This window comes from Acidovorax carolinensis, assembly GCF_002157145.1.
In the GTDB taxonomy this organism is placed as follows: domain Bacteria; phylum Pseudomonadota; class Gammaproteobacteria; order Burkholderiales; family Burkholderiaceae_C; genus Acidovorax; species Acidovorax carolinensis.
Map to the genome: position 1 here is coordinate 3,562,501 of NZ_CP021361.1, position 114,085 is coordinate 3,676,585.

The window sequence follows — 114,085 nt, forward strand, 5'->3', positions numbered from 1 at the left end:
GGACAACAAATTCACCGAAGCTCTTTTGCCATCTCGACCTAGCTGCGATCAGCTGAGCCTTAAATTATATCAGAGTTTTTACAACCCCGTCAACCCGAAGGTCTTTGCACTTACCTGCAAGCCGCTATCACCAGCAGCCCGCTCTTTTCAGCGCAGCCTTGAATTATATACCGGGTTTTTACCCCGTCACACCCAAAACCGAAGCTTTTTGCAAATCTTCTTGCCTCACCAGCCAGGGCATCCACAAGGGACGCCTCCGAGTAGCGAAGACTAAGACTATAGCATGGAAACTTGGAGAAAGTAGTCGGGAGCTGACGACGCGACATTCAACCATCTACATCTGAACCGTCAAAGCCGGTACCTCAGATCTTCGTTGTGACGAGGGAAATGCGGGCAATGCACTTCGGTTCCTACCGACCCCATCCACCAATGAACCTTTGGCGCCCCCTGATAATCAGCGCCACCATGGCACTTATCACCTTACTGGACGCCCAACTCGCATTTGGGCATGTCGCATTGCTGGATCACGCCGGCTTTTCCCTTGAAACCGCCGAGCGCATCGGGCTGATTGGACGCAACGGCGCTGGCAAGTCGTCGCTGCTCAAAATTCTGGGGGGACTGGCCAAGCCAGATGACGGCACCCTGCAAGTACAGCAAGGGGTGCGCATCGCTTATGTTGCCCAAGAGCCATCCCTTGATCCGCATGCCACCATTTTCAAGGCAGCGTCCGAAGGCTTGCAGCGTGTGATTGCTGTCAGAGACCAGTACCTGTCTGGAGCAGAGGGGCTCGATCTGGACGCGCTGCAATCCGTAATTGAAGCCTATGACGCCTGGAACTGGGAGCAGCGGGTCGAAGAGACGCTGCAGCGCCTGCACCTGGATCCGGATGCCGTCGTCGGCACACTCTCAGGAGGCACCAAGAAACGCGTCGCCCTGGCCCAGGCTTTGGTGGCACGGCCGGATGTACTGCTGCTCGACGAACCCACCAACCACCTGGACCTGGACTCGATCGAATGGCTCGAAGACCTGCTGCTCGACTTTCCGGGCAGCGTTATCACAATCACCCATGACCGGGCCTTTCTCGACCGGGTGGCCACCCGGATTGTGGAGCTGGACCGGGGCCAGTTGCGTTCCTATCCGGGCAACTTCGCCCAGTACCTTATCCAGAAGGAAGAGCAACTCGCACAAGAGGCCGTCATTTCCGCCAAGGCAGACAAATTGCTGGCGCAGGAAGAGGTATGGATTCGCCGGGGCGTGGAAGCAAGGCGCACGCGCAGTCAAAGCCGGATCACGCGGCTTGAGCATCTGCGCGCGCGCCGTGAAGCACGGCGTGATGTGGTGGGAAGCGTCAAGATGGACGTTGCCACGGGTTCGCAAAATGGCTACCAGGGCAAGATCGTGGCCGAACTGACCGGGGTCAGCAAGGCGTTCGGCGACAAGACCATTGTTCGCAACTTCAGCGCGACCATCCTGCGGGGCGACAAGGTCGGACTGATTGGCCCCAATGGCGCCGGCAAGACCACCCTGCTCAAGCTCATCCTGGGGGAACTGCAGCCCGATGCAGGACAGATACGCCAAGGAGCGAACCTGCAAGTGGCATATTTCGACCAGATGCGGCATGCCATCAATCTGGATGCCACTCTGGAAGACTTCATCAGCCCCGGAAGCGAATGGATCGAAATTGGCGGACAGCGCAAGCACGTCAAAAGCTACCTGAGCGACTTCCTGTTTTCCCCCGCGCGCGCGCATTCACCCGTGAGGTCTCTGTCTGGTGGAGAGCGCAACCGGCTTTTGCTGGCGCGCCTTTTTGCGCGTCCAGCCAATGTCCTGGTGCTCGACGAACCCACCAATGACCTGGACATCGACACACTGGACTTGCTGGAAGATCTGCTGGAATCCTACGACGGCACCGTATTTCTGGTGAGCCACGATCGCACCTTCCTGGACAACGTGGTGACCAGCACCATCGCTTTTGAAGGCGATGGCAACTGGCGGGAATACGAGGGCGGCGTGCAGGACTGGCTGATTCAGTCCAAGCGAAGCCGGGCTTTGGCTGCATCTGCGCCACCTCCGAAGGAGAGTGCGGCAGATAGTTCAAATAAAAACAGCCCTGAGCGCTTATCAGACAAGCCTGAACAGCTATCAAAAAAGAAGCTTAGCTACAAAGAGCAGCGTGAACTGGACCAGTTGCCACAACAGATTTCGGATCTGGAGGCCGAGCAGAAATCCCTGCAGAACGCGCTGGCCGACGGCACGCTGTACAGCCAGGACGCCGCCCGAGCCGCCGCACTCCATGCACGCGAGAGCGAAATCGAGGAACAGCTGATGGCTGCACTGGAACGCTGGTCAGCGCTTTCTGCCTGAACTCCTGGCAGCTTCTCACCACGCGCGCGCACCGCCGCGCGGTTTGATTTGTTCAGATGCGATGGTGCAGGCGATCGGTGGCCCCGCGCAGACGGGCAATCAAGGCGGGGGCAATCTGGTTCAAGGGCAGCACCTCGTCTGCCGCACCATGCGCAATCGCTTCGCGCGGCATGCCGAACACGATGCAACTCGCCTCGTCCTGCACGTAGTTGTAGCTGCCTGCATCCTTCATCTCCCGCATCGCCACCGCCCCATCGTTGCCCATGCCGGTGAGCATGATGCCGAACGCATTGCGCCCCACCACGGCCGCCGCAGACTTGAAAAGCACCTCCACCGAGGGCTTGTGTCGATTGACCGGAGCGCCATCGTCCACCACCGCCACATAGTTGGCACCACTGCGCGCCACATGAAACTGCGTGCCACCCGGGGCGATATACGCATGCCCCGGCAAGATGCGCTCGCCATTGACGGCCTCCTTGACCGTGATCTGGCACAACCCATTGAGGCGCGCCGCAAAACTGGTTGTAAAGCCAGGCGGCATATGCTGGGTGATCACAATGGCGGGCGAATCTGCCGGCATCTGCACCAGCACTTCGCGAATCGCTTCCGTGCCCCCGGTCGAGGCGCCGATGCAAATCAGTTTTTCTGTCGACAGCCGCCCCAGCAACGCCCCTGCAGGTGCGTGGTGTGCCACCCCGGAGGTTGCTGCTGCAGCCGCGTCGCGTGGCGCGGCACGGCGCACCTGTGCCACCGCTGCCACGCGAATCTTGTCGACGATCAGGGAGGCGAGTTCATTGATGCCGTTCGCCAAACCCACACGCGGCTTGGCCACAAAATCCACAGCACCCAGCTCAAGCGCCTTCATGGTGACCTCGGCGCCGCGCTCTGTCAGGGTGGAAATCATCACCACCGGCATGGGACGCAAACGCATCAGTCGCCCCAGAAAGTCAATGCCGTCCATGCGCGGCATTTCCACGTCCAGCGTGATCACATCGGGGTTCAGTTCACGGATCATTTCACGCGCAACCAATGGATCATTGGCCGTGCCAACGCACTCCATGTCTCGCTGGCGATTGATGATTTCCGCCAGCAAGCTACGCACCAGCGCCGAATCATCCACCACCACCACTCGAATTTTCCTGCTCATTCCCTCACGCCTTCCTCAAAACAGATCCACGGACCCGCCAGATGTAGTCTTCGCCACGATGACCGCATTTCCGCGAACTTCCTGGGCCACGAGCGTTCCGGGGTGGGTATGTGCCAGCCGCTTCACCATGACTTTACCGGTCACCGGGAAAAACACCACTTTGCGTGGATAAATATCCAGCACATCCTCGGACATGATGGGAATGCGCTCGGTCTGGAGATAGTTCAAGACGAAATTCGTGTTGCGCTCTCCGACGTTCATCGTGGTGAAGTTGTGCATCACCTGGGCGCCGCCAAAAATCTTGGCCTGCAGCGTCTCACGCCTGGCACCCAGCTTGAGCATTTCGTTGATCAGCAACTCCATCGCGTAGGAACCATAGCGACCCGAGACATCCGCCAGATCCCCGTCTGGAAGCATGAAATGGTTCATTCCTCCAATCCGGGCCCTGCTGTCCCACAGGCACGCAGAAATGCACGACCCCAGCACCGTCATGATGACCATGCTCTCGTCCGAAACGAAATATTCACCCGGCAACACTTTCACGGCGTTGTGCTGGAAGTGGTGGTCGAGATAAAAGAACGATGCCTCACCGGGCTTGCGTGCCCGGGCCTTCAACTCCTCCAGGGAAGACTCTTTGGCGACCGACGCGCCAGTGGCGTAGATGTCTGCGCTCAAGGGGGCAATGCGCGGCGCACGCCGCCGCTCGGTGGTGTCAAACGCCATGGAAAGAGATCCCGGAAAGACCGCTGGCGAAATGGCGCCGGATCGTTACCTGGTCACGGAAATTGCAAGACATAGCAGATACGGTCAACGCCGTTCGTAAACCGTTTTGCCGCGCAGGGTGAAGAGGTCTCGGGACTCGCTGAAGTTCTCCGCATGACCAACGAATAGCATTCCACCCGGTTTGAGCACCCGGTGAATTCGCTCCAGCACCTTGCGCTGGGTCGGGGCGTCAAAATAAATCATGACGTTGCGACAGAAGACCACATCGAAGGGTTCCCGGAACGGCCAGTCATCGCGAATCAGGTTCACGCTCATGAACTCGATCGCCTTGCGCATCTCGGGTTTGGCGCGGACCAAGCCCTCATTGCCCGCCTTGCCGCGCAGGAAAAAATGATGAAGACGCTCGGGACTGAGTCCTTTGACATTGTCCAGACGATAGACACCTTGCGCCGCCGTTGCCAGAACACGAGAGTCAATGTCACTGGCCGTCAGTTTGAAGGGCGCACTCGAGCCGAGCGCTTCCAGGGCTGTCATGACGATGGAATAGGGCTCCTCCCCCGTGGAGGCGGCATTGCACCAGACACGCCACGGCGTGCCGGAAGGCTTGCTTTTCAGATGTGCGGCCAGGATCTCGAAATGGTGCTGCTCACGAAAAAAAGCCGTCAGGTTGGTGGTCAGTGCATTCACGAACTCTTGCCACTCGGGTCCGTCGTGTGTTTCGAGCCAGCTCAGGTACTCGTTGAAACTCGAATGCCCCGTCTCCCGGAGGCGGCGCGATAGCCGGCTGTAAACCATGGCGTGCTTGCCGTCATGCAGACTGATGCCGGCACGCTGGTAAATAAGCCCCTGGACGCGCGCGAAATCGGCTGTCGTCCAGACAAATTCGCGCCCTTGCGACAGGGGGCCGGATGCCGCCGGTGCCCCGCTGGCAGTATCGGCCCTGCTGGAAAGTGTGCGCGTTCGCGCGGATGATGCAGTGCTGGTGGTCTGGGACATGTGTTGTTCCAACGGGAGGTCCTGTTCGCTCCATGGGCCCCGTGAAGCGTTTCACGGGCCTGTACTTGCCTGCGCCACCGATTGAGCGATGCGCCCGTGCTAATCGTCGGCAGCTACCAGCCCCATGTCCACACTGGACATCAGTTTCTCGATATCCAGCAGGATGAGCATGCGCTCGCCCACCGAGCCCAGGCCGAGGATGCAGCTGTTGTCAATCGCGCTTTCGATATCGGGAGCAGCCCGGACACTGCCGGACGCGAGTTCCATGACATCGCTGACCGAGTCCACCACAATTCCGACCACCCGCTGACGCAGATTCAGAATGATGACCACCGTGAAGGTGTTGTAGTCCGCCTGAGCGCAGTTGAACTTGATGCGCATGTCCACAATGGGGACGATCGTTCCCCGCAAATTGACCACGCCCTTGATGAATTCGGGCGCATTGGCAATGCGGGTGGGGGGCTCGTAGCCGCGAATCTCCTGCACTTTCAGGATGTCGATTCCGTATTCTTCCTGGTCCAGCCTGAACGTCAGATACTCCCGGGCACCGGACGCAGTGGTTTCTTCTGATTTTTCCATCACACTCATGGTGATCTTTCCTTTCATGACAGAGCCTGCGACGATCTGCGCAGGCGCTCGAACCTAGTGGCGTGCGCGCCGCACCAGCCCGCCGGTATCCAGAATCAGGGCCACGGTGCCGTCGCCCAAAATCGTGGCACCCGACACATTGGGGACTTTGCGATAGTTGGACTCGAGGTTCTTGACCACCACCTGGTGCTGGCCCAGCAGCTCGTCCACCAGAAGGGCCACGCGACTGCCATCGGCTTCCACCACCACCATGATGTTGCTGGACTTGCTGGCGTCGAAGCGGGGCACCTGGAATATCTTTTCCAGCGCAATCACAGGCATGTATTCGTCCCGCACCTTGACCAGCTGCGAACCCTGCGCCACCGTGCTGACGTCGTCGGCATTGACCTGGAACGATTCCACCACGGACGACAGCGGAAGGATGTAGACCTCATCACCGACACCCACCGACATGCCATCCATGATGGCCAGCGTCAGGGGCAGGCGCACGGACACCCTCATTCCGTATCCTTCTGCCGAATCAATTTCGACCGAGCCGTTGAGCGCCGCAATGTTTCGCTTGACCACATCCATGCCCACGCCCCGGCCGGAAACATCAGTCACTTCCTCGGCAGTGGAAAAACCCGGGGCAAAAATCAGCTGCCATACATCGGCGTCACTCATGTGCTCGGACACATCGAGGCCACGCTCCAGCGCCTTGCTCAGGATCTTTTCGCGCGACAGTCCTTTGCCATCGTCGCGCACCTCGATCACGATCGAGCCGCCCTGGTGCGAGGCTGAAAGCGTGATGGTGCCATGCTCCGGCTTGCCTTTTGCCAGCCGCTCAGCAGGCATTTCGATACCGTGGTCACAGCTGTTGCGCACCAGATGGGTCAACGGGTCCGTGATCTTTTCCACCAGCCCCTTGTCGAGTTCGGTGGCCTCACCCAGGGTCACGAAATCCACCTTCTTGCCAAGCTTGTTCGCCAGGTCGCGCAGCATGCGCGGAAAGCGGCTGAAGACGATGGACATGGGGATCATGCGAATCGACATGACCGATTCCTGCAGATCACGGGTATTGCGGTCGAGATCCGCCAGTCCCGCCAGCAATTGCTGGTAGGCACCTGCGTCAAGACCTCGGCTGTTTTGCGCCAGCATGGCCTGGGTGATCACCAGCTCGCCCACCAGATTGATCAGCTGGTCGACCTTGTTCACCGCCACACGGATGGTTGTCGATTCCATCTGGGCCTGGCTCTGTACCTTGGGCTCGGAGGCCGCTTTGGGTGCGGCCACCTTGGCAACGGTATTTACAGACGCCGCAGCAACAGGGGCTGTGACGCCCTGGGCGGGTGCACCGGGTGCATCGGCAAAGAACCCGTAGGGCACTTCTGCGGTATCCCCACCTTGCAAGGCCGGCTCGACTGCCGCAACACCTGCCGCCACCCCGTCGCTGATCACCACCTGCTCCTTGGCGACGTGGAACGCAAAAAGGTCCAGTAGATCGTCATTGGTCGACGTAGTCTCTACGGCAAACCGGCGCGTGGCAGGCTCCACCCCAGGCAAATCGCTGATCGACCCGAGACCGGGGATGTCGCGGAACAACTCCTTGATGGCATCCGCCTGCTCGGGACGCTCCAGCGGACCGATCTGGATTTGCAGCGTGCGCGGCTGGCCTGGCACCACTGCGGGCGCAGGCACGAACGCAGGTGCTGGCGCGACTGCCACCACCGCAGGAGCGGGCGCTGGAGCCACAGGTGCGGGCACAGCCCCCCCGGAACCCGGCCCGCAGCCAGTTCACTGATGCGGAGCACCAAATCCGTGGTGGAAACCGCCTCGCCCTGCTCCCCCGCCTGGTGGCGCGCCAGCAGACTGCGCGATGCGTCTGCAGATTCGAGCAATACGTCGACCATTTGCGGGATCGGCTGAAGCTCGTGGCGCCGAAGTCGGTCCAGCAGCGACTCCATCTGGTGCGTCAATTCCGCCACGTCAGCAAACCCGAACGTGGCGGAGCCGCCCTTGATCGAGTGCGCGCACCGAAAAATGCCGTTGAGTTCTTCGTCATTGGCATTGACCAGATCCAGATTGAGCAGCATGTGCTCCATCTGATCGAGGTTCTCGCCTGCTTCTTCGAAAAAGATTTGATAGAACTGGCTCAGATCAAAATCTGCACCAGAACCCGATCCTTCTTGATAGGTTTCCGCCATGGAGGCTCCTGTTGTCTTGCTTTCCCCTGTCCAGACGGATCAGCGGATGACTTTCTGAATCACTTCGATCAATCGGCTCGGATCAAAGGGCTTCACCAGCCATCCCGTAGCGCCTGCAGCACGGCCGGCCTGTTTCATCTGGTCACTGGATTCAGTGGTCAGAATCAATATGGGAATGGTCTTGAATTTTGGGTGCTCGCGCAGCTTGCGAGTCAGGCCGATGCCATCGAGTCTGGGCATGTTCTGGTCCGCGAGCACCAGATGGATGTCGTGGGTTTCCGCCTTTTCCAGGGCATCCTGCCCATCCACGGCTTCCACCACATGGTAGCCAGCACCCGTGAGGGTAAAAGACACCATTTTTCGCATGGAAGGTGAATCATCTACGGCAAGGATCGATTGCATGTAAGGCTCCAACAGACTTGAATGTATAGGTTAACCAACGCGATAAACGTCAAAACAGATCCACAGAACCCGCATCCATCTCGCTTTGGGTCACAGGATTGGGGCGGTCAGGGGCCATTTCGGCAAATGGCGCCGCCTCTTCACCCTCCTCATGGCCCATGGCTTCCGAGGCAAGCCGAAAGGCGCAACCCTGGAGCACCTTGGTGGTATGCCAGATCAACTGCGACGCCATGTCCTGAAACTGCAACTCGGTCACGGCCCTGCGCAATGCTGTTCGTGCAGCCATCAGCTCCGGCGCATCGGCGACCACCACATCGGACAAGGCCGCATTGGCCTCTCCAAAGCGCTCCAGCAAGTTGTCCGTGGCGTGGTTCAGCAACCCCTCAAGCCGATGCAAGTCGTGCATGACCACCAGCAGAGAGTCCTGCAGCTCCGCCGCGACCATGACGGGAACCTGCACTCCGGGTCCTCCGGAGGGTGTGAGCGTAGATTGCATCGTTTTTCCATCCCGGCAGATATTGCAAAGCACGCACAAAAGCAGATCCCGCGGAATCCGCCACCAATCACCAAACGCTCACCCTACACGGTGTTACTCGTCTGGCGCTTCGCGCCGCTTACCTTCCGCGAGATAACACTATTTGTTCCAATATGTATCCTATGATAGCGCCCCTATGGTCAAAGCAATACCCGACCATCCCCTAAAGATCCTTCATCTTGAAGATTCTCTTGCCGATCACGGACTGGCGAAGGCGGCCTTGCGCCGCTCGGGTATGGCATTCACGCTCCAGCATGTGGATACGCTGGAGACCTTCAAGACCCTGACGGCGAACGAACCTTTCGACATCATCCTGGCCGACTACCGCTTGGCTGGTTTTACAGCACTGGATGCATGGCGGCATGTTGCGCAATTGCCGCAACATCCGCCCTTTGTCCTGCTCTCCGGGGCCATCGGGGAAACAGCGGCCGTCGACGCCATGCGGCTCGGAATAGCGGACTACCTGTCCAAAGACGACATGGTGCGCCTGCCCCACGTCATGGCCCGCGCCATCGAGGTCCACGAGGCGAGGAAGATGCGTGAACACGCCATGGCCGAACTGGCCGCATCCCAGCGCCGCCTGGCCGATCTGACCGAGCATCTGCAAACATCCATCGAAAAGGAGCGCGCGGCAATCGCCCGGGAAATCCACGACGATATCGGTGGCGCCCTCACTGCCGTACGCTTTGACATCGCCTGGATCGGGCGCCATACCCACGATCCGGCGATGCAGGAACATGCCTCAGCCGCGGCCGACATGCTCCAGCATGCCATTGGCGCCAGCCAGCGCATCATGATGAACTTGCGCCCGCCCATTCTCGACCAGGGTCTGGTCGCCGCTGTCCAGTGGCTGGCCAGCAGTTTCGAGCGCCGCACGGGTGTCCCGACAGTGCTCCGTGCGAGCAGCGCAGTCGTCAACATACCGGCCGAAGTGCAGTTGGTCGCCTATCGCACCGCCCAGGAAGCGCTGACCAACGTCGCCAAATATGCGGCACCACAAAGAGTCCGCATTGACCTGGCAGACAGCGAAGGTGTGCTGACGCTGGAGGTCGCCGACGACGGCTGCGGAATCGAACCCGCCATGCGCGACAAACCCAAGGCGTTTGGCCTGAAGGGCTTGCTGGAGCGGGCTCGCACCGTGAACGGCTGGCTGGACATCAGCAGCCAGCCCGGCAAAGGCACCAGCGTGATTCTCTCTGTCCCTATCGCATCGCGCGACAATGCATCCGCCGAAGGAGAGCCCCAGTGATTCATGTTGTGTTGTGTGATGACCACGCTGTCTTGCGCCGCGGCATACGCGATACGCTGGCCGAAGCTCCCGACATCCTTGTCACCGGCGAGGCGGGGGGGTATTCGGAGCTGCGCGAGGTGCTGCGGGCCACCCCCTGCGATGTGCTGCTGCTGGACCTGAACATGCCCGGACGCAGCGGACTGGAAGTGCTGGCCAGCGTGCGCGAAACCCACGCCAGCATCAAGGTGCTGGTGGTCTCGATGTATCCAGAAGACCAATATGCGCTGCGCTGCCTGCGCGCCGGTGCGCAGGGATATGCCAACAAGGCCAGCGATCCGGTCGAGCTCATTGCCGCCGTGCGCACCGTGATGCAGGGGCGCAAATACCTCACCCCTGAAGTGGCCCAGATGCTGGCGGAAAGCCTGGCACAACCTGCACCCGAGGCGCCCCATGCCGCGCTCTCCGAGCGTGAGCTGCAGACCCTCGTCAAGATTGCCTCGGGACGCAAGCTGTCGGACATTGCCGAAGAACTGATGCTCAGCCCCAAAACCGTCAGCGTCTACCGCTCGCGCGTTCTCGAAAAGCTCAAGCTCTCCAACAACGCCGAACTGACGGTCTACGCCATCCGCAACGAGCTGGTTTGACTACCGCTGAACCTCAAAAAGATCCATGACCTGCTGCATCAATGCCAGCACCGGCTGCTCCAGCATGGGCAATGTCGCGGCGATGCCGAGCAAGCCGACCGTCAGGGTCACCGGAAAGCCCACCGCATAGATATTCATCTGCGGGGCCACACGGGAAATGATGCCCAGGGTCAGGTTGACAAACGTCAGCAGCGCGATCATTGGCAGCGCAATCCACAAAGCACTGGAAAACAGCGAGGACCCCAGTTCGTGCAGGTGCATCTGCCCCAGTGCCTGCAGGAAATTTCCGTCGGCGGGAAAACTGTCAAAACTCTTGACCACGGCCATCAACACCATCAGGTGCCCATTGATGACCACAAAGAGCAGGGTTGCCATGTTTCCGAAAAACCGCGCGACCGCACTCACCTGCGCATTGCTCGTCGGGTCAAAGAACGAAGCGAAATTCAGCCCCATCTGCAAACCGATGATTTCACCCGCCAGTTCCACGGCAGTGAACACCAGGCGCACTGCAAACCCAATGGCCAGGCCCACCACCACCTGCTGGGCCACTGCCCCCAGGGCCTCGCGCCCGTTCACACTGATCACCGGCTGGTTGGTCAAAACCGCCTGCGCACACAGTGCGACCAGAAAAGCCAGCCCGATCTTGACCCGCATGGGAATGGCACGCATCGAGAACACGGGCGCCACCGTAAAAACGGCCAACACACGCAAAAAGGGCCAAAGAATGGGCGAAATCCAGGCAACGAGTTGCGCCTCGGTGAAGGTGATCACGAGAAATCCACCATCCAATCCGGGCTCAGGGCGCGACCCGAAAGAAACCAGCCACCCGCGTTGCAATGCACCCGCTGCCCGCACAGTGCGAGTGGATCGCCACATAGCCGACCCATTGGCGCGGCATTCTCACCATCCCCAAGCGGTCTGCCACATCAGGCAATCACCGACGGTATCGATTCAATGGTCCGGCGGATGTAATCCACCAGGGTACTGATCATCCATGGGCCGGCCACCGCAAAGACCACCATGGCCGCGATGAGCTTGGGAACAAAGGCCAGGGTCGCCTCATGGATCTGGGTCACGGCCTGAAAGATGCTGACCACCAAACCCACCGCCATCACCACACCCAGCACGGGCATGGCGATCATCAAAAGCAGGGTGAGCGCTTCGCGCCCCATGGTCAAAACCAGCTGAGAGGTCATAAGACGGCGTCCTCAGGTCACAAAACTGGCCGCCAGCGAGCCAATCAGCAGATTCCAGCCATCGGCCAGCACAAACAGCATGAGCTTGAACGGCAATGCCACCAGCACGGGCGACAACATCATCATGCCCAAGGACATGAGGATGCTGGAAACCACCATGTCGATGACCAGAAACGGGATGAAAATCATGAATCCGATCTGGAATGCGGACTTGAGCTCACTCGTCACAAAGGCAGGCACCAGTACGCGCAACGGTGCGGTTTCGGCGGTGACTGTCGCTTCCAGCCGCGCCAGGCGGGAGAACAGCGCAAAGTCGGACTGCCGGGTCTGCTTGAGCATGAACTCCCGCATCGGTGCCTCGGCTTTTTCCAGCGCCGCCTCGAAGCTGATGGCGTTGGTGGTGTAGGGCACATAGGCATCCTTATACACGCGGTCCAGCGTGGGCCCCATGACAAAGAACGTGAGAAAGAGCGACAAGCCAATGATGACCTGATTGGGCGGGGCCGACTGCGTCCCCAGGGCCTGGCGCAACAGCGACAGCACAATGACGATGCGGGTGAAACCCGTCATCATCAGCAGCACCGCCGGCAGGAACGACAGTGCCGTGAAAAACAGCAATGTCTGGATAGGCACCGAGAAACTGGTGCCCGCGCTGCCCGATCCCACAAGCAAAGGCAAGGAGCCACCGCTTTGTGCAATGGCCGGCACATGCACCATGGCCAACGCAGCAAATCCCACCAGCCATGCCAGCGGGCGCGATGTCCCCTCCACCCTGTGACCGCATCCGCCAGCCGCATCAGACATGGGAAGCCTTTTCGGGGGGTTGTGCGGCCAGCGCCATGGCACCGGCAAAGGAAGCCACAGGAGTGCCCTGAGCAACAGCAGTAGGGGAACCCATGACATGCAGACAGGTGATACTCTGGGCCGTCACGCCCAGCACCAGACAGGCGCGTGCCCCTTCCGGCCCCACCTCCACGGTCACCACACGCTGCTGGGGGCCCACCGCCAAAGCGGACAGCACGCGAGACGCAGCGCCTCCAGTGGCCCCGCCCGCCGCATGGCGCAACTGCACTCGCCGCACCAGCCACGGCAGGGCCGCCATGGCCACCACGAACAGCACCACAATGACAAGCGTCTGGGTCATGCCGGCACTATCCACGGCTGACCCGCCGCAGGCGCTCCGATGGCGTTACCACGTCGGTAAGTCGAATGCCGAACTTGTCATTGACCACCACCACCTCGCCCTGTGCAATCAGGTAGCCGTTGACCAGCACATCCATGGGCTCGCCCGCCAGCGCGTCGAGCTCCACCACGGACCCCTGTGCCAGCTGAAGGATGTACTTGATGGGCACCTTGGTACGCCCCAGCTCCACCGACAGCTGCACGGGAATGTCGAGCACCATGTTGATGTCGTTGACCGTTCCGTCACTGCCACCGGAGAACGGACGAACCGGCTCGCCAGACAATGGCCCCCCCTGCTCCGCGTCACCAGGCTTGTCATCGGTGCGCTTTTGTTCTTCCAGCGCTTCGGCCCAGCCTGCAAACGGATCGTCCGCGCTGTCTTTGCCTTCGTTATTGTCGTCAGTGGACATCTTTTTCTCCCATCCAGCTCATGTCCGCATTGCGCAGGCATTCTTCAATGCGGATCGCATATTTGGAATTGTGGGTGCCATACTGGCACTCAAAAATAGGCACTCCACCAATGGAGGCCCGAATACGGGGTTCCCGGTCCAGCTCAATGAAATCGCCGGGCTTCATGGCCAGCAACTGCTCCACGGTGGCATCGGCCCGCGCCAATTCCGCCACCAGGGTCACTTCGGCCGCCTGGATTTCGCGCGTCAGGACACGCACCCACCGGCGATCCACCTCGATCGAATCACCCTGCGTGGACGAATACAGCACGTCACGAATCGGCTCCAGGGTGGCGTAGGGCATGCAGATATGGATGGCGCCCGAGAGGTCGCCGATCTCCAGTTGAAAGGCCGTCGAAACCACGATTTCACTGGGCGTTGCGATGTTCGCAAACTGGGGCTGCATTTCCGAACGCTGGTATTCCAGCTCCAGCGGATAGATACCGTGCCAAGCCTTCTTGTACTCGGCGCAGATGACATCCACCAGCCGATTGATGACGCGCTGCTCGGTAGGGGAAAAATCCCGCCCCTCGATCCGGGTCTGAAACTTGCCCACGCCGCCATACAGCGTGTCGATGATGCCGAACACCAGCGAGGGCTCGCACACGATCAGACCACTGCCACGCAACGGCCGGATGGCCACAATGTTGAAGTTGGTCGGAACCGCCAGTTCGCGCAGGAAGGCGCTGTAGCGCTGCACCGAGACGGTGCCCACCGAGATTTCGGGACTGCGCCGGATGAAGTTGAACAGCCCGATGCGGAAATTGCGCGCAAACCGTTCGTTGACGATTTCCATCGTCGGCATGCGGCCACGAACAATACGTTCCTGGCTGGAAATGTCGTAGTTGCGGACAGCCCCCGCCTCGGCGACTTCCTCGACCGATTTCTGACTCTCTCCGGTGACCCCTTCCAGAAGGGCGTCAACCTCTTCCTGGGATAGAAATGAATCACTCATGGGAAAATCCTTGCCAGCTCACTGGATGATGAAACTGGAAAACAACACCCGCTGCACAGGGTTCTTCTCGACCTTGCGGCGCGCGGCAGGCTCTTCCGCGTCGTCGTCCCGCACCTCGCGGCGAGGCTTGGCCGACGACACCGGGTAACCCAGCGGACGGGACACTTCGCGCAAGATGTCGGAGGCCAGCTTTTCCTTGCCCTCGCGCTGCAGCAGCTCTTCCGAGGTGCGCTGCGAGGTCAGCAGCAAAATTCCACTGCGAATGCTGGGCAGGTATTGCTTGATCTGCTCGGCGGTCTTGGCGTCCGACACTTCCAGCGTGATGCCGATTTGCGCAAAACGGTCGCCGCCAGGGTCGGCGAGATTGACCACCATGTTCTCCATGGGCAGGAACGTGGGCACCACCTTGGCCGCCTCCTTGCGCTCGGGCGCCGAACCATCGTCTTCCTCGGCATGGGACCGGCTGGCAAGGAACCATGCGGCGCCAGCGCCCACAAGGACCAGCAAGACAAGCACGGCGCCGATCACGATCAGCTTCTTGCTTTTCGCCGGGACCGGTGCGGCAGCGGGAGTGGTGGCAGACACGTTGAAAATTCCTTGCGGTAGAAAGCATGCAGCGTCCGCGTCCGAAGGAACGCACGATCAACTGGAAGCCCATTATTGGGCGAGGTGCCAGCCAATAATAGCCAGAATAAAAGCCCAAAACCCCGGCATTCCGCCACCTCACGCCTAGAGTTCAGTGGGACCATTCCGTAAAAATAAGCATTCCCCCTGCCTGCGCGCCCCAGTGTCGGGGGGCCAAGGCATCACACAAAGATGTCCACGGCCCGCTCAGGCGCATCGCCAGGGCGCCGCACCGTTGCCACGGCAGCCGGCACCGACGCCACCACCTGTGTGCGCCGCTCGCCTTCCCGGCCCTGGCGCTGTCCGGAGTCGTTGGGCGAAGCGCCATCGCGCGCCGTGGTTCCCACCGTGGTGCCCGACAACAGCAGACCCTCGTCGCGCAGCAGATCCCGCAACTGGGACATGCTCGAATCCAGCAACTCGCGGGTCTGCGCCTGATCACTGCGAAACGTCACATGGGCCTCGCTGCCCGAGAGCGAAACGGTCACCTGCACCGGCTGCCCGTCGCGGTCCAGTGTCATTTCGGCGTTCTGGGTTTTCTGGTTCACCCAGTAGGCCACCTGGTCCGCGACCTGCTCTTCGGCCCCCACCTGCGCTGGATCCGCAAACGCGGCCGCAGCGTCGACGCCCGCCGCCTCCGGCCCGGGGTGGGCTACTCCCCAGTCGCCCCATGCGGCTTCTGCGGAAGGGCGGCCACCTGCGTCACCACTGGAAGCACTGCCTGCGCGTTGGGGCACCCGGCTTTCAGCAAAGGCGTCCAGTGAGAACGCAGGTGCAGCGCCGCCCTGCCCGCCCGCCAACTCGCGCCCGTCGCGCAAGCCTGCGTCGGGCAACGGACCACCCAGGGCACGCGAATCCACGACGGCCTGAGCACCCTGTGCGGCGGCAACAGCAGCCATCGTCAATGCCTGCTTTTTTTCTGACCCAATGACGCCAGCCACCGAACCCGGCAGCTCACCCCCTTGCGACAGTGCATTCTGAATGCGCGAAAACATGCGGCTGTAGCCCGCCACGGCGCCGCCGGGCGGCTTCACGCCCGACACGTCCGCAGCGCCATCGAGCATCGCCGTCTGCGCCACCAGGCCATCGGCGGCGGGCAACCAATCGGAACCGGGCACCCCCCCAGCGCCAAGCGTTGCCGTAGACCCGGGCGCCGCGGTCGCGGGCACAGCCCCAGGCGCCAGCAGCCCCTGCCAGGCGGCCAGTGAAGCCGGGTCGGCATTCAGAAGTGCGGGGTCTCCCGCACCGTCTGGGGCAACCCCATCACCCGGTACCGCGCTGTCCAGAGACGCCAGCAACGCCATAAACCCGCCCTGGGCCGAGGGGTCCACAGGGCCACCGGCTTGCTGCACGTTTCCTTTTGCGCGCGTGGACTGGGTACCCTGGGCGCCCTGGCTGCCTTGCGGGGCAGAGATGCGTGTTGGTTCCATTTTCAGTACTCCTGGCCATGCGGGCCATTGATCGCATTGCGCACCTGCATCGAGGCGCGCTCATCGGTTTGCTTCTGCTCGCGGCGCATCTGCTGGCGTTCGTGGTCCTGCTGGCGCTTTTCAACCACCTTGCGCAAGCTGGCCAGGCGCAACTCTGCGTCGAGCAAGTTGCGGGTGGCGTCCTGCACCCGGCTGGCGTGCTCACCCACCACCGTGGTCTGCAGGCCCGCAGCATGGCCCAGGCGATCCATGAACTGGTAGTGGTGGAACATCACCTCGGGCTGCACGGCGGCGTCCGCGCGCATACCCCAGCGCCCTTCGGTTTCCCGGGCATAGCCCTGCAACTGGTCCAGCTGGTCCTGCGCGGCTTGCTGCGCACCCTGCGCATCCTGCAACAGCCGCCGGGCCTCATCGCGCTTGCGCGAGGCCACTTCCACGGCCACTGTCAGGGCGTTCAGGGTTGACATGATGATTCGCTTCCCGTCCGTCAGCGATCAAGCACCGCAGCCATGCCGCCGAGGCATTGCTCCATGGAGGCCGCATCGAACATGTCCTGCTGCAGGAAGGCGGCCATCTGGGGTTGCAGGCGGATCGCTTCGTCCAGCGCCGGATCGGAGCCGCTCATGTAAGCACCCACCTGCACCAGATCCCGGCTCTTCTGGTAGCGCGAATACACCGCCCGAAACCGCCGCGCCAGGTCGAAGTGCCCGCGCGACACCACGTTGTGCATCACCCGCGAGGCCGACTGCTCGATATCGATGGCCGGAAAATGCCCCGTTTCGGCCAGCGCCCGCGACAGCACAATGTGCCCGTCCAGAATGGCCCGCGCCGCATCGGCAATGGGGTCCTGCTGGTCATCCCCCTCCGACAGCACGGTATAGAAAGCGGTGATGGATCCCACGCCATGCAGCCCGTTGCCGCTGCGTTCCACCAGCGCAGGCAGCTTGGCAAAACACGATGGTGGATAGCCCTTGGTGGCCGGTGGCTCGCCAATGGCCAGCGCGATCTCCCGCTGGGCCATGGCATAGCGGGTCAGCGAATCCATGAGCAGCAGCACATGTTTTCCCTTGTCCCGAAAATGCTCAGCCACGGCCGTGGCATAGGCGGCCCCCTGCATGCGCAGCAGCGGCGGCGCATCAGCCGGCGCCGCCACCACCACCGACCGCGCGCGGCCATCCTCGCCCAGAATGTCTTCAACAAACTCCTTGACTTCGCGCCCCCGCTCGCCAATCAGCCCCACCACAATCACATCGGCCTGGGTGTAGCGGGCCATCATGCCCAGCAGCACGCTCTTGCCCACGCCCGAGCCCGCAAACAAGCCCAGCCGCTGCCCCCGCCCCACGGTCAGCAGGGCGTTGATGGCGCGCACACCGGTATCCAGCGGTTCGCGCACCGGGTCCCGGTCCATGGCATTGATCGGGCGGCGGTCCATGGGCTCGGAGACCACATCCTGCACCGGGCCGCCATGGTCCAGAGGCTGCCCCTGCGAATCCACCACGCGCCCAAGCAATCCGTCGCCCATGGGCAACCGCAGCACACCGGCGCGATGCACCGGGCGCGGTGGTTCGCCCAGGCGCGGCATGGGAATGTAGGGCGCCGCAGGCACCACGCTGGCGCCGCTGGACAGCCCATGGATGTCCCCGGCGGGCATCAAAAAGGCCCGGTCGGCAGAAAACCCCACCACCTCGGCCAGAATGGGTGTGTGGCCCGGCATCTGCACCATGCACTGCGAACCCACCGGCACCCGAATGCCAGCAGCCTCCAGCACCAGGCCCGTCAGGCGCGTGAGCGTGCCCCGCGTTTCCAGCGGCGCACCGGCCCGCACGCGCTCACGGGCGTCGTCCATGAAACGCGCCCAGGCAGAACCCGTCTCAGTGGTCGTTGCCATCGCCATCACCGCCGTCCTGCCACGCAGAATCGAGCCCCAGCGCCGCCACGGCACGCTGCCAACGCTTGTCCAGGCTGCCGTCCACCACCGTGCCGGCCGACTCCACCAGGCAGCCACCAGCCGGCACCGCGGCGTCCGCCATCCACTGCACGGCAGCGCCATCAAACTCTTCGCGCAAAGACCCTGCCAGGCTTTCCATGTCCACAGGGTTCAGGCGCACCAGCGCCGGGCGCCCCTCGGACACCAGCATGCCCACGGCCTCGCGCACCACGGGCTGCAAAGCGTTGGGGTTGACCGACAGCTCATGCCGCAGCACCTGGCGGGCAATGTCACAGGCCAGGTGCAGCATGTCCTGCGCCATGTGCTGCTGCATGTCGGCCAGCGACGCCTGCAGCGACTGGACCACGGCATTCAGCCGCTGGGCCGCTTCCTGGCCTTGGTTCGCCACGTAGTCGTCCATGCGGCGCTGCCATTGCAGCGAGGCCTGCGCCTCGCCCTGGGCCACGCCCTTTGCGTAGGCCGCATCGCAGGCCTCCTGAATCAGGGCCTGCTGCTGCGCTTCGTCGAGCGCGGGCGGCAGCCCTGCTGCGGCCTCGGATTCAGGTACGGGCTCCTCCAGGTCAGCGCCATCCATCGCACCGAACTTCCAGTGGGTGACATCCCCCACCTCTTCGCTGGGGATGAAGCGGGAATACACCCGCTGGTTAGACGAAGGCATCGTCACCGCCACCGCCAATCACAATCTGGCCCTCGTCGGAGAGACGGCGCACCGTCTTGAGGATTTCCTTTTGCTGGGCTTCCACCTCCGACAGGCGCATGGGGCCACGCGATTCCAGGTCTTCGCGCAAGGCCTCTGCCGCACGGGTGGACATGTTGGACAGGAATTTCTCGCGTAATTCGGGCACCGCGCCCTTAAGGGCCACGATCAGCGTCTCCGACGCCACTTCGCGCAGCACCGTCTGGATGGCCTTGTCATCGAGCTTGAGCACATCCTCGAAGATGAACATCTTGTCCATGATCTTCTGGGCCAGGTCGGGGTCGTATCCGCGAATGGATTCGAGCACCACGCTGTCCATGTTGCCGCCCAGCATGTTGATGATCTCGGCCGCCGCCTTGACGCCGCCCAGCGAGCTCTTGCGAATCTTGTCGCCACCGGCCAGCACCTTGAACAGCACCTCGTTCAGGTCTTTCAGCGCAGTCGGCTGAATGCCTTCAAGGGTGGCCACGCGCAGCAGCACTTCGCTGCGTTGGCGGTCGGTGAAGTTCATCAGCACGGCAGCGGCCTGGTCGGAATCGAGGTGCACCAGAATGGCCGCCACGATCTGGGGATGCTCGTTGCGCAGCAGTTCTGCCACCGACAGCGGGTCCATCCACTTCAGGCTTTCAATGCCCGACACATCGCCACCCTGCAAAATGCGGTCGATCAGCAACCCGGCCTTGTCATCGCCCAGCGCCCGCTTGAGCACCGCGCGCACGTAGTTGCCGGTGTCGGACACCAGCAGGCTCTGCGCCGCTGCGGCGTTCGAAAACCGGTTGATCACCATGTCCACCTTGTCGCGCGACACCGAACGCATGCGCGCAATGGTCTCGCCCAGCTTTTGCACCTCTTTGGGCGAGAAGTGCTTGAACACTTCGGCCGCCTCTTCCTCGCCGAGGGACATCAGCATGATGGCGGCGTCGTTGAGGCCCTGCTCATCCATAGATAGGTTGTCCGTTCAGATCCGGGTTCAGACGGGGTCGCCGTTCACCCAGGTTTTCAGAATATTGGCCACGGCCATGGGGTTCTCCTTGGCCAACCGGCGTGCATCTTCCAGCTGCATCTGTTCGGGCGTCACCGGCAGCAGCTCATCCTTCCTGGTCGGCGCCGGCAAGGCGGGCCGCTCAGGCTGCTCAGCCTCCAGGGCATCCACCGTGCCACCGGCCACCGGAATGGCGCGGGGCCGCGCCGCGCCCTTGAGTGCCGGACGCACCAGCCCCAGCAGGACCAGGGCGGCAAACAGCACCGCACCCACCGGCCAGGCGAAGGTCTTGGCCAGGTCCACCATTTCGGGCTGCTTCCACAGCGGCACATCGTTGACCGGCACCACATCCACCTGGAATGGCGTGTTCATCAGGTTGACCGAATCGCCACGGTCCTTGTTGAAGCCGATGGTTTCGCGCACCAGGGCCGTCATCTGCTCCAGCTGCGCGGGCGTCAGCGCCTTGGCCACGGTCTTGCCCTTGTCTTCGGCCGACTGGTAGTTCACCACCACCGCCGCACTCAGGCGTTTGACGGCGCCGCTGCCACCCCGCGTCACGCGAACGGTCTTGTCCACTTCGTAATTGATGACCGACTCGCGCCGCCCACCCGCGCCCAGCGTGCCCTGCTGCTGGTTGTTGGCCGCCGCCAGCGGCGGATTGGCGCCGTTGATGGGCGCGGCAGACGGTGCGGGCGGCTGGTTCGAGGCAGCGCCGGGCACGCCGGTGGGCAGCGGATTGCCCTGGGGACCATTGCTCTCCACCACCTGCTGGCTGCGGATGGCGCTGGCATCGGCGGCCAGATTGGGACGGTGCTGCTCGGAGGTGGATTCGGTCTGGCTGAAGTCCACCTCGGCAGACACCTGCGCCTTGACGTTGTTGCGCCCCACCACGGGCTCCAGAATGTCCATGATGCGGCGCGCATATTGCTGCTCGATCTGCTGCACATACAGCAGCTGCTGCGCATCCACACCATTGCCCGAGGCCGTGTCGGGCGACTGCGACAGCAGCTTGCCCGTGTCATCGAGCACGCTCACGGCCGAGGGCGCCAGCTCGGGCACGCTCGACGCCACCAGATGCACGATGCCCGCCAGCTGCGCCCGGTCGAGCACGCGGCCGGGGTGCAGGCTTACCAGCACCGAGGCCGAGGGCTTTTGCTGCTCGCGGAAAAACCCGTTCTGGTTGGGCAGCGCCAGGTGCACGCGCGCGCCCTGCACCGACGACAGCGCCTGGATGGAACGGGTGAGCTCACCCTCCAGCCCGCGCTGAAAATTCAGCCGCTCCTGGAACTGCGTCATGCCGAACTTGCTCGACTCCATCAGTTCAAACCCGGCCACCGACCCCTTGGGCAGCCCCTGGGTGGCCAGGCGCAGGCGCACGTCGTGCACGCGGTCGGCCGGAATCAAGATGGCGCCGCCGCCATCGGCGTGCTTGTAAGGCACGTTCATCTGGGACAACTGGGCCACGATAGCGCCCCCGTCCTTGTCATTCAGATTGGCGAACAGCACCCGGTAGTCGGGCTGGCGGCCCAGCACAATGGCCGCAATGGCCACCGCCACCAGCAGCGCCGCCCCACGCCCAGGCGCATGCGCTGCGCCCGGTCGAGCGCCGACAGACGCTGCAGCCAGCCAGAGCTTGCGGGGGAGTAACGGGGATTTCAGCAACTGCAGACATTTCGCTTTCCAGTATCGCAGGCCGGTTAGACGGTCCTGGCGTTGGGTCGATTATTCGGGCGCATCACCCGGACGTTCGCTGGATAAGCCGCGCATTTGACCATCAATTCCCCCGGATGGCCGGCGCCCCAAGGCCTAGTATTGCGCCATCCCCCTTCCCGCACCACACCGCCATGGACCTCCGCATTTCAAGCTCTACCGCCCCCCTGACGGGTGCCGGCCTGGCGCGCCGTGCTGCAGCGCCCCAAGCCCAAGGCAACGAGGTGGGGTTTTCGGGAGCACTCAAAGGCGCGCTGCAATCGGTCAGCGCCGCCCAAAACCACGCCACCGGCCTGCAGCAGGAAGTGCAGATGGAGAACCCCTCCGTCAGCCTGGAGCAGACCATGGTGGCCATCCAGAAAGCGCAAATCGGCTTTCAGGCCACGCTGCATGTGCGCAACCGCATGGTGCAGGCCTATACCGACATCATGAACATGCAGGTGTAAGAACGTTCCTGGCACCGCACGCCAGTGCAATTGCGGCGCAGGGCCAGCGCTCAATCACTATGAGTTTAGTAGCTGCCAGCGCTTGACAAAAAAGCGCTTGAGGCCAATTTCAGTAAAAACCGCCGCACAGCGAACTCCCCAATCCCACCGAATCCGCGCAACCAAGAATCAAGCCAATTCGTCGGGCTGCTGCATCCATGCCGGGATATCGCGCTGACCGTGCAGCACGCGCCAGACGTCAATGTGGTCGGCGCGTTCAACATAGAACACCACATGGGGACACCCGTGCCAGCGGCCAGGAACGCAGCCCTGGAAAACTCAACGCGTGTGCATAGCGGGGCGAACCCGTCGCAGGGTGGAGGCTGATGTGGGCGTAGGCCTGCTCCAGGGCATCGATGAATCCGAATGCGGCTTGCTCGGCATCTTCGCCCAGGTCATACGCGATGGCGGCGTCAATATCGCGGCGGGCCTGCTCCCGCGCAATGACGGGCTTGGCCGTCACCCCCGAACGCCACCCGCTTCGCCCGGCTTGCGAACCCGATCGCGCAGACCGTCAAAGTAAGCCACATCAGCCGGGGCCGTGGGTGCAGAAGCTGCACCCGCCAGCAATAAACCACGCAGCTGAAGCCGGTCCTGGTCCTTTCGGATCAACTCCCGCATGTATTCACTGCTGGTGCCATAGCCGCGCTGACTGACCTGTTCGTCCACAAAGGTCTTGAGGGCGTCGGGCAGGGAGATGTTCATCGTGCTCATGCCCACAGCATAAAAACTTTGGCAAAAATTGACAAGGCTACATGACAAGCCGCACGTAGCTGCATTTTCTGCCGCAGGCAAGCGGTTGTTACGCTACCGAAAAACTATCGAATCGATAGCTGCAAGCGCTTACCCCATAAGCGCCAGAGCCAAAAACACCCTCAAAACCACAGCAAACCCCATTGCAGGGCCTGCCCTTCCCAAACTCAGTGTCAATGCACCATCTGCGGCTGGCCTTCGAACATGTGTTCCACCTGCGCCAGCCACGGCTCGGCCAGGCAGCGGATCTGGGCATCGTTGCGCAAGATGCGCTGCATGATGCGGGTCTTTTCGCGCTTGTGCTCAGGCAGCAGCTCGTGCTCTTGCGCCTTGAAGCGCAGCTGCTCGATCAGCACCGCGCAGGCGCCTTCGTAGCGCACCACACCGTCCCAGTCCTTGCTTCGGGCCGCTTCCAGCATCTTGGCGCTGCTGTCTTCGATGGCTTTGTAATAGTCGATCAGCAGGGTGGTCATTTTCATGCTCCCGCGCCTTGGGCGGTTGCGCCGTTGTTGGGGCCGATTTCGCTCCAGCTTTGCGCCACGGGGGTGATCAGGTGCACCACTTCCTCCACCAGCGCCAGGTCGTTGCGCATATTGGCCAGGGTGAGGCGGCTGACGCAATAGTCGTACAGCGCGGCCAGGTTGCGGGCAATGTCACCGCCCTGCGCGGGGTTGAGGCCGCCCTTGAGGCCTTCTTCCAGAATGCGCACGGCCTTGCCGATCTGGCGGCCTTTTTCGGCAATGTCGCCGCGCTGCAGCGCACCGCGTGCGGCGTTGAGCGACTGGATGAGGCCATCAAACAGCATTTTGATCAGCATGTGCGGCGAGGCGCCATCCACGCCGGACTGGACGCCCACTTGCCGATAGGCCGAGGCTGCGCGAGAACTGACGGGGGTGTACATCAACGGCTCCTTCATGTGCTACTTGTTGTTATTCATATCGGCAATTGCGGGGAAAACTCAAGCAAATTTCATAGCACTTCAGGACCACGAAAGGCGGTTTATTCCGCCCTTCGAAAACTTAATTTGATAGCTACTAGCGCTTATTCCACAAGGGCCAGAGCCTTAAATCACGCCAATTAACCCTTGGTATTGTTCCACTGGGTGACTTGCTGGTTCACGTAGCTGCTCAACGCGGTCAGCTTGCCCATGCTGGCGTCGAGCCGGCTGTATTGCGCCTCCAGCCGCGCCTGGGTTCTGCTGATGCGGTCAGACACACGCTCTTGCTCCTTGGTGTTGCGGTCGGACTCCGACTTCAGCGCACCAGCCCGGGTGCTCAGCGTGCCACTCGTGTTCAGCAAGCCGGCCGCAAAATCCTTCAGCCGCAAGGCCAGGCCATCAGCCCCATTGCTGCCGCCATCGGCCATGAAAAAGGTTTTCACATCGTCGGGCTTGGCCAGCGCGGCATCGAGCTTGGTGGCATCCACCTTGAGCGAGCCGTCTTTCTGAAACTCAACCCCCAGGTCAGACAAGCGCCCCACCGCCGTGCCCGCCGGCCCGTTGCCCCCCACCAGGCGCCGCAACGCAGCCTGCAAGCCGACGGCGGTGGAGTCGCCCTGCAGCGTTCCGCCCTTCTTTGTAGCGGCGTCGTACTTTGTCATCTCGGCCAGCGCATTGCTCATGGCGTTGTACGAGGCTACAAAATTATTGATGCTGGTTTTGGCCGCCGCAGTGTCGCGCTTGATGGTCACCTCCACCGGCCCGGTATCGGTCGTCACCTTGGACACCGTCAGCTTCACGCCCCCAATGGCTTCAAGCACATTGCTTTGTGAAGACACCGCCACGCCGTTGATGGTGGCCTTGGTGTTCAAAGCCGACTGGGTAAGCCCCAGCCCCCCCGTTGCATTGGCCGGGTCGTAAGCCAGCCGCCCCAGGCCTGTGCCATCGGTGATGGCCACACCCTCGGTGGCGGGCGCCACCGGCTCGGCCAGCGCCTGCACCCGAAACGCCGAAGCCTCGCCTGTGACGCTGGAGCGCATCAGCAAGCGCTCGCCCGCGTCATCCTTCAGCACCGTGGCAGTCACCCCGGCGCCAGCGGCGTTAATTTTGTCGGCTATCTGGCTGAGGGTGTCGGTAGCGCTCACCGCCACATTCACGGCGGCGCCACTGCCCTTGGTAAACGTGGCCGGCCCGCTGGTACTCCACGCGCCCAGTTCAATGCGCAGCGTGCCCGCCCCAACAGAGCTGCCCGCAGGCGCCAGTGGCGCCGACCCCGCCATTTGCGCCTGGGCCATTTGACTCACACCCACGCTGAACGCCGTGGCCGCAGCCGCCGTGGTGGCGGTGCCGGTAATGGCGGCGTTGCTGGAACTGACCGACATCGCATCCCAGTTGCTGGCCGTGGCCAGCTTGCTGGCCATGTCCTGCAAATTGGCCATTTGCGACTGCAACTGCCCATAGGCAGACAGTTTGGCGCTGATGGAAGAAGCCTTGACCTGCAGCTGCGACAGCGGCTTTTGCTCCAGCGCCACCAGCTGCGAAACAATGCTTTTGACATCCAGGCCACTGCCAATACCTGCAGAAGAAATTGCCATGTAACACTCCAGTTTTTCTGGCCTGGATTCTGAACTCACTCATACCAAACCACAACCGCGGCGCGAGGCACAACATCACCCCAGACCGAAACGGTGAACCTACCTACATATAACTGTATCGGCCGGTAGGCGCACAACTTGAGGCCCAACGAACACACCGCAAGGCGCGCGGTTTGCGCCAAATGGATTACTGCAGCAGCTTGAGCACGTTTTGCGGCAATTGGTTGGCCTGGGCCACCATGGCCGTGCCTGCCTGCTGCAGGATCTGCGAACGGCTCAGGTTGGCGGTTTCCTGGGCAAAATCGGCATCCATGATGCGGCTGCGCGAGGCCGAGAGGTTTTCGCTATTGACGCCAAGATTGGTCACAACCGCCTCGAAGCGGTTCTGGATGGCACCCAAATCGGCGCGAGATGAGTTCACGGCTTTGAGCGCTGCATCCATAGCCAAAATAGCATCGTCCGCACCCGCTTCAGTAGAGATATCCAGATCTGTGAAGCCGGTCTTATTGGTTGATGCAACGGCTGTTGCCGTGCCCGCCGTCGTGCCTGCAGTCACGCCACCAACTCCGGCAAGACTGCCGATTGTGAGATTTTTATCCGTGGACGTGATTTTTCCAGCCGCGACATCAAAAGTCACGTTATTTAGGGCTGCATTGGCAGTTTTTGCCGTATTAAAGGATGCTTCCAACTCGGCAAGGGTGCCGTTTGCGCTGGAAATTGTGATGCCGTTGATGCTCAAAGATGCCGGAGTAGCGGCCGTCACAGTGATCGCGTTGGTGGTTTGTGTATAGGTGTTTTTTGCCGCTGTAGCCCACTCACCCAGCGAAGCTATCTTTGTGTTTTGAATCGAATCAATGGAAATTAATTGCCCCTGATCCGGCCCCACCTGGAATGCCTTTTCAGTGAAAGAGCCATCCAACAACTTGGTACCGTTGAAAGAAGTGTCGCCGGCCACGCGGTCAATTTCGCTCTTCAATTGCGCCACTTCTTTTTGCAGTGCGGCACGGTCATCGGTCGAGTTGGTGGCGTTGCGTGACTGGACGGCCAGCTCGCGGATGCGCTGCAGGTTGTTGCCAATGGTGCCCAGTGCGCCTTCGGCAGTTTGCGCCAGCGACACACCGTCGTTGGCGTTGCGGGCAGCTTGGTTCAACCCACGGATTTGGGTGGTCATACGCTCAGAGATTGCCAAGCCAGCGGCATCGTCCTTGGCGCTGTTGATGCGCAGGCCCGACGACAGGCGTTGCATGGACGTGGAGAGCGAGCTTTGCGACGCGCTCAGGTTGCGCTGCGCGTTGAGCGACTGAATGTTGGTATTGATGATGGCTGCCATGGCGATAGCTCCTCGGGTTTAGCCAGAAAACCGGCACTGCAGTGGCCGTTTGCAATGCCAACAGCAACGCTGACATCGGGGACCGGGATGATGGGGGACCCCCACGTTTTCCGGGTGCCCAATTGTTAAAGCGCACACTGGGCGGCATTGCCTCGATAAAGGGCAGGAATCCGGAGCTTTTTGACGCCACACACCTATGGCGCAACACAAGAAGGCGAAAAAAAACCGGGTGCAAACCCGGTTTCTTGAAGAAGGCCCCGAAACCCGGGCCTGCGCTGCGCTTGACTCAACGCAGCAGCGCCAGCACGCCTTGTGGCAACTGGTTGGCTTGGGCCACCATGGCCGTGCCCGCTTGCTGCAAGATCTGCGAGCGGCTCAGGTTGGCCGTTTCCGAAGCGAAGTCGGCGTCCACAATGCGGCTACGTGAAGCTGACAGGTTTTCACTGTTCACTCCCAAATTCGATACCACAGATTCAAAACGGTTCTGGATAGCTCCCAGGTCGGCTCGGGCTGAGTTCACGGCTTTGAGCGCTGCATCCATAGCCAAAATAGCATCGTCCGCACCCGCTTCAGTAGAGATATCCAGATCTGTGAAGCCGGTCTTATTGGTTGATGCAACGGCTGTTGCCGTGCCCGCCGTCGTGCCTGCAGTCACGCCACCAACTCCGGCAAGACTGCCGATTGTGAGATTTTTATCCGTGGACGTGATTTTTCCAGCCGCGACATCAAAAGTCACGTTATTTAGGGCTGCATTGGCAGTTTTTGCCGTATTAAAGGATGCTTCCAACTCGGCAAGGGTGCCGTTTGCGCTGGAAATTGTGATGCCGTTGATGCTCAAAGATGCCGGAGTAGCGGCCGTCACAGTGATCGCGTTGGTGGTTTGTGTATAGGTGTTTTTTGCCGCTGTAGCCCACTCACCCAGCGAAGCTATCTTTGTGTTTTGAATCGAATCAATGGAAATTCTTTGCCCCTGATCCGCACCCACCTGGAATTCCTTTTCAGTGAAAGAGCCATCCAACAACTTGGTACCGTTGAAAGAAGTGTCGCCGGCCACGCGGTCAATTTCGCTCTTCAATTGCGCCACTTCTTTTTGCAGTGCGGCACGGTCATCGGTCGAGTTGGTGGCGTTGCGTGACTGGACGGCCAGCTCGCGGATGCGCTGCAGGTTGTTGCCAATGGTGCCCAGTGCGCCTTCGGCCGTTTGCGCCAACGACACACCGTCGTTGGCGTTGCGGGCAGCTTGGTTCAACCCACGGATTTGGGTGCTCATACGCTCAGAGATTGCCAAGCCAGCGGCATCGTCCTTGGCGCTGTTGATGCGCAGGCCCGACGACAGGCGTTGCATGGACGTGGACAGCTGGCTTTGCGATGCGCTCAGGTTGCGCTGTGCGGTGAGCGACTGAACGTTGGTGTTGATGACTGCCATGGTGATAGCTCCTTGTGTAACTTAAAGCCCGAACGAGCGGTATTGCTTTCGGTGTCTCAAATGCCAGCACACGCTGGCTGCCCAACCCGTTGGCGCTCCACTTGTGTGTTGTGGTTTGCCTTCGGGGACAGGGCTTTTGTTCCCTGTTGCTTTGGTTATCGGACCCATGTGCAACAAACTTTAGGGCTGGCGTAACTTTTTGTGTTTCACGTAAGTTGCGATCCAATCATTTGCGCCACCAGTTTGGAGAGTGGCATACTTTTTTGATAGCGGGTGACGCATGACTGGCAAGCGCTGGAGGCGAAAAATGCCTGAATATCAATTTCCTCGAAAGCATTCGACCGTTCGGCCTGGTGAAGGCTTGGCTGCAGGCCTTCGACAGGCGCAGGGTGAAAGGGGTGGGGTTGCCGGCACCTGAAGCCACGGCCCTCTGCAAACGCCGCGTCCCATATTGCGGCCTGGGGGCCAGAGCACGAGTTTCGCTGCGCGAAATCGTGATCTGACCCGCAAGCGTGCGCAGCGCCGGTCTCCGCCCCCTATGCCTGTGCCGTGGCATGCACCAGCGGTGCAATCTGGCAGCCCAAGCCGGCCCTGTTCGCGCTTATGGACGCCAACGACTCTGCCAGAATCCACCCCTATGCTCGTCATCATTGGTTACATCATCTGCCTCGGCTGCATCTTCGGCATGTATGTGCTGCACGGCGGAAACATCTCGGTGATCCTGAAGGCGTTGCCCTTTGAGCTGGTCACCATCTTGGGCGGCGCCATGGGGGCGTTTGTGGTCAACAACCAGCCCAAGGTGCTCAAAGCCACCGCGGCCGCCATACCCATGGCGCTCAAGGGCTCCAAATACACCAAGGCACGCTACATGGAGCTGATGGCGATGCTCTATGACATCCTGCAAAAGGCCCGCAAAGAGGGGTTGATGGCCATTGAAAAGGATGTTGAGGCGCCCCACGAATCCGAGATTTTCAAGAAATACCCCACGGTGGGCAGCGATCACCATGTGATTGAGTTCATGACCGATTACCTGCGCATGATGGTGTCGGGCAACCTCAATTCGCACGAGATCGAGGCGCTGATGGATAGCGAAATCGACACCCACCACCAAGAGGCACATGCCCCGGTGGCCGCACTGGCTCGGCTGGCGGGCGCGCTGCCGGCCTTTGGCATCATTGCCGCCGTGCTGGGGGTGGTGAACACCATGGGATCGGTGGGTCAGCCGCCTTCGGTGCTGGGCGGCATGATCGGCTCGGCCCTGGTGGGCACATTTTTGGGCATTTTGCTGGCCTACGGGGTGGTGGAGCCCCTGGGCGGCCTGGTAGAGCAAAAGACCGAAGACGCAGCCAAAGAGTTGCTGTGCATCAAATCCACCCTGCTGGCGAGCATGCAGGGCTACAACCCGGCCACGGCTATTGAATTTGGCCGCAAGGTGCTGTTTTCAGGCGACCGCCCCAGCTTCTCCGAGCTGGAAGGGCATGTAAAGGGCAAGAAGTAAGCACCAAGCGCGCACCGCGCCACAGCACCACGCCATGGCAGAAAAAAAACTCCAGCCCATCATCATCAAGCGCATCAAGAAAAGCGGCCATGCCGTGCATGGCGGGGCGTGGAAGATCGCCTACGCCGACTTTGTAACGGCCATGATGGCCTTCTTCTTGCTGATGTGGCTGCTGGGCTCCACCGCCAAGGGCGAGTTGCAAGGCATTGCCGCTTATTTCTCATCGCCGCTCAAGGTGGCCATGGCAGGTGGCGATGGCTCGGGCAACAGTTCCAGCGTGATTCCGGGCGGGGGCAACGATTTGTCCAAGGTGCATGGGCAGGTGCGGCGTTCTGACAACGAGCAGGACAAGGAGCGCCGCATGAGCATTGACACGGCCCGTGCGGAGCGGGCCAAGCAGGACGCTGCACGCATCAAGGCCTTGCAGTCCAAGATCGACGCCATGATCACGGAAAACCCGCGGCTCAATGAATACAAGTCGCAAATCCGCATCGATGTCACTCCGGACGGCCTGCAGATCCAGATTGTGGACAACCAGAACCGCCCCATGTTTGACAGCGGCAGCGCCCTGGTCAAGCCCTACATGCGCGACATTCTTCGCGAAATTGGTGCGGCGTTGGGGGGTGTGGAAAACCGCATCAGCCTGGCTGGCCACACCGACTCCGCGCCCTACGGCAACAGCGACCGCGGCTACAGCAACTGGGAATTGTCGGCAGACCGTGCCAACGCCTCGCGACGCGAGCTGGTTTCTGCAGGCATGCCAGACGCTAAACTTGGCCGGGTTGTAGGCTTGGCCGCCAGCGACTTGCTGGAACCCGACAACCCGCGTGCCCCTGCCAATCGGCGCATCACCATCACGGTGTTGACGCGTGAGGCCGAAGAACGACTCATGGGCAAAGGCATTCCGACGGTGACTTCCACGCAGTTGATGGAAGAAAAGCAGGAAAATGCCCAGCCCGGCAGGTAAACATTACGACATGCGTTACGAAGTGCGTTACGACTTGTCACACAACCTGCACTCCATGACAATACCCCCAGCCAATTTCGACCGAAAGGGTCCCAAGTGACCACAGCCCTTCGCTTTTTGATCGTTGACGATTTTTCCACCATGCGACGCATTGTTCGCAATCTGCTCAAAGAAAGCGGATTTGCCGACGCCGATGAGGCCGAGGACGGCGTGGCCGCGCTCAACAAGTTGCGCAACAGCAAGTTCGACTTTGTCGTGACCGACATCAACATGCCGAACATGAACGGCTTTCAGTTGCTGGCGGAAATCAAGAAGGACGAAAAGCTCAAGCACCTGCCTGTGCTGATGGTGACGGCAGAAGCGCGCAAGGAAGACATCGTGGCCGCCGCCCAGGGTGGCGCCGCGGGCTACATCGTCAAGCCGTTTACCAAGGCAACCCTCGAGGAGAAGGTCACCCTGATTCTCAAGAAGATGGGGTTATGACGCCATGGTGCCAACCGAGAATTCATCGGCAGATGCGGCCGATGTGCACCACAAGATCGGGCAACTGACACGCCAGCTCCACGACTCGCTGAACGAGCTGGGTTATGCCGAGAAGCTGCGCGGCTCCATGGGCGAATTGCCCGATGCGCAGAGCCGCCTGTCCTATATCGCCCGGCTTACCGGGGAAGCGGCCGAGAAGGTGCTCAATCGCGTCGAGCAGGCCAAGGCGCAGCACGATTTCATCGCGCAAGAAACCCGCAGGGTGGTCACGTCGCTGGTGAAAGACCCCGTGGCGGCGGTGGCCAAGGGCGAGATCATGAACTTTCTCACCGATGTGGAGCGCGTGACCACCGAGGCCGACGTGCACCTGACCGAGATCATGATGGCGCAGGACTTCCACGATTTGACCGGGCAGGTGATTGCCCGCGTGGTGAATCTGGCGGCAACGATTGAAGAGCAACTGGTGCAACTGCTCATCCAGACCGCACCGCCCAATAATGTGCAGGCCGCACCGATCGAGGCCCGCGCACGCATCTGGCAGGACCGGTGGTAGACCCCGAGCACACGCCCGACGTGGTGACCAGCCAGTCGCAGGTGGACGACCTGCTGGCAAGCCTGGGTTTCTGACCTGCGCCACCCGATAAGCAGGCCCGGCGGGCCTCTTATCGGGCTTTAGATTTCCAGGTCGCTCACGACAATGGCATGACACCCGCCGTCATGCCACCATGGAATCCAGCCAAGACAAAAGCCTCCCTGCGACCGAGCGAAAGCTCCAGAAGACGCGCGAAGACGGCCAGGGCGCCCGCTCGCGCGATCTCTCGCACCTGGCCATCCTGGGCGCAGGCGCCGGCTGCCTGATGGTGCTGACACCCGAATTGATGGACCACATGCAGCGGGCCATGGGGCAGCAGCTGAGTTTTGATGCTGCCACCGTAATGGCCACGGGCAGCATGCTCACCCGCCTCAAAGACATGGTGTTGGTGGGCCTCGTGGCCAGCACGGTGTTTGCTGTGTTGACCGGCGGCGCCGCGCTGCTCAGCGCCATTGGCGCGGGCGGCTGGATTTTCAGCGCCAAGCCCATCACGCCGCAATTCAGCCGGCTCAATCCGATCTCCGGCGCCGCCAACCTGTTCTCCAAGCAGCAGATGGCCAACGTGGCCAAGATGGTGCTGATGACCGCGATCCTTTCGTTCGTGGCGTGGAATTTCATGGGCAACAGCATCCACAGCGTGGCCATGCTGGTGCTGCAACCCTCGCCGCTGGCACTTCGCCATGTTGCACAGTGGATGATTTCCGGCACCAGCCTGCTGCTGCTGGTGGTGTTTTTGGCGGCCGTGATCGATGTGCCGCTGCAGGCGTATTTCTTCAAGTCGCGACTGAAGATGTCGCACGAGGAAGTCAAGCAGGAGCACAAGGAGTCGGACGGCAACCCTCACACCAAGGGCCGCATCCGCCAGCGCCAGCGCGAGATGGCCGACCGCGCCAGCGTGGGCGCCGTGCCCAAGGCCGATTTTGTGGTGATGAACCCCACGCACTATGCCGTCGCCCTCAAATACGACGAACAGACCATGAGTGCCCCGCAGGTGATTGCCCGCGGCACCGACCTGATCGCCTTGAAGATCCGCGATCTGGCCGGCACCCACGGCGTGCCGGTGCTGCAGTCGCCCATGCTGGCGCGCGCGCTGTATGCCCACGCCGAGCTCGACCAGGCCATTCCCGCCACGCTGTACACGGCGGTGGCCCAGGTGCTGGCCTATGTGTACCGCCTCAAGGCCGCCATGCGTGGCGAGGGCAAGATGCCCGACGCGCTGGTGCAACCCCATGTCCCCCCTGAGCTCGACCCGCTGAACCGGGTTGCACCGCAAGGCCCCGCCGTATGAACACCTCCGTAAAGTCTCTTCAGCAATGGGCGGGCACCAACGCAGGCGCGCTGCAGGGCCTGTCGGCCCCCTTGCTGGTGGTTGCCATCCTGGCGCTCATGGTGCTGCCCATCCCGCCATGGATGCTGGATGCGTTCTTCACGCTCAACATCGCGGTGGCGCTGATGGTGATGATGGTGGCGGCGTACATGCTGCGCCCGCTGGATTTCGCGGCCTTCCCATCGGTGCTGCTGCTGACCACCCTGATGCGCCTGTCGCTGAACGTGGCCTCTACCCGCGTGGTGCTGCTGGAGGGCCACACCGGCCCCGGCGCGGCGGGAGCCGTGATCGAGGCGTTTGGTCACTTTCTGATCGGCGGCAACTTTGCCGTGGGCCTGATCGTTTTCGCGATTTTGGTGGTGATCAACTTTGTGGTGGTGACCAAGGGCGCGGAGCGCATTGCCGAGGTGTCGGCCCGCTTCACGCTGGATGCCATGCCCGGCAAGCAGATGGCGGTGGATGCCGACCTGAATGCCGGCCTGATTGACGAGAAAGAAGCCAAACGCCGCCGCGCCGAAGTGGCCGAGGAAGCCAACTTTTTTGGCTCGATGGACGGCGCATCGAAGTTTGTACGTGGCGATGCCGTGGCTGGCATCCTGATCTTGCTGATCAACATCGTGGGCGGCTTTGCCATCGGTGTGTTGCAGCACGATCTGTCGGCCAAGCAGGCCGCCGACAGCTACATCCTGCTGGCCATTGGTGATGCACTGGTGGCCCAGATTCCAGGCCTGCTGATTTCGGTGGCGGCCGCCATGGTGATCTCGCGCGTGGGCAAAGACCATGACATGGGCCGCCAGATCGTGGAGCAATTGTTCATGTCGCCGCGCGTGCTGGGGGTGACTGCGGGCATCCTGCTGCTGCTGGGGCTGATTCCCGGCATGCCGCACGTCGTGTTCCTGACCATGGGCGGGCTGCTGGGCTATGGCGCCTGGATCCTGCATGAGCGCCAGAAGGTGCCGCCAGCCGTCGAGGCACCGCCGGCACCCGTGAGCGATGGCGAAGCCACCTGGGACGACCTGCAGCCCGTGGACTTGCTGGGGCTGGAGCTGGGCTACCGGCTGATCACGCTGGTGGACAAGAGCCGCCAGGGCGACCTGCTCACCCGCATCAAGGGCGTGCGCCGCAAATTTGCCCAGGAAGTGGGCTTTCTGCCGCCCGCCGTGCATGTGCGCGACAACCTGGAACTCAAGCCCAGTGGCTACCGCATCACGCTGCGCGGCGTGGTGGTGGGCGAAGGCGAGGCGTTCCCCGGCATGTTCCTGGCCATCAACCCGGGCGGCATCACCACGCCGCTGATCGGCACACCCACCACCGACCCCGCTTTCGGCCTGCCAGCGCACTGGATCGACGAACGCCAGAAGGAAGCGGCACAAATGGCGGGTTTTACGGTGGTTGATTCCGAAACCGTGATGGCCACCCATTTGTCACACTTGATGCAAGTGCAAGCCGCCAAGCTCCTCAGCCGCACGGAAACCCAGCAGCTGGTGGAACATGTGGCCAAGCTGGCCCCCAAGCTCATCGAAGAAGTGGTCCCGAAAATGGTTTCTATCGCAACGTTCCAGAAAGTTCTCCAGCTGCTGCTGGAGGAGTCTGTGCACATTCGCGATATCCGCACCATCATCGAGACGCTGGCCGAGCATGCCGTGGGCATATCGGATCCGGCAGAGCTGGCGCGACGGGTGCGCATTGCGCTGTCGCCCGCCATCGTGCAGCAGATCTACGGCCCCACCCGCGAACTCAACGTGATTGCCATCGAACCCGGTCTGGAGCGCCTGCTGGTGCAGGCCCTGGGCAATGCGGCCGGCCCGGCCCTCGATCCGGGCGTGGCAGACATCCTCACGCAAAAAGCGGCCGAAGTGGCGCTGAAGCAGGAAGAGCTGGGCTTGCCCGCCTGCCTGCTGGTGCCCGACCAGATTCGCACCGCCATTTCCCGGCTGGTGCGTCGCGTAGCGCCGCGCCTGCAGGTGCTTGCGCACAGTGAAATTCCCGAGACCCACACCATCCGTATTGGGCCCATCCTCAAAGGTGCATCCGCATGAACATCAAACGCTTTCACGCTCCCACGTCACGGGAGGCCCTGGCCAAAGCGCGCATGGCGTTTGGCGAAGGCACGCTCATCCTGTCCAACCGCCCCACGGCCAATGGTGTGGAGGTGGTGGCCACCGCAGAAGACACGCTGTCCGCACTGGACAGTGGCGCCGCCGCCTCGGGCACGCAGGCCCTGCTGACACCGGCCCGCAGCGCGCGGCCCGCAACGCGCCAAGCCCCCCCATTTCTGCCAGTCGCAACCCGGTGGAAGAAGACACGGAACAGCTGGCGATGAGCACGCTCTCCTTTCAGGACTATGTGCGGGAACGCATGCTGCGACGCCGCCATGAGGCCCTGAACGGCCCGGCCGAAACGCCCACGCTCACGGATCGCAGCCGCGACCCCACGTCCGATCGCGAGCGTATGCCCACTGCGCCGGTGCAAGTGCAGGTGGCCCGCCACAACCCGCTGCGCACGGCTCCGGTGGAACGCCCCGCAGAGCCCGCGCCCCGCCGCCGCCCTGAGCCCCAGGTGGCCGTGCCCGCATCCTCGGCAGGCCAGCAAAGCCTGATGAACGAGCTGCATGCCATGAAGGAACTGATCGAAGACCGGTTCAACATGCTCTCGTGGCTGGGCCAGGCCAAGCAAAATCCGATCCAGTCCAATCTGATGCTCAAGCTGATCCGCGCTGGCTATTCGCCCGCACTGTCGCGTGCCATCCTGGAGCGCATGCCCGAAGAGCTTTCTGCGGCCGAATCCGTGCGCTGGCTCATGGAAGTGCTGGAGCGCAACCTCAAGACCGACATGCATGCGCCACCGCTGTATGAAGAAGGCGGCATCTTTGCGCTGGTGGGTTCGACCGGTGTCGGCAAGACAACCACCACGGCCAAGCTCGCTGCCCATTGCGCACGCATCCACGGGCCTGCGAGCGTTGGCCTGATCACGCTGGACACCTATCGTGTGGGCGCCCATGAGCAACTGCGCACCTACGGGCGCATGCTGGGCATCGTGGCCCACTTGGCCCACGACCGCGCCGCGTTGCAAGACCTGCTCGGGCTGCTCAGCGGCAAGAAGATGGTGCTGATCGACACGACGGGCGTGGCGCCGCGTGATCCGCGCAAGCGCGACATGCTGGACGTGCTGGACCTGCCCAATGTCAACCGGCTGCTGGTTCTGAATGCAGGTTGCCACGGCGACACGCTCGACGATGTGCTCTCCGCCTTCAAGACCAGCGGATCGCAGCAGGCCATCCTTTCCAAGGTCGACGAAGCTGTCAAGCTCGGCCCCGCCCTGGATGCACTGATTCGCCACCAGATGGTGCTGCGCGGCATCACCAATGGCCAGCGCGTTCCCGAAGACTGGGAAACCGCCGATGCGCACAAGCTGATCAGCGCATCGATGCGCGCGCCGACCAAATCGGCCTTCGACCCCCGGGCTGCCGATCTGAACTTCTTTTTTTCGCATTCGCCCGACACCATGACCGAACGGGGACTTGTGGATGCTTGACGCCAGCTTTCACCAGGGCGCCGGCCTGCACAGCTTCACCCCGCAGTCCGAATTGCGCGTGCTGGCCGTGGCCAGCCACGGCCAGGCTGAAAGCGGCATGGAGGCGCTCTGGCAACTGTGCGCCAGCCTGCAACGCCTGGGTTACCCGGTGGTGGTGCTGGATGGCACGGCCGATGAGACCGAGGCATCCCCCGGGCTTCACCACCTGCTCAGCCAGGCGCCGTGGCAGGAGGGCGCGAGCCTGGATCTGGGCGCCATTGCCTCGTCCCTGGCCGTCATCCCTGCGGCCCAGGGCCTGCCCGAACTGGCGCGCATCGCCCAGGCAACCGACACCGCTCCGCTGCAAGCGCTGCTGCCCTATTTCCGCGCCTACGGGCTGCTGGTTCTTCACGCGCCAGCCAGTGTGCTCGGCCCGCTGCTCACGCACACGGCCACCACGCCGCTGGTCATGATGCCGCCGGGGGCAGCAGGTGTGCTGACGAGCTACCAGACCCTCAAGCAGATCGCGCTGCATGCCGGCCTGCCATGTACCGTGGCTGCGGTATTGCAGGGAAATAGCGCACCGGAACGCACAAAAGCAGCAGGTGCACTGCGTACCTTGCAGCAATGCGCAGACCGCCACCTGGGCGGGCACATGCGCACCACCACCCTGTCTGCCCACAATGGCCAGGATATGCAGCGCCTGGCCTTGCAACTGCTGGAAAACGCGGGCACCATCGGTGGAACGATGTCTGCAATGCCTACCCACAACCTGACCGGCCTGCCTTCGCATGGTGTTCGGAGCCACTGATCTGATGTATACCGCCAAAGGCCAGCTCGACCGTGATGCGCTGATCCGCCAGCACGTACCGCTGGTTCGACGGATCGCCCACCACATGATTGCCAAGCTGCCTCCCAATGTGGAGGTGGACGACCTGATCCAGGTGGGAATGATGGGCCTGGCAGAAGCGCTATCGCGCTACGAAGCCACCCAGGGGGTTCAGTTCGAAACCTTTGCTACCCAGCGCATCCGCGGCGCCATGCTGGACGAGTTGCGCGAGGGCGACTGGATGTCCCGCAGTTCCCGCAAAAGCCAGAAAGACATCGAGCACGCCGTGCGGCGGCTGGAACAGAAACTGGGCCGCAGCCCCCTGGAGTCGGAAATTGCCGCCGACATGGGCATGCCACTTGCCGAATACCAGAGCCTGCTCGGCAAGGTGCGCGGCACCCAGCTGGTGTATCTGGAAGACATGGCCCACGGTAATGACGACGAGGATGGTTTTCTGGACCGCCACGTTGCCGACAGCGACGCCGATCCCCTCGAACTATTGCGCGATCACCGCCTTCGCTCTTCCCTGGTCCAGGCCATCCAGAGCCTGCCCGAGCGCGAGCAATACATCATGGGCATGTATTACGAGCATGACATGAACCTCAAGGAAATTGCGGCCGTGCTGGGCGTCACGGAATCACGGGTTTGCCAGCTGCACAGCCAGTCAATTGCCCGCCTTCGCGCAAAGATGCGCAGCCACTGAGCGCGGGGATTTCGGTGGGGAAAGGTTGCAGCGCTGTTTATTGCGCCGCATGCGCTTTAAGTGCGCGATTATTCAGCTGGCAGACCGGTAGATGCGGGCCACGCTCCCCGCGTTGCGCCCCCCCATGGCGCTGCCATAGGTGGCTGCTGCATCTGCCGGGGGCAACAATCCTGCAGCTTGCCTGTTGGTAATGGCCGCCAAGCGTGCCAGGCTCTCACGCTGGACAGCCAGCATGGCACCGACGTCCTGCAAACGCTTTTGCAGGGCAGCAGGCAGAGCACCTTGCCGTTGAATCTGCGCCATGACCTGTGAAAGCTGCGCGGCTGCGTTGCGCAGTTGGGTGCTGCCCGACTCCAGCGCTTGCGGATCTGCAGACAACAGCGCTGCTGAAACGCTATCCAGATGTTTTTCTACCGTGGAGAGTGCGTCTTCCAGCTGCATGGTGCCTGAGTGCGTGTGAAAGCGCTGGGGATGAGAAAAAACGGGTTAACCGCGGGAGCGGGAGAAAATTTCCTGGGCATTGGACAGCATTTTGTCGGCAATGGCCCCGGCATCCACGGTGAAGGTACCTTGATCAATGGCGGCTTTCACAGCCTTGACTCGGCCGGCGTCAAAGTCTCCCACGCTGCGTGCCGTCTGGGCAAGGGTTCGAGCGCTCATGGAAACCGTGACGGGCACGCCAGCGGCAGACGCCGAGCTGGCGCCTTTGGCCGCTTCTTCCGCTGCGGCGGGGGCTTTTGCCTGTTTGGACAGCCCTGACTGCGCAAGTGCGCCCGGGAGTTCCGGTTTTTGACCAATCTTCATCGCTCTCTCCACCACCCCGTTTGATGTGGGGCACAGTAGCAATGTTTTCGACCCATTTGAGCGAGACTTTAGCCATTTCTGGCGAAAGACGCATCAAAGCGATGCGTTGATCGTCCCATCTTCATTGACAATGCCGGAGATTAGACGACCATTACCCATGCGAACGCGCACGTTTTGGCCCACCGCCCCGTTCGACATTGCCTGGCCCGATGATGTCACCGCGTAGCCCGGGCCTTGCGCCACCACCCGCACCTGCGCGCCCGCGCGGAAGACGCTGGGCGCGCGCACCATGGACTGGCGCACTGTTTGCCCGGCCATCAACTGGCGGGACGCCACCTGCCCGACCCATTGGTCTGGATTGGCCATGACAGGCGCGGCTTCAGCCGCCCAGTCCACCTCGGCTTCGCTGGCATCTGCCGCGGTCAGCTCGACGCCGGACGCCACATTGCTGTTGAGCACCCAGGCCGGGCCAAAAGCCTTGATGGTTACCGGCAGAAAAACATTCCAGGCGGTGGTCCCTTCCACGCAACGAAGCCCCAGGCGCGTGCGCCCCCACAGGCGCGAGCCCGCCGGCAAGTAGGGCTCCACACGGGCGCAGGGCGCCAGGCGCAGTCGGCTGTCCAGCGTGCCCACGCTGACTTCCATGCGCAAGGGCAAGCCACCAGGCTGATTGCGCGCCAGCGCATCGTCCAGCCAGCGCTGCGTGAGCGGGCCCAGATCCGCCGCCGGATCTGCCGCTGCCTGCGCCCGGACGGTGCCGCCGCTCAGCGCAGCCCCGAGCCCCGCCAGCACCACCGTAGTGCGCAGCATGCTGCGCCACAGCGGTGGCAGACAAGCCCGCTTCAAGCGGGAACAAGAGGCAACGGGGGTAAGGGGCGACATGGCGATCTCCGGGGGGCGGGCGCATGGACTGCCAGCCACTGGGCAGACCATTTCACCGCTGCAACTATAGGCAGACCCACGCACGATGAACCCGGAAACTGCGCGCCAATGTCTGCGTTCTTCGCGCTTTAGAAAAATCCGGTGATTTCCATAATCAAGCCACGCCGGAAACCCCCTGCAGGGCCCGGCGCCACTGCAACCCAGAGTGTGAGGCACACATGCTTGACAAGATGACCGACCGGCTGGACTTTCACGGCAACGCGCTTTTGCTGCGTGCCGAGCGCCAGCGTGCCATCGCCAGCAACATTGCCAACGCCGACACACCCGGGTACGTAGCCCGCGACGTCAACTTTGCCCAGGCCATGCGCGAGGCCACCGGGTCTTCCACCAGCGCGGGCGCAGCCCGCCTGGCCAGTGGTGGCGCTGGCGCTGCGGGCGCCACCGACCCACGCCACATTCCGCTGCCCGCATCAAACACCGGCATCGGGTCGAGAAGCACGCTGGGCTACGCCGTGCAAAGCCAGCCCAGCCTGGACAACAACACCGTGGACCTCGACCGCGAACGCGCCAATTTTGTGGACAACGCCGTGCGCTACGAGGCCACGCTGCGCTTCATCAACGGCAGCGCCAAGACCATGCTCAGTGCCATCCAGGGCCAGTAAGCCCGGGCGCGCAGAAAAAGGGAAACCACCATGTCCATGTTCTCCATCTTCAGTGTGTCGGGCAGCGCCATCAGCGCCCAGTCACAGCGCCTCAACGTCGTCGCCAGCAACCTGGCCAACGTGGATGCCGTGGCGGGCCCGGACGGCCAGGCCTACAAGGCCCGCCAGGTGGTTTTCCAGACCGCACCCATGGGAGCAGACAGCTCCGCCGGTGTGCGCGTGAGCGCCATCAACGAAAACAACCAGCCGGGGCGGCGCATTCACGACCCCAGCCACCCGTCCGCCGATGCACAGGGATACGTGACCCATTCCAACGTCAACGCCGTGGATGAAATGGTGAACATGATTTCCGCCTCGCGCTCCTACCAGAACAACGTCGAGGTCATGAACACGGCCAAGTCGCTGCTGCTCAAGACCCTGCAGATGGGCCAGTAACACCAGGAACCCGCCATGATCTCCAACGTCACCTCCTCCACGGCCACTGGCAGCACCGGCGCCAGTGCAAAAGCCGATTCGGCCACCGACCCGGCAGCCGCCCAGGACCGGTTCCTGAAGCTGCTGGTGGCCCAGCTCAACAACCAGGACCCGATGAACCCGCTGGACAACGCGCAGATGACCTCGCAAATTGCCCAGATCAATACCGTGACCGGCATCCAGCAGCTCAACGACACCGTCAAGGGACTGGTCAGCCAGTTTTCTGCCCAGCAGATGCTGCAGGGCAGCGCCATGGTGGGCCGCGAGGTGCTGGCCGAAGGCAACACCCTTTCCGTGGACAGCGCGAGCGGACAGGCGGCCGGCGCCTTCGACCTTGCCGGATCCGCCGCCAGCGTGAAGGTCCAGGTGCTCGACGCCGCCGGCAAAGAGGTGGGCACGGTCGACATGGGCGCCCTGCCTGCAGGCCGCTACAACTTTTCCTGGGATGCCTCCAGCTACCAGGGCGACAGTGCCCCGCGCTTCAAGGTGCTGGCCGCCAATGGCGAGACGACCGTGGCATCGACGGCACTGATGATCGACAAGGTCACCGCCGTCAGCATGGACAGCGGCAGCCTGCAGCTGCAGCTGTCCCGCGGTGGCATGACCACCCAGACAGGCATCAAGGCCATTCTGTAATTTCACGATTCATCAGGAGCACACACCATGGCTTTCCAACACGGCCTCTCGGGCCTGAATGCCGCCAGCAAGAACCTGGACGTCATCGGCAACAACATTGCCAACTCCAACACCACCGGCTTCAAATCGTCGCGCACTGAGTTCGCAGACATGGTGGCGGCGTCCATGGGCGCCGGCGGCGGCAGCAACTACGGCATCGGCGTCGAAGTGGCGGCGGTAGCCCAGCAGTTCTCTCAGGGCAACGTCACCGTGACGGGCAACAACCTCGATGTGGCTATCAACGGCAATGGCTTTTTCAAGGTGCAGCAGCCTGATGGCTCGGCAGCCTACACGCGCGGCGGCAATTTCAAGCTGGACAAGACGGGCGACCTGGTGACCAACGGCGGTGCCCAGGTGATGGGGTTCAAGGTGGACCCCGCCACAGGCCTCAGCACTTCCGAGGCACAGCCCCTGAGCTTCCCGACGGGATCCCCCATCCAGGCCAAGCAAACCGAATCGATCAAGGCCACGCTGAACCTGGACGCACGCGCCACCGGCAACCCTGCCAAAGCGGGCCCGCCAGCCGTTGCAGCCGTTGCGCCCGCAGATCGTTCCACCTATGGCACATCCATCAACGTTTACGACACGCAAGGCGTGCCTTTGCCCGTGAACGTGTATTTCCAAAAATCCGACTCCAACCAGTGGGATGTGTACGACAAGCTTGATGACCGGAGCGCCAATCCACCTGTCATCGGAAGATTTGTGGGCAAGCTGGAGATGGACGGCAACGGCAACATCAAGGGCATGACACAACCAAGCACGTGGGACCCCCTCACCGGCAATCCCCTTTCGGGCCAAAAAATAACGCGCAAGCCCGACGGCACTTTTGAGACAACAGCCATGTCATGGGCGTGGACCGCCGTAACAGACACATCCACCCCCCCCAAAACCATTGGCTGGAATTCGGTAGAGACACCCGGAGCTGTTACTGCAGGCCCCTCCACTTTCGACTTCAACCTGGCACTGACAGTGGACCCCAAGGGCACCAATCCCAATAATCCACCTGTGCCATTTTCGGTGAGCCTGAACCTGAAGGACGTCACCCAATTCGGCAGCAAATTCGCCGTGGCCGACCTCTCGCAGGACGGCTACGCCTCGGGCGACCTCACGAGCATCAACATCTCCAATGACGGCATGGTCATGGCCAGCTACTCCAATGGCGTGACCCGTGCCGAGGCGCAGGTGGCGCTGGCCAACTTCCGCAACCCGCAGGGCCTGCTGGCCGTGGGCGGCAACAACTGGGTCGAATCATTCGACTCGGGCCCGGCCGTCATGGGCAAGCCCGGCGACGGCAACTTTGGCGCGCTGCGTTCCGGCGCGCTCGAAGACTCCAACGTCGACCTCACGGCCGAGCTGGTCAACATGATGACCGCCCAGCGCGCCTACCAGGCCAACGCCCAGACCATCAAGACGCAAGACCAGGTGATGTCCACCCTGGTGAACCTGCGCTGACCCCCGCAACCGCCACTGAACCCGGAGCGCCGCAATGGACCGCATCATCTACACCTCCATGACGGGTGCCAACGCCGCCGCCCACCGGCAGGCGGTGCTGGCCAACAACCTGGCCAATGCGTCCACCAACGGCTTTCGGGCGGAAATGTCCACGTTCCGTTCCGTGCCCATCCAGGGCGAAGGCTCGACGACGCGCGTGTTTGCGCTGGAAGCCACTTCGGGCCACTCCGAAGCTTCCGGCCCGGTAACGCGCACGAGCCGCAACCTGGATGCCATGGCCATGGGCAACGCCTGGTTTGGCGTGCAGGGGCTGGACGGCACCGAGGTCTATACGCGCGCTGGCTCGTTCGAGGTCACCGCCGCCGGCCAGCTCGTCACCAGCAACGGCTTGACGGTGCTCTCGGATGGTGGCGGGCCCATCGACGTGCCGCAGGACGCGCAGCTCGCGCTTGCAGCCGACGGCACCGTCATTGCCACCGCCAATGGCCAGCAACCGCAGGCCGTCGCCCGCATCAAGCTGGCCACACCCACCGCGGACGACCCGCTCAAGCGCGGTGACGACGGCTTGTTTCGCACCCGCTCTGGCGACCCCATGCCCAGCGATGGCAACGCCCGCATGCTGACCGGCGCCATCGAAGGCTCCAACGTGAATCCGGTCGAAAGCATGGTCGGCATGATCGCCGCATCGCGCCAGTTCGAGCAGCAAATGAAACTGCTGCAAACCGCCGAAACCAACGACAAGTCCGCCAGCCAGCTGCTGAGCCTCAACGGCTAAGCGCCGCACCCGAATTAAAGGAAAACCGCCATGATGAATTCGCTGTGGATCTCCAAGACCGGCATGACCGCCCAGCAGACGCAGCTGGACGTGATTTCGCACAACCTCGCCAACGTCTCCACCACGGGCTTCAAGCGCAACAACGCGGTGTTCGAGGATCTGATCTACCAGAACCTGCGCCAGGTGGGCTCGCAGACCACCGAGGGCAACCAGCTGCCCACCGGCCTGCACCTGGGCCTGGGCGTGAACGTGGTGGCCACGAGCCGCAATTTCACCCAGGGCAGCCTGCAGCAGTCGGGCAACAGCCTGGACGTGGCCATCAACGGCAACGGATTTTTCGAGGTCACGCTTCCCGACGGCACCACTGGCTACACGCGCGATGGCTCGTTCCAGCTCGATTCGGAAGGCCGCCTGGTCACGTCGAGCGGCCTGCCGGTAGGCAACGGCATCACGGTTCCGGTGGGCGCCACCAAGGTCAACATCAGCCAGGAGGGCGCGGTGGAAGCCATTGTGGCCGGCAGCACCGCGCCGCAGCAACTGGGCACGCTGGCCATGTCCAGCTTCATCAACGCCGCCGGCCTGGAGCCCGTGGGACAGAACATGTACAAGGAGTCGGCCGCCTCCGGGCCACCGCAGCAAGGTACACCCGGCACCAACGGCCTGGGCACCATCCGCCAGAATTTTCTGGAGTCATCCAACGTCAACGTGGTCGAGGAGCTGGTCACCATGATCCAGACCCAGCGCGCCTACGAAATGAACTCCAAGGCCATCCAGACATCCGACCAGATGCTGGCCAAGCTGGCGCAACTGTGAGGAACCGCGCCATGAACGCCGTCCTGCGCCTGATCACCCCCACCGCATTCGCAATGCTCGCCGCGGGCTGCGCATCGTTGAACCCGCCACCGCCCGTGGACGTGCTTCCCACCACACTCCCTCCAGTGGCCACCCTGCCCCGTCCCGCCGGCCCTGTCACGGGCGGCCTGTTCCATACGGCAAGCTATCGCCCGGCATTCGAAGACCAGCGGGCGCGCTTGGTGGGCGATTTGGTGACCATCAAGATTCTGGAAAAAATCGACGCCAAGCAGAACTCCACATCCAACGTGAACCGCACGTCGGATGTCAGTGGAGGCATCACGGCGCTTCCGCTGGTGTCCAGCAGCTTGCTGGGCAAGCTGCCCGGCAAGACCACGATCGGCGCCGGGTATGGGAACACGTTCGAGGGCAAGGGCGACACACTGAGCAAGAACGAATTCGATAGCAACATCACCGCCCTGGTGACCGAGGTGCTACCCAACGGGCACCTGGTCATCGCGGGTGAAAAGCAGGTGGGTGTGAACCGCAGCGTGGATGTGCTGCGCTTTTCGGGCATCGTCGATCCGCGCCGCCTGCAGCCCGGCAGCATCATCGACTCGCAATATGTCGCCAACGTCCGCGTGATCTCGCGCGGGTTGGGCGAACAGGCTGAGGCGCAGGCCATGGGCTGGCTGGCGCGCGCCTTCAACACCATCACACCGTTCTGATCGCACAAATCTCTTCACGGCGGGATCGTGCGCCGGGGCTGGACTACAAATGCCACGGCCAGGGTGATCGCCCATTGATTACTCAAAAACAATAGCACTTAGCGCTTATCCAGAAAGCGTTATTTGCCTATTTGACTTCAATCCACCGCTGACTCACCGGACACCGAAGCACCGACAATAGGCCGTGGAAGTGGCCTCTTTTCCCGTCTCTGCATACGCCATGGCTCGCCACAATGGATGCCATGAAAGCCTTGCCCCACCTCCCCGTTTCGCCGCGTCTGGCACGCGCGCTGTGGCTGCTGCTGGCTGTGGCGTCAACAGGCTTTGCCGCACCCGCCCATGCCTTGCGCATCAAGGAAGTGGCGGCCGTGCAAGGCGTGCGCAGCAACCAGCTTTCGGGTTACGGCCTGGTGGTGGGCCTGGACGGCACGGGCGATCAATCCTCGCAAATGCCCATCACGGCCCAGGCCATGGCCAATTACCTGCAGCAGATGGGCATCAGCCTGCCACCGGGCACCCGGGCACCGCAGCTCAAGAACGTGGCCACGGTCGTCATCACGGCCCAGCTTCCCGCCTTTGCACAGCCTGGGCAAAGCATTGACGTGTCCGTCTCGTCGATTGGCAACGCCCGCTCGCTCAAGGGCGGCACGCTGATCGCGGCGCCGCTGCGTGGCGCCGACGGCGAAATCTACGCACTGGCGCAAGGCAATGTAGTGGTGGCCGGCGCGGGCGCGAGCAGCGGTGGCAGCAAGGTGCAGGTCAACCACCTGAGCGCGGGCCGCATTCCCGACGGCGCGCAGGTGGAGCGCTCGGTGCCGACGCCGCTGCACGATGGCGACACCATCACCCTGGGTCTGGACGCATCGGACTTCCAGATCGCCCGCAAGGTTGCGCAGGCCATCAACGCCCGCCAGGGCAACGGTACGGCCATGGCCATCGATGGCCGCACGGTGCGGGTGAAAGCACCGCAAGACCCGGGCGCGCGCGTGAATTTCATTGCCGAGCTGGAAGAACTGCCACTGCCAGACACCTCCCCGGCCGCCAAGGTCGTCATCAATGCACGCACGGGCTCGATCGTGCTGAACCAGGCTGTAACGCTGGGGCCTTGCGCCATTGCCCACGGCAACCTGTCGATCACCATCGCCAGCACCCCCGTCATCAGCCAGCCCAACCCGCTGTCGCAAGGGCAGACCGTGGTGGCGCAAAAGAGCGACATCACCATCAAGCAGGAGCCGGGCAACATCATCCAGATGCCGGCCTCGCCCCAACTGGCCGATGTGGTCAAGGCGCTGAACTCCCTGGGCGCAACGCCGCAGGATCTGCTGGCCATTCTGCAGGCCATCAAGGCGGCCGGCGCCCTGAACGCCGAGCTGGAGGTGATATGACCATGGCTTGCCCAGCCAGCGCCCCGCAAGCCACGCACAAGGAGTGAGGTGACCATGGCCTTGACCCTGCCCACATCCACGACCTCCGTCGCCTCGAATGCGCTGGCGGCCGACGCGCGCTCGCTCAACGCCCTGAAATACGAGGCCGGGCAAAACAGCCCGCAGGCCGCCAAGGAAGCGGCCAAGCAGTTTGAATCGCTGTTCATGCGCGAGCTGATCAAGAGCATGCGCGAGGCCACCATGAAATCCGGCCTGATGGATGGCGCCCAGGGCGACCTGGGAACCGACCTGTTGGACCAGCAGCTTTCGGTCAGCATGTCGGGCGTTCCCGGTGGCCTCTCGGAAGCCATCGCGCGCCAGCTTTCGCGCCAGATGGGCGGTGCCGACACCAGCATCTCCGTGCCGTCCACCCTCAGCCTGCCGGGCGTGACATCACGCAGCGCGACCGCCACCGCCCCCATCGCCACGGGCCCCGTGCCCAAGGGGCGCGACGGTTTTGTGCAGTCGCTCAGCGCCACCGCCGAGCGCGTGGCGCAGGACAGCGGCATTCCGGCCAGCTTCATGCTGGGCCAGGCAGGGCATGAAACCGGCTGGGGCAAGAGCGAGATCAAGAATGCCGACGGCTCCAACTCGTTCAACCTGTTTGGCATCAAGGCCGGCAAGGGCTGGACCGGCAAAGTGGCCGAGATCACCACCACCGAATACATCAACGGCAAGGCCCAGAAGGTGACGGCGAAGTTCCGCGCCTACGACTCGTATGAGGACTCGTTTCGCGACTATGCCCGCCTGATCACCGACAGCCCGCGCTACGAAAAGGCCCAGGCCACCGCCCGGACCGGCTCGGCCGTGGCCTTTGCCGCCGAGCTGCAAAAGGCCGGCTACGCGACCGACCCCGACTACGCCAGGAAGCTCAGCGGCGCCATCAACAGTGCCCTGCGCGTGCAACGCGCACAGGCCTGAGCACACAAGGTAATCCATGAGCCTGCTCAACGTCGGCGCCCGCGCCCTTCTGGCCAACCAGGCGGCCCTGCAGACCGCAGGCCACAACATTGCCAACGTCAGCACGCCCGGCTACTCGCGCCAGACCGTGGTGCTGCAGACCGTGCAGGGCCAGTTCACCGGCGGTGGCTACATCGGCAAGGGTGTGGATGTGCAGACCATCCAGCGCAACCACAGCGAACTGCTCACGCGCCAGTCTACGGCGGCCTCGGCGGTGGATGCGGGCGACACGGTGCGCATGGACCGCCTGCGCCAGCTGCAGGAGGTTTTCAGCGGCGGCACCAGCGGCATCGGCGCGTCCATCAACGACATGATGAACGCACTCTCGGATGTGGTGAGCGCCCCCACCGACCTCACCGCGCGCAGCGTGGCCCTCACGCGCATGGACGAAACCGCCGCACGCATGCGCGATGCCTCGCAGCGCCTGGACGAAATCGGCTACACCGTGGCCGAGCAGCTCAAGGGCAGCATGCTCACGGTCAACAGCCTGGCCAAAAACATTGCCGGCGTGAACGAGCAAATTGCCCGCGCCAAGGGCAACGGTCAGCCCGCCAACGACCTGCTGGACCAGCGCGACCAGCTCATCCGCGAGCTCAACCAGCATATCCAGACCTCGCAGGTGGCTGCCGACGATGGCTCGGTCAGCGTGTTCGTGGCCGGCAGCCAGCCGCTGGTGCTGGGCAGCAAAGCGGCGGAGTTGTCGATTGGCGACCCGGCCGACTTTGGTGCAGGCAGCGGCCAGAAAGTTCTGTATTTCCAGCAGCCTGGCTCTGCCACGAAGGTGGAGCTCAACGAAAGCATGCTCGGCGGCGGCCAGGTGGCGGGCTTGCTGCGTTTTCAGAACAATGACCTGGCCGAAGGCCGCAACCTGCTGGGCCGCATGGCAGTGGCCATCAGCGAATCCATGAATTCGCAAAACAAGTTGGGCCTGACGCTGAACGGCCAGCCAGGGGAAAACCTGTTCGCACCGATCAACCTCGGTAATGCCGTGGCGGGCACCAGTAACACGTCGGGCGCCACCATGGGGCTGCAGGTCGCCGACCCCACCAAACTGCAGGCATCCAGCTATGAAATCGCCTTCACGGGCGCTACTACTGGTTCGGTCACACGCCACTCGGACAACAAGGTTTTCGTTTTTGCCACGATGGCGGATCTGCAAACCATCATGGCCAATGATGGCTTGGCTCTTACTGATGGGGGGCCGCCCCCGCTCACGCCATTTCCAGGCGCGGCTGCCAGCGACAAATTCCTTGTGAACCCGTTGGTGGGTGCAGCCGCCCTGCTTCAGTCATTGCAATATTCCCCAACCGATCTGGCAGCCGCCAACCCGGTCAATGCGGCCATGGGCACGGCCAACGGTGGAACGCTGCAACTGGCCAGCCTCAAGGCCACGGGCGAACCTGCTGGACTGGTGTTGCCGCCCAACGCCAACCCGGCAGCCCTGCCACCGATAGCGGGCGGCATACAACTGCAATTCAACGCCGGCCCGCCCACCACCTACGACGTGCTCAACCGGGGTACCAACCCGCCCACCACCGTGGCAACTGCGCAGCCGTACACCGCGGGCCAGCCCATCAACTTCAACGGCTGGCAGATCACGCTGAAGGGCGCACCCAAGAGCGGCGACACCGTCACGGTGGGCAACGCCACCGACCCGCAATACAGCGACTGGTACAAGCGCGACACCGGCAACGCCAGCGCGCTGATGGCCCTGCGCGACGTGCCGATGTTCGACAACGCCACGCTGGCCGACGGCTTTGCCAGCGCCATGGCGCAGGTGGGCACGCGGACGCAAAGCGCGCAGTTTGCGGCCGAGCTGTCCTCCTCCATCGCGGCCAATCTGGAGCGCGACCGCACGGCCGTCTCGGGCGTCAACCTCGACGAGGAAGCTGCGCGCCTGATCCAGTACCAGCAGGCCTACCAGGCATCGGCCAAGATGATCCAGATCGCACAGAATATCTTTGACACGCTGATCCAGGGGCTGGGCCGCTAAGAGCCGGTTCCAGGCCTGAACGGAGTCCATCATGAGCAACTCTCTTTACCGGCTGGGCACAGCCAACCAGTATGACAACGCCCTGCGCAACATCGGTCAGCGCCAGACCGCCCTGTCCAACCTGCAGGAGAACCTGACCTCGGGCAAGCGTGTGGTGCGCGCCAGCGATGACCCGGTGGCCGCTGCGCAGGCTGAGCGGGCGCTCACGCGGCTGTCTCGCAACGAGACCGACTTGCGCGCGCTGGACATGCAGCGCAACACCATGATGCTGGCGGAATCGGCACTGGGAGCAGCTGGCGATGCCATGCAGGAATTTCGCCAACTGGTGGTGAGCGCCGGCAACGGCGCATACACCCAGACCGAGCGCGATGCCATCGTTCAGCAGCTCGTGGGCCTGCGCGACCAGATTCTGGGCTATGCCAACAGCAAGGACGCCAACGGCCAGCCACTGTTCCAGGCGCTGGGCAGCGCCGAGGCGCCCTTTACCGGCACGGCCACCACGGTCAACTTTGCCGGCCTGCCGGGGCAGCATGCCAGCGGCAACACGCAGATTGCCAAGGTGCTTGATGGCGATGCTGCCTGGATGAGCGTGCCGACGGGCAACGGGGTGTTCGAGGTGGCGCGCAGCGCCACCAACACGGGCAATGTCTGGGCCGATGTGGGGCAGGTGACCGATCCTTCGGCACTGACCGGCAACGACTACCGCATCACGTTCTCGGTGGTGGGTGGCGTGACCACCTACGATGTCACGAACACCACGACATCGGCCACCTTGCTGTCGGGCCAGCCCTACACAACGCCCACCACCATCGCGTTCGACGGCATGTCACTGAAGATCACCGGCGCACCCGCAGCTAACGACAGTTTTGACGTGAAACCCAGCCAGCCATCGAATGTGTTCGCCGTGCTGGAAAACGCCATTGGCGCCATCCGCGATGCACGCAACCCCGACGGCAGCACCAACTCGGGCAGCCTCACGCACGGCATCGGCCGGGGGCTGAACGAGATCGATGCGGCCATGAACCGGCTGCAGGCATCGCGTGGCATGGCGGGCGATCTGCTCAACCGGGCCGACCGCATTGAAGGGGACCTGGACACGCGCGCCGTGCAGCTGGAAGACGACCGCTCGCGCGCCGAGGATCTCGATATGATCAGGGGCATATCGGACTTCCAGAACCAGCAGACGGGATACGAGGCAGCCCTCAAATCCTATGCCTCGGTTCAGAAGCTGTCCTTGTTCAACTTCATCAGTTAACCCTGTTCGCTCGACGGAGGTTGGCCTCCGTCGCCAGGATCCGGCCCCGCTGTCCTCTCGCATCAACGCCCATGGTCCAATCCGTCCTCGGCAGCCTGATTCTCGGCTACCGCCCTTTGTGGAACCGGGCCCGCCAACTTGCGGGCATCCAGCTCTACGCCCAGAACGAAACCGCCACGGTGGTGGATGCAGCCCATCTGCTGCGCACGGTGCAAGAACTCTGGACTGCCAGTTCGCCGCCGTTGCTGCTGTCTGCGCAAACACGCCAGCTTCTGTGCACTCTGCTGGATGAAGCGCCGCGCGGCGCCCCGTGGATCGAGGTGCGGGGTGACTGGCTTTCCGACACCACCATCTTCAGCCGCGTGAAGGCGGCGCACCAGCGCGGCCTCAAGCTGGTGTGGCGCGGTGACATGGCCCGCCTGCCGGGGCCCGAAGTCGCGCGCTGCTTTGACAACAGTCTGCTGACGCTGCGCCCCGACGATGCCGTGGCCGCGCTGCAAACCGCCCCCGCCCGCCCCGGAGATCCGGCCCCGATGGCGCGCGGCAAAAGCCCGGTGCTGGCCGGCCAGATGTATGAAAACATCGCCAGCCGCGCGCTCATGGAGCATTGCCTGGACCAGCAGAACGCCCTGGCACTGGCCGGGTGGCCGGCCGAAGACGTGCTCTATCACCAGCGGCACCAGGCACCCCAACCCTCGCATGCCGTCATCTTCAAGTTGATGAAGGCCATCGACGCCGAGCAGTCGCTGGAAACCTTCGAAGAAATCATGGGCGAAGACCCGCTCCTGGCCTACCGCTTCATGGTGTACACCAACTCGGCGGCGCTGGGACTGCGCACGGGCATCGACTCGTTGCGCCGGGGGCTGGTGATGATGGGCTATGGCTCCATCAAGCGCTGGCTGTCCGACCAGTTGCCCCATGCCAGCACCAACCTGAACCTGCGGCCCGTGCGCGATTCCATGGTGATGCGGGCGCAGCTCATGACGCACCTGCTGGATGCCGGCGTGGAGAACGACCTGCGCCGCGAAATCTACCTGTGCGGGCTGCTGTCGCAACTGGACGAGGTCATGGGCGAATCCCTGGGCACCATCCTGCGCCGCATCCCGCTGTCCGAGCGCATCTATGACGCCGACGTACTTGGCACCGGCCCCTATGCCTCGGGCCTGCAGATGGCCCGCGCACTCGAGTCGGACGACGCCAGCGTGATCCGCACGCTGTGCGAAACCCATGAAATGGATCTGGAAGAAGTCAATCGCGCGCTGCTGCGGGTGCTGGCCGATCTCGAAGTGGAACGCCCCGCCACTGCCTGAACCGGCGCTGCCCGTTGCATTGCGCCGCGCCTACCGGCTCTGCGCCACCACCCGCTGGAGCACGCGCCAGAACGCCGCGTCCTGCGTGGTGGTGAAGTTGATGCGCATCAACGTGCACGGTTGCCGGCTGGCGTGGAACAAAGCCCCGGGCGCCAGCAGGTAGCCCTCGTCCAGCATGCGCTGGGCCAGCACATCGGTGTCCACCCCCGTCTCCACCCAGCCGAACAGCCCCGCCGGCTCGGCCGCAAAGCTGCACCCGGCCTCCAGCGCCAGCTGCACGCTGCGTGCGCGCGCCTGGGCCAGGCGCAGGCGCATGCGCGCGGCATGGCGGCGCAGTTGGCCCTGGTCGATGCACAGGGCCAGCGCCTTCTCCAGGATGGAGGGCGTAGTGAGTGTGGACAGCAGCTTGGTGTCGAGCAGGCGCTCCACCAGATCGGGTGGCGCCGCCAGGTAGCCTACACGCCAGTTGGGCGCCAGGATCTTGGCGAAACCGCTCACGTAAATGGTGCGCCGCAGGCCGTCGAGCACCGTGAGCCGCGTGGCGTGCTCGGGCGCGATGTGGCTGTAGGTGTCGTCTTCCACCACATGAAAGTTGTGTTGCTGTGCCAGTTGCAGCACCTGGTGCGCACTGCCGGGCGACAGGCAATAGCCCGTGGGGTTGTGGAACACGCTCACGCTCACGAACAGCTTGGGGGCGTGGGCCTCGCAATAGCGCGCCATCACGGCCAGATCGGGGCCATCGGCGTGGCGCGGCACGGGCAGGATGCGCATGCCCAGGGCATCGAGCCGCGCAAACTCCACCGACCAGCCGGGCTCTTCCACCATCACCGGGTCGCCCGGCCGCAGCAGGGTGCGGCTGACGATGTCGAGCGCGTGGGTGGCGCCCACCGTGGTCATGATCTGCCCGGCCCGCGCGGGTATGCCCAGGCCCGCCAGCTTGCGCGCCAGCACCTGGCGCAGGCCGGGATCACCCATGGGGTCGCCATACTGCAGCGAGCCCTCCTGCAGCGCGCGGCTGCCCGTTACCTTGCGCACCGCCGCTGCCATGAAGCCCGTCTCCAGCCAATCCGAAGGAAAGACGCCCGCGCCCGGCTGCGGATGGGTGGAGGCCTGGTGGAACATGCCCCGGATCAGCGCCGTGGCGTTGATGCGCGAACCCGAAGGCAAAGACCCGGTGCCCGTTGCCGCCCTGAGCGCCACGCCTGCTACATTTTGTATAGCTGCTTGCGCTTGCCCCTCCTGCGCTTGCACCCCATTTTGCACAAAATCGCGCACAAAGAAGCCCCGCTGACTGCGCGCCTCCACCAGACCCTGGGCCTGCAACTGGTCGTAGGCCGCCACCACGGTGTAGGCGCTCACGCCCTGCTGGCGCGCGCACTCGCGCACCGAGGGCAGGCGTGTGCCCGCAGGCAGCAGCCGCGAGCGGATGCGCTCGGCAAAACGCTCGGCCAGCTGTTCGGTCAGGGTGTGGTTGCTGGAACGGGTAAGCATGAGGGGGCCGCCTTGTGCACAAATGCCGACTGTGCTGACACAACGACCATTACAGATCGCGTGATTGTCAGATTAACTGTACCGGCACTGTATTGCAATTGCCTCTACAGTGACAGTCCAACCTCCTCCTTTCAAGGCCATGCCACCTGTTGAATTCACTGCCCTGCTGGCACTGGCCACCGCCATGAGCTTCAGCCCCGGCCCCAACACCACGCTGTCCACCGCGCTGGCGGCCAACCGCGGGCTGCGCCACGCGATGCGCTTTGTCTGCGCCGTGCCTGTGGGCTGGAGCGCGCTGCTGCTGCTGTGCGCGGGCGGCCTGGGTGCCGCGGTGGTGGCGGTGCCCGCGCTGCGCTGGGGCATCAAGGCCGTGGGCATTGCGTACCTGGTGTGGCTGGCCTGGAAGCTCAGCCAGAGCGGCCAGCTGGGCGAGGCCGACGCCGCCCGGATGGATGTGGGCTTCTGGCAAGGCGCAGCGCTGCAGTTCGTGAACATCAAGGCCTGGCTGCTGTCGCTGACCATCGTGGCGGGCTGGATCATCGGGCGCGAGGACAGCCTGCAGCGCCTGGCCGTGGTGCTGCCGGTGATGGCCCTGTTTGCGCTGTCCAGCAATTTTGTGTATGCCGCCGTGGGTGCGCTGCTGCGCCACTGGCTGGCGCGCGGCCGGCGCCTGCTGTGGTTCAACCGTGCCATGGGCTGCGTGCTGGTCGTCACGGCCGCATGGATGGTGCGCGCATGACCGCGCCCCGCCTCCCCACTGCCAGCCCCCCGAGGCCCGCGGGCTGGCCCTGGGCCTGCTCGGGGTCACGATTTTTGCCCTGACCCTGCCCATGACCCGCCTGGCCGTGGGCACGCCCGATGCGCCGCTGATGTCGGGCCTGTTCATCGCCATGGGGCGCGCGGCCCTGGCCGGGCTGCTGTCGGGGGCGCTGCTGCTGGCCCTGCGGGCACCGCTGCCACAGCGCGCCGACGCCTGGCCGCTGCTGCTGACGGCCCTGGGTGTGGTGTTTGGCTTTCCGCTGCTCACCTCCCTTGCCATGCGCCATGTCAGCGCCGTGCACGCCAGCGTGATCGTGGGCGTGCTGCCGCTGGCCACCGCGGCCGTGGGCGCCCTGCTGCACCGTCAGCGCCCGTCGCCGGCCTTCTGGGCCTGCGCGGTGCTAGGTACTGGCCTGGTGGTGACTTTTGCCGTGCTGCGTTCAGGCAGTGCGGGGCTGGCGCTGCACCCGGCCGACCTGCTGCTGCTGGGCGCCATGCTGTGCGCGGCCGTGGGCTATGGCTTTGGTGCGCGGCTGTCGCAGCACATGCGGGCCGAGTTCGTGATCTGCTGGGCGCTGGTGATCTCGCTGCCGGTCACGGTGCCGCTGGCAGCTCTGTCGTGGCCCGCGGTGCCCATGCCCACACCGGCCTGGGCGGGTTTTGCATATGTGTCGGTGTTTTCGATGTGGCTGGGCTTTTTTGCCTGGTACCGGGGCCTGGCGCTGGGCGGCACGGTGCGCGTGAGCCAGGTGCAACTGGTGCAACCCTTTCTGGGCATGCTGTTTGCCGTGCCCCTGCTGGGCGAGGGCCTGGACGCGGTAAGCGTGGGTTTTGGCCTGGCCGTGATGGCCACCGTATTGCTGGGCCGCCGCATGCCGGTGCGGGCGCGGGCCCGAACGGGATGATGATGATGACACCCCGCCTCAATCCCGCGACCTCAAGGCAAAACGGGCGGATTCGGCAGGTTAAAGTGCGGGCCCATTGGCCACCCGCAGGCTCCTGCCCCGCCGCCCAGCGGCCCTTTTATCGGATGACAAGCGCGCCCCTGCCGGGCGCCCACTGGAGATGACTGCATGACGAACTGGACCCTGGCCGCACGCGCCGCCACGATGAACCCCTCGGCAATCCGCGAGATCCTCAAACTGACCGACAAGCCCGGCATCATCAGCCTGGCCGGCGGCCTGCCCTCGCCCAAGGCGTTCCCCCTCAACGAATTCACTGCCGCCTGCAACACCGTGATGGCACGCGACGGCGCGGCCGCGCTGCAATACGCCACCAGCGAGGGCTATGCGCCCCTGCGCCAGGCCGTGGCCGACATGCTGCCCTGGGCCGTGGACCCGGACCAGGTGCTCATCACCACCGGCTCGCAACAGGCGCTGGATCTGATCGGCAAGGTGTTTCTCGACAAAGACAGCCGCATGCTGGTGGAAACGCCCACCTACCTGGGCGCGCTGCAGGCCTTTGCGCCGCAGGAACCCATTGCCGTGAGCGTGGCCAGCGACGACGACGGCATTCTGGTGGACGACTTTGCCGCCCAGGCCGGCACCGGCGCCAACAAGGCCCGCCTGGCCTATGTGCTGCCCAACTTCCAGAACCCCACGGGCCGCACCATGACCGAGGCGCGCCGCGCCGCGCTGGTGACCCAGGCGGCCGAACTCGACATTCCGCTGATCGAAGACAACCCTTATGGCGACCTGTGGTTTGGTGAAGCCCCGCCCGCGCCCCTGACGGCGCGCAACCCCGATGGCTGCATCTACATGGGCTCGTTTTCCAAGGTGCTGGCCCCGGGCCTGCGCATCGGTTATATCGTGGCGCCCAAGGCCATCTACCCCAAGCTGCTGCAGGCCAAGCAGGCAGCCGACCTGCACACGCCCGGCTTCAACCAGCGCGTGGTGGCCGAGGTGATCAGGGACGGCTTTCTCGACCGCCACGTGCCCACGATCCGCGCGCTCTACAAGCAGCAGCGCGACACCATGCTGGCCGCACTCGAGCATGAAATGGCCGGCCTCGATGTGAAGTGGACGCGCCCGGCGGGCGGCATGTTCCTGTGGGTGCGGCTGCCCGAGGGCGTGAATGCGCAGGCCCTCTTGCCCGAGGCGGTGGAACGCAACGTGGCCTTTGTGCCCGGCGCGCCTTTTTATGCCGACCACCCCGACACCCGCACCCTGCGCCTGTCGTATGTCACGGCAACCAGCAACGAGATCCGCACCGCCATCGCCGCGCTGGCAGCGGCCATCCGCGCGCACCAGGCAAGGGGCTGAGCATGTTGCGGCTGTGGGGGCGGCTCTCGTCCATCAACGTGCGCAAGGTGGTTTGGACGGCGCAGGAACTGGCGCTGCCCTTGCAGCGCACCGACGCCGGCGGGCAGTTCGGCATCGTGCGCGATGCGCATTACCTGCGCCTCAACCCGAATGGCCTGGTGCCCCTGATCGAGGACGAAGGCGGGGTGGTGCTGTGGGAGTCGAACACCATCGTGCGCTACCTGTGTGCCCGCTATGCACCCGGCCAGCTCTATCCCGAAGCCCTGCCTGCCCGGTTTGTGGCCGAGCAATGGATGGATTGGCAGCAAACGACGCTCAACCCTGCCGGGCGCGACGCCTTCATGCAGTGGATTCGCACACCGGCCACGCAGCGCAACGAGGCGCTCATCCACCGCTCGGTGGCGGCCACCGAAGCGCTGTTGGCGCTGCTGGACGCGCACTTGGCGCGCCAGCCCTTCATGGCAGGCGAGCACTTCACCATGGCCGACATTCCCGTGGGCTGCGAGATCCACCGCTGGTGGGGCCTGCCCCAGGAGCGCCCCGCGCGGCCCCATCTGGAGCGCTGGTTCCAGGCCCTGCGCGAGCGCCCCGGCGCACGCGGCGTGCTGGACCAGCCGCTGTCCTGAGTTCTTTCCTTCCAAGCCCCGCCATGCGCCAACGCCCTTATCTGCAGGTCGACGTATTCACCCCCGAGCCCTACCGTGGCAACCCGCTGGCCGTGGTGCTGGACGGTGAAGGCCTCACGGCCGAAGCCATGCAGCAGTTCACCAACTGGACCAACCTGTCCGAAGCCACGTTCGTGCTGCCACCCACGCCCGAAGGCCGTGCAGCAGGCGCCGATTACCGCGTTCGCATCTTCTGCCCGGGGCGCGAGCTGCCGTTTGCCGGCCACCCCACGCTCGGCAGCTGCCATGCCTGGCTCGAAGCCGGTGGCCAGCCCCGCGTGCCCGGCCGCGTGGTGCAGGAATGCGGCGTGGGCCTGGTGACGCTGCGCCAGGACGGTGACCGCCTGGCCTTTGCGGCCCCGCCGCTCATCCGAAGCGGCCCGCTCGACGAAGCCGATGTGGCCCGCATCGCCCACGGCCTGGGCGTGGCGCGCAGCGACATACTGCACCACGCCTGGTGCGACAACGGCCCGAACTGGCGCGGCGTGATGCTGCGCTCGGCCGTGCAGGTGCTGGCCCTCAAACCCGACGGCGCCATCCTTGCCGGGCTGGATGTGGGTGTGGTCGGCCCGCGTGGCAAGGTCGGTGTGGTCGGCAGCAGCGATGCGGACGGCATCGCCTTCGAAGTGCGCGCCTTCTTCCCCGGCAGCAACGGCCTGATCGAAGACCCGGTCACCGGCAGCCTGAACGCCGCCCTGGCGCAATGGCTCATTGGCGCGGGCCTCGCGCCCACCCGCTACGTGGCCAGCCAGGGCACCGCGCTGGGCCGCGCCGGGCGCGTGCATGTTGTGCAGGACGGCAGCACCATCTGGGTGGGCGGCCACACCGTCACCTGCATCAGCGGCACGGTGCGGGTGTAAAAACAAGTCAAAACTGCCAAAAGCGCTTACCCAGCAAGCGTCAACAGCTATCAAAACAGGAATTGACACCATGTCCCTTCCCACCCTGGCCGACATCGAAGACGCTGCGCAGGTGGTGTACCGCGACTTTGCGCCCACGCCGCAATACCGCTGGGCGCTGCTGAGCGAGCGCCTGGGTACCGACTGCTGGCTCAAGCATGAGAACCACACACCCGTGGGTGCCTTCAAGATCCGGGGCGGGCTGACCTACTTCGACCAGCTCGCCCAAAGCGGCGCACTGCCGCGCGAGGTGGTCAGCGCCACGCGCGGCAATCACGGCCAGAGCATGGGCTGGGCCGCGCGCCGCCACGGCGTGGCTTGCACCATAGTCGTGCCGCAGGGCAACTCGGTGGAAAAGAACGCCGCCATGCGCGCCCTGGGCGTCACACTGGTCGAGCACGGCAGCGACTTCCAGGAAGCGCGTGAACATGCCATGCAGATCGCCACCGAGCGTGGCGCGCACATGGTCCCCAGCTTCCACCCCGACCTGCTGCGCGGCGTGGCCACCTACTGGTGGGAATTTTTGCGCGCCGTGCCGCAGCTGGACGTGGTCTATGTGCCCATTGGCCAGGGCTCGGGCGCCTGCTCTGCCATTGCCGCCAAACTGGCGCTGAAGCACCCTGTGCGCGTGGTGGGCGTGGTCAGCCGCCACGCCACCACCTATGCCGATTCGGTGGCGGCGGGCCGTGTGGTCGAGGCCCCCGTGACCACCCAGCTGGCCGACGGCATGGCCTGCCGCGTGGCCGACGCCGAGGCACTGGCCATCATCGCTCCGCACATCGACCACATCGTGCAGGTGAGCGACGACGAGGTGGCCGCGGCCATGCGCGCCCTGTTCACCGACACCCACAACGTGGCCGAGGGCGCCGGTGCCGCGGCCCTGGCAGCGGCGCTGCAGGAACGCGACGCCCTGCCGGGACACACCGTGGGCCTGGCCTTGACGGGCGGCAATGTGGACGCGGACGTCTTCAGCCAGGTGCTGCGCCCATTCACCTGACCAGGCCTGGGCCGGGCGGTCTCAGTTGCTCAGGATGATCTGCAGGATCACCCCGGTGGCAATGGCCACCAGCAGGTAGTCGCCGCCGTACTGCACCCAGTGGTAGCCGCGCGGCGGTGGCGCCAGCCGGTGCCCGCGCCAGTCCTCCACCACATAGTGGTAGGTGCGATAGGCCGGCGGCAGCCGACCGCCCCGCTGCCAGTTGTGATCGGGCCCGGCGCCGCGCCAGGCATGCCCGTCCATGGGGCGGTCGTGCGGCGGTGCCCATTGCGGGCGCTGGGCCACGCCCGGAGGATGTTGCCGCTGCATCTGGGGGTGGCGCGCATCACCGCGCTGGTCCCACGGGCCTCGTGGATTGCGCTGTTCACGGTGATCCCGTTGGTCGCGGTGATCGCGCTGGGCCCGTTCGCTGCGCTGGTCGCGTTGATCACGGTGATCTCGGGGCTGCGCCTGGGCCAGCCCCAAGGATGCGCAGGCAACGCACGCCAGGGTGATCCTGCCGATGGTTCGTGTGATGGTGTTCATGGAATTCCCTTCTTTTGCCACAAGCGCGCTCTGCGGTAGAGCGCTCGGACCAGTGTGCGCGGCGCCTGCGCGCGCCCATGTCGGACAACATCGCCAGTGGCCAGCCCGTCACCACGCTGCAGGAGCAGGACCGGCTTGCGGACCAGACGGTGGGCGTGGCTCTCACCGGCGGCATTGCGGATGCGCCCGACTTCGCGCAGACGATCGCGGCAGTCAGAAACAACCCGGTCGATAGTTTTGCTTACCGAAACACCCTCTGGCGACAACACCCGGATCACAAGCTGAATTTCTCGAATCACCGCATCGAACAGAAGGGTTTACCCGATATCAGATTTCATTCTTCGAAATATTCACAACAGGGTTTGACACGGACCGCCTGAGCCCAACACCATAGTCTCCACATCCGCGATCCACCGCGGTGGGAGACAACAGCATGCGATGGAAACAACGCCCACCAGGCTCGAACTGGGGCGACTTCGGGCCCGACGATCAACTCGGGCGCGCCAACCTGATTGGCCCTGAACAAGTTCGCAAGGGTGCGCAGGAGGTGCGCGAGGGGCGCAGCTTTTGCCTCTCGCTGCCGCTGGACCTTCCAGGCGGAAATGCCCTCAACGCGCGGCGTCATCCCCCGCGCCTGTCGCCCACGCGCAATGGTGACCGGCCCTACCTCAACTTCCCGCTGGGGCATGTGTACGCGGGCGCCACCGACGTCATCAGCGATGACCAGGTGCTGCTCTCGCTGCAGTACTCCACCCAGTGGGACTCGCTGGCCCATGTGGGTTCGCTGTTCGACTCCGAGGGCGACGGCCAACTGCGCACCACCTATTACAACGGTTACCGGGGGCACGAACATGTGCTGGGCCCCGTCGACCATGGCCTGCCGCAACGCGACGCGCAGGGCGCGCCCGGCCCCTACCGCCCCGTGTGCTGCGCGGGCCGGCCCGCCGACGCGAGCGTGGCGCGTGCCCTGGGCGTGGAGAACCTGGCCAAAAAAGGCATGCAGGGACGCGGCGTGCTGGTAGACCTGGCACGGGTTTACGGCACGGATTTCCAGGACATCGGCTACGAGCAGCTCATGCACGCCTTGGAGCAATGCGACGCCACGGTGGAGCCGGGGGACATGCTGCTGCTGCGCACCGGCTTTGCCGGCGTGGTGTTGTCCATGCAGGGGCAGCCCGACGCCGAGCGCCTGCACCACAGCTGCGCCGCGCTGGACGGAAGCGACCAGCGCTTGCTGCAATGGATCACCGACAGCGGCATCGCGGCCCTGGTGGCAGACAACTACGCCGTGGAGCGCCACCCACCCACCCGCGTGCCGCAGGACGGTACGCCCTATGCCGTGGTGCCGCTGCACGAGCACTGCCTGTTCAAGCTCGGGCTGCCGCTCGGCGAGCTGTGGTACCTGGACGAGCTCGCCGAGGCACTGCACGCGCTGGGGCGCACACGATTCTTCCTTACCGCACCGCCGCTGCGCCTGCCCGGCGCCGTGGGCTCGCCCGTCACACCCATCGCCACCATCTGATTCCCACACGCACAAAAACCCCAAGGAGACCACCATGCACCACGACACCCCCCGCACCCATCTTCTTCGCAGCCCCCTGCAACGCGCCTGCCGCGCCTTCTGCACCAGCGTGGCCCTGCTGGCCGCGACCACTGCGGTCACAGCGCAGGACGTAAAAATTTCCGACAACATCGTGCGCTTAGGCATTCTCACGGACCTCGGCGGTCCGTTTGCCGACATCACCGGCCCAGGCAGCGCGGCGGCCATCCAGATGGCCATCGACGACTTCGGCGGCCAGGTCCTGGGCAAGAAGATCGAACTGCTGGTGGCGGACCACCAGAACAAGGCGGATGTCGCCGCCAACAAGGCGCGTGAATGGTTTGACAACGGCAAGGTGGACGCCATCATGGATGTGGCGGTTTCCGCGCCGGCGCTGGCAGTGCTCGAAGTGGCCAAACAAAAGCAGAAGGTCATCATCTTCAACGGTCCCGGCACCGACCGGCTCACCAACGACCTGTGCATGCCCAGCACAGTGCACTACGTCTACGACACTTACGCGCTGGCCAACGTGACGGCCAGCGCCATCACCCAACGCGGAGGCAAGGAGTGGTACTTCATCACCGCCGACTACGCCTTTGGCCACAGCCTGCAGGAGCAGGCGAGCGCCGTGGTGAACGCCCAAGGCGGCAAGGTGCTCGGAGCCGCCAAGCACCCCATCGCCGCGACCGACTTCGCCTCCTTCCTGCTGAGCGCCCAGAACAGCAAGGCCCAGGTCGTCGGTCTGGCCAATGCCGGCAGCGACACCGTGAACACCATCAAGGCTGCGCGCGAGTTCGGCCTGACCCAGGGCAAGAGCAAGCAAACCCTGGCCGGGCTGCTCATGTACATCAACGACATCCACGCCATCGGCCTGCGCACGGCGGGCGGCCTGATGCTCACCGAGGCCTTCTACTGGGACATGAACGACGCAACCCGCGCGTGGTCCAAGCGCTACTTCGAGAAGATGAAGAAGATGCCCAACATGAGTCAGGCAGGCGCCTACTCGTCGACCATGCACTACCTCAAGGCCGTGCAGGCCGCCAAGACCGATGACACGGCAACGGTCATGGCGCAGATGAAGGCCACGCCCATCAATGACTTCTTCGCCAAGAACGGCCGCATCCGCGAAGACGGCCGCATGGTGCATGACATGTACCTGTTCGAGGTCAAGCAACAGGCCGAGTCCAAGTACCCCTGGGACTACTACAAGCTCGTGGCCACCGTGCCGGGTGACAAGGCCTTCCTGCCGCTGGCGCAGTCCAAGTGCCCCATGGTCAACAAGAAGTGAGGGCGCCTTCGCCATGACGACTCCCGGGAAGACCGCCCTCATCGTGGGCGCCACGGGCGTGGTGGGCCAGGCCTGCCTGCGCCACTTCGCGAGCCTGCCCGGCTGGCGCGCCATCGGCGTGGCCCGCCGCCCGATCACTCCACCGCCCGGGGCTGAAGCCCTGCAGCTGGACCTGCAGGACAGCGCCGCCTGCGCTGCAGCTCTGGCAAGCCGCGACGACATCACCCATGTGGTTTATGCCGCGGTATACGAGCAGCCCGGCGGACTTGTCGGCGGCTGGCGCGACCAGGACCAGATGCGCACCAACCTGCAGATGCTGCGCAACGTGGTCGAACCCCTGGACCGCCCCGGTGGTGCGCTGCGCCACGTCACCATCATGCAAGGCGGCAAGGCCTACGGTGTGCACATCCATCCCGAAATCGCGGTGCCCGCGCGCGAGCGCTGGCCGCGCGACGCGCACGAGAACTTCTACTGGCTGCAGGAAGACTTCCTGCGCGAACGCCAGGCCAAGGCCTCAACTTCGACGGGATGGCATTTCACCATCATGCGCCCGCGCATCGTGTTTGGGGATGCCATGGGCAGCCATATGAACCCGATTCCGGCCATCGGCGTCTATGCCTGGCTGCGCCACGAGCAAGGCTTGCCCCTGTCGTACCCCGGAGGGCCCGCGCGCGTGAACCAGGCCATTGACGCCGACCTGATCGCCCAGGCCTGTGCCTGGGCCGCAGAGGCACCCAACGCGCGCAACGAAACCTTCAACCTCGAGAACGGCGACGTATTCGTGTGGCAGAACGTCTGGCCTGCCATTGCCGACGCGCTCGGCATGCCTGTGGGCGAGCCCGAGCCGCAGTCCCTGGGCGCCACCGTACCGGGCCAGCAGAAAGCGTGGGAGCGCATCGTCGACAAGTACCAGCTGGCCGCCCCGCGCGAGCTGGCGGCCTTCATCGGTCAGGGCGCCACCTATGCCGACTTCCAGATGAACCATGGCAAGACGGGGCCGCTGCCGCCCGTGATCATGAGCTCGGTGAAGATCCGCCAGGCAGGTTTTGCGGCCTGCATGGACACCGAAGACATGTTCCGCAAGTGGTTCGGCCAGCTGCAGCAACGCCGGCTGCTGCCCACGCCGGCCGAGGCGCGGGCGTGAAGATCGAGCGCATCACAAGCACCATCGTCGACCTGCGCCTGCAGCGTGCGCACCGGCTGGCGATGACCACGATGGCGGGCCACACCCTGGTGATCGTGCAAATCCACACCGACGAGGACGTGACCGGGCTGAGAGAGCTGCCCGTGAAGATCGGCACCGGCATCCGCGTGCCAACGTGCAACGCGCCACGGCCATCCGCGACGCCCTGCCCGAGGCAGCCACGGTGCGTGTCGACGTCAACCAGGCCTGGGACGAAGCCACGGCGCGCTGGGCGATCCCGGCGCTGCACGCCGGCAGCATTGCGGTGGTGGAGCAGCCCGTGCATGCGGCCAGCATCGATGCCATGCGGCGCCTGACCCGCGCCAGCCCGATCACCGTGATGGCCGACGAAGCGGTGACCACACCGCAGGAAGCCATGGCCTATGCAAGCACCCATGCCTGCGACGCACTGTCGATCAAGGTCACGAGACACGGCGGCCTGATGCGCACAGCCCAGTTCGCCCACATGGCCAGCGCGGGGGGGCTCGCGATTTTTGGCGGCACCATGATAGAAGGGGCCATCGGCACTGCGGCTAGCGCACAGCTGTATTCAACCCTGCCCGACCTGCAATGGGGATGCCAGCTGTTCGGCCCCCAGCTGCTGGTCGACGACGTGGCCATCAGCGCGCTGCGCTACGACGACTTCGCCCTGTGCGTGCCCGACGGCCCCGGTTTCGGCGCCACCCTGGACCCGGAAAAGCTGGCTTACCACCAGCGAAGACAGACCGCCTGAACGCAGCCGCCCCTTTTTTTCCGCGGCCACAGAGCCAAGCGCTCATTGCGCACATTTCTATCCCCCTGTTTGAAGGAGACATCCATGACCCTGTCCTTGAAGCCAGCCACCCGCCGCGCTGCACTGGCGTTCCTGCTCGCCCCCGCTGCCCTTGCGGCACTGCACGCACAGGCACAGACCTACCCCAGCAAGGCCATCCGCATCATCGTGCCCTTTGCCGCCGGCACGGCGACGGACACGATCGCCCGGCTGGCAGCGCAACAGCTGTCGGACGCACTGAAGCAACCCGTGGTGGTCGACAACCGGGCCGGCGCCAACGGCGCCATTGGCGCCGAAGCTGTCGCCAAGGCCCGCCCGGATGGCTACACACTGCTGATCACCACCAACACCACGCAGGCCGCCAACCCCAGCCTGGTGAAGTCGCTTCCCTATGATCCCCAGAAGGACTTCGCCCCGGTTTCACTGCTCGGCAAAGGGGCTTTCGTGCTCGCCACACGCACCGACGCACCGTTCAACAGCCTGGCGGAGTTCGTCGCCTACGCCAAGACGAACCCGGGCAAGGCGAGCTATGCCAGTTCCAACAGCTCCGGCATCGTGTCGGGCGCCACCCTGGCGCTCAAGTCTCAGCTGGAGCTGATCCACGTGCCCTACAAGAGCGGCCCGGCTGCGATCACCGACGTGCTGGGCGGACAGACATCGACCGTGTTCGTCGACGTGCAGTCTGCCCTGCCGCAGCTGCGCAGCGGAAAGCTCAAAGCGCTGGGGGTCACCACGGCACAATCGCACCCCTTGCTGCCCGGCGTGTCCAGTCTTTCCAGCGCGCCTGGCATGGCCGGATTTGACCTGGGCTACTGGATGGCCGTGTACGCGCCGGCGGGCACACCCGCCCCCATCGTTCAGGCACTGAACCAGCAGTTCACGCAATTCACGCAGTCCAAGGACGTCGTGGACCGGTTTGCGGGCCTGGGTTTCAGCATCGAAGGTAGCTCCAGTACAGCGCTGGAGCAGTTCACACGCAGCGAAACCATCAAGTGGCGTGATCTCATCGCCACCGCAGGCATCACACCGGAGTGATCCTGGGCAGGCGAGCAACCCTGCACAGCCGGGCGAGGGGTTGGCGGGGCTCCCGCCTGCGCCGCGCCAGGAAAACGCCAGTCGCCCGGCGGGCCAGCCCTACCGCGCTGTATGGCGCTGCGCCCACTCCCAGCCAAGCTGGGCCAGCGGACCGGCCTTGCGGCCGGTTTCCTCGGCATCTGCCGACGCCGCACTTCCATCGGCTGCGCGCTGTGCAATGCCGTAGAGGATGGCCGCCATGCGAAACAGGTTGTAGGCCATGTAGAACGACCAGTGACCCTGCGCGTCGCGCCCCGTGGCGGCACGGTAGTTGGCCAGGTACTGCGCCTCGCTCGGGATGCCCAGCGCAGCCAGGTCCAGCCCACCGATGCCGCGCCATAGCGCAGGCGGCACGTTCCAGGCCATGCAGTGGTAGGCCAGATCGGCCAACGGGTCGCCCAGAGTGGACAGCTCCCAGTCGAGCACGCCGATCACCTGGGGCTCGGTGGGGTGAAACACCAGGTTGTCGATGCGGTAGTCGCCATGCACGAGCGTGGTTTCGTCGCCCGCAGGCAGATGCGCAGGCAGCCAATCCATCAGCGCGCGCATCGCATTGTCCAGCGGCACGGACAGCGCACGGCACTGGCGCGACCAGCGGTCGATCTGGCGTTCGACATAGCGCCCCGTGCGGCCGTAGTCCGCCAGGCCCAGGGCCACATGGTCCACGCTGTGCAGCGCGGCCATCACGCGACCCATCTCGCGGTAGAGTGCGCCGCGCTCTGCGGGCGTGCTGTCCGGCAGGGCCGGGTCCATGAACACGCGGCCCTGCAGGAAATCCATCACGTAGAACGGTGTGCCGAGGATGGACGCGTCCTCGCAGTAGGCCCGCATGCGCGGCACCGGCACGTCGGTTTCCTGTAACGCCCGCATGACGCGGTATTCGCGGTCAATGGCATGGGCCGACGGGGCCAGTACGCCGGCAGGCTTCTTGCGCACCACGTAGGCGTGTTCGCCGGCCGTGACGCGGAAGGTGGGGTTCGACTGCCCCCCTGACAGCGCGGCGACCTCGATCGCTTCGTTGCCCGCGAGGCCTTGTGCGCGCAGGTATTGTGCGAGGGGTTCGATGGGAAACGGTGTGCTCACAGCGAACTCACCAGGTGTGCGCCATCCACGGCAATAGTCGATCCGGACATCGCGGCGCCAGCGTCCGATGCCAGCAGCAGCAGCGGACCGTCCAGGTCACTCATCTCGCCAAAGCGCCGGCTCGGAATGCGGCTGCGCAGCTTGTCGCCCGCTTCGCTGCCAAGAAAATCGCGGTTCAGATCGGTCACCACATAACCCGGTAGCAGGGCGTTGACGCGGATGCGGTGGCGCGCCAGCTCCAGCGCCATGGCTTTGGTGGCCTGGATGACACCCGCCTTCGAAATGGCGTAGGGCGCCACGCCCGCGGCCACGCGTTCACCCAGGATGGACGCAATGTTGACAATGCTGCCACCGCGTCCCGCAGCAACCATGCGCCGCGCGGCCTCGGTGGCCACCAGCCAGTTGCCTTTGAGATTGGTGTCCAGCACATGGTCAAAATCTTCTTCGGCCTGCTCCAGCAGCGGCCGCGTGACGGTGACGCCGGCGTTGTTCACAACGACGTCAGGCGCCCCCCAACTGGCCAGTTCGTCAAAACACTGCCGCACGCTGGCGGTGTCGGTCACGTCCAGCGACAGTGCGCGCGCCTCGCCCCCATCGTGGATGATGCTGTCCACCACCGACTGCAGCTTGTCGGCACGGCGGGCGGCCAAGGCCACGCGCGCGCCCACGCTGGCCAGCAGCTGCGCAAAGTGCTGGCCCAGCCCGCCAGATGCGCCGGTGACCAGGGCAATTTTTCCGTCCATCCGGAAACGATCCAAAGTCTGGCTCATTGCGCCGCCTCCGCCTTCTCTGCCAGGTGCACCAGCTTGCGCGCCATGCTCCAGCGATGCACTTCGCTGGGGCCGTCGTAGATGCGAAAGGCCCGCATGTCGGTAAAGATGCGCATCACGGGAGATTCCGACGTGACCCCCGAACCACCGAGCATCTGCACGCTGCGGTCGACCACGCGCCACTCGGCCTCCGAGCACACCACCTTGGCGCGGCTCGATTCAAAGTTGCACTTTTCTCCCTGGTCCAGCAGCCATGCGGTGTGCCAGATGTGCAGGCGGGCCGTGTGCAGGTCCATGTCGTTGTCTGCCAGCATGAAGCCCACGCCTTCGTGCTCGGCCAGCGGTTTGCCAAAGGCCTGGCGGCGGCGTGTGTAGGCCAGGGCCGCATCGTGGGCGCGGCGTGCCTGGCCCAGCCAGCGCATGCAGTGCGTCAGGCGTGCAGGGGCCAGGCGCACCTGTGCGTAGCGAAAGCCCTTGCCGATCTCGCCCAGCACGTCGGTGGCGGGGATGCGCAGGTTGTCAAAGCGCAGCACGCCATGCCCACCGGTAAAGCAGCTGTCCATGGCATCCATGCTGCGCTCGAGCGTGATGCCGGGGCGGTCCATGTCGGTGAGGAACATGGTGGCCGAGCCGTCTTCCATGCGCGCCATCACGATGGCGTAGTCCGCGCCCTCGGCACCGGTGATGAACCACTTGAGGCCATTGATGAGGTAGTCATCGCCGTCGCGTACCGCCGTGGTGGCCAGCATGGAGGGGTCGGCACCCGCGCCGGGCGAGGGCTCGGTCATGGCAAAACACGAGCGGATGTGACCGGCCACCTGGGGGCGCAGCCAGCGCTCCTTGTGCGCCAACGTTGCCACTTCTTCCATGAGGTGGATGTTGCCTTCGTCGGGCGCATGGATGTTCAGCGCCGTCGGGCCGAGCCAGGAGTAACCAGCCTCCTCGAACACCGCGGCCTTGGCCACATGGCTCAGGCCCAGGCCGCCCATCTCGCGGGAGGCGTGGGGCGTGAGCAGGCCGGCGGTGCGGGCGCGGGCGACCAGTTCGCGGCGCAGCGCCTCGCTGGGGCCGTGGGACGATTGGCGTTCGTCGTTTTCGAGCGGAATGACCTGCTCGGCGATGAACTGTCGCGTCCTGTCGCGCAGTTCCCGGATTTCGGGGGAAAGAGAAAAGTCCATGGGATAAGTCCTTACAGCGTCTACACACCACTTGCCGGCAATGCGGCGCACTCCACCAGGGCATCCACGACTATGGCGCCCTCACCCGCAGCCCCCACCATGACGGGGTTAAGGTCGATTGATCCGATAGCGCCACCGGCACCGGCAATCACCTTCCCCACGGCCACAGCAATACCGGCCAGCGCCTGCACATCCAGCGGCGGATCGCCACGCACGCCCCCAGCAGCGGAGCGATGCGCAGGGTGCCCAGGGCGCGAACCACCTCGTCCTGGCTGAAGGGCGGCAGCAGCACCGCGCAATCCTTGAGCGCCTCGACGTTCTTGCCGCCATCGCCCACCACGACCACCGGGCCAAAGACCGGGTCGATGCGCGCGCCGACCATGAACTCGTGCCGCCCCTTGCGCGTAGCGGCCACGATCACGCCGTCGCGCGCCACACCCATCTCCGTCATCTTCGCGTCAAAGCGTTCGTACAGCACACCGGTCTGCTCGGATGTGGCCACGCCCAGCGCCACCAGGCCATGTTCGGTCTTGTGCGGCACCTCGGCAGAACAGGCCTTGACCACAGCGGGCGCACCACCGATGGCGTCGAACGCATTGCGCGCCTCCTGCGCCGAGCGGCACAGGTACATCGGGACGGTAGGCACGCCATGGCGCGCCAGCAGCGCCAGGCTGTCGGCCTCGTTCAGGAAGCCCTGCGCGCCCTTTGGCAGGGCCACCTCGGGCAGCGCTGGCCATGCCACGCGTTGCCGACGCATCAATGCCGTATGGTTCGCGACCTGTGCCAGCACACCCAGTGCCTCGCCCTCGTTAGGGAAAGTCGCAATTCCCTGCGCGCGGAACGGCTCGGCCACACTCTCCTGCCAGGCAGCCACGGCCACGGGCTTGCCCGTGGTGGCCTCGAACGCTGCGGCGTCACGTGCAAAGGCCTGCACGTCGTAGCCCGCACCGGCCACGGGGATATTGATAAAGAAAAGGTCGGCCGCCGGGTCTTGCGCCACCTCCGGCAGCACCTTGCCGAACAGGCCGCTGTCGCTCAGCAGCGCCGCGGTGACATCGATGGGATTGCTGGCAGTGGCAAACCCCGGCAACTGGGCAGCCACAGCGGCCTGCGTTTTCTGCGACAGCTCCGCCAGGGGCAGACCCTCGTCTTCCGCCGCATCGGCGCCCATCACGCAGCTGGCGCCCGAGTTGCTGATGATCACCAGGCGCCTGCCCTCGGGGCGCCAGCCCTTGAGGTAGGCCTGTGCCGCGCGCGCCTGCTCATGCGGGTCGCGCACGCGCCAAATGCCGTGGTGGCGGAAGAATGCATCTACCGTGCGGTCCTCGTTCGCCAGCGAGCCCGTGTGCGAGGACGCGGCTTTTTGCCCCTGCGCCGAACGCCCCGCCTTGATGGCAATGATGGGCAGGTCGCGTTCGCACGCATGGGCGGCCGCGGCGGCCAGCATCTCGGGGTTGGCGATGCTTTCCAGGTACAGCAGCAGCAAACGCACTTCAGGGTCGTGCGCTACCGCCAGTGCCAACTCGCCCGCAGTCACGTCGGCCTCATTGCCCGTGGCGTGTACGTGCCGCACGCCGAGGCCACGCCCGCGCAGCAGGCCATAGGTCATGGCGCTCATGCCGCCGCTCTGGCTCACTATGCCGATGGGGCCGTCCATGGGCGGCACTTCGATGAACATGGTGGAGAAGCCCGCGATGGCGCCGGTGCCGAAGTTGGCCAGCCCCTGGGTATTGGGGCCATACAGCCGCATGCCTGCAGCGCGCGCCTTGGCCACCATGTGGCGCTGCAGCTCCATTCCCTCCGGGCCCGTTTCGCCAAAGCCAGAGGCAATGATGACGGCCGACTTCACGCCGCGTGCCGCGCACTCCTCCACGGCCGCCACGGTCTTGTCACCACCCACCACCACCAGCGCCAGATCCGGAACTTCCGGCAAGGCCGACAGCGAGGCATAGCTCTTGTAGCCCTGGATCTCCTCGCGCGCCGGGTTGACCGGATAGATTGCACCCCGAAAACCATGGCGCTGCATGTAGTAGATCGGCCGTCCGCCGATCTTGTGGATGTTGTCCGAGGCGCCGATGATGGCCACGGAGCGCGGATTCAGCGCGGATTCAAGAAGGTCAGTCATGGTGGAAGCGGGCGCGGGCAACGCGCCAGAGAAAGAGGGTGGATGGGGTGGATGAAGCAGCGCTGGCTCAGTCGATCTTGGCGCCGGAGGCCTTCACCACCTTGGCCCACTTATCGACCTCGGCCTGCAGGAAGGCGCCATAGGCCACCGGTGCGCTCCAGGCTGCCGCAAAACCCTGGGCGTCGAAGCGCTGGCGAATGTCGGGGCTTTCAAGCACGGCCTTGAGCTCGGTGCTCAGCCGCGCGACCACTTCCTTGGGCGTGCCGGCGGGGGCCAGCAGGCCGTTCCATGCGATGGCCTCGTAGCCCGACAGGCCGGACTCCGCCACCGTGGGCAGGTCGGGCGCCACGGCGGAGCGCTGGGCACTGGTCACGGCAAGAGCCTTGAGCTTGCCGCCCTTCACATGCGGCATGGACGACAGCATGGTGTCGAACATCAGGTCCACCTGCCCAGCCATCACATCGGTCAGCGCAGGCGCACTGCCCTTGTAGGGCACATGGGTCATCTTCACCCCGGCCATGGCGCTGAACAGTTCGGCCGACAGATGCGTGGACTGGCCATTGCCCGAAGACCCATAGTTCAACCCGCCACTGCGGCTTTTGGCCAGCGCAATGAGTTCCGCCACATTGTTGGCGGGAAAAGCCGGGTTCGCAACGATCACCAGCGGGCCGCTGGTGAGCTGAGAAATGGGCGCGAAGTCCTTGAGCAGCGAATAGTTGAGCTTGGCGAACAGCGCGGGGTTGATCGCGTGCGCCGTGGTGGCCACCACCAGCGTGTAGCCATCAGGCGCGCTGCGTGCCACGGTTTCGGCGCCCAGGTTGGCACCTGCACCGGGCTTGTTGTCCACCACGAAAGGTTGGCCCAGGCGCTCCTGCAGCTTTTGGGCGACGGCGCGCGCCACGATATCGGTGGGGCCTCCCGGCGGGTAGGGTACGACCAGCTTGACGGGCTTGTTCGGGTAGTCCTGGGCAAATGCCAGCGGTGACGCCACAGTGCACAGCGCGGCGCAGGCCATGCCGATCCAGTGGCGGCGGGAAGTCAGGTGGGAAATTGCAGTGCTCATCATGGCTTGTCTCCTGTAGTGGTTTATTACGAATGCCGGTCAAAGAACAGAAAATGAAAATGGGCTAGTGTCCTGAGTTAGAAATTCGCAGACAAAATCTTTCGATGCTTGCAAGGATGTCGTCGGCGGACTTGGCCCAGACGAATGGTTTTGGATCCGCGTTGTTGAGTTCGAGGTATTCGCGGATTGCTTGTTCGAGCTGTCTTGTTGATCTGTGCGTGCCGCGACGGATGCACTTCTCGGTCAGGGTGGCGAACCAGCGCTCGACCTGGTTCAGCCAGGATGCAGAGGTGGGCGTGAAGTGCACGTGAAACCTGGGATGTCTGCCGAACCATGCCCTGATTGAGGGGGTCTTGTGCGTGCCGTAGTTGTCCATCACCAGATGCACGTCCAAGCCAGCAGGCACGTTGGCTTCGATGGTTCGCAGAAATTGCAGGAACTCCGTGCTGCGATGGCGCCGATGCAACTCCCCGATCACTTCGCCCGTGGCAATGTCCAGCGCCGCAAACAGCGTCGTCGTGCCATGGCGCATGTAGTCGTGGGTTCGCCGCTCGGGGATGCCCGGTGCCAGCGGCAGGATCGGCTGTGTACGGTCCAGCGCCTGGATCTGGCTCTTCTCATCCACGCACAACACCATCGCCTTGAGCGGCGGATCCATGTACAGGCCGACAATGTCGCGCACCTTCTCGACGAACAGCGGATCACTGGAGAGTTTGAAGGTTTCATGGCGGTGCGGCTGCAAGCCGAAAGCCCGCCAGATTCGACTCACAGCCGTCTGTGACACATCCATGGCGCGCGCCATACTGCGCGTGCTCCAGTGCGTGGCACCAGCGGGCACGGACTCCAGCGTCTTGGCGATGACGGCATCGACTCGGGCATCGTCGATCGTACGCGGTGCACCCGGGCGCGGTGCGTCAAGCAGACCGTCCAGCCGCAGCTGGACAAACCGACCGCGCCACTTCGATACCGTCTGCTGCGTGACCCGCTGGCGCGCTGCCACCACTTTGTTATCCGAACCTTCGGCACAGGCCAGCACGATGCGCGCTCGCAACGCCAGAGCCTGCGCCGTCTTGCGACGCTTGGTCAGCGCGATCAGCTGTTCGCGCTCCGTCACGCTCAACACCAATGGAGTCTTTGGTCTTCCGCTCATGGCCACCTCATCGTGCAATGACACCACACGACTGATTGCATTGGCAGAAAATAATTCAATGAATTTTTAACTCAGGACACTAGGGCAATGGCGCAAAACGCACCAGCGTGCGCCCCTGGTGCTCGAAGAAGCCCGCGCGCACGCGCTCGCCTATGCGCACGCCTGGCACGGCATGGGCCATGAGGCGCGGGCCTTCGTCGAGCTGCACGATCACCAGCGTGTACGGCGCAAGCGCGCGGAATTCGTCGGACGGAGCGCGTGCCACCTCGGTGACGGCCAACACCGTGGCCGCGCCCGCCGCGTCGCGCCAGTGCAATGCACCGCGCTCGCCGCAGTGCTGGCAGGCATACCGTGCCAGCGTCTGCGCGCCGCCGCAGTGGGCGCATTGCTGATAGCGCAGCAGGCCCTCGCGCAGGCCATCGGTGAAAGGTGCGGCCAGGGGGCGCGCGGCGGTGGTTTCGGGGGCACTCATGGCTCAATCCTCGCGCGAAAGAATCAGGCTGACATGGGACGACATCACGCCGCCGTCCGCGTGGATGAAGGCGTGGCGCGGCGGCGCGATCTGGCGTGCGCCGGCCTGGCCGGTCATCTGCCGCCAGGTCTCCACAGCATGGGCCAGGCCGCCGGCCACACCGCAGTGGCCAAACGACAGCAGGCCGCCGTGCGTATTGAGGGGCAACGCACCGGTGGGGGCAAAGTCGCCCGCACGGGCGCGTCGGGCCGCCCCGCCGCGGGGGGCGAAGCCAATCTCTTCGAGCAGCATGGCCAGAGTGATGGTGAACGAGTCGTAGATGCCCAGGTAGTCCACGTCGTCCAGGCCCAGGCCGGCCTCGTCAAAGGCGCGTTGCGCCGCCTCGGCAGCTCCGCACTGCATCACATCGTCCATCGCCGTGAGGTGCTGGTGGCGGTGTGCCTGGCCGGCGCCCACCATGGCGACCGCGCCCTGGGCGGCTGGCTCTGCCGACACGACGAGCGCCATGGCACCGTCCGAGATCGGGCAGCAGTCCAGCAGCGACAGTGGCCGGGCAATCGGCTTGGAGGCCAGCACCTCCTGCAGCGTGATGGGTGTGCGCAGGTGCGCGTCCGGGTGGTGGGCCGCGTTGGCGCGCATGAGCACGGCAAATTCGGCCAGGTCCTGCGACGTGACGCCCGTGCGGTGCATGTACTGCGAGGCCATGAGTGCGTAATACGCGGGCACCGACGCGCCGTTGGGCACCTCGTAATCGGCATCACCCACCTGGGCCAGGGTCTGGATGGAGCTGTCGCGGGACTGGCCCGTCAGGCGGTTTTCGCCCGCCACCACCAGCACATTGCGGCAGCGGCCCGAACGCACCAGCTCGCGCGCCGCCATCAGCATCGCGGCGCCCGAGGCGCCGCCCAGCTGCAGCCCGTGTGCGTACTGCGGCCGCAGCGCCAGGCGCTCGCAAAGCAGGGTGGACAGCATCAGGTGCGGCAGCGTGGTGGCATAGCCGCACAGCACGCCGTCGATCTGATTGCGCTGCAGGCCGCTGCTCTCGATGGCCTGCGCAGCGGCCACGTCCATCAGATCGAGCGCGCTGCGCCCGTCGTGGCGCCCAAAAGGCGTGCCGCCTGCTCCGCGCAGGTAAGCGGAACGCAAAGCTGTCGTCATCGAGATGTCTCCTTGAGGGGGATGCGGGTCGGCGGTGGGCGCGCGTGGCTTCGGCCCAGCGCACCTGACAGACGGTGGCCTCGTGCAGCAGCGCATGGGCCAGGGCCGTCTCGCGCGTGAGGATGCGGTCGTTCAATGATGCAATGCTCAGCGCCGCCACGGGGCGCCCTTCAGGATCGAGGATGGCAACGCCAATGCCGCCCATGCGCTCGACCACCACGTCCAGCAGCACGGCATAGCCGCGCTCACGCGCCTGGTCGATGCGTTCGCGCAGCAGCGCGGGGGTGATGCGCGGGTAGCGCTCCAGCTGGCCCGACAGCGTCTCCAGCGCTGCCTCGCGTTCGTCATCGGGCATCGCGGCGAGCAGCGCCAGACTGCCCGCACCCACGCCCAGTGGTCGGCGGCTGCCCACGGTGAGGTAGTTGGCGCGGATGGGGTAGGTGCCTTCCTCCACGTCGATGCACAGGGACTCCACGCCGCTGCGAATCGAGAGCACCACGGTGTCCTGGAACACGCCCGCCAAGCGCATCAGGCTGGGCCGTGCCAGAGGGCGCGGGTCAAAGCGCCGCAACGCCGCAGCACCCAGCACCGTGAGCTCGGGCCCCAGGGTGAACTGCTTGCTTTGTGCGTCGCGCTTCACAAAACCCTCGCGCGCCATCACGTCGAGCAATCGCAGTGCCGTGGCTTTGTCCAGGTCCGCCGCTGACGCAATATCGGTCAGGCGCACACTGCCACCTTCGGACATCACGCGCAGCACGCGCAAGGCACGCTCCACGGACGAGGTGGCGCCTCGCTCATGGGTGATGACCGCCTTGGGGCGGGTTGAAGTGGGCATGGAGTTTCTTTCGATGAAACCTTCAAGACAGTTCGCGCAATTTAGAGCGCCACCATCACATAGTCAAAACACGACGATCAAGTTTTATTGAATGAAATTTCAGCCACCCGCAAGATGATGGCCGCAACATCTGTCGGTGGCGTAAATTTGCTCACGTTTCGATAGCGCAAGTCGCACCAGCGACAACAGCGCAGGCCTGACGGAAGACACAATCGCGCCATGGGAACCCTTTACCTAGTGCGCCATGGCCAGGCCTCGTTTGGCGCGGACGATTACGACCAGCTCAGCCCGCGCGGGCGCGCGCAGGCGGTGCGGCTGGGCGAGCACTGGCGCGCACAGGGCCAGGCGTTTGACGCCATCCTCACCGGCACACTGCGGCGCCACACGCAGACGCTCGAAGGCATCGCCGAAGGCCTGCAGATCCACCCCGAGCCGCTGCAGATGCCCGGCCTCAATGAATACGACAGCCTGGCGCTCATTCGTGCTATCCACCCGCAACCGCTGCCCAAACCCGACACGCCCGAGCTCTACCGCCAGCATTTCCGCCTGCTGTGCGACGCGCTGGCGCAATGGATGGCGGGCGTGATCAGCCCGCAGGGCATGCCCAGCTGGGACGAATTTGCGGGCGGCGTGCGCGCCGCGCTGGAGCATGTGCGCCACCAGCACGCGGGGCACAACGTGCTGCTGGTCAGCAGCGGCGGCCCCATTGCGGCGGCGGTGGGCGAAGTGCTGGGCACGGCGCCGGAGGTGACCATTGCGCTGAACATGCGCATCCGCAACAGCGCCGTGACGGAGTTCAGCGTGTCGCCCAAGCGGCTGATGCTGCAGACCTTCAACACCCTGCCGCACCTGGGCGGGCGCGAGCATGCCGACTGGGTGACGCACGCCTGATTCCGTTTCTAAATCACCCGCGTCGTCGTTGCTTCGCCTTGTCGTGCTACAGCACTGCCTGCGGCTTCGCGCCTAGACACGAATGATTTGGAAACGGAATGATCACCGAGGCATCGGCCCGCTTCATGCAGGCTGTCAAAGCCCGCAGCAGGCGCCCAGCACCAGCGCGGCCTCCAGCGTGAAGTCGCCCGCGGCAATGCGCTCGCGCACCTGCGCGGGGCTCCACAGTTCGAACCGCTCCACCTCGCCATCCTGGTTGCGGGGCTCCAGCCCCTCGGGCACGGTGCAGCGAAACCAGTCGATGCGCTCGACCATGTAGCCGATGCCGCCGCCCTCGCGGCTGGGGCGGCTGAAATTCACCTGTCCGCCATGCTCCACACCGTGCAACGCGGGCAGGCGCAAACCCGCCTCCTCCCAGGTTTCGCGCTCCAGCGCCTGCGTCAGGGTGTCGGCGGCCGAGACCATGCCGCCCATCAGCGTGTCCCACATGCCCGGGTTGTTGGGCTTGGTGTGTGCGCGCTGCTGCACCCACATGCGGCCATCGGGCGCCAGTCCCACCAGGTGCACGGCCCGCGTGGCCAGGCCCAGCACGCGCACGGCACCGCGCTCAATGGTTCCCAACCGCTCGCCCGAGGCGCTGCACACCGCCAGTTGCTCGTTGCGCCACGGGCCGCATTGGCCCTGGGCGCGCAAGGCCTGCGCCAGCAGGTTGAGCGCGGGCGTGACCGCGTCGGGCGCCACATCAAGGTGCCACACCGGCGTGCCCGATTGATCCTGATTCAGGAGCTGGTAGCGCTTATCGGACAGGCGCCACAGGTCGATTTGGCTCAGAACCCCTTGCGCCACCGAGCCCACGGCCTGCCCTGCCACCCACAGCGGCAGGCGCTGCTGCGCAGGCGGCTGGCGGGCGGCCGCGCGGGCCGTGGTCAGCCAGTCGGCGGCAGACGCTGCAGGGGCCCGCGTCACAGCGTGAGGATGGTCGAACCGGTAGTCTTGCGCGCTTCGAGGTCGCGGTGCGCCTGTTGCACCTCGGCGAGCGGGTAGCGCTGGTCGATGTGGATCTTTACCTGGCCGCTGGCCACCACCGCAAACAGGTCGTCGGCCATGGCCTGCGTGCCCTCGCGCGTGGCGATGTGGGTGAACAGCGTCTGGCGCGTGACGTAGAGCGAGCCCTTGGCGCCCAGCGAGCCCGGCGCGAACGGTGCCACGGGACCCGAGGCATTGCCGAAGCTGGCCATCAGGCCAAACGGCCGCAGGCATTCGAGCGACTTGTCCCAGGTGTCCTTGCCCACCGAGTCGTACACCACCTTCACGCCCTTGCCACCGGTGATCTCCTTCACGCGCGCGGCAAAGTCTTCAGTGGCGTAGTTGATGGCATGGGCCGCGCCATTGACCAGCGCCAGCTGGCACTTGGCATCGGTGCCGGCGGTGGCAATGAGCTGCAGGCCCAGGGCGCGGGCCCACTGGCAGGCGATCAGGCCCACGCCACCGGCGGCGGCATGGAACAACACATGGTCGCCGGGCTGCAGCCCCTCCACCGGCAGCGTCTTTTTCAGCAGGTATTGCGCCGTGAGGCCCTTGAGCATCATGGCCGCGCCGGTCTCAAAACTGATGGCGTCGGGCAGCTTGCACACGCATTTGGCGGGCATCACGCGCGCCTCGCAATAGGCACCGGGGGGCTGGCTGGCATAGGCGGCGCGGTCGCCTACCTTGAGGTGCGTAACCCCCTCGCCCACGGCTTCGACCACGCCGGCGGCTTCCATGCCGATGGTGGCGGGCATGTTCAGCGGGTACAGGCCCGTGCGGTGGTACACGTCGATGAAGTTCAGGCCGACGGCGCGGTGGCGGATGCGGATTTCGCCCGGCCCGGGCTCTCCCACGGCCACGTCAACCAGGTGGAGTTCTTCGGGGCCACCATGCTGGCGGATCTGGACGGCAAGGCTCATGAAAACGGTCTCCTGTAAGGGGTGCGACAAGCAGTCGCCATCCTGCCATGAATCTGCAAGCCTTGCCCACCGCAGCGCCGTTACAGTGGCGGCATGACTCAACGACTGACGCCCGGCACCGCGGCGCTGCTGGTGACGGCGCCGCTGCTGTGGGCCGGCAATGCCGTGGTGGGCCGCATGGTGCACGACCTGGTGCCGCCCATCACCCTCAATTTCTTGCGCTGGGTGCTGGCCCTGGCGCTGCTGCTGCCGTTCACGCACCAGGTGCTGCGCCCGGGCAGCCCGCTGTGGCCGCACTGGCGGCGCTATGCGCTGCTGGGGCTGCTGGGGGTGGGCCTGTACAACGCGCTGCAATACCTGGCGCTGCAGACCTCCACGCCCATCAACGTGACGCTGGTGGGCTCCAGCATGCCGGTGTGGATGCTGGCGGTGGGCGCGCTGTTTTTTGGCGTGCGCGTCACCCGCCAGCAGCTGGCGGGCGCGGCCCTGTCGATGGTCGGCGTGCTCACGGTGCTCAGCCGGGGCGAGTGGAGCCAGCTGCTGGCGCTGCGCCTGGTGGCGGGCGATCTGTTCATGCTGCTGGCCACGATTTCGTGGTCGTTCTACAGCTGGCTGCTGGTGCGCACCAGCGAACCCGCCAGCGTGCGCGGCGACTGGGCGGCCTTTCTGACCGGGCAGATGGTGTTTGGCCTGGCCTGGTCGGGCGCCTTTGCCAGCGCCGAGTGGGCCACGGGGCACACGCACATCGCATGGGGCTGGCCGCTGGTGGCAGCGCTGCTGTTCATTGCCATCGGCCCGGCGCTGGCGGCCTACCGCTGCTGGGGCATCGGGGTGCAGCGGGCCGGGCCGGCGGTGGCCGGGTTTTTCTCCAACCTGACGCCGCTGTTTGCGGCCCTGCTGTCGGCGGCGTTTCTGGGCGAAGCGCCCAGCGGCTACCACGCCGTGGCGTTTGCGCTGATCGTGGGCGGAATTGTGGTGTCGTCGCGTCGCTGAGCAAAAAACGGCGATGACGCTTACTGCATCAGCGCAAGCAGCTATCAAAAGCAGAGTTTCAAGGCGCTTTTCCCAGCGCCCCTTCAAGCCCCGGCGCAGCAGCCCGCTGGCTGACGCTGGCCGCCGACTGGCGCAACGCGCCAAACAGGTTCTTGGGGTCGGGCAGTGCGGGGATCAGCGCCATGTGCTCGCCCATGCCCAGCTCGACAGCCGCGTCGCGCATGTAGCGCAGGGCGGAAAAATCCTCCAGAGCAAACCCCACCGAATCGAACACGGTGGCCTGCGCGGCATGCGTGCGCCCTGGCTCGTGGCCGGCCAGCACTTGCCACAGTTCGGTCACGGCAAAGTCGGCCGGCAGTTGCTGGATGTCGCCCTCCAGTCGCGTCTGCGGGGCGTATTCGACAAACACGCTGGCCTGGCGCAGCAGGTCGGCATGCAGCTCGGTCTTGCCGGGGCAGTCGCCGCCCACGGCATTGAGGTGCATGCCCGGCTCCACCATGGCGGGCGCGAGGATGGTGGCGCGGGTCTTGTCGGCGGTGAGGGTGGTCACGATGTCGGCGCCGCGCACGGCCTCGGCCACGCTGGCGCAAACCGTCAGTTGCAGGCCCGTGCCGTCGAGGTTGGCAACCAGCTTGGCCGTGGCAGCCGGGTCGGTATCAAACAGGCGCAGCGTGGTGATGCCCACGAGGCGCTGGAACGCCAGGGCCTGGAACTCGCTTTGCGCGCCGTTGCCGATGAGCGCCATCACCCGGCTGTCGGGCCGCGCCAGGGCGCTTGCCGCCACCGCCGACATGGCGGCGGTGCGCAGGGCCGTGGTGTAGGTGAGCTCGCTGAGCAACAGCGGCACGCCCGTGGCCACATCGGCCAGCACGCCGAAGGCCATCACGGTGGGCAGGCCCCGCTGCGTGTTGCGGGGATGGCCGTTGACGTATTTGAAGGTGTAGGTGGCGGCATCCGCAATGGGCATGAGTTCGATCACACCGTCGGGCGAATGGCTGGCCACGCGGGCCGATTTTTCGAACTGCGGCCAGCGCAAGAAATCTTCGCGGATGCAGGCCGCAATGCCGGCGATGCAGTGGCCCACGCCCTTGCGGCCGATCAACCCGGCCATGGCGGGGGCACTGAGGTACAGGGTGGAGGTGGGGGCGGTGGCGCTCATGGCGGAAAAGTCTCCAGGGGTTGGAGTGCAGTTTCCCCGAGCGGCACGGCCATGGGAATGCGCCAATTTGCAACCAGATGCTGCGCAGGCGCATCGGGGGCGCCGCGCCGCAGGGTCAGCCGCTCAACCGTTCAGAACGCGCCCGGGTAGGCGCCGCCATCGGCCAGCAGGTTCTGGCCCGTGATGTAGCCCGCATGCACGCTGCACAGAAATGCGCAGATGGCGCCAAACTCTTCGGGGGTGCCAAAGCGGCCGGCCGGAATCTGCGTCTGCTGGGCCCGGCGGATGTCGTCCAGGCTCTTGCCGGTCTTGGTGGCGGCTGCGCCCAGCGTGGTGGCGAGGCGGTCGGTGTCGAACTTGCCGGGCAGCAGGTTGTTCATCGTCACGCCCTGCCCCGCAACCTTGCTGCGCGCGGCGCCGGCCACAAAGCCGGTAAGCCCGCTGCGTGCGCCATTGGACAGGCCCAGGATGTCGATGGGCGCCTTCACCGCGCTGGAGGTGATGTTGATGACGCGGCCAAAGCCCCGCGCGGACATGCCGTCCACCGTGGCCTTGATGAGTTCGATGGGCGTGAGCATGTTGGCGTCCATCGCCTTGATCCAGGCGTCGCGGTCCCAGTCGCGAAAGTCTCCCGTGGGCGGGCCACCTGCGTTGGTGACCACGATGTCAAAGTCGCGCCCCGGCCCACCGGGCACCGCAAACACGGCGGCCCGGCCTTCGGGGGTGGTGATGTCGGCAGCCACCGTCAGCACCACGGGCTGGGTGCCATTTTGGCCTCTGGCGCTTGCAGCGTCTGCGCCAGCAGCTATTAATTTAGAAGCAGCCAGCTGCAGCGCTTCGGCATTGCGCGCGTTGATGACTACGTTCACCCCTTCGCGCACCAGCGCTTGCGCGCAGCCAAACCCCAGCCCCTTGCTGGCGCCACACACCAGCGCCCACTTGCCCGCGATACCCAGATCCATAAAAAACTCCCGATTGCTGGCCGCAACATGCAGCCGTTTCAAATTATCAGTGGGGCCTGCACGGGCAACAGCCCTGGCCCGGCGGTGCCCCCACGGCGCGGTCGGTTGACCCGGCGGGTAGTGTGCCTGCGGGTATCAACGCACCGGGTGGCGCGACATGCGCGTGAACACGAAAATGCCGGCAGTCACCAGCGCGGTGCCCGCGGCCACCCACAGCGTGAAGGGCTCGCCCAGTATCCACACCCCCATGAGGATGGTGGACAGCGGGCCGACCATGCCGGTCTGCGCGGCCATGCCGGCGCCAATGCGCTCGATGGCCATCATCACCATGAGCACCGGCGCGGCCGTGCACAGCGTGGCGTTGAGCACCGACAGCCAGATCACCTCGGGCGCCACCATCGCCGCGCTCAGCGGCCGCAGCAGCACAAACTGCAGCAGGCAGCACAGGCAGGCCACCGTGGTGGCCAGGCCCACCAGCCGCAGCGAGCCAATGCGCTGCACCATCTCACCGCTGTAGACCATGTAGATGGCGTAGCTCACGGCGCTCAGAAACACCAGCAGCGCGCCCCAGGCCGCATCGGCGCCTTGCAGCCGGGCCTCCAGGCCAAACACCAGCACCACGCCGCTGTAGCTGATGGCCATGCCGAGCGCCTGGCCCCAGCGGATGGCGCGGCCATACAGCGCCCAGCCCAGCAGCATCACCAGCGTGGGGTTGAGGTAGAGGATGAGCCGCTCCAGGCTGGCGCTGATGTAGGCCAGCCCGGCAAAGTCGAGATAACTGGCCAGGTAATAGCCCGTGACGCCCAGGCCCACCACGCCCAGCCAGTCGCGGCGCGAGAGTGGCGGCTTGCCCCGGCTGGCCCACCACGCCATCACGGCAAAGATGGGCAGCGCAAACAGCATGCGGTACATGATGAGTGTGACTGCATCGACGCCGTGGCGGTAGGCCAGCTTGACGATGATGGCCTTGCCGCTGAAGGCGATGGCGCCGAACAGCGCCAACGCCAAACCGGTTGCTACCTTTTTTCTAGCTGCTTGCGCTTGCTGAGATTGGGCTGCAGGCACTTTTTGATTAAAACTCACGCCTACGCATTCAAAAACCGGCCGCCAGGCCGTCGCGGCGCGCATCGCTGGCCGCCAGATAGCCGTGCACCTGGGGGTCGCCCATGCGCCAGATGAACTGGCCGGCGCCGAAGTCCTGGTAGGAGTCCTGCAGCACATCGATGCGGTGGCCCAGCGCCTGCAGGCCCTGCACGGTGGCCGGCTGCATCGACGCCTCTACATTGATCGACAGCCCCGCATTGAAGCGCCAGCGCGGCGCGTCGCAGGCCATCTGCGGGTTCTGGCCGTGGTCGAGCATGCGCACCAGTGTCTGCATGTGGCCCTGGGGCTGCATGTTGGCGCCCATCACGCCATAGCTCATGACGGGCTGCCCGTCCTTCGTGACAAAGGCTGGAATGATGGTGTGAAACGGCCGCTTGCCCGGCGCCACCAGATTGGCCCGGTTGGCACCTGCCGGGTCGGTGCTGAACCCAAAGCCCCGGTTTTGCAGGCTGATGCCGAACGTGGGCTCCACGCAGCCCGAGCCAAAGCCGGTGAAGTTGCTCTGGATGAAGCTCACCATCATGCCGTTCTCGTCGGCCGCTGTGAGGTAGATGGTGCCGCCCTTGACCGGGTTGCCCGCCCCAAAATCCTGCGCCTGGTTCATGCGGATGAGTCTGGCACGGGAAGCGAGGTAGCCGTCATCGAGCATTTGCGCGGGGGTCACCTCCATCCAAGAAGGCTCGGCCACATAGCGGTACACATCGGCAAACGCCAGCTTCATGGCCTCGATCTGCAGGTGCTGGGCCTCGGGCCCGTCCACCGGCAGGCTGGCCAGGTCAAACTGCTCCAGGATGCCCAGCGCAATCAGGGCGGCAATGCCCTGGCCGCTGGGCGGAATCTCGTGCAGCGTGTAGCCCCGGTAGTTGCGGGCAATGGGCGTCACCCATTCGGGCCGGTGCGCGCCCAGGTCCGCCAGGCTGAGGCTGCCGCCGTGGGCCTGCGCAAAGGCAGCCATGGCCTGGGCGATTTCGCCGGTGTAAAAGGCCTCGCCGCGCGTGGCACCAATGGCGCGCAAGGCGCGCGCGGCGGCCGGAAACTGGAACAGCTCGCCCACCTGCGGCGCGCGCCCCCAGGGCATGAAGCTTTGCGCAAAACCGGGCTGCGATTGCAGTTCGGGCACAGCGGCGGCCCACTTTTGCTGCACCACCACGGGCACCAGGTAGCCACGCTCGGCGATCTCGATGGCGGGTGCCATGAGGTCGGCAAACGGCAGCTTGCCAAAGCGCTCTGACAGCGCCACCCAGGCGCTCACGGCGCCGGGCACGGTGACAGAGTCGATGCCGCGCTTGGGCGGCGTGGCCGCACCGGTGCCGTAGCGGCGATGAAAATACTCCGGCGTCCACGCCTGCGGTGCGCGGCCCGACGCATTCAAGCCATGCAGCGCCTTCCCGTCCCACAAGATGCAGAACGCATCGCTGCCCAGGCCGTTGCTGACTGGCTCACACAGCGTCATGGCGGCGGCGGCGGCCACGGCGGCATCCACCGCATTGCCGCCCTGCTGCAGCATGCGCAAACCGGCCTGCGCGGCCAGCGGGTGCGAGGTGGAACAGAGGTTGCGCGCAAACACCGGCAGGCGGGTGCTGGCATAAGGTGAGGAATAGCGAAATGGCATGCCGCGATTATCGGCGGCAGGCCCAGGGTTCAGTGGGTGCGGAAAACGCGGTGGTGCAGCCGGCGCAGCGACCACCACACGCCCACCGCCACCACCGGAATCGCCACGGCCGCCGTGGTCTCGGCCGACAGCGGCCAGCCCAGCTTTTGTGCGCCCTTGGCCAGGTAGCTCACCAGGCCCACGATGTAGTAGGTGATGGCCGCCACCGACAGGCCCTCCACGGTGGACTGCAGCTTGAGCTGCAGGTCCTGGCGCTGGTTCATGGTGGTCAGCAGCGCCTGGCTGCTTTGCTGCTGCTCGATCTCCACCCGCGTGCGCAGCAGGTTGCTCATGCGCGAGACACGCTGCGACAGCGCGTCCTGGCGCCGCGTGGCCCACTCGCAGGTGCTGCGCGCGGGCGTAAGCCGGCGGTCCATGAACTCGCGAATAGTCTGCATGCCGGCCAGGCGCGATTCGGCGATGTCCTGGATGCGGCGGTCCACCAGTTCAAAGTAGGCCGCGCTGGCCGAAAAGCGAGAGTGCGTGGCGGCGTACTGGCTTTCCACCTGCCCGGCCAGGCGGGTCAGTCGGTCGAGCAGCGCGGGCTCGGCATCGCGGTTGGCGGTGCGGATGGCATCGGCCAGCTCGGCCAGTTCGCGCTCGGCAAAGGCCAGCACGGTGGCGGCCTCGCGCGCCGCAGGCAGGCCCAGCAGTGCGGCCATGCGGTAGGTTTCGATCTCCAGCAGGCGCTGCACCAGCCGACCCAGGCGGCGCGGCGTCATGCCGCCCGCCAGCAGCACCATGCGCGAGAAGCCATCGGCGTGGATGGCAAAGTCGGTGTACAGCTCGCCATGCCCGTCGGCCACGGTGGAGGCCACCAGCGTGTCCTCGTGCAGCACATGCTTGACCAGCGAGCCCGAGCCAAACTGCTGCGTGGGCAGCACCCACAGGTTCAGGCTGCACAGGCAATGGCCCGGCAGGGCGGCCAGCCATTCGTGTGGAACCACATCGATGGCGCTGGTGGGCTCGCGCTCGCCAAAGGCCTCGGCGGACGCCGGGACCATGAAGGTCCAGGTGACGAACTCGGTGTGCAGCTCCCAGCGCAGCCGAAAAGCACCCAGGTCCATCCGCAAGTGGGTGGTCTGGGCATCGGGCAGCGCCATGTGGTGGTCGCGCAGCAGTGCCGCCACATGGGCGCGGCTGGCTTCGCGGCCCGCCGCATCGGCCAGCATGACGATGTGGGCAATGGCCAGCGGTGCTGCCAGGGCCTCGGGCGGGCGGGCGTGGATCTCGTTGTGCAGCATGACCCGGTGCGGGTGCTGCGTGGGGCGGTTGGGTGGTTGCATGCGGTCCTCGGTGCGCCATTGTGTACCGGGCCTTCGCCCTTTCCACCGAGTCACCGCCCCAAAAAGCAACGGCACCCGAAGGTGCCGCTGTGCTTGCAGCCGGGGCCCGCGCTGCGGGACCGGCGAACGGGGTAAGGGGCTCAGTCTTCGACGAAGGCCTCTTCGCGCTTGTTCTTCACGGCGGGCAGCAGCACGATGACGAGCAGCAGGGCAGCAGCCGCCAGCAGGCCGGCCGACAGCGGACGCGTGACAAACACGCTCCAGTCGCCGCGCGACAGCAGCAGCGCACGGCGCAGGTTTTCTTCCATCATCGGGCCCAGGATCAAGCCAAGCAGCAAGGGCGCAGGCTCGGTACCCAGCTTGTGGAAGATGTAGCCAATCAGACCAAAGATACCCACCATCCAGACGTCAAAGGTGTTGTTGTTGGTGGAATACACACCCACCGCGCAGAACAGCACGATGGACGGGTACAGCCAGCGGTAGGGCACCGTGAGCAGCTTGATCCAGATGCCGATCAGCGGCAGATTCAGGATCACCAGCATGGCATTGCCGATCCACATCGAGGCGATCAGGCCCCAGAACAGCTCGGGGTTGCTGGTCATCACCTGGGGACCCGGCTGAATGTTGTGGATGGTCATCGCACCCACCATCAGCGCCATCACGGCGTTGGGAGGAATGCCCAGCGTCAGCAGCGGGATGAACGAGGTTTGCGAACCCGCGTTGTTGGCGGCCTCAGGCGCAGCCACTCCGCGGATGTTGCCCTGGCCAAAGGGCACTTCGCCGGGGTGCAGCTTGGTTTTCTTCTCAATGGTGTAGGCAGCAAAAGCCGACAGCAAGGCACCGCCGCCGGGCAGGATGCCCAGGGCAGAGCCCAGGGCCGTGCCACGCAGCACCGCGGGGAACATGCGCTTGAAGTCCTGCGCCGTGGGGAACAGCCCCTCGACCTTGGCCGTGAACACCTCGCGCTCGTCTTCGGGGCGCGAGAGGTTGGCAATGATTTCGCCATAACCGAACACGCCCATGGCGATGGTCACGAAGCCGATGCCGTCGGTCAGCTCGGGAATGTCAAAGCTGAAGCGGGCCACGCCCGAGTTCACGTCGGTACCCACCAGACCAATCAGCAGACCCAGCACGATCATGCCCACGGCCTTGAGCAGCGAGCCCGAGGCCAGCACCACGGCGCCGATCAGGCCCAGCACCATCAGCGAGAAGTACTCGGCAGGGCCGAACTTGAAGGCCACTTCGGTCAGGGGTGGCGCAAACGCCGCCAGGATCAGCGTGCCCACGCAACCGGCAAAGAAAGAGCCCAGGCCAGCAGCCGCCAGCGCCGGCCCCGCACGGCCCTTGCGCGCCATCTGGTAGCCGTCGATCACAGTCACCACCGAGGACGATTCGCCCGGCAGGTTCACCAGGATGGCGGTGGTGGAGCCACCGTATTGCGCGCCGTAATAGATACCGGCCAGCATGATCAGCGCAGCCACGGGCGGCAGCGCGTAGGTGGCGGGCAGCAGCATGGCGATGGTGGCCACGGGGCCGATGCCAGGCAACACGCCGATCAGCGTGCCCAAAAGGCAGCCGACAAAGCAGTAAACGAGGTTCTGAAACGTGAAGGCGACGCCGAAGCCGAGCGCCAGGTTGTCAAACAATTCCATAGTGTGGGTGCTCCTGCCTTAACCGGAAATAAAACTGGGCCACACCGGGAACTGAAGCTTCAGCGCCCAGACGAATGCCACATAGCTGCCCACGGCGAGCACCGTGGCAAGTACAAACACCGACTTCGCATGGAACTCGTTGCCTGCCAGGCTGGCAATGAAGGTCAGCGCATAGATGCCGACGATCAGGCCCATGGCGGGAATACCCAGGCTGGGCAGGCCGGCCAGCAAAATGCCGAAGGCAAAGTTGGCGGCCAGAATGAAGAACAGCGGCTTCCAGGCCCATTTGCCGATCTTTTCACCGTCCACGGTTTCCACCACGGTGGCCTTGAACGTAATAACGCCGCCGATGATGGCCAGCAAAATACCCAGCAACAGGGGGAAATAGCCCGGTCCCATGCGGGCGCCGGTGCCGACGTTGTAAGTTGTGGCGCCCCAGGCGAAGGCCACGCCGACGCCCATGAACATGAGGCCGGCAAAAAAGTCTTTTTGACTCTTGATTTTCACGAATGTCTCCTTGGCGGAATCTCAACCACGGGATTGTGCGGGGAATGTGGGCGCATAGCGATGTGGATTCCACCTACATCCCGTCACAATCGCCGCCCGCTGCGGTGCGGCGCCCTGGGTGAGTGCGGGTTTACCCCGACTTGATCAATCGAGCGGCGGCGTCGCCGCAATCACCTCGTCCAGCGTGGTCAGCCCTTCGGCCACCCGCAGAGCGCCGGCCAGGCGCAAGGGGCGCATGCCGTCGGCCACCGCCTGGCGGCGCAGCACCTCGATCGAAGGCGCCTGGGTGATCTTGTCCTTGAGCGCCTCGCTCACCGTCAGCAGCTCGTAAAGCCCCATGCGCCCCAGAAAGCCCCCCATGCGGCAGTCCACGCAGCCCACGGGCTTGTAGGGCTGGTAGGCGCCCGTGATCTTCCAGGGCTTGACCACCTCGACCAGCGCCTCGGGGGTGGCCAACGTATCGGGCTGCTTGCACTGTTTGCACAGCGTGCGCACCAGCCGCTGGGCCAGCACGCCCAGCAGCGTGGCGTTGATCAGGTAGGACGGCACGCCCAGCTCCATCATGCGGGTGATGGCCGAGGGTGCATCGTTGGTGTGCAGCGTCGAGAACACCAGGTGGCCCGTCAGCGCCGCCTGGATAGCCATCTCGGCGGTTTCCAGATCGCGGATTTCGCCCACCATGATGATGTCCGGGTCCTGGCGCATCAGGGCGCGCAGGCCTTCGGCGAAGTTGAAGTCGAGCTGCGGCTGCACCTGCGTCTGGTTGAAGCTGGGCTCGATCATTTCGATCGGGTCTTCCACGGTGCTCACGTTCACCTCTTCGGTGGCCACGCGCTTCAAGGTGGCGTACAGCGTGGTGGTCTTGCCCGAGCCGGTGGGCCCGGTCACCAGGATGATGCCGTGCGGGCGCTTGACGAGCTGCTCCCAGCGCTGCGCGTCGTGCGGTGCGAAGCCCAGCGCGTCGAGGTCCTTGACGGTGTTGTCGGGGTCAAAAATCCGCATCACCATCTTCTCGCCAAACGCCGTGGGCAGCGTGGACAGGCGCATTTCCACCTCGTCGCCGCGCTGGTTGCGGGTCTTGATGCGGCCGTCCTGCGGGCGGCGCTTTTCCACCACGTCGATGCGGCCCAGCAGCTTGATGCGCGACACCATGGCGTTGTGCACGCCCATGGGCATCTGGTAGACCGGGTGCAGCACGCCATCGATGCGAAAGCGGATCACGCCCTGCTCGCGGCGCGGCTCCAGGTGGATGTCGCTGGCGCGCTGATCAAACGCGTATTGCCACAGCCAGTCCACCACCTTCACGACGCCCTGGTCGTTGGCATCGAGCTGCTTGTTGCTTTGGCCCAGCTCCACCAGCTGCTCAAAGCTGCTGCCCCCCGAGTTGCCGCCCGCCTTCTGCGCCGCCCGCACCGATTTGGCCAGCGCAAAAAACTCGGCCGTGAAGCGGTGAATATCCTGCGGGTTGGCCACCACCCGGCGCACCGTGCGGCGCGACTGGCGCTCCACCTCGGCCACCCAGTCGTCGATGAAGGGCTCGGCCGTGGCCACCACCACCTCCTTGGCCGTCACCTGCACCGGCAGCACCTTGTGCCGCTCGGCATACGAGGCGCTCATGGTGTCGGCCACGCGGCCCACGTCCACCTTGAGCGGATCGATGCGCAGGTAGTGCAGCCCGGCGCGCTGGGCCAGGTATTCGGTCAGCGATTCAATATCGAGCGGCTTGCCATCGCTGGCGCGCGCCATGGCGACGCTGGCCAGCCGCACCAGCGGATGCTGCGAGCTTTCGGCCTGCGAGCAGCGGGCGATGGTGCGGTGCGCCTCTTGCGGCGAGATCACGCCATCGGAGCGCAGCCAGCCCACCATGCTGCGCCAGTCCAGCGGACCCGCATGGGCCGCAGGCGCAGCGGGCGCGGGGAATTCGGTGAAGGTTTTCATCAGGGGCTTCGGTGTTCAGTTCAATGGCGAGGCGGAGCGGCGGACGGTCAGCCCGCCACGGGTTTGAACACGCGCAGCCATTTGGCCGAAGGGATGTCCCAGCGCGCCTGGATGGCCTCGGCCCGCGCGGCCAGCTCGGTGCGCTTGGGCCGGCTGGGCGTGCGCTGCGCCAGCACCACGGTGTTGCCCTCGCGGGTGGGCTTGAAGGCCCACAGGGCGTCTTCGCCAAAGGCGCTGGCCATGCTCTTGAGGCTGCGCTCGAAGCTCGACGCCCGGCCAAACAGGTTCACGGTCATGCAGCCGTCCTCGGTCAGCAACGCGCGGCAGTCGGCATAAAAAGCGGGGCTGTCTAGCACCGGCGCCGCGGCTTCGTGGTCGTACAGATCGACCGCCAGGGCGTCCACGGTGCCCAGCCACATCGGGTTGCGGATTTCCTCGGCCGCATCGGCCAGCACCACGCGCAGCTTGGAGCCATCGGGCGGCAGCTTGAACCACTGGCGGCACACCGCCAGCACCTGCGGGTTGAGCTCGATGGCGGTGGTGCACAGGCGCAGTTTCTTGTGGCAAAACTTGGTGATGGCCCCGGCCCCCAGCCCCAACTGCATGGCGTGGCGCTTGGTGACACTGGCGGGCTCAACAAACAGCAGCCAGGCCATCATGCGCTGCACATACTGCAACTCGATCTCGAACGGCTCGGCCACGCGCATGGAGCCCTGGATCCAGGGCGTGCCCAGGTGCAGGTGGCGCACCTCGCCATCGTCAGAGACGCTCACTTCGGGCAGTTCAACTTCGGTCTTTTTATTGCGGGCCATTCACACCAATCCATGCCGGGCCAGCAGTTCGGCCCAGGCGTTCAATTTACGTTCAAAACTCCACGACGCGTTGGCTGGGCTGGTGGAAGGCAGGCGGTGCACCGCCACCCCCAGCAACGCCGTGCTGCGCGCATGCTTGAAGCTTTCCCCGCCATTGTGGGCGATGGCCGCCAGCCGGGGACAGCGCGCGCGCAGGCTGGCGAAGTCGTTGACCTGCGCATTGCGGATGCGGGTGTCCAGGCTGCCCACCCGCTCACAGCTGGCGTACACGTCCCACAGGCCCAGCCCGCGCGCCAGCAGCCAGTCGCAGCGCTCGCCATAGTGCGCTGCGCCGGGCAGCGGGTGCTGCGGCCAGAGCGCCTGCAGGATGCGCCAGAAATGGTTTTGCGGGTGCGCATAGTATTGCCCCGCCCGCAGCGAGGCCGCGCCCGGAAAGCTGCCCAGCACCAGCACCACCGTGCGTTCGGACACCACGGGCGCCAGCCCCGTCAGGCGCTCGCCGCCGGGCGACGAGAGCGGTCTGGGCACATCGCGGGGTCGGGTGGCGCGGCCTGATGCCGCCTTGTTTTCCTTCATGGTCCGATTCTGGCCTGAATCCCGACATGCGGCCTTTTCACTATCAAATAAATAGCTGTCAGCGCTTATCTGAAAAGCGCCAGAGGCCAAAAATACCTCAAGCTTCCTGCACCAGCCCGGCCAGGCGCGGCAGCGCCGCACAGGCGTTGGCGGTGGTGCTGCGGGCCAATGCCTCCAGCGGCAGACCGCGCAGGCCCGCCACTACCGCGGCGATGCGCGGCAGCTCGGCCGGGGCGTTGCGCCCCTGGGGTTGTCCGGCGGCCCGCTGCCCGGCCGTGGTGTAAAGCCAGTGCGGCGGGATGTCGGGCGCGTCGGTTTCCAGCACCAGGGCCGATTCGGGCAACTCGGCCGCCAGCCGGCGCAATTGCAGTGCCCGGTCATAAGTCACCGCGCCGCCAAACCCCAGCTTGAAACCCAGCGCGATGAACGCCTGCGCCTGCTGCAGGCTGCCGTTGAAGGCATGGGCAATGCCGCCCGGCACGGCAATGTCGCGCAGGCCCTTGAGCAGCCTGTCCGCCGAGCGGCGCACATGCAGGATCACCGGCAAGTCAAACCGGCGCGCCAGTTGCAGCTGGGCACGGTAAAACTGCTCCTGCCGCGCGGGATCGCGCCCATCGACTGAACCATACCCCCACGCTCCCTCACTGCGTGTGGTCGCTGCCTCCCCAGGGGGCCGCTTTTGGCCTTGAGGCGGCCCGCCGGCAAAAGAATCAAGCCCGATTTCGCCGACGGCCACCAGGCGCGGGTCGTGGCGGTGCTGCTCCAGCGCCTGGGCCAGCAGCGCCAGGTCGGCATCGGCCGCCCGCGCGGTGTACAGCGGGTGAATGCCCAGGGCGTAGCTGTCGCCATGGCGGTGCGCCAGCTGGCGCACGGCGTCCCAGTTGGCGCGCTCCACCGCCGGAATCACGCAGTGCGCCACGCCCGCGGCAGCGGCCTGCTGGCGCACGGCCTCGCGGTCGGCGGCGAACTCGGCGGCGTCCAGGTGGCAATGCGTATCGATCCAGGAAGACATGCCGACATGATGCCCGACCAGCGCGCACCTGGCAGCGGCCCGGCAGCGGCCCGGCCACACAGCGGTCTGCATCAACCGGCGATCCGTGCTACTGTCAAACCCGTGCGCCACGCTCCGGCGCGACATTCCGTTTCCTCACCCCCGCGTGCCTGCAAAGGCGCGGCGCCCACAGCCCCCAAGGCGTGCGCACGGGCCGGGAAATGGCCATGGAACCAGAAGGTGACAGCATGCCCCGGCCCGCCCTCTACAGCAGTTCCCGCCCCACCCGGCGCCCGGCAGAACCGGTGGCCGCAGTGGCCAGCGCGCCGCAGCCGTCACCACCGCTGGCACCGCCCGCCGAGGCATCCGCAACCACTGTCGCCCCGCGCAACCACCTGCGCGCCCTGTGGGCCACCGTGGTGCTGCTCACCGCGCTGCTGCTGGCCAGCGTGTGGCTGCACCCGGGCACCACGCCCCGCCGCATCACGCAGGACGACATCGACGCTGCCGTGCTGCGCACCCTGGAGACCACCACCTTTCCATCGCCCGCCACAGCGGCAGTGGAGGCCGTGGCGCCCTCGGTGGTGCGTGTGGCGAGCTACACGCGCAGCAAGAACGGCAAGAAAGAGCTCGAGCGCGGCATTGGCACGGGCGTGGTGATTGTGGATTCGGGAATCATCCTCACCAACCTGCATGTGGTGCAGGGCGCCAGCCGCATCACCGTCACTTTTCACGATGGGCTGGAAACCACCGCCAGCATCACCGGTGTCCAGCCCGAAAACGACCTGGCCGTACTGCAGGCCCACAAGGTGCCCGACGACCTGGCCGCCGCGCCGCTGCGCTCCACCCAAGACCTGCGGGCGGGCGACCAGGTGGTGGCCATCGGTTTTCCGTTCGGCATCGGGCCATCGGCGTCGGCGGGCGTGGTGTCGGGCCTGGACCGTGAATTCGATCCGCCCGAAGGCACCCGTCCGCTCACCAACCTGATCCAGTTCGACGCGGCCGCCAACCCCGGCAATTCGGGCGGCCCGCTGGTCACCATGGACGGCGAGGTGGTGGGCATCGTCACCGCCATCCTCAACCCCACCGAGGCCCGCACCTTCATCGGCATCGGCTTTGCCGTGCCCATTGAAAACGCCGCTGCAGCCGTGGGCATGCCGCCGTTCTAGTTTCCACCCGTTTGTGCAAGGACGCCATGACACCCACCGCCACGCCCCCGGCCTACGGCCCCCACGCCCATATCGCCGCATCCACCGCCACGCTGATGGAACAGGTGCTCTACGAAGTCAAACGCGTCGTGGTCGGCCAAGACCGCTTTCTGGAGCGCGTGATGGTCGCCATGCTGGCCCAGGGCCATCTGCTGGTCGAAGGCGTGCCCGGCCTGGCCAAGACACTTACCGTCAAGACGCTGGCCAGCACCATCCAGGGCAGCTTCAAGCGCATCCAGTTCACGCCCGATCTGGTGCCCGCCGACCTGGTGGGCACGCGCATGTACAACCAGAAGACGGGCGAGTTCAGCACCACGCTGGGCCCGGTGTTCACCCACCTGCTGCTGGCCGACGAAATCAACCGCGCGCCCGCCAAGGTGCAAAGCGCCCTGCTGGAGGTGATGCAGGAGCGCCAGGTCACTATTGCCGGCGAAACCCACAAGGTGCCCGAGCCCTTTCTGGTGATGGCCACGCAGAACCCCATCGAGACCGAAGGTACCTACGCCCTGCCCGAGGCGCAGGTGGACCGCTTCATGATGAAGGTGCTGCTCGACTACCCCACCGAGGAAGAAGAGTTCGTGATTGCCCAGCGCGCGCTCGATGCGCCCGTGCAGGTACTGCCCGTGGCCACCACGGCACAGCTGTCGGCCTTACAGGCCGAGTGCCGCGCCGTGTATGTGGACCCGTCGCTGCTGCAATATGCGGTGAAGCTGGTGGCAGCCACACGGGCGCCCGCGCAGCACGGCATCCCGGATATTGCGCCGTTCATTGCCTGTGGCGCCAGCCCGCGCGCCACCATCTGCCTGGCCGAAGGCGCCCAGGCCCTGGCCATGCTGCGCGGGCGCGCCTACGTGCTGCCCGAGGACATGACCGACCTGGCGCCCGATGTGCTGCGCCACCGGCTGTCGCTGTCGTACGAGGCGCTGTCGGACGGGCTCGATGCCGATGCGCTGATTGCCCGCATCATGGCCAAGATACAGGCGCCTGCACGGCCTTTGCACCACGTGCAAAACAGCTTGAGCCCTCGCCATGAGCAAAAAGCCGCCTGAAACCACCCCCGGGCAGCCTCCACCCAGCTTGCCCGGCCAGGCCGACCGCCTGCTGCGGCAGCTGGAGTGGCATGTCATCCGGCGGCTCGACGGTCTGCTGCAGGGCGACTACCGCACCCTGGTGCGCGGCAGCGGGCTGGACCTGGCCGACCTGCGCGAATACCAGCCCCACGACGATGTGCGCCACATCGACTGGAATGTGACGGCGCGCCTGAACGCGCCCCATGTGCGCGTGTTCACCGAAGACCGCGAAATGTCGGCCTGGTTCCTGCTGGACCTCAGCCCCTCCATCCACTTTGGCCCGCAGGGCCACGCCAAGCGCGACATCCTCACCGGCTTTGTGGCCGTGCTGGCGCGCCTGCTCACGCGCCACGGCAACCGCGTGGGCGCCATGCTGTATGGCGCAGGCGGCACAACAGATGCAGAGGGCGGCGGCGCGCGCGCGATCGATGCCGTGCTGCCCCCGCGCAGCAGCCGCGCGCAGGTGCTGCACCTGGTGCACCGGTTGCTGCAGCAGGGCATCGTCAAGTCCGCCGGCGGCACGCAGCTAGGCTTGCTGCTGCAGGCCGGGCTGGGCGGCATTCGCCGGCGCTCCACGGTGTTCGTGGTGTCGGACTTCATCAGCGCGCCCGGCTGGGAAAAGCCGCTGGCCCAGCTGGCGCAACGCCACGACGTGGTGACCGTGCGCCTGTTCGACCCGCTCGAACTGGAGTTGCCCGACCTGGGCCTGGTGCTGTTGCGCGACGCCGAAACCGGCGAACAACTGCAGGTCGACACGCACGACAAGGCCTTCCGCCAGCGCTTTGCCCGCCTGGCCGCCGAGCGCGAGGCCACCCTGCGCACCGGCCTGGCCGCGGCGGGCGCCGACACGCTGGAGTTGCGCACCGATGACGACCTGATCGACGCCCTGTTGCGGTTCATGGACCTGCGCCAGCGCCGGGCCGGCCCGCGGCTGAGCGCTTTCAAACCCAGCCCCCGCACCGCCGCCGTTTAGGCCGCTGACTGACATCGACAAACCCAAGGACACCCGACCATGGTTTTTCTCTGGCCCACCCTGCTCTGGCTGCTGCTGGCGGTGCCGCTGCTGGTGGCGCTGTATGCCTGGCTGCTGCACCGGCGCAAGCAGCAGGCGCTGAACTACCCCAGCCTCGGGCTGGTGCGCGCGGCGCTCGGCCCCGGCCAGCGCCTGCGCCGCCATATCCCGCCCGCGCTCTTTCTGCTGGCGCTGGTGGCCCTGCTGCTGGCGGCGGCGCGCCCGCTGGCCGTCATCACGCTGCCCTCGGAGCAGCAGACCATCATGCTGGCCATGGATGTATCGGGCAGCATGCGCGCCGCCGACGTGGAGCCCGACCGCATCACCGCCGCGCAAAACGCCGCCAAGGCCTTCATCGCCGAGCTGCCGCGCCATGTGCGCGTGGGCATCGTGGCGTTTGCGGGCAGCGCCCAGCTGGCGCAACTGCCCACCCAGAGCCATGAAGACCTGATCAAGGCCATCGACAGCTTTCAGCTGCAGCGCGGCACGGCCACGGGAAACGGCATCATGCTGGCGCTGGCCACGCTGTTCCCCGACGCGGGTATCGACATTGCGGCGCTGGGCGGGCGCCAGGCCATGCGGCCGAGCTCACTCGACGAGGTCACCAGGCAGGACCCAGCCAAGACCTTCACGCCCGTAGCCCCGGGCTCCTACAACTCGGCCGCCATCATCATGCTGACCGACGGCCAGCGCACCACCGGGGTGGACCCGCTCGAAGCCGCCCAATGGGCCGCCGACCGGGGCGTGCGCGTGTACACCGTGGGCGTGGGCACGGTGCAGGGCGAAACCATCGGTTTTGAGGGCTGGTCGATGCGCGTGCGGCTCGATGAAGAAACCCTCAAGGCCGTGGCCTTGCGCACCCAGGCCGAATATTTCCACGCCGCCACGGCCGCCGACCTGAAGAAGGTTTATGAAACCCTGAGTTCGCGCCTCACGGTGGAAAAGCGAGAAACCGAAATCTCGGCCCTGCTGGCGCTGGTGGGTGCAGCGCTGGCGGTGCTGGCCGCCGGGCTGTCGGTGTGGTGGTTTGGGCGGGTGATGTAGTCATCATCACTATCAAAAAAGTAGCTGCTACCGCTTACCACATAAGCACTAGAGACCAAAATCACCTGATTAGCGACATACCTCAGATAACTTGCCCCCATCCGTTCGGGCTGAGCCTGTGGAAGCCAGGGCACTGCTTTGGCACGGCCCTTCGACAAGCTCAGGGCGAACGGGGTTGGTCTGAGGTATGCACCCAATCAGGCAAAAACACCAAAAGTCTCTATTAATCAACCAGTCCCCCGGGGCCATCCACCAAAGTGGCCAGCGGCAGATCGTGCAGTTCCTGCAGCAGCCGCACCAGTTGCTGCCCGGCAGCATCCACCACCGCCCGGCCCTTGTCGGCCGTGGCGGCGGCGGCATTGCCCACGGCACCGGCGACGTGGTAGTCCTGCATCTGCCAGCCCAGCTTGGCGCTTTTGCCGTTGCCCAGGATGGCGTAGCGCTCGGCGCGGTCCTGCGAGGTGGAGCGGAAGTCGCGCGCGTGCTCCATGTTCACCGTGGCGGGCGCCAGGTGCAGCATCATTGATGTCTCGATCTCGCCCGCATGGATGCCAAAGCGGTGCTCGTCGGCGCTGAACTGGCCGGCCACCGCATCGGGCAGCGGCAGGCTGAACCAGCTGGCGCTGTAGACCAGCAGATGGCTGCGCGTGCGCAACTCACGCGCCACGATGTCCATCACGCTGACCTGGCCGCCGTGGCCGTTGAACAGCAACAGTTTTTTCACCCCGGCGCGCGCCACGCATTCGCCAATCTCGGTCCACAGCGCGATCACCGTGGCGGGCGACAGCGTGAGCGTGCCCGGAAAGCGGATGTGCTCGGGGCTCAGCCCCACCACCTGCGGCGGCAGGAACAACGCGGGCAGCGCCGCGGGCAGCAACGGCAGCGCGGCGTCGATCACGCCCTGCAGCAGCGTCGCATCCACCGACAGCGGCAGGTGCGGCCCATGCTGCTCGATGGCCGCCACGGGCAGCACGGCCACCGTCTGCCGGGCCTGGCCGCTGGTGCGCAGCCGGGTGAAATCGCGGGTGGAGAGGTCGGCCCAGAAGCGCGACGGCAGGGGTGGGGTGGCAGCGGCGGTCATGGGTGCCATGGTAGTGGCAGCGGGGCCGGCGCCGATGCACGACAAAAACGACAGGAAACCACGTCACCGCAGCGCCGTGGTCACCAGCCAGTAAAGCAGGTGGCCCGCGCCCATGGCCAGCAGCAGAACCACCGCCCAACTGCTGGCCCGCGTGCTGAACCCACGGTGGCGCTGCCACGCACGCACCAGCAGCGCCATGACCAGCCCCACGCCGGCCAGCACGCCCCAGACCATCCAGATGAGGCCCAGGTAAATGCAGCCGAAGTTCTCGCAATACACCGTGAAGCCGTGGTACGACAACACTGCCAGCAACGCACACAGGCCCAGCAGCAGCCAGCCGCTGCCGCGCAACAGGCGGGTGAGCGAGCGTGACCAGAACGTCGCTCCAGGAACAACCACAGAAGCAGCAGAAGAAGAAGAAGAAGATGAGGAATGCATGGGAGTGGCTTTGCCCAACAGGAGCGTGACCGCCCCAACTATCCACCAGTTTGCAGCACCCCGGCCCACGGGTTGCAACGGCTTACCCCAACGGGCCGACAACGGGGACAATAGCGGCTCGCGCGCGGTCATTTGTCTTTTTGCAACCACCCTCCTGGGACTGCGGCGCCCACCTTCTGCAAGTCCGCCATGTCTTTGTCCCTGCGCTCTGTGTCCTTTGCTTCCTTGCGCCAGCACCGCTGGTTGCGCCGTGCCGCTGTTGCACTGGCGACCTTGATCGTGGTGTGGCTGGTCACCTGGCTGGCCGTTCCATCGCTGGCGAAAGGCCCGCTCGAGCGCATCGCCAGCGAACAGCTGGGCCGCCCGCTCACCGTGGGCACCATCGAGTTCACGCCCTGGACGCTGGAAATCACCCTGCGCGACATCGCCATCGGCGGCGCCCAGGGTGGCCCGCCGCAGCTGACCATTGCGCGCATCTATGCCGATGCCGAGCTGCAGTCGCTGCTGCGCCTGGCGCCGGTGGTGGACGCACTCACCATCGACGCACCCCACCTGCGGCTTGCGCACCTGACCGACGGCCACTACGACGTGGACGACATCCTGGCCCGGCTCACCGCCCCAGCGACAAACCCGCCAGCGGCCCCGTGCGGCTGGCGCTGCACAACCTCACGCTGAACGACGGCGCCATCGACTTCGACGACCGCACGGTGGACAAGACCCACGCCGTGCGCCAGCTGTCCCTCAAGGTGCCTTTCATCAGCACCCTGCCCGCGCAGCGCGATATCAAGGTCGAGCCGCACCTGTCGTTCGAGGCCGGAGGCAGCCGGTTTGACTCGTCGGCGCAGGCCACCCCGTTTGCCCAGTCCGGCAAGGGCGATGCCACGGTGAAGTGGGCGGGGCTCGATCTGGCGCCCTATTTGCCCTACCTGCCCGCCAGCCTGCCGGTGCGGGTGCAGGGCGCTGTCCTCGACCTGGACCTGAAGGTGGCGTTCGAGCAGGCACCGCGCCTGGCCGTGACGCTGTCGGGCCAGGTGCAGACGCACAACGTGCAGATCACCGACCGCAACCAGCAGCCCCTGCTGTCCTACGAGCGCCTCACGGTGGACATGGCCGATGTGCGGCCGCTCGACCAGGTGGTGCGACTGGCCCGCGTGGAGCTGGCATCGCCCGTCGTGACGGCCACGCGCAATGCCCGGGGCGAGATCAACCTCGCGCAGCTGGCCGTACCGGCTGCATCCCCCACAGCCAAACCAGCCACGCCTGCTGCACCGCCCCCCCAGGCCGCCGCCAGCGGCGCAAACCCACCGGCCAGCGGCGCCAGCAGCGCAACCCCGCCCGCAGCCGCGGCCCCGGCTGGACCGTGGCCGTGGCGCAGGCCGCCGTGCGCCAGGGCCAGCTGCGCTGGAGCGACCAGAGCACCCGGCCCGCCGCCGCGCTGCAGGCCACCGACTTCACGCTGGATGTGACCGATGTGACCTACCCCTTCAAGGCGCCGCTCACCTTCACGGGCGCACTGGGCGTGCAGGGCAGCAGCCTGTCGTTCAAGGGCCAGGCCACCGACCGGGCCGCCGAGGTGAACCTGTCGGCGAAGGCCCTCGCCCTGCAGCTGGCCGCGCCCTACCTGGCGCAGACCCTGGAGCCGGCCCTGACCGGCCAGATCAACGGCGAGATGGCCGTGCAGTGGCAAGCGCCCGCTGGCGACGCCGCCAAGGCAGGCGCTACGGGCATCACGCTTGGCGCCGGCCCCCTGGCGCTGGAGCAACTGGCGCTGCAACAGGGCAAGACCACGCTGGCCAGCGTGGGCAAGCTGGCGCTGGACGGCCTCAAGCTGAACCTGGACACCCGCACCGTGGACATCGCACGCCTGGGCATCACCCAGCCCAAAGCCACGGTGGAGCGCACCCCCGATGGCCGCTGGATGGTTGAGCGCTGGCTCAAGGCCGCGCCCGCCGCCTCGCCCGCCAGCGCCACCACGGCGGCAGCGCCCGCCTGGCGCGTGCGCCTGGGCGAGCTGGCCGTGGACGAGGGCAGCGTGGCCTTTGCCGACCGCGCCCAGCCCCGCCCCGTGGCGCTGAACCTGTCGGCGCTGAGCCTGCAGGCCCGCAACCTGGCGCTGGACGGCAGCAAGCCCGAGTCGCTGAATCTCTCGACACGGGTGGCTGCAGGCCGGGGCAACGCCGGCAAACTCGACTACCGGGGCACGCTGACGCCCCAACCCTTTGCCACGCAAGGCCGCCTGGAAGCCAGCCGCCTGCCCCTGCACGCCCTGGACGGCTACCTGGCCGACCAGTTCGCCATCGAACTGCTGCGCGCCGACGTGGGTTTTCGCGGCCAGGTGGCGATGTCCCAAAGCCCGCGCGGCACCACGCTGCGCGTGAGCGGCGATGCCGCCATCGACGAGCTGCGCGCCAACAGCACGGCCGCCGCCACGCCCAAGACCGCCGAGCAGGTGGGCGAAGAACTGCTGGCCTGGAAAAGCCTGGGCCTGCGCGGCCTGAGCGTGGCCCTGGCACCGAACACCGCCCCCCGCGTGGAGGTGAAGGAAACCAGCCTGGCCGACTTTTATGCGCGCATCACCATCAACGAAAACGGCCGCATCAACCTGAGCGACATCGCCAAAAGCCCTGCCGAGGTCAACAACACGCCTGCGGCAGCGGCCCAGCCCCCGCAAAGGCGGCACCCGCCGATACCGTGGCCTCGGCCAGCAGCCCGCCGCCCCCATCCCCACAGCCCCCGCCCGACCCGATGGCGCCGGTGGTGGTGTTCGGCCCGGTGAGCCTGGTCAATGGCAAGGTGCTGTTCTCGGACTTTTTCATCAAGCCCAACTACTCGGCCGACCTGACCGAGCTGACCGGCAAGCTCAGCGCGTTCTCTTCCCAACCCGCGGGCAGCGAGCCCGTGCTGGCCGACCTGGAACTGCGCGGCCGCGCCGAGGGCTCGGCCTCGCTGGAAATTACCGGCAAGCTCAACCCGCTGGCCAAGCCGCTGGCGCTGGACATTGTGGGCAAGGTGCGTGACCTCGAATTGCCGCCCCTCTCGCCCTATTCCGTCAAATACGCGGGCCACGGCATCGAGCGCGGCAAGCTCAGCATGGATGTCTCTTACAAGGTGCTGCCGAGCGGCCAGCTCACGGCCAGCAACAAGCTGGTGCTCAACCAGCTCACCTTCGGCGACCCCGTGGAGGGCGCCCCCAACAGCCTGCCGGTGCGGCTGGCCGTGGCCCTGCTGGCCGACAGCCATGGCGTGATCGACCTCGATCTGCCCATCAGCGGCTCGCTGAACGACCCGCAGTTCCGCATCGGCCCGGTCATCTTCAAGATCATCGTCAACCTGATCGGCAAGGCCATCACGGCGCCGTTCAGCCTGCTGGCCCGTGCCTTTGGCGGCGGCGACGAACTCAGCAGCGTGGCCTTTGCCCCGGGCAGCGCCACGCTCACGCCCGAGGCCCGGCAAAACCTGGACAAGGTGGCCAAGGCGCTGACCGAGCGGCCCGCGCTCAAGATCACCGTGACCGGCACGGCCAGCCTGGAGCGCGAGCGCGACGCCATCCAGCGCGAGCGCCTGCAAGAGCTGGTGCGCGCCGCCAAGCGCCGTGCAACCCCTGCCGACACCACCCCTGTGCAGGCCGCCGAATACCCGGCGCTGCTCAAGGAGGTGTACCGCCGCGCCGACATGCCCAAGCCGCGCAACCTGGTGGGCATGGCCAAGGACCTGCCCGTGCCCGAGATGGAGGCCCTGCTGCTGGCCCACCTGCCCGCCGCCACCGAAGACCTGGCCACCGAGCTGGCCACGCACCGCGGCCAGGCCGTCAAGGCCTATCTGGCCGAGCAAAAGCTGCCCGACGAGCGCCTGTTCCTGGCCGCACCCAAAACCACCGCGGCGGACGACAAATGGACGCCCCAGGCGCAGCTGAGCCTGGCGACACAATAGCGGTGACACATTTGACAGCGCCACGCGCAGGGTGCCCAGCGCCCGGCGCGCCCTGCCAAAGCGCACCGGAGCACCGGAACCAACCGCTGCGCCAGCGCTCACACCCTGTAACCATGCCTCATCGTCTGCTCTCGCGCCTCTTTTTCGCTCTGCTTTTCATAGCTGCTAGCGCTTTATGGATGGGCGCCAGCGCCCAATTCAGCCCAAAAATGGGGGCCAGCACCGGCAGCGTGGTCACCACGCCCCGTGTGCGCGCCGAACTCATCGCGCACGGCCCCGAAGGCGTGGGCCCCGGCCAGCCGCTGTGGCTGGGCCTGCAAATCACCCACCAGCCCGAGTGGCACACCTACTGGAAGAACCCCGGCGACTCGGGCCTGCCCACCGAGCTGACCTGGACGCTTCCCGCCGGCCTGACCGCCGGCGAAATCGCCTGGCCCGTGCCCCACACCATCCGCATCGGCACGCTGGCCAACCATGGCTATGAAGGCCAGGTGCTGCTGCCCGTACCAGTGCAGGTGGGCCCTGACTTCCAGGCGCCGCTGGCGGGCAACGGCACGCTCGATGTGCGCCTGCGCGCCACCTGGCTGGTGTGCCGCGTCGAGTGCATTCCCGAAGAAGGCGAATTTGCACTGCAACTGCCGGTGCGTGGCTCCACCGCGCTGCACGCCACCGCCTTTGCCCAGAGCCAGGCCGACCAGCCGCTGGCGCTGGTGGGCGACGGCCGGGGCGGCCAGGTGCGGGTGCAAGGCGAGCGCCTGCAGCTGACCGTGCGCGGGCTGCCCGCTGCCGCACGCGGCCAGCCGCTGGCCCTGTTTGCCGAAACGCCCGAAGTGCTGATCCCCGCCGCCGTGCCCGGCAAGGACTGGACGCAGGCCTGGAACGGCGATGTCTGGACTGCCGACCTGCCGCTGTCGCCCCAGCGCGGCGACACCCCCGCCAGCCTGCCGCTGGTGCTTGCGCTCGACCAGCGCCCCGCCGACCGGCAAGCCCCCCACGCCTGGCGCACCGTGGCCAGCGTGAGCGGCACCTGGGCCGCCGCCCGCGCGCCAGCGTGTCGCCCGCCCTCGCGGCGGCGCTGGCGGCCAACCAGGCCGAGTCCGCGCCGCCTGCTGCCCCCGCCAGCGCTCCGCTGGGCACGCTGCTGGCGGCGCTGGTCGGCGGGCTGCTGGGCGGCCTGCTGCTCAACCTCATGCCCTGCGTGTTTCCGGTGCTGGCCATCAAGGTGCTGGGCTTTGCGCAGCACGGCAGCAACCGGCGCGCGCAGCGCCTGGCCGGCGCGGCCTACACGGCAGGCGTGGTGCTGTCGTTTCTGGCGCTGGGCGGCCTGCTGCTGGGCCTGCGCGCGGCGGGCGAGCAGTTGGGCTGGGGTTTTCAGCTGCAGTCGCCCGCCGTGGTGGCCCTGCTGGCCGGGCTGTTCACGCTGATCGGGCTCAACCTGGCGGGCCTGTTCGAGTTTGGCCAGTTCGTGCCGGGGCGACTGGCCACGCTGCAGGCGCGCCACCCGGTAGGCGATGCGTTTTTGTCGGGCGTGCTGGCAGTGGCCATTGCCTCGCCCTGCACCGCGCCGTTCATGGGCGCATCGCTGGGCTTTGCCGTGGGCATGCCCGCCGCGCAGGCGCTGGCCGTATTTGCCGCGCTCGGCGTGGGCATGGCCCTGCCCTACCTTGCCGCCAGCCTGGTGCCCGCCGTGGTGGGCTGGCTGCCCCGCCCCGGCCCGTGGATGGTCACCTTCCGCCGCGCCATGGCGTTTCCCATGTTCGCCACGGTGGTCTGGCTGGTGTGGGTGCTGGGCCAGCAAAGCGGCATCGACGGCGCGGGCGCGCTGCTGGCGCTGCTGGTGGCCGGCAGCGCGCTGGTGTGGTCGCTTACGCTGCGCGGCCGCACCCGGGTGGTGATTGCTTCTGTTTTGATAGCTGGCAGCGCTTGGCTGATAAGCGCCATTGGCCAAAATGTCACCAAACCGGTGGAGAGCGCCGCCCAGGTTGCCGCCGACGCTGGCAGCGCCCCCCATGCCTGGCAGCTCTGGTCCGCAGACCGCGCGGCCGCGCTGATCGCCGCGGGCCAGCCGGTGTTTGTGGATTTCACCGCCGCCTGGTGCGTGACCTGCCAGTACAACAAGCGCACCACGCTGGTCGACCGCAGCGTGCTGGCCGATTTTGCCGACCGCAAGGTGGCCCTGCTGCGCGCCGACTGGACGCGCCGCGACCCCGCCATCACCGCCGCCCTCACCCAGCTCGGCCGCAGCGGCGTGCCGGTGTATGTGCTGTATGCACCCGGCAAGGCGCCGGTGGTGCTGACCGAGATCCTCAGCGTGGCCGAAGTGCGGCAAGCGCTGGCGGCGCTGTAGCCGCCAACGCATCCGGCCTGCGGCGCGGGGCGGGCGGGGGCAGACGCGCTTGCGTACACTGCCCCGCATGAGCCGCACCCCCGACACCATCAGCACCCTGCGCGACGTGCTGGGCCGCTGCCGCACCATTGCGGTGGTGGGCCTGTCGCCGCAGTGGCACCGCCCCAGTTTCTTTGCCGCCAAATACATGCAGGCGCACGGCTACCGCATCGTGCCGGTGAACCCGGTGGTGGCGCAGGGCGGCGGCAGCATTCTGGGCGAGCCCTGCTTTGCCAGCCTGCACGAGGCCGAGCAGGCCATCGCCCGCCAGGGCGGGCGCATCGACATGGTGGACTGTTTTCGCAAGAGCGAAGACATCGCGCCGCTGGCCGAGGAGGCCATCGCCATCGGCGCCAGCTGCCTGTGGCTGCAGCTCGGCGTGGTCAATGAAGCCGCCGCCCGGCGCGCCGAGGACGCGGGCCTGCAGGTAATCCAGAACCGCTGCGTAAAAATTGAGCATGCGCGCCTCTTCGGCGGCCTGGGCTGGATGGGCGTGAACACCGGCGTGATCACCGCCAAGCGGCTGCGGCAACTCCCTTATTGATAGCTGCCAGCGCTTTTCGCAAAAGCGCTGGAGGCATTTTTCATGCAAATAACCATGGCCCACACCCCTTCTTCCGGCGCCGACCACGCCTACGGCTTTGGCACCCGCGCCATCCACGCGGGCGCCCAGCCCGACCCCGTGACCGGTGCGCGCGCCACGCCCATCCACCAGACCACCAGCTTTGTGTTTGACGATGCCGAGCACGCCAGCAGCCTGTTCAACCTGCAGACCTTTGGCAACGTCTACAGCCGCATCAGCAACCCCACGGTGGCGGTGCTGGAAGAGCGCATCGCCAGCCTCGAAAACGGCCGCGCCGCCCTGGCCTGCGCCAGCGGCATGGCCGCGCAGATGGCGGCGCTGCTGGCCATTCTGAAAACCGGCGACCACATCGTGGCGGCCAACACGCTGTATGGCGGCACGGTGGGGCAATTGGGCGTGGGGTTCAGCCGGCTGGGCATCGAGACCACCTTTGTGGACCCGGCCGACCCCGAGAACTTTGCCCGCGCCATGCGCCCCAACACCCGCGCCGTGTACGGCGAAACCATCGGCAACCCGCTGGTCAACGTGCTCGACATCGCCGCGATTGCGGAGGTGGCGCACGCCCACGGCGTGCCGCTGGTCATCGACAACACGGTGGCCAGCCCCTACCTGTGCAATCCGCTCGATTTTGGCGCCGACATCGTGGTGCACAGCGCCACCAAATACATCGGCGGCCACGGCACCACCATGGGCGGCGTGGTGGTGGAAGGCGGCAAGTTCCCGTGGGACAACGGCAAGTTCCCCGAGATGGTGGAGCCCAGCCGCGCCTACCACGGCGTGAAGTTCTACGAGACCTTTGGCGACTTCGGCTACACCATGAAGGCGCGCATGGAGGTCAACCGCACCTTTGGCGGCGTGCTCTCGCCCATGAACGCCTGGCAGCTGCTGCAGGGCGCCGAGACGCTGCACCTGCGCATGCGCGAGCACTGCCGCAACGCGCTGAAAGTGGCGCAGTTCCTGCAGGGCCACCCGAAGGTGCAGTGGGTCAACTACCCCGGTTTGAGTGGCTCGCCGTACCACGCGCTGGCACACAAGCAGTTCCGCGCGGTGGACGGTCACCCCGGCGCCTCGGGCATCCTGACCTTCGGCGCCAAGGGCGGGGCTGCCGCAGGCGAGAAGTTCATCGACGCCTGCGAGTTTTTGAGCCACCTGGCCAACATCGGCGACGCCAAGACGCTGGTGATCCACCCGGCCTCGACCACGCACCGCCAGCTCAGCGAAGACGAACTCGCCCGCGCCGGTGTCAGCGCCGACATGGTGCGCCTGAGCGTCGGCATCGAGGACGTGGACGACATCCTCTGGGACATCGACCAGGCGCTGGAGCGCGCCACGGCATAGGAGCCTGGGCTGTCAGTGCTCCTCTGGCGGCATGCGCCGGGCTGCCACGCGGCAGCGCTGCCAGCGTCGCCCCCGCTGCACGGCCGGCGCCAGCCACAGGATGTGCACCACCACATACCCCAGCGCCGCCAGCAGTACGCCCAGCCCGGGCAGCCCCACCAGCAGTGGCACACCCAGGGCCTGCACCCACGCGGCCAGGGCCTGCAGGGTGAAGTCGCCCCCGGGCGCCACGCTGCCCCAGGCGGGCATGACCTGCTCTCCCGGCATCACCAGCGCGCCCAGGTAAAAGGCCAGCGCATACAGCGGCACGATCGTCAGGGGGTTGGTATAGAACGTGGTCATGCCCCCCGCCACCACATTGCCCCGCAGCCAGGCGCAAGCCAGCAGGGTGCCGGGCAACTGCAGCGGGCCGGGAATGAGCCCGCAGAACATCCCCGCTGCCACGCCCCGGGCCAGGGGCTGGCGCTGAAAACGGAACAGCGCGCGCTGCTCCAGCCAGGGCTGCAGGCTCAGCAGCCAGGGCCAGTCCATGTGGCCCCGCACGCGGGGCTCCAGCCCCCGCAACCAGCGGCGCAAGCTGCACAGCATCTGCATGGCGGCCAAAGCTCAGCCCTTGGGAGGCAGGGCAGGCGAGCCTTGGCTCGACGCCCGCAGCGACAGCACGATGGAACCGGCAATCAGCGTGGCCGTGACCAGCAGCGCGTAGCCGATCGGAATCTTCACCAGGTCAATCAGCAGCATCTTGCCGCCGATGAACACCAGCACCAGCGCCAGGCCGTAAGCCAGCAGGTGGAAGCGGTTGGCCAGGTCGGCCAGCAAAAAGTACAGCGCGCGCAGGCCCAGGATGGCGAAGATGTTGGCCGTGAGCACGATGAACGGGTCGCTGGTGATGGCAAAAATCGCCGGAATGCTGTCCACCGCAAAGATGATGTCGGTGGTGCCGATCAGCACCAGCACCACGAACAGCGGGGTGTAGTGCTTGATGCCGCCGATCATGGTGCTGAGTTTTTCGCCGTCAAACCGGTCGGTGATGCGCATGCGCTTTTTCAGCAGCGTGAGCACCGGGTTGGTGGCGATGTCGGGTTCCTGCCCGGCGGCAAACCACATCTTCGCGCCGGTAAACACCAGAAACGCGCCAAACACATACAGCAGCCAGTGGAAGGTGGCAAGCAGCCAGGCGCCCACCAGAATCAGCAGGGTGCGCAGCACGATGGCGCCGATGATGCCGATGATGAGCGCGCGCTTTTGATACTGCGGCGGCACGGCAAAGTAGCTGAACAGCATCAAAAAGACAAAGATGTTGTCGATCGACAGGCTCTTTTCGACCAGATAGCCGGTGATGAACTGCATCGACACCGTGTTGGCCACCTCGCGGCCCTGGCTGCCATCGAGGTACCACCACAAAATGGCCACAAACACAAAGGCCAGTGAGAACCACAGCAGGCTCCAGCGCACGGCCTCTTTCATCGTGACCCTGTGCGCGCCCTGGCGCTCCATCACCAGCAGGTCGATGGCAATCGCCACCACCACAAAGACCGCAAAGCCCGCCCACATCCACCAGGTGCCTATCGTTTCCATGGTTTTTCTCCAAAAGGGGATTCATCCTGCCGGGCACTTCACCCGGCCAAAGACCTGCACTGTAGGGGTGGCATGGCTCCTTAAAAACCTGTGATATTGGTAGCATGGGTTCGGTTTTTACGCACCAAACCGGTTTCCCCCTCGAAAGACTCCCATGAGCCAGAGCTTCAACTACCGCCATCTTTTCTACTTCTGGGTGGTGGCCAAGGAAGGCGGCATTGCCCGCGCCGCCGAGCGGCTGGACATGGCCGTGCAGACCATCAGCGCCCAGGTGCGCGAGCTGGAAAAGTCGCTGGGCGTAAGCCTGCTGCGCAGCGAGGGCCGCAACCTGGTGCTGACCGACGCCGGTGTGGCCGCGCTGCACGAGGCCGACCACATCTTTGCCCTGGGCGAGCTGCTGCCCCAGCGCGTGCGCGAAGCCGCCAGCGGCCCCACGCTGCGGCTGAACCTGGGCATCTCCGACGGCATTGCCAAGCTGGCCGTGCACCGGCTGCTCAAGCCCGTGCTGGACGAGCCCCACCTGCGGCTGCTGTGCCACGAGGGCGAGTTTCAGCCCCTGCTGGGCGAGCTGGCGCTGCACAAGCTCGACGCGGTGCTGGCCGACCGCGCGGCGCCGCCCAACCCCACCCTGCGCACCACCAGCCAGCTGCTGGGCAGCAGCGCCATCGCCTGGTATGCCCCGCCGCTGTGGGCCGAGGCGACAGCCAACGGCTTTCCGCACAGCCTGGCCGTGGTTCCCGTGCTGCTGCCCACCGACCACGCCGCCATGCGCGCGCGCATCGACCACTGGCTGGAGCGCGAGCGCATCCGCCCGCGCATTGCCGGCGAGTTTGAAGACAGCGCCCTCTTGAGCACCTTTGCCGCCACCGGCATGGGCGTGATGCCCGCGCCCGTGTCGCTGGGCGAACACCTGGCGCAAACGCATGGCCTGGTGCAGGTGGGCAGCACGCCCGATGTGCAGGAGCAGTTCCACCTGATCTACAGCGCGCGCAAGGTGATGCACCCACTGCTGCCGCGGCTGCTGGCGTCGGGGCAGAGTGGCACGCTACTGAATCAATAGCTGCCAGCGTTTATCCATCAAGCGCCAGCGGCCAAAAACACCTTCAGTGATGCCACCGCACGCCCGCGCGCCCCGGCCATCCCGTCCATCACCACTCGCAAGCACATCCACCCGAAGCAGCGCAAACCGGGCATCGCGGCTATCCTCGCAGCACGTCGCCGGCATGACCGGCAGCACGCTCGACTGCCGGCTCCACCCGAACCTTCATCGACCCCTTCCAACCAGCGCTCATGTCGTCGCCCTCAACCTCTTTGTGGAGCCCCCTGCGCCAGACCGCGTTCCGGGGCCTGTGGATCTGCGGCGGCGTGTTCTTTGTCGGCAACGGCATGCAGACCATGGCGGCGGCCTGGCTCATGGTGGAGCTCACGGGCTCGTCGTTTCTGGCGGCGCTGGTGCAAACGGCCGTATTCATGCCGATGTTTTTGCTCGCGCTGCCCGCCGGCGTGCTGGCCGACACCACCGACCGCCGGCGCCTGATTTCGGGTGCGCTGCTGGCCCAGACTGGTGCCTGCGCGCTGCTGGCGCTGCTGGCGCTGCGGGGCTGGAGCGGCCCGGCCTCGGTACTTTTCCTCGTTTTTGTGTGCGGCTGCTGCACGGCCATGCTCACCCCCGCCTGGAATTCGTCGGTGATCGACCCGGTGCCGCGCGACGAGTGGCCGCAGGCCATCACCGCCGTCAGCATTGCCTACAACGCCGCGCGCGCCGTGGGGCCCACGCTGGCGGGGCTGCTGTTTGCGCTGCTGGGGGCCGGCTGGGTATTTGCCGTCACGGTGGCTACCACGCTGGTGATGTGGGAGTCCATTCGCCGCTGGCCGCCCAAAGCGCACCCGCCATCCAAACTGCCCGCCGAACGCCTGTGGGGCGGCACGCTCAGTGGGCTGCGGTTTGCCTGGCATTCGCGCATGATCCTGGCGCAACTGGTGCGCGTGACCGCCTTTGGCGCAGCGGGCTCGGCCCTGTGGGCGTTGCTGCCGGTGATTGCCCAGCGCCTGGGCACGGGCGCGCAGGGCTTTGGCCTGCTGATGGGCTGCCTGGGCACGGGCGCGGTGCTGGTGGCCTGGTGCTGGGACGGCTGCGCGCGCGCTTCGGGCTGGAGGTCATTGTGGGCACCGCGGGCGGGGTGTTTGCCGCCGCCATGCTGGTGTCCGCGCTCACGCAGCGGGCCTGGTTCGTCTATTTGTGGCTGCTGCTGGCGGGCGCGGCGTGGATGTCGGCCATGTCCACCTTCAACACCGCCACCCAGGCCAGCGCGCCGCAGTGGGTACGCTCGCGCGCCGTGGCCATGCACATGGTGGCGGCGCTGGGCGCATTTGCCATGGGCTCGGCGTTCTGGGGCGCCTCGTCCGACCTGATCGGCCTCACGCCCACGCTGTGCGTGGCGGCTGCGTGCATGGTGGCCAGCCTGCTGCTGGCCAAGCCCATGCCGCTGCGCATGGGCGCCCTGCACGAGGTGACCCAGGCCACCCCCTGGGACGAACTTTTCATCGAAGCCGAGCCCCTGCCCGAGGCCGGCCCCGTGGCCGTGGAGGTGGGTTACCGCATTGCGCCGGGCACCGACGCCGCGTTTCTGGACACCATCAGCCGCATGAAGGCCCCGCGCCGGCGCGACGGCGCCACCTTCTGGCGCGTCTACAAAGACCTGGGCGAGCCCTCCCGCTATGTCGAGCGCTTCATCGTCGAATCCTGGGCGGGCTACCTGCACCAGCGCGCCCGCGCCACCCTGGCCGACCAGGCGCTGGAGACCGAGGTGCGCGCCTTCCTGGCGCCCGGCGAGACGGCGCGCATGTCGCACTACATCGCCGAACGCTGACAGCGCGCAAGCCCGTGGCGCCCGGCCCTGAGACAATCAGGGGCATGAGCACCACCTTCGCCCCCCTGCAAAACGACACCTTCCTGCGCGCCTGCCGCCGCCAAGCCACCGATTACACCCCCCTGTGGCTGATGCGCCAGGCGGGCCGCTACTTGCCCGAATACAAGGCCACGCGCGCCCAGGCTGGCAGCTTCATGGGCCTGGCCACCAATGTGGACTTCGCCACCGAGGTCACGCTGCAGCCGCTGGAGCGCTTCCCGCTCGACGCCGCCATTTTGTTCAGCGACATCCTCACCGTGCCCGACGCCATGGGCCTGGGCCTGACCTTTGCCGAAGGCGAGGGCCCGCGCTTTGCCAAGGTGGTGCGCGACGAGGCCGCTGTGGAACAACTCGCCGTGCCCGACATGGACAAGCTGCGCTACGTGTTCGACGCCGTCACCAGCATCCGCAAGGCGCTCAATGGCCGCGTGCCGCTGATCGGCTTTTCGGGCAGCCCCTGGACCCTGGCCTGCTACATGGTCGAGGGCAAGGGCAGTGACGACTATCGCCTGGTCAAGACCCTGATGTACAGCCGCCCCGACCTGATGCACCGCATCCTGGCCATCAATGCCGACAGCGTGGCGCAATACCTCAACGCCCAGATCGACGCGGGCGCCCAGGCCGTGATGATTTTTGACAGCTGGGGCGGCGTGCTGGCCGATGGCGCCTTCCAGGAGTTCAGCCTGGCTTACACCAAGCGCGTGCTGGCGCAACTCAAGCGCACCGGAACCGACGGCCAGGACGTGCCGCGCATCGTCTTCACCAAGGGCGGCGGCATCTGGCTCGACGACATGAAAGACATCGACTGCGAAGTGCTAGGCCTGGACTGGACGGCCAACCTGGGCAAGGCGCGCGCCATCGTCGGTGGCCAGGTGGGCGGCCCCGGCAAGGCGCTGCAGGGCAACATCGACCCCAACGTGCTGTTTGCCCCGCCCGCGCAGATCGTCACCCAGGTGCACAAGGTGCTCGACAGCTTTGGCCAGCCGCACACCGACAAGACCACCCCCGGCCCCACGCACATCTTCAACCTGGGCCACGGCATCAGCCAGTTCACCCCGCCCGAGCATGTGGCGGCACTGGTCGAGGCGGTGCACGGCTACTCTCGCGCGCAGCGCCAGCGCTGAACGAACGGGGCCGCCGCCCATGCACCACGCGGTGGCATCCCCACCACGGTTATGCACAAAATGGGGCAGTGCCAGTCGCCCCGCTGCGGCGCATGCACAACGTTCCAATGATCTGCATCATTTCAATAAAAAAGCGCTAAGTGGTTGATTTTCAATGGATTAATCACAATGCCTTTTTTGTAAGCAACCCAACGGGAGCGCGTCATTTCAAGGACTTGCAAGCCAAATCCCGAGATATCAACAAAGTTATCCACAGAAATTCTGGATTTCATGCAAATTTCCCATGAAATCAATCACTTGCAGGCCAAAGTGAAGAAATTTTTGAGGAACAGCATCTGTGGCTAGCATAAATTGGGGGCATTTTCCCCTCTTGACGAACCCTGGCTGTACGACTTATGCACACAAATCGTGGTGCGGCGCAGCAAATAACCGGACGACCGTGCTAACACAAAATTTCCCCATGAAATCCTTCAGATGATTGATTTATAAGGTTTTTTTGTTCATGCCCTTTTTCCGTGCAATCTGTTGCAGCCCAGTGTTCATGCGGCCTGGCAGGGCATCCTGACAGGATGTCAACAAAGTTATCCACAGAAAACAGGAATTACCTGCCGGCACCAGCCAAATCAAGCACTTAGCCGCCACAACCCCACATCACTTCAAGATGCGCCCCTAATGTCCGCCCGCCCCTCCATCGTCCATGTGGCCCTGCAGACCCCCTCGCACAGCGGCGTGGGTGACCTGCTGAGCTACGCCAGTGAGCGCCCGCTTGCGCCCGGCACGCTGGTGCGCGTGCCACTGGGCGCGCGCGAGGTGCTGGGCGTGGTGTGGGATGCCGACGAGGCCACGGGCGAGCTGCCCGAGGGCGCCACGATGCGCGCCATTGCCGGGGTGCTCGATGGCGTGGCGCCGCTCGATCTGCCCTGGCGCCGCCTGGTGGCGTTTGCGGCACGCTATTACCAGCGCGCCCTCGGCGAAGTCGCCCTGGCCGCCCTGCCCCCGCAACTACGCGACCTGAAACCCGAGCAGCTGGCGCGCCGCCTGCGCCGCCCGGCCACGGCGGTGGGCGACAACTCAAACGCTATACAAAACATAGCGCTTACCGCAGAGCAGGAAAGCGCCAGGGCCCGAATTGCTGCGGGAAAAGGCCCGTTCCTGCTGTTTGGTAGCACCGGCAGCGGCAAGACCGAGGTGTACCTGCGCTGCGTGCAAGAGATCCTGGAGGCCGACAAGGGCGATGGATTTCCGGCCCAGGCGCTGGTGATGGTGCCCGAGATCAACCTCACGCCCCAGCTCGAAGAGCGCTTTGTGGGCCGCTTTGCCCCGCGTTTTGGCCCCGGCGCCGTGGTGTCGCTGCACAGCGGCATGACCAACCCGCAGCGCCTCAAGAGCTGGCTGGCCGCCCACTGCGGCAGCGCGCGCATCGTGCTGGGAACGCGCATGGCGGTGTTTGCCAGCCTGCCGGGGCTGCAACTCATCGTGGTCGATGAGGAGCATGACCCCAGCTACAAGCAGCAGGAAGGCGCCCGCTACTCGGCGCGCGACCTGGCCATCTGGCGCGGGCGCGAGCAAGGCGCCAAGGTGCTGCTGGGATCGGCCACGCCCTCGCTGGAAAGCTGGCACGCCAGCCGCCCCCCACACCCGAAGACCCTGAAGGCGGCCGCTACCTGCGGCTGCACATGCCCAGCCGCATTGGCGCGGGCGCGCTGGCCCGCGTGCGGCGGGTAGACATGAACCAGCAGCCCCGGCGCACCGTGTTCAGCGCCCCGCTGCTGCAGGCCATCACCGAGCGCGTGGCGCGCGGCGAGCAAAGCATGATTTTGCTGAACCGCCGCGGCTACGCCCCCGTGCTGCACTGCGTGGACTGCGGCTGGAAAAGCGACTGCCCGCACTGCAGCGCGCACCAGGTCTTCCACAAGACCGACCGAACGCTGCGCTGCCACCACTGCGGGTTCGCGGTGCGCGTGCCCTACCACTGCCCCAGCTGCGGCAGCCCCGACATCCAGCCCATGGGCCGGGGC

The 114,085-nt window shown here is 65.3% G+C and carries 101 protein-coding genes and 10 pseudogenes (1 of these 111 cut by a window edge); 51 read left to right on the plus strand and 60 right to left on the minus strand.

The genetic code is table 11. The annotated features are described in order from the left end of the window. Positions 1 to 465: 465 nt before the first annotated feature. Entirely contained in the window at positions 466 to 2,364 is a 1,899-nt protein-coding gene (locus CBP34_RS16725; protein WP_094099235.1) for an ATP-binding cassette domain-containing protein, read from the plus strand. Between the two features lie 52 nt (positions 2,365 to 2,416). Here the strand turns inward: CBP34_RS16725 and CBP34_RS16730 are convergent, their stop codons facing one another. The 8 genes and pseudogenes from CBP34_RS16730 to CBP34_RS16760 form a co-directional block, all read right to left on the minus strand. Further along, positions 2,417 to 3,511 (minus strand): protein-glutamate methylesterase/protein-glutamine glutaminase, encoded by a 1,095-nt coding sequence (locus CBP34_RS16730; protein WP_094098687.1) that lies wholly within the window; start codon positions 3,509 to 3,511, stop codon positions 2,417 to 2,419. 15 nt (positions 3,512 to 3,526) lie between these two features. After that, positions 3,527 to 4,234, minus strand: a complete 708-nt coding sequence (gene cheD / locus CBP34_RS16735; protein ID WP_086928147.1) for a chemoreceptor glutamine deamidase CheD — start codon at positions 4,232 to 4,234, stop codon at positions 3,527 to 3,529. Positions 4,235 to 4,318: 84 nt separating this feature from the next. Beyond that, a complete protein-coding gene (locus CBP34_RS16740) occupies positions 4,319 to 5,230 on the minus strand; it encodes a CheR family methyltransferase (RefSeq protein WP_094099236.1) in 912 nt (303 codons plus the stop codon). A 99-nt stretch (positions 5,231 to 5,329) separates the two neighbouring features. Beyond that, entirely contained in the window at positions 5,330 to 5,818 is a 489-nt protein-coding gene (locus CBP34_RS16745; protein WP_086928833.1) for a chemotaxis protein CheW, read from the minus strand. Between the two features lie 54 nt (positions 5,819 to 5,872). Next, positions 5,873 to 7,495, minus strand: coding sequence for a chemotaxis protein CheA (locus CBP34_RS16750; RefSeq protein WP_418134686.1), 1,623 nt, complete (start codon positions 7,493 to 7,495; stop codon positions 5,873 to 5,875). A 233-nt stretch (positions 7,496 to 7,728) separates the two neighbouring features. Next, positions 7,729 to 8,001 (minus strand): annotated as a pseudogene (locus CBP34_RS20455) (Hpt domain-containing protein); the annotation flags it as partial. Positions 8,002 to 8,040: 39 nt separating this feature from the next. Next, complete coding sequence (locus tag CBP34_RS16755; RefSeq protein WP_086928150.1) at positions 8,041 to 8,403, minus strand: response regulator; 363 nt, start codon at positions 8,401 to 8,403, stop codon at positions 8,041 to 8,043. 49 nt (positions 8,404 to 8,452) lie between these two features. Then, positions 8,453 to 8,899, minus strand: a complete 447-nt coding sequence (locus CBP34_RS16760; RefSeq protein WP_094098688.1) for a hypothetical protein — start codon at positions 8,897 to 8,899, stop codon at positions 8,453 to 8,455. Positions 8,900 to 9,074: 175 nt separating this feature from the next. Here CBP34_RS16760 and CBP34_RS16765 point away from each other — a divergent pair, with 175 nt between their 5' ends. After that, a complete protein-coding gene (locus tag CBP34_RS16765; protein ID WP_094098689.1) occupies positions 9,075 to 10,187 on the plus strand; it encodes a hybrid sensor histidine kinase/response regulator in 1,113 nt (370 codons plus the stop codon). After that, on the plus strand, positions 10,184 to 10,813 hold the full coding sequence (locus CBP34_RS16770; RefSeq protein WP_086913396.1) for a response regulator: 630 nt from the start codon (positions 10,184 to 10,186) through the stop codon (positions 10,811 to 10,813). Before CBP34_RS16765 ends, CBP34_RS16770 begins: the two co-directional genes overlap by 4 nt. Here the strand turns inward: CBP34_RS16770 and fliR are convergent, their stop codons facing one another. The 13 genes and pseudogenes from fliR to fliF all read right to left on the minus strand — a co-directional run bounded on the left by fliR (position 10,814) and on the right by fliF (position 21,948). After that, on the minus strand, positions 10,814 to 11,584 hold the full coding sequence (fliR, locus tag CBP34_RS16775; protein WP_094098690.1) for a flagellar biosynthetic protein FliR: 771 nt from the start codon (positions 11,582 to 11,584) through the stop codon (positions 10,814 to 10,816). Positions 11,585 to 11,739: 155 nt separating this feature from the next. Beyond that, positions 11,740 to 12,009 carry a flagellar biosynthesis protein FliQ gene (gene fliQ / locus CBP34_RS16780; protein WP_086913398.1) on the minus strand — a complete coding sequence of 90 codons (270 nt, stop codon included), beginning with the start codon at positions 12,007 to 12,009 and terminating at the stop codon, positions 11,740 to 11,742. A gap of 12 nt (positions 12,010 to 12,021) precedes the next feature. Further along, positions 12,022 to 12,726 (minus strand): flagellar type III secretion system pore protein FliP, encoded by a 705-nt coding sequence (gene fliP / locus CBP34_RS16785; protein WP_236748595.1) that lies wholly within the window; start codon positions 12,724 to 12,726, stop codon positions 12,022 to 12,024. A 79-nt stretch (positions 12,727 to 12,805) separates the two neighbouring features. Continuing rightward, positions 12,806 to 13,153 carry a FliO/MopB family protein gene (locus tag CBP34_RS16790; RefSeq protein WP_094098692.1) on the minus strand — a complete coding sequence of 116 codons (348 nt, stop codon included), beginning with the start codon at positions 13,151 to 13,153 and terminating at the stop codon, positions 12,806 to 12,808. Positions 13,154 to 13,160: 7 nt separating this feature from the next. Continuing rightward, a complete protein-coding gene (gene fliN, locus CBP34_RS16795; protein ID WP_094098693.1) occupies positions 13,161 to 13,601 on the minus strand; it encodes a flagellar motor switch protein FliN in 441 nt (146 codons plus the stop codon). Further along, complete coding sequence (gene fliM, locus CBP34_RS16800; RefSeq protein ID WP_086928158.1) at positions 13,591 to 14,595, minus strand: flagellar motor switch protein FliM; 1,005 nt, start codon at positions 14,593 to 14,595, stop codon at positions 13,591 to 13,593. The genes fliN and fliM overlap by 11 nt, the downstream gene beginning before the upstream one ends. Before the next feature lie 18 nt (positions 14,596 to 14,613). After that, complete coding sequence (locus tag CBP34_RS16805; RefSeq protein WP_086928159.1) at positions 14,614 to 15,180, minus strand: flagellar basal body-associated FliL family protein; 567 nt, start codon at positions 15,178 to 15,180, stop codon at positions 14,614 to 14,616. Positions 15,181 to 15,401: 221 nt separating this feature from the next. After that, positions 15,402 to 16,649 (minus strand): flagellar hook-length control protein FliK, encoded by a 1,248-nt coding sequence (locus CBP34_RS20145; RefSeq protein WP_236748445.1) that lies wholly within the window; start codon positions 16,647 to 16,649, stop codon positions 15,402 to 15,404. 2 nt (positions 16,650 to 16,651) lie between these two features. After that, positions 16,652 to 17,116 carry a flagellar export protein FliJ gene (gene fliJ / locus CBP34_RS16815; protein ID WP_094098694.1) on the minus strand — a complete coding sequence of 155 codons (465 nt, stop codon included), beginning with the start codon at positions 17,114 to 17,116 and terminating at the stop codon, positions 16,652 to 16,654. 20 nt (positions 17,117 to 17,136) lie between these two features. Continuing rightward, positions 17,137 to 18,537 (minus strand): flagellar protein export ATPase FliI, encoded by a 1,401-nt coding sequence (gene fliI / locus CBP34_RS16820; RefSeq protein WP_157896502.1) that lies wholly within the window; start codon positions 18,535 to 18,537, stop codon positions 17,137 to 17,139. Next, entirely contained in the window at positions 18,521 to 19,255 is a 735-nt protein-coding gene (locus tag CBP34_RS16825; RefSeq protein WP_094098695.1) for a FliH/SctL family protein, read from the minus strand. The genes fliI and CBP34_RS16825 overlap by 17 nt, the downstream gene beginning before the upstream one ends. Further along, complete coding sequence (gene fliG / locus CBP34_RS16830) at positions 19,242 to 20,237, minus strand: flagellar motor switch protein FliG (RefSeq protein ID WP_086928160.1); 996 nt, start codon at positions 20,235 to 20,237, stop codon at positions 19,242 to 19,244. The genes CBP34_RS16825 and fliG overlap by 14 nt, the downstream gene beginning before the upstream one ends. A gap of 27 nt (positions 20,238 to 20,264) precedes the next feature. Next, positions 20,265 to 21,948 (minus strand): annotated as a pseudogene (fliF, locus tag CBP34_RS16835) (flagellar basal-body MS-ring/collar protein FliF). A gap of 172 nt (positions 21,949 to 22,120) precedes the next feature. On the opposite strand from fliF, the gene fliE reads away from it, so the two are divergent. Then, on the plus strand, positions 22,121 to 22,432 hold the full coding sequence (gene fliE / locus CBP34_RS16840; protein WP_094098696.1) for a flagellar hook-basal body complex protein FliE: 312 nt from the start codon (positions 22,121 to 22,123) through the stop codon (positions 22,430 to 22,432). 256 nt (positions 22,433 to 22,688) lie between these two features. Here fliE and CBP34_RS16845 read toward each other — a convergent pair whose 3' ends face one another. The 7 genes from CBP34_RS16845 to CBP34_RS16875 form a co-directional block, all read right to left on the minus strand. Next, positions 22,689 to 22,934 (minus strand): type II toxin-antitoxin system RelE/ParE family toxin, encoded by a 246-nt coding sequence (locus tag CBP34_RS16845; protein ID WP_335622249.1) that lies wholly within the window; start codon positions 22,932 to 22,934, stop codon positions 22,689 to 22,691. Continuing rightward, positions 22,931 to 23,185, minus strand: a complete 255-nt coding sequence (locus CBP34_RS16850; protein WP_094098697.1) for a ribbon-helix-helix domain-containing protein — start codon at positions 23,183 to 23,185, stop codon at positions 22,931 to 22,933. The genes CBP34_RS16845 and CBP34_RS16850 overlap by 4 nt, the downstream gene beginning before the upstream one ends. A 212-nt stretch (positions 23,186 to 23,397) precedes the next feature. Beyond that, entirely contained in the window at positions 23,398 to 23,697 is a 300-nt protein-coding gene (locus CBP34_RS16855; protein ID WP_086928164.1) for a flagellar protein FliT, read from the minus strand. 2 nt (positions 23,698 to 23,699) lie between these two features. Beyond that, positions 23,700 to 24,125: a flagellar export chaperone FliS gene (gene fliS / locus CBP34_RS16860; RefSeq protein WP_086928837.1), complete on the minus strand. Its 426-nt coding sequence runs from the start codon at positions 24,123 to 24,125 to the stop codon at positions 23,700 to 23,702. A gap of 176 nt (positions 24,126 to 24,301) precedes the next feature. Further along, the gene (gene fliD / locus CBP34_RS16865) at positions 24,302 to 25,756 is read right to left on the minus strand and encodes a flagellar filament capping protein FliD (RefSeq protein WP_094098698.1); all 1,455 of its coding nucleotides are present in this window, start codon (positions 25,754 to 25,756) and stop codon (positions 24,302 to 24,304) included. Positions 25,757 to 25,943: 187 nt separating this feature from the next. Further along, positions 25,944 to 27,086 carry a flagellin gene (locus CBP34_RS16870; protein WP_094098699.1) on the minus strand — a complete coding sequence of 381 codons (1,143 nt, stop codon included), beginning with the start codon at positions 27,084 to 27,086 and terminating at the stop codon, positions 25,944 to 25,946. Between the two features lie 286 nt (positions 27,087 to 27,372). Beyond that, positions 27,373 to 28,512, minus strand: a complete 1,140-nt coding sequence (locus CBP34_RS16875) for a flagellin (protein WP_094098700.1) — start codon at positions 28,510 to 28,512, stop codon at positions 27,373 to 27,375. A 637-nt stretch (positions 28,513 to 29,149) separates the two neighbouring features. Between CBP34_RS16875 and motA the strand changes: the two genes are divergently transcribed. The 9 genes and pseudogenes from motA to CBP34_RS16920 all read left to right on the plus strand — a co-directional run bounded on the left by motA (position 29,150) and on the right by CBP34_RS16920 (position 38,424). Next, a complete protein-coding gene (gene motA, locus CBP34_RS16880; protein WP_094098701.1) occupies positions 29,150 to 30,010 on the plus strand; it encodes a flagellar motor stator protein MotA in 861 nt (286 codons plus the stop codon). A 34-nt stretch (positions 30,011 to 30,044) separates the two neighbouring features. Next, positions 30,045 to 30,977 (plus strand): flagellar motor protein MotB, encoded by a 933-nt coding sequence (gene motB, locus CBP34_RS16885; RefSeq protein WP_094098702.1) that lies wholly within the window; start codon positions 30,045 to 30,047, stop codon positions 30,975 to 30,977. 96 nt (positions 30,978 to 31,073) lie between these two features. Further along, a complete protein-coding gene (gene cheY / locus CBP34_RS16890) occupies positions 31,074 to 31,460 on the plus strand; it encodes a chemotaxis response regulator CheY (RefSeq protein WP_040328086.1) in 387 nt (128 codons plus the stop codon). Between the two features lie 4 nt (positions 31,461 to 31,464). Then, positions 31,465 to 32,087, plus strand: a pseudogene (locus tag CBP34_RS16895) (protein phosphatase CheZ). Between the two features lie 98 nt (positions 32,088 to 32,185). Continuing rightward, positions 32,186 to 33,340: an EscU/YscU/HrcU family type III secretion system export apparatus switch protein gene (locus CBP34_RS16900; RefSeq protein WP_094098703.1), complete on the plus strand. Its 1,155-nt coding sequence runs from the start codon at positions 32,186 to 32,188 to the stop codon at positions 33,338 to 33,340. Next, entirely contained in the window at positions 33,337 to 35,418 is a 2,082-nt protein-coding gene (gene flhA / locus CBP34_RS16905) for a flagellar biosynthesis protein FlhA (RefSeq protein ID WP_094098704.1), read from the plus strand. Before CBP34_RS16900 ends, flhA begins: the two co-directional genes overlap by 4 nt. Continuing rightward, positions 35,415 to 36,913, plus strand: a pseudogene (gene flhF, locus CBP34_RS16910) (flagellar biosynthesis protein FlhF). Before flhA ends, flhF begins: the two are co-directional and overlap by 4 nt. Then, complete coding sequence (locus CBP34_RS16915; protein WP_094098705.1) at positions 36,906 to 37,703, plus strand: hypothetical protein; 798 nt, start codon at positions 36,906 to 36,908, stop codon at positions 37,701 to 37,703. The pseudogene flhF and the gene CBP34_RS16915 overlap by 8 nt, the downstream one beginning before the upstream one ends. A gap of 4 nt (positions 37,704 to 37,707) precedes the next feature. Further along, entirely contained in the window at positions 37,708 to 38,424 is a 717-nt protein-coding gene (locus CBP34_RS16920) for an RNA polymerase sigma factor FliA (protein WP_086928838.1), read from the plus strand. 72 nt (positions 38,425 to 38,496) lie between these two features. On the opposite strand, the gene CBP34_RS16925 is transcribed toward CBP34_RS16920, so the two are convergent. The 3 genes from CBP34_RS16925 to flgA form a co-directional block, all read right to left on the minus strand. Then, positions 38,497 to 38,865, minus strand: coding sequence for a hypothetical protein (locus CBP34_RS16925; protein WP_094098706.1), 369 nt, complete (start codon positions 38,863 to 38,865; stop codon positions 38,497 to 38,499). 45 nt (positions 38,866 to 38,910) lie between these two features. Further along, positions 38,911 to 39,228: a flagellar biosynthesis anti-sigma factor FlgM gene (gene flgM / locus CBP34_RS16930; protein ID WP_094098707.1), complete on the minus strand. Its 318-nt coding sequence runs from the start codon at positions 39,226 to 39,228 to the stop codon at positions 38,911 to 38,913. A 93-nt stretch (positions 39,229 to 39,321) separates the two neighbouring features. After that, positions 39,322 to 40,038, minus strand: coding sequence for a flagellar basal body P-ring formation chaperone FlgA (gene flgA, locus CBP34_RS16935; protein ID WP_418134728.1), 717 nt, complete (start codon positions 40,036 to 40,038; stop codon positions 39,322 to 39,324). Between the two features lie 290 nt (positions 40,039 to 40,328). On the opposite strand from flgA, the gene flgB reads away from it, so the two are divergent. From flgB to CBP34_RS16995, 12 genes are all read left to right on the plus strand, one after another. Further along, a complete protein-coding gene (gene flgB / locus CBP34_RS16940) occupies positions 40,329 to 40,772 on the plus strand; it encodes a flagellar basal body rod protein FlgB (RefSeq protein ID WP_094098709.1) in 444 nt (147 codons plus the stop codon). A gap of 30 nt (positions 40,773 to 40,802) precedes the next feature. Further along, complete coding sequence (flgC, locus tag CBP34_RS16945; RefSeq protein ID WP_086928178.1) at positions 40,803 to 41,207, plus strand: flagellar basal body rod protein FlgC; 405 nt, start codon at positions 40,803 to 40,805, stop codon at positions 41,205 to 41,207. 15 nt (positions 41,208 to 41,222) lie between these two features. Then, on the plus strand, positions 41,223 to 41,882 hold the full coding sequence (locus CBP34_RS16950) for a flagellar hook assembly protein FlgD (protein ID WP_094098710.1): 660 nt from the start codon (positions 41,223 to 41,225) through the stop codon (positions 41,880 to 41,882). 27 nt (positions 41,883 to 41,909) lie between these two features. After that, a complete protein-coding gene (gene flgE / locus CBP34_RS16955) occupies positions 41,910 to 43,373 on the plus strand; it encodes a flagellar hook protein FlgE (RefSeq protein ID WP_094098711.1) in 1,464 nt (487 codons plus the stop codon). Positions 43,374 to 43,407: 34 nt separating this feature from the next. Further along, complete coding sequence (gene flgF, locus CBP34_RS16960) at positions 43,408 to 44,148, plus strand: flagellar basal-body rod protein FlgF (protein WP_094098712.1); 741 nt, start codon at positions 43,408 to 43,410, stop codon at positions 44,146 to 44,148. 30 nt (positions 44,149 to 44,178) lie between these two features. After that, on the plus strand, positions 44,179 to 44,961 hold the full coding sequence (flgG, locus tag CBP34_RS16965; RefSeq protein WP_086913428.1) for a flagellar basal-body rod protein FlgG: 783 nt from the start codon (positions 44,179 to 44,181) through the stop codon (positions 44,959 to 44,961). 11 nt (positions 44,962 to 44,972) lie between these two features. Continuing rightward, entirely contained in the window at positions 44,973 to 45,668 is a 696-nt protein-coding gene (locus CBP34_RS16970; RefSeq protein ID WP_094098713.1) for a flagellar basal body L-ring protein FlgH, read from the plus strand. A gap of 242 nt (positions 45,669 to 45,910) precedes the next feature. Then, positions 45,911 to 47,053: a flagellar basal body P-ring protein FlgI gene (locus tag CBP34_RS16975; RefSeq protein WP_094099239.1), complete on the plus strand. Its 1,143-nt coding sequence runs from the start codon at positions 45,911 to 45,913 to the stop codon at positions 47,051 to 47,053. 54 nt (positions 47,054 to 47,107) lie between these two features. Further along, positions 47,108 to 48,013 carry a flagellar assembly peptidoglycan hydrolase FlgJ gene (flgJ, locus tag CBP34_RS16980; RefSeq protein ID WP_094099240.1) on the plus strand — a complete coding sequence of 302 codons (906 nt, stop codon included), beginning with the start codon at positions 47,108 to 47,110 and terminating at the stop codon, positions 48,011 to 48,013. A 16-nt stretch (positions 48,014 to 48,029) separates the two neighbouring features. Continuing rightward, positions 48,030 to 50,045, plus strand: coding sequence for a flagellar hook-associated protein FlgK (flgK, locus tag CBP34_RS16985; protein ID WP_094098714.1), 2,016 nt, complete (start codon positions 48,030 to 48,032; stop codon positions 50,043 to 50,045). Between the two features lie 31 nt (positions 50,046 to 50,076). Continuing rightward, the gene (gene flgL, locus CBP34_RS16990; protein ID WP_094098715.1) at positions 50,077 to 51,300 is read left to right on the plus strand and encodes a flagellar hook-associated protein FlgL; all 1,224 of its coding nucleotides are present in this window, start codon (positions 50,077 to 50,079) and stop codon (positions 51,298 to 51,300) included. Positions 51,301 to 51,371: 71 nt separating this feature from the next. Further along, entirely contained in the window at positions 51,372 to 52,610 is a 1,239-nt protein-coding gene (locus CBP34_RS16995; RefSeq protein WP_094098716.1) for an HDOD domain-containing protein, read from the plus strand. Between the two features lie 30 nt (positions 52,611 to 52,640). On the opposite strand, the gene CBP34_RS17000 is transcribed toward CBP34_RS16995, so the two are convergent. Continuing rightward, the gene (locus CBP34_RS17000) at positions 52,641 to 54,101 is read right to left on the minus strand and encodes an aminotransferase-like domain-containing protein (RefSeq protein WP_094098717.1); all 1,461 of its coding nucleotides are present in this window, start codon (positions 54,099 to 54,101) and stop codon (positions 52,641 to 52,643) included. Between the two features lie 139 nt (positions 54,102 to 54,240). On the opposite strand from CBP34_RS17000, the gene CBP34_RS17005 reads away from it, so the two are divergent. The 6 genes from CBP34_RS17005 (at position 54,241) to CBP34_RS17030 (ending at position 59,682) form a co-directional block, all read left to right on the plus strand. Continuing rightward, positions 54,241 to 54,840 (plus strand): LysE family translocator, encoded by a 600-nt coding sequence (locus CBP34_RS17005; RefSeq protein ID WP_094098718.1) that lies wholly within the window; start codon positions 54,241 to 54,243, stop codon positions 54,838 to 54,840. Positions 54,841 to 54,883: 43 nt separating this feature from the next. After that, positions 54,884 to 55,765, plus strand: a complete 882-nt coding sequence (locus tag CBP34_RS17010; protein WP_236748596.1) for a DMT family transporter — start codon at positions 54,884 to 54,886, stop codon at positions 55,763 to 55,765. Between the two features lie 168 nt (positions 55,766 to 55,933). Further along, a complete protein-coding gene (locus CBP34_RS17015) occupies positions 55,934 to 57,121 on the plus strand; it encodes an aminotransferase-like domain-containing protein (RefSeq protein ID WP_094098720.1) in 1,188 nt (395 codons plus the stop codon). Between the two features lie 2 nt (positions 57,122 to 57,123). Then, the gene (locus CBP34_RS17020; RefSeq protein WP_094098721.1) at positions 57,124 to 57,747 is read left to right on the plus strand and encodes a glutathione S-transferase; all 624 of its coding nucleotides are present in this window, start codon (positions 57,124 to 57,126) and stop codon (positions 57,745 to 57,747) included. Positions 57,748 to 57,770: 23 nt separating this feature from the next. Continuing rightward, on the plus strand, positions 57,771 to 58,646 hold the full coding sequence (locus tag CBP34_RS17025) for a PhzF family phenazine biosynthesis protein (RefSeq protein ID WP_094098722.1): 876 nt from the start codon (positions 57,771 to 57,773) through the stop codon (positions 58,644 to 58,646). A 70-nt stretch (positions 58,647 to 58,716) separates the two neighbouring features. Continuing rightward, positions 58,717 to 59,682, plus strand: a complete 966-nt coding sequence (locus CBP34_RS17030) for a threonine dehydratase (RefSeq protein ID WP_208616346.1) — start codon at positions 58,717 to 58,719, stop codon at positions 59,680 to 59,682. Positions 59,683 to 59,703: 21 nt separating this feature from the next. On the opposite strand, the gene CBP34_RS17035 is transcribed toward CBP34_RS17030, so the two are convergent. Then, positions 59,704 to 60,207, minus strand: a complete 504-nt coding sequence (locus CBP34_RS17035; protein ID WP_094098723.1) for an RcnB family protein — start codon at positions 60,205 to 60,207, stop codon at positions 59,704 to 59,706. 77 nt (positions 60,208 to 60,284) lie between these two features. Here CBP34_RS17035 and CBP34_RS17040 point away from each other — a divergent pair, with 77 nt between their 5' ends. The 6 genes from CBP34_RS17040 (at position 60,285) to CBP34_RS17065 (ending at position 66,025) form a co-directional block, all read left to right on the plus strand. Beyond that, entirely contained in the window at positions 60,285 to 60,587 is a 303-nt protein-coding gene (locus CBP34_RS17040) for a hypothetical protein (protein ID WP_094098724.1), read from the plus strand. A gap of 53 nt (positions 60,588 to 60,640) precedes the next feature. Continuing rightward, positions 60,641 to 61,729 (plus strand): cyclase family protein, encoded by a 1,089-nt coding sequence (locus CBP34_RS17045; protein ID WP_094098725.1) that lies wholly within the window; start codon positions 60,641 to 60,643, stop codon positions 61,727 to 61,729. Between the two features lie 34 nt (positions 61,730 to 61,763). Beyond that, a complete protein-coding gene (locus tag CBP34_RS17050) occupies positions 61,764 to 63,035 on the plus strand; it encodes an ABC transporter substrate-binding protein (RefSeq protein WP_094098726.1) in 1,272 nt (423 codons plus the stop codon). Between the two features lie 13 nt (positions 63,036 to 63,048). Further along, positions 63,049 to 64,179 (plus strand): SDR family oxidoreductase, encoded by a 1,131-nt coding sequence (locus CBP34_RS17055; RefSeq protein ID WP_094098727.1) that lies wholly within the window; start codon positions 63,049 to 63,051, stop codon positions 64,177 to 64,179. Between the two features lie 175 nt (positions 64,180 to 64,354). Further along, positions 64,355 to 64,951: an enolase C-terminal domain-like protein gene (locus CBP34_RS17060; RefSeq protein WP_157896504.1), complete on the plus strand. Its 597-nt coding sequence runs from the start codon at positions 64,355 to 64,357 to the stop codon at positions 64,949 to 64,951. An 84-nt stretch (positions 64,952 to 65,035) separates the two neighbouring features. Beyond that, the gene (locus CBP34_RS17065) at positions 65,036 to 66,025 is read left to right on the plus strand and encodes a Bug family tripartite tricarboxylate transporter substrate binding protein (RefSeq protein ID WP_094098729.1); all 990 of its coding nucleotides are present in this window, start codon (positions 65,036 to 65,038) and stop codon (positions 66,023 to 66,025) included. A gap of 99 nt (positions 66,026 to 66,124) precedes the next feature. Here the strand turns inward: CBP34_RS17065 and CBP34_RS17070 are convergent, their stop codons facing one another. The 9 genes and pseudogenes from CBP34_RS17070 to CBP34_RS17110 form a co-directional block, all read right to left on the minus strand. Continuing rightward, a complete protein-coding gene (locus tag CBP34_RS17070; RefSeq protein ID WP_094098730.1) occupies positions 66,125 to 67,147 on the minus strand; it encodes a phosphotransferase family protein in 1,023 nt (340 codons plus the stop codon). Continuing rightward, a complete protein-coding gene (locus tag CBP34_RS17075; RefSeq protein WP_094098731.1) occupies positions 67,144 to 67,917 on the minus strand; it encodes an SDR family NAD(P)-dependent oxidoreductase in 774 nt (257 codons plus the stop codon). The genes CBP34_RS17070 and CBP34_RS17075 overlap by 4 nt, the downstream gene beginning before the upstream one ends. Further along, a complete protein-coding gene (locus tag CBP34_RS17080) occupies positions 67,914 to 69,095 on the minus strand; it encodes an acyl-CoA dehydrogenase family protein (protein WP_086928260.1) in 1,182 nt (393 codons plus the stop codon). Before CBP34_RS17080 ends, CBP34_RS17075 begins: the two co-directional genes overlap by 4 nt. 20 nt (positions 69,096 to 69,115) lie before the next feature. Beyond that, positions 69,116 to 71,220 (minus strand): annotated as a pseudogene (locus CBP34_RS17085) (acetate--CoA ligase family protein). Between the two features lie 67 nt (positions 71,221 to 71,287). Then, the gene (locus CBP34_RS17090; protein WP_208616347.1) at positions 71,288 to 72,286 is read right to left on the minus strand and encodes a tripartite tricarboxylate transporter substrate binding protein; all 999 of its coding nucleotides are present in this window, start codon (positions 72,284 to 72,286) and stop codon (positions 71,288 to 71,290) included. Positions 72,287 to 72,347: 61 nt separating this feature from the next. After that, entirely contained in the window at positions 72,348 to 73,433 is a 1,086-nt protein-coding gene (locus tag CBP34_RS17095) for an IS630 family transposase (protein WP_094099064.1), read from the minus strand. Positions 73,434 to 73,512: 79 nt separating this feature from the next. Next, complete coding sequence (locus tag CBP34_RS17100) at positions 73,513 to 73,905, minus strand: Zn-ribbon domain-containing OB-fold protein (RefSeq protein ID WP_094098732.1); 393 nt, start codon at positions 73,903 to 73,905, stop codon at positions 73,513 to 73,515. A 3-nt stretch (positions 73,906 to 73,908) separates the two neighbouring features. Next, positions 73,909 to 75,063, minus strand: a complete 1,155-nt coding sequence (locus CBP34_RS17105; RefSeq protein ID WP_094098733.1) for a thiolase family protein — start codon at positions 75,061 to 75,063, stop codon at positions 73,909 to 73,911. A 10-nt stretch (positions 75,064 to 75,073) separates the two neighbouring features. Beyond that, positions 75,074 to 75,898 (minus strand): annotated as a pseudogene (locus CBP34_RS17110) (IclR family transcriptional regulator); the annotation flags it as partial. Between the two features lie 219 nt (positions 75,899 to 76,117). On the opposite strand from CBP34_RS17110, the gene CBP34_RS17115 reads away from it, so the two are divergent. Next, the gene (locus CBP34_RS17115; RefSeq protein ID WP_094098734.1) at positions 76,118 to 76,789 is read left to right on the plus strand and encodes a histidine phosphatase family protein; all 672 of its coding nucleotides are present in this window, start codon (positions 76,118 to 76,120) and stop codon (positions 76,787 to 76,789) included. A 135-nt stretch (positions 76,790 to 76,924) separates the two neighbouring features. Here the strand turns inward: CBP34_RS17115 and CBP34_RS17120 are convergent, their stop codons facing one another. Both CBP34_RS17120 and CBP34_RS17125 read right to left on the minus strand, forming a co-directional pair. Continuing rightward, positions 76,925 to 77,755, minus strand: a complete 831-nt coding sequence (locus tag CBP34_RS17120) for an NUDIX hydrolase (RefSeq protein ID WP_094098735.1) — start codon at positions 77,753 to 77,755, stop codon at positions 76,925 to 76,927. After that, positions 77,752 to 78,735, minus strand: coding sequence for a quinone oxidoreductase family protein (locus tag CBP34_RS17125; protein ID WP_094098736.1), 984 nt, complete (start codon positions 78,733 to 78,735; stop codon positions 77,752 to 77,754). The genes CBP34_RS17120 and CBP34_RS17125 overlap by 4 nt, the downstream gene beginning before the upstream one ends. Before the next feature lie 93 nt (positions 78,736 to 78,828). Between CBP34_RS17125 and CBP34_RS17130 the strand changes: the two genes are divergently transcribed. Continuing rightward, the gene (locus CBP34_RS17130) at positions 78,829 to 79,728 is read left to right on the plus strand and encodes a DMT family transporter (RefSeq protein WP_094098737.1); all 900 of its coding nucleotides are present in this window, start codon (positions 78,829 to 78,831) and stop codon (positions 79,726 to 79,728) included. A gap of 58 nt (positions 79,729 to 79,786) precedes the next feature. Here CBP34_RS17130 and CBP34_RS17135 read toward each other — a convergent pair whose 3' ends face one another. The 11 genes from CBP34_RS17135 to CBP34_RS17185 all read right to left on the minus strand — a co-directional run bounded on the left by CBP34_RS17135 (position 79,787) and on the right by CBP34_RS17185 (position 92,387). Then, on the minus strand, positions 79,787 to 80,887 hold the full coding sequence (locus tag CBP34_RS17135; RefSeq protein ID WP_094098738.1) for an ornithine cyclodeaminase: 1,101 nt from the start codon (positions 80,885 to 80,887) through the stop codon (positions 79,787 to 79,789). 131 nt (positions 80,888 to 81,018) lie between these two features. Beyond that, on the minus strand, positions 81,019 to 81,849 hold the full coding sequence (locus CBP34_RS17140) for an SDR family oxidoreductase (protein ID WP_094098739.1): 831 nt from the start codon (positions 81,847 to 81,849) through the stop codon (positions 81,019 to 81,021). Between the two features lie 135 nt (positions 81,850 to 81,984). After that, positions 81,985 to 82,977, minus strand: coding sequence for a DMT family transporter (locus CBP34_RS17145; protein ID WP_094098740.1), 993 nt, complete (start codon positions 82,975 to 82,977; stop codon positions 81,985 to 81,987). Beyond that, positions 82,943 to 84,565: a gamma-glutamyltransferase family protein gene (locus tag CBP34_RS17150; protein ID WP_094099243.1), complete on the minus strand. Its 1,623-nt coding sequence runs from the start codon at positions 84,563 to 84,565 to the stop codon at positions 82,943 to 82,945. The genes CBP34_RS17145 and CBP34_RS17150 overlap by 35 nt, the downstream gene beginning before the upstream one ends. Before the next feature lie 29 nt (positions 84,566 to 84,594). Then, positions 84,595 to 85,890 (minus strand): DUF3422 family protein, encoded by a 1,296-nt coding sequence (locus tag CBP34_RS17155; protein WP_094098741.1) that lies wholly within the window; start codon positions 85,888 to 85,890, stop codon positions 84,595 to 84,597. A 140-nt stretch (positions 85,891 to 86,030) separates the two neighbouring features. After that, on the minus strand, positions 86,031 to 87,542 hold the full coding sequence (locus CBP34_RS17160) for a tripartite tricarboxylate transporter permease (RefSeq protein ID WP_094098742.1): 1,512 nt from the start codon (positions 87,540 to 87,542) through the stop codon (positions 86,031 to 86,033). A gap of 18 nt (positions 87,543 to 87,560) precedes the next feature. Next, positions 87,561 to 88,049: a tripartite tricarboxylate transporter TctB family protein gene (locus CBP34_RS17165; RefSeq protein WP_087743534.1), complete on the minus strand. Its 489-nt coding sequence runs from the start codon at positions 88,047 to 88,049 to the stop codon at positions 87,561 to 87,563. 144 nt (positions 88,050 to 88,193) lie between these two features. Beyond that, the gene (gene tfpB / locus CBP34_RS17170) at positions 88,194 to 89,987 is read right to left on the minus strand and encodes a type IV pilus assembly ATPase TfpB (RefSeq protein WP_094098743.1); all 1,794 of its coding nucleotides are present in this window, start codon (positions 89,985 to 89,987) and stop codon (positions 88,194 to 88,196) included. A 47-nt stretch (positions 89,988 to 90,034) separates the two neighbouring features. After that, on the minus strand, positions 90,035 to 90,799 hold the full coding sequence (locus CBP34_RS17175) for a class I SAM-dependent methyltransferase (RefSeq protein WP_094098744.1): 765 nt from the start codon (positions 90,797 to 90,799) through the stop codon (positions 90,035 to 90,037). Next, positions 90,800 to 91,375: a DNA-deoxyinosine glycosylase gene (locus CBP34_RS17180; protein ID WP_236748448.1), complete on the minus strand. Its 576-nt coding sequence runs from the start codon at positions 91,373 to 91,375 to the stop codon at positions 90,800 to 90,802. Positions 91,376 to 91,472: 97 nt separating this feature from the next. Further along, the gene (locus CBP34_RS17185) at positions 91,473 to 92,387 is read right to left on the minus strand and encodes a TatD family hydrolase (RefSeq protein ID WP_094098745.1); all 915 of its coding nucleotides are present in this window, start codon (positions 92,385 to 92,387) and stop codon (positions 91,473 to 91,475) included. Positions 92,388 to 92,614: 227 nt separating this feature from the next. Between CBP34_RS17185 and CBP34_RS17190 the strand changes: the two genes are divergently transcribed. From CBP34_RS17190 to CBP34_RS17205, 4 genes are read left to right on the plus strand one after another with little or no spacing between them, the layout of a single operon-like run. Further along, positions 92,615 to 93,535, plus strand: a complete 921-nt coding sequence (locus CBP34_RS17190; RefSeq protein ID WP_094099245.1) for a S1C family serine protease — start codon at positions 92,615 to 92,617, stop codon at positions 93,533 to 93,535. Positions 93,536 to 93,561: 26 nt separating this feature from the next. After that, entirely contained in the window at positions 93,562 to 94,623 is a 1,062-nt protein-coding gene (locus tag CBP34_RS17195; protein WP_094098746.1) for an AAA family ATPase, read from the plus strand. Next, complete coding sequence (locus tag CBP34_RS17200) at positions 94,604 to 95,617, plus strand: DUF58 domain-containing protein (RefSeq protein ID WP_094098747.1); 1,014 nt, start codon at positions 94,604 to 94,606, stop codon at positions 95,615 to 95,617. Before CBP34_RS17195 ends, CBP34_RS17200 begins: the two co-directional genes overlap by 20 nt. Positions 95,618 to 95,656: 39 nt before the next feature. Next, positions 95,657 to 96,700, plus strand: a complete 1,044-nt coding sequence (locus CBP34_RS17205) for a VWA domain-containing protein (RefSeq protein WP_094098748.1) — start codon at positions 95,657 to 95,659, stop codon at positions 96,698 to 96,700. A 223-nt stretch (positions 96,701 to 96,923) separates the two neighbouring features. On the opposite strand, the gene CBP34_RS17210 is transcribed toward CBP34_RS17205, so the two are convergent. Continuing rightward, positions 96,924 to 97,781, minus strand: coding sequence for a creatininase family protein (locus CBP34_RS17210; protein WP_094099246.1), 858 nt, complete (start codon positions 97,779 to 97,781; stop codon positions 96,924 to 96,926). 63 nt (positions 97,782 to 97,844) lie between these two features. Further along, complete coding sequence (locus tag CBP34_RS17215) at positions 97,845 to 98,219, minus strand: hypothetical protein (RefSeq protein WP_236748449.1); 375 nt, start codon at positions 98,217 to 98,219, stop codon at positions 97,845 to 97,847. Positions 98,220 to 98,408: 189 nt separating this feature from the next. On the opposite strand from CBP34_RS17215, the pseudogene CBP34_RS20495 reads away from it, so the two are divergent. From CBP34_RS20495 to CBP34_RS17245, 4 genes and pseudogenes are all read left to right on the plus strand, one after another. Then, positions 98,409 to 102,149, plus strand: a pseudogene (locus CBP34_RS20495) (DUF748 domain-containing protein). Positions 102,150 to 102,328: 179 nt separating this feature from the next. Next, positions 102,329 to 104,496 (plus strand): annotated as a pseudogene (locus CBP34_RS17235) (protein-disulfide reductase DsbD family protein). 67 nt (positions 104,497 to 104,563) lie between these two features. Further along, the gene (locus CBP34_RS17240; RefSeq protein ID WP_094098752.1) at positions 104,564 to 105,079 is read left to right on the plus strand and encodes a CoA-binding protein; all 516 of its coding nucleotides are present in this window, start codon (positions 104,564 to 104,566) and stop codon (positions 105,077 to 105,079) included. 54 nt (positions 105,080 to 105,133) lie between these two features. After that, entirely contained in the window at positions 105,134 to 106,456 is a 1,323-nt protein-coding gene (locus tag CBP34_RS17245; RefSeq protein WP_094098753.1) for an O-acetylhomoserine aminocarboxypropyltransferase/cysteine synthase family protein, read from the plus strand. A 12-nt stretch (positions 106,457 to 106,468) separates the two neighbouring features. Here CBP34_RS17245 and CBP34_RS17250 read toward each other — a convergent pair whose 3' ends face one another. Both CBP34_RS17250 and CBP34_RS17255 read right to left on the minus strand, forming a co-directional pair. Continuing rightward, a complete protein-coding gene (locus CBP34_RS17250; protein WP_261340891.1) occupies positions 106,469 to 107,050 on the minus strand; it encodes a DUF2062 domain-containing protein in 582 nt (193 codons plus the stop codon). Positions 107,051 to 107,062: 12 nt separating this feature from the next. Next, on the minus strand, positions 107,063 to 108,034 hold the full coding sequence (locus tag CBP34_RS17255) for a TerC family protein (RefSeq protein WP_086928227.1): 972 nt from the start codon (positions 108,032 to 108,034) through the stop codon (positions 107,063 to 107,065). Between the two features lie 154 nt (positions 108,035 to 108,188). On the opposite strand from CBP34_RS17255, the gene CBP34_RS17260 reads away from it, so the two are divergent. From CBP34_RS17260 to hemE, 3 genes and pseudogenes are all read left to right on the plus strand, one after another. After that, a complete protein-coding gene (locus CBP34_RS17260; RefSeq protein WP_094098754.1) occupies positions 108,189 to 109,094 on the plus strand; it encodes a LysR family transcriptional regulator in 906 nt (301 codons plus the stop codon). 230 nt (positions 109,095 to 109,324) lie between these two features. Beyond that, positions 109,325 to 110,904, plus strand: a pseudogene (locus CBP34_RS17265) (MFS transporter). A 44-nt stretch (positions 110,905 to 110,948) separates the two neighbouring features. Beyond that, positions 110,949 to 112,067: a uroporphyrinogen decarboxylase gene (hemE, locus tag CBP34_RS17270; protein ID WP_086928230.1), complete on the plus strand. Its 1,119-nt coding sequence runs from the start codon at positions 110,949 to 110,951 to the stop codon at positions 112,065 to 112,067. Between the two features lie 122 nt (positions 112,068 to 112,189). On the opposite strand, the gene CBP34_RS19535 is transcribed toward hemE, so the two are convergent. Then, positions 112,190 to 112,339, minus strand: a complete 150-nt coding sequence (locus tag CBP34_RS19535) for a hypothetical protein (protein WP_157896508.1) — start codon at positions 112,337 to 112,339, stop codon at positions 112,190 to 112,192. A gap of 400 nt (positions 112,340 to 112,739) precedes the next feature. On the opposite strand from CBP34_RS19535, the pseudogene priA reads away from it, so the two are divergent. Beyond that, a pseudogene (priA, locus tag CBP34_RS17275) lies at positions 112,740 to 114,085 on the plus strand (replication restart helicase PriA); it runs 789 nt beyond the window's last position.

Bases quoted from the DNA above. Each gene is read 5' to 3' on its own strand.
- CBP34_RS17205 (WP_094098748.1), top strand. From the start codon at position 95,657: ATGGTTTTTCTCTGGCCCACCCTGCTCTGGCTGCTGCTGGCGGTGCCG.
- motA (WP_094098701.1), top strand. From the start codon at position 29,150: ATGCTCGTCATCATTGGTTACATCATCTGCCTCGGCTGCATCTTCGGC.
- CBP34_RS17240 (WP_094098752.1), top strand. From the start codon at position 104,564: ATGAGCCGCACCCCCGACACCATCAGCACCCTGCGCGACGTGCTGGGC.
- CBP34_RS17005 (WP_094098718.1), top strand. From the start codon at position 54,241: ATGCCACCTGTTGAATTCACTGCCCTGCTGGCACTGGCCACCGCCATG.
- CBP34_RS17030 (WP_208616346.1), top strand. From the start codon at position 58,717: ATGTCCCTTCCCACCCTGGCCGACATCGAAGACGCTGCGCAGGTGGTG.
- CBP34_RS17075 (WP_094098731.1), bottom strand. From the start codon at position 67,917: ATGAGCCAGACTTTGGATCGTTTCCGGATGGACGGAAAAATTGCCCTG.
- CBP34_RS17040 (WP_094098724.1), top strand. From the start codon at position 60,285: ATGTCGGACAACATCGCCAGTGGCCAGCCCGTCACCACGCTGCAGGAG.
- flgK (WP_094098714.1), top strand. From the start codon at position 48,030: ATGAGCCTGCTCAACGTCGGCGCCCGCGCCCTTCTGGCCAACCAGGCG.
- CBP34_RS16850 (WP_094098697.1), bottom strand. From the start codon at position 23,185: ATGAGCACGATGAACATCTCCCTGCCCGACGCCCTCAAGACCTTTGTG.
- CBP34_RS17185 (WP_094098745.1), bottom strand. From the start codon at position 92,387: ATGTCTTCCTGGATCGATACGCATTGCCACCTGGACGCCGCCGAGTTC.
- flgF (WP_094098712.1), top strand. From the start codon at position 43,408: ATGGACCGCATCATCTACACCTCCATGACGGGTGCCAACGCCGCCGCC.
- CBP34_RS17215 (WP_236748449.1), bottom strand. From the start codon at position 98,219: ATGCATTCCTCATCTTCTTCTTCTTCTTCTGCTGCTTCTGTGGTTGTT.
- CBP34_RS17200 (WP_094098747.1), top strand. From the start codon at position 94,604: ATGAGCAAAAAGCCGCCTGAAACCACCCCCGGGCAGCCTCCACCCAGC.
- CBP34_RS16995 (WP_094098716.1), top strand. From the start codon at position 51,372: ATGGTCCAATCCGTCCTCGGCAGCCTGATTCTCGGCTACCGCCCTTTG.
- CBP34_RS17140 (WP_094098739.1), bottom strand. From the start codon at position 81,849: ATGGATCTGGGTATCGCGGGCAAGTGGGCGCTGGTGTGTGGCGCCAGC.
- CBP34_RS17050 (WP_094098726.1), top strand. From the start codon at position 61,764: ATGCACCACGACACCCCCCGCACCCATCTTCTTCGCAGCCCCCTGCAA.
- flgB (WP_094098709.1), top strand. From the start codon at position 40,329: ATGCTTGACAAGATGACCGACCGGCTGGACTTTCACGGCAACGCGCTT.
- flgA (WP_418134728.1), bottom strand. From the start codon at position 40,038: ATGCTGCGCACTACGGTGGTGCTGGCGGGGCTCGGGGCTGCGCTGAGC.
- fliP (WP_236748595.1), bottom strand. From the start codon at position 12,726: ATGGTGCATGTGCCGGCCATTGCACAAAGCGGTGGCTCCTTGCCTTTG.
- CBP34_RS17045 (WP_094098725.1), top strand. From the start codon at position 60,641: ATGCGATGGAAACAACGCCCACCAGGCTCGAACTGGGGCGACTTCGGG.
- CBP34_RS17035 (WP_094098723.1), bottom strand. From the start codon at position 60,207: ATGAACACCATCACACGAACCATCGGCAGGATCACCCTGGCGTGCGTT.
- CBP34_RS17125 (WP_094098736.1), bottom strand. From the start codon at position 78,735: ATGAGCCTTGCCGTCCAGATCCGCCAGCATGGTGGCCCCGAAGAACTC.
- fliG (WP_086928160.1), bottom strand. From the start codon at position 20,237: ATGGATGAGCAGGGCCTCAACGACGCCGCCATCATGCTGATGTCCCTC.
- CBP34_RS16970 (WP_094098713.1), top strand. From the start codon at position 44,973: ATGAACGCCGTCCTGCGCCTGATCACCCCCACCGCATTCGCAATGCTC.
- CBP34_RS17135 (WP_094098738.1), bottom strand. From the start codon at position 80,887: ATGAGCGCCACCGCCCCCACCTCCACCCTGTACCTCAGTGCCCCCGCC.
- CBP34_RS17105 (WP_094098733.1), bottom strand. From the start codon at position 75,063: ATGACGACAGCTTTGCGTTCCGCTTACCTGCGCGGAGCAGGCGGCACG.
- CBP34_RS16915 (WP_094098705.1), top strand. From the start codon at position 36,906: ATGCTTGACGCCAGCTTTCACCAGGGCGCCGGCCTGCACAGCTTCACC.
- fliE (WP_094098696.1), top strand. From the start codon at position 22,121: ATGGACCTCCGCATTTCAAGCTCTACCGCCCCCCTGACGGGTGCCGGC.
- fliI (WP_157896502.1), bottom strand. From the start codon at position 18,537: ATGGCAACGACCACTGAGACGGGTTCTGCCTGGGCGCGTTTCATGGAC.
- CBP34_RS16870 (WP_094098699.1), bottom strand. From the start codon at position 27,086: ATGGCAGCCATCATCAATACCAACATTCAGTCGCTCAACGCGCAGCGC.
- CBP34_RS17245 (WP_094098753.1), top strand. From the start codon at position 105,134: ATGGCCCACACCCCTTCTTCCGGCGCCGACCACGCCTACGGCTTTGGC.
- CBP34_RS17155 (WP_094098741.1), bottom strand. From the start codon at position 85,890: ATGCAACCACCCAACCGCCCCACGCAGCACCCGCACCGGGTCATGCTG.
- fliJ (WP_094098694.1), bottom strand. From the start codon at position 17,116: ATGTCAACCCTGAACGCCCTGACAGTGGCCGTGGAAGTGGCCTCGCGC.
- CBP34_RS17180 (WP_236748448.1), bottom strand. From the start codon at position 91,375: ATGAAGGAAAACAAGGCGGCATCAGGCCGCGCCACCCGACCCCGCGAT.
- fliN (WP_094098693.1), bottom strand. From the start codon at position 13,601: ATGTCCACTGACGACAATAACGAAGGCAAAGACAGCGCGGACGATCCG.
- CBP34_RS16900 (WP_094098703.1), top strand. From the start codon at position 32,186: ATGGAATCCAGCCAAGACAAAAGCCTCCCTGCGACCGAGCGAAAGCTC.
- CBP34_RS16725 (WP_094099235.1), top strand. From the start codon at position 466: ATGGCACTTATCACCTTACTGGACGCCCAACTCGCATTTGGGCATGTC.
- CBP34_RS17000 (WP_094098717.1), bottom strand. From the start codon at position 54,101: ATGCTTACCCGTTCCAGCAACCACACCCTGACCGAACAGCTGGCCGAG.
- CBP34_RS17150 (WP_094099243.1), bottom strand. From the start codon at position 84,565: ATGCCATTTCGCTATTCCTCACCTTATGCCAGCACCCGCCTGCCGGTG.
- CBP34_RS17250 (WP_261340891.1), bottom strand. From the start codon at position 107,050: ATGCAGATGCTGTGCAGCTTGCGCCGCTGGTTGCGGGGGCTGGAGCCC.
- CBP34_RS16950 (WP_094098710.1), top strand. From the start codon at position 41,223: ATGATCTCCAACGTCACCTCCTCCACGGCCACTGGCAGCACCGGCGCC.
- CBP34_RS17095 (WP_094099064.1), bottom strand. From the start codon at position 73,433: ATGAGCGGAAGACCAAAGACTCCATTGGTGTTGAGCGTGACGGAGCGC.
- CBP34_RS17260 (WP_094098754.1), top strand. From the start codon at position 108,189: ATGAGCCAGAGCTTCAACTACCGCCATCTTTTCTACTTCTGGGTGGTG.
- CBP34_RS16755 (WP_086928150.1), bottom strand. From the start codon at position 8,403: ATGCAATCGATCCTTGCCGTAGATGATTCACCTTCCATGCGAAAAATG.
- CBP34_RS17145 (WP_094098740.1), bottom strand. From the start codon at position 82,977: ATGCGCGCCGCGACGGCCTGGCGGCCGGTTTTTGAATGCGTAGGCGTG.
- CBP34_RS17080 (WP_086928260.1), bottom strand. From the start codon at position 69,095: ATGGACTTTTCTCTTTCCCCCGAAATCCGGGAACTGCGCGACAGGACG.
- hemE (WP_086928230.1), top strand. From the start codon at position 110,949: ATGAGCACCACCTTCGCCCCCCTGCAAAACGACACCTTCCTGCGCGCC.
- flgJ (WP_094099240.1), top strand. From the start codon at position 47,108: ATGGCCTTGACCCTGCCCACATCCACGACCTCCGTCGCCTCGAATGCG.
- CBP34_RS17090 (WP_208616347.1), bottom strand. From the start codon at position 72,286: ATGATGAGCACTGCAATTTCCCACCTGACTTCCCGCCGCCACTGGATC.
- motB (WP_094098702.1), top strand. From the start codon at position 30,045: ATGGCAGAAAAAAAACTCCAGCCCATCATCATCAAGCGCATCAAGAAA.
- CBP34_RS17015 (WP_094098720.1), top strand. From the start codon at position 55,934: ATGACGAACTGGACCCTGGCCGCACGCGCCGCCACGATGAACCCCTCG.
- CBP34_RS17100 (WP_094098732.1), bottom strand. From the start codon at position 73,905: ATGAGTGCCCCCGAAACCACCGCCGCGCGCCCCCTGGCCGCACCTTTC.
- CBP34_RS16925 (WP_094098706.1), bottom strand. From the start codon at position 38,865: ATGCAGCTGGAAGACGCACTCTCCACGGTAGAAAAACATCTGGATAGC.
- CBP34_RS17055 (WP_094098727.1), top strand. From the start codon at position 63,049: ATGACGACTCCCGGGAAGACCGCCCTCATCGTGGGCGCCACGGGCGTG.
- CBP34_RS16730 (WP_094098687.1), bottom strand. From the start codon at position 3,511: ATGAGCAGGAAAATTCGAGTGGTGGTGGTGGATGATTCGGCGCTGGTG.
- CBP34_RS16760 (WP_094098688.1), bottom strand. From the start codon at position 8,899: ATGCAATCTACGCTCACACCCTCCGGAGGACCCGGAGTGCAGGTTCCC.
- CBP34_RS16765 (WP_094098689.1), top strand. From the start codon at position 9,075: ATGGTCAAAGCAATACCCGACCATCCCCTAAAGATCCTTCATCTTGAA.
- flgL (WP_094098715.1), top strand. From the start codon at position 50,077: ATGAGCAACTCTCTTTACCGGCTGGGCACAGCCAACCAGTATGACAAC.
- CBP34_RS17160 (WP_094098742.1), bottom strand. From the start codon at position 87,542: ATGGAATTGTTTGACAACCTGGCGCTCGGCTTCGGCGTCGCCTTCACG.
- CBP34_RS16875 (WP_094098700.1), bottom strand. From the start codon at position 28,512: ATGGCAGTCATCAACACCAACGTTCAGTCGCTCACCGCACAGCGCAAC.
- cheD (WP_086928147.1), bottom strand. From the start codon at position 4,234: ATGGCGTTTGACACCACCGAGCGGCGGCGTGCGCCGCGCATTGCCCCC.
- CBP34_RS17210 (WP_094099246.1), bottom strand. From the start codon at position 97,781: ATGACCGCCGCTGCCACCCCACCCCTGCCGTCGCGCTTCTGGGCCGAC.
- flgM (WP_094098707.1), bottom strand. From the start codon at position 39,228: ATGAAGATTGGTCAAAAACCGGAACTCCCGGGCGCACTTGCGCAGTCA.
- CBP34_RS16855 (WP_086928164.1), bottom strand. From the start codon at position 23,697: ATGACCACCCTGCTGATCGACTATTACAAAGCCATCGAAGACAGCAGC.
- fliS (WP_086928837.1), bottom strand. From the start codon at position 24,125: ATGTACACCCCCGTCAGTTCTCGCGCAGCCTCGGCCTATCGGCAAGTG.
- flgE (WP_094098711.1), top strand. From the start codon at position 41,910: ATGGCTTTCCAACACGGCCTCTCGGGCCTGAATGCCGCCAGCAAGAAC.
- fliM (WP_086928158.1), bottom strand. From the start codon at position 14,595: ATGAGTGATTCATTTCTATCCCAGGAAGAGGTTGACGCCCTTCTGGAA.
- CBP34_RS16790 (WP_094098692.1), bottom strand. From the start codon at position 13,153: ATGACCCAGACGCTTGTCATTGTGGTGCTGTTCGTGGTGGCCATGGCG.
- fliD (WP_094098698.1), bottom strand. From the start codon at position 25,756: ATGGCAATTTCTTCTGCAGGTATTGGCAGTGGCCTGGATGTCAAAAGC.
- CBP34_RS17065 (WP_094098729.1), top strand. From the start codon at position 65,036: ATGACCCTGTCCTTGAAGCCAGCCACCCGCCGCGCTGCACTGGCGTTC.
- CBP34_RS16745 (WP_086928833.1), bottom strand. From the start codon at position 5,818: ATGAGTGTGATGGAAAAATCAGAAGAAACCACTGCGTCCGGTGCCCGG.
- CBP34_RS16825 (WP_094098695.1), bottom strand. From the start codon at position 19,255: ATGCCTTCGTCTAACCAGCGGGTGTATTCCCGCTTCATCCCCAGCGAA.
- CBP34_RS16740 (WP_094099236.1), bottom strand. From the start codon at position 5,230: ATGTCCCAGACCACCAGCACTGCATCATCCGCGCGAACGCGCACACTT.
- CBP34_RS17195 (WP_094098746.1), top strand. From the start codon at position 93,562: ATGACACCCACCGCCACGCCCCCGGCCTACGGCCCCCACGCCCATATC.
- flgG (WP_086913428.1), top strand. From the start codon at position 44,179: ATGATGAATTCGCTGTGGATCTCCAAGACCGGCATGACCGCCCAGCAG.
- CBP34_RS17175 (WP_094098744.1), bottom strand. From the start codon at position 90,799: ATGGCCCGCAATAAAAAGACCGAAGTTGAACTGCCCGAAGTGAGCGTC.
- flhA (WP_094098704.1), top strand. From the start codon at position 33,337: ATGAACACCTCCGTAAAGTCTCTTCAGCAATGGGCGGGCACCAACGCA.
- CBP34_RS17020 (WP_094098721.1), top strand. From the start codon at position 57,124: ATGTTGCGGCTGTGGGGGCGGCTCTCGTCCATCAACGTGCGCAAGGTG.
- fliQ (WP_086913398.1), bottom strand. From the start codon at position 12,009: ATGACCTCTCAGCTGGTTTTGACCATGGGGCGCGAAGCGCTCACCCTG.
- CBP34_RS17130 (WP_094098737.1), top strand. From the start codon at position 78,829: ATGACTCAACGACTGACGCCCGGCACCGCGGCGCTGCTGGTGACGGCG.
- flgC (WP_086928178.1), top strand. From the start codon at position 40,803: ATGTCCATGTTCTCCATCTTCAGTGTGTCGGGCAGCGCCATCAGCGCC.
- CBP34_RS20145 (WP_236748445.1), bottom strand. From the start codon at position 16,649: ATGGAACCAACACGCATCTCTGCCCCGCAAGGCAGCCAGGGCGCCCAG.
- CBP34_RS16975 (WP_094099239.1), top strand. From the start codon at position 45,911: ATGAAAGCCTTGCCCCACCTCCCCGTTTCGCCGCGTCTGGCACGCGCG.
- CBP34_RS17255 (WP_086928227.1), bottom strand. From the start codon at position 108,034: ATGGAAACGATAGGCACCTGGTGGATGTGGGCGGGCTTTGCGGTCTTT.
- CBP34_RS16920 (WP_086928838.1), top strand. From the start codon at position 37,708: ATGTATACCGCCAAAGGCCAGCTCGACCGTGATGCGCTGATCCGCCAG.
- CBP34_RS19535 (WP_157896508.1), bottom strand. From the start codon at position 112,339: ATGAAATCCAGAATTTCTGTGGATAACTTTGTTGATATCTCGGGATTT.
- CBP34_RS17190 (WP_094099245.1), top strand. From the start codon at position 92,615: ATGCCCCGGCCCGCCCTCTACAGCAGTTCCCGCCCCACCCGGCGCCCG.
- CBP34_RS17025 (WP_094098722.1), top strand. From the start codon at position 57,771: ATGCGCCAACGCCCTTATCTGCAGGTCGACGTATTCACCCCCGAGCCC.
- tfpB (WP_094098743.1), bottom strand. From the start codon at position 89,987: ATGAAAACCTTCACCGAATTCCCCGCGCCCGCTGCGCCTGCGGCCCAT.
- CBP34_RS17115 (WP_094098734.1), top strand. From the start codon at position 76,118: ATGGGAACCCTTTACCTAGTGCGCCATGGCCAGGCCTCGTTTGGCGCG.